The organism is Flavobacterium beibuense F44-8 (assembly GCF_000769915.1).
GTDB lineage: Bacteria > Bacteroidota > Bacteroidia > Flavobacteriales > Flavobacteriaceae > Flavobacterium > Flavobacterium beibuense.
This window is the reverse complement of sequence record NZ_JRLV01000016.1, coordinates 1-115,343: the sequence shown is the minus strand read 5'-3', so window position 1 is coordinate 115,343 and position 115,343 is coordinate 1. Positions and strand designations below refer to the sequence as shown.

Annotated in this window: 99 protein-coding genes and 4 tRNA genes (1 of these 103 running past the window's edge); 63 read left to right on the top strand and 40 right to left on the bottom strand. The window is 38.5% G+C overall.

Translation table 11 applies throughout. The annotated features are described in order from the left end of the window. A protein-coding gene (locus Q763_RS13265; protein WP_035135107.1) for an AsmA family protein crosses the window boundary here: on the bottom strand, positions 1-37 show its beginning. It extends 1,523 nt beyond the left edge of the window; only the first 37 of its 1,560 coding nucleotides appear in the window; the start codon lies at positions 35-37; its stop codon lies off the left edge, out of view. Positions 38-349: 312 nt separating this feature from the next. Here Q763_RS13265 and Q763_RS13260 point away from each other — a divergent pair, with 312 nt between their 5' ends. The 6 genes from Q763_RS13260 (at position 350) to clpX (ending at position 7,134) form a co-directional block, all read left to right on the top strand. Further along, positions 350-1,594, top strand: coding sequence for an OmpP1/FadL family transporter (locus Q763_RS13260; RefSeq protein ID WP_035135134.1), 1,245 nt, complete (start codon positions 350-352; stop codon positions 1,592-1,594). Between the two features lie 10 nt (positions 1,595-1,604). After that, on the top strand, positions 1,605-3,176 hold the full coding sequence (locus Q763_RS13255; protein ID WP_035135105.1) for an SGNH/GDSL hydrolase family protein: 1,572 nt from the start codon (positions 1,605-1,607) through the stop codon (positions 3,174-3,176). A gap of 92 nt (positions 3,177-3,268) precedes the next feature. Beyond that, on the top strand, positions 3,269-3,619 hold the full coding sequence (locus tag Q763_RS13250) for a phage holin family protein (RefSeq protein WP_035135103.1): 351 nt from the start codon (positions 3,269-3,271) through the stop codon (positions 3,617-3,619). A 115-nt stretch (positions 3,620-3,734) separates the two neighbouring features. Continuing rightward, positions 3,735-5,060 (top strand): trigger factor, encoded by a 1,326-nt coding sequence (gene tig / locus Q763_RS13245; protein WP_035135101.1) that lies wholly within the window; start codon positions 3,735-3,737, stop codon positions 5,058-5,060. 90 nt (positions 5,061-5,150) lie between these two features. Next, entirely contained in the window at positions 5,151-5,825 is a 675-nt protein-coding gene (gene clpP, locus Q763_RS13240) for an ATP-dependent Clp endopeptidase proteolytic subunit ClpP (protein ID WP_035135099.1), read from the top strand. 76 nt (positions 5,826-5,901) lie between these two features. After that, the gene (gene clpX / locus Q763_RS13235) at positions 5,902-7,134 is read left to right on the top strand and encodes an ATP-dependent Clp protease ATP-binding subunit ClpX (protein WP_035135097.1); all 1,233 of its coding nucleotides are present in this window, start codon (positions 5,902-5,904) and stop codon (positions 7,132-7,134) included. Positions 7,135-7,181: 47 nt separating this feature from the next. Here clpX and Q763_RS17845 read toward each other — a convergent pair whose 3' ends face one another. Both Q763_RS17845 and Q763_RS13230 read right to left on the bottom strand, forming a co-directional pair. Beyond that, complete coding sequence (locus tag Q763_RS17845; protein WP_157499437.1) at positions 7,182-7,334, bottom strand: hypothetical protein; 153 nt, start codon at positions 7,332-7,334, stop codon at positions 7,182-7,184. A 65-nt stretch (positions 7,335-7,399) separates the two neighbouring features. Next, positions 7,400-8,929: a GH3 auxin-responsive promoter family protein gene (locus tag Q763_RS13230; protein ID WP_035135095.1), complete on the bottom strand. Its 1,530-nt coding sequence runs from the start codon at positions 8,927-8,929 to the stop codon at positions 7,400-7,402. A 41-nt stretch (positions 8,930-8,970) separates the two neighbouring features. Between Q763_RS13230 and Q763_RS13225 the strand changes: the two genes are divergently transcribed. After that, positions 8,971-9,768, top strand: coding sequence for a DUF2797 domain-containing protein (locus Q763_RS13225; RefSeq protein ID WP_035135093.1), 798 nt, complete (start codon positions 8,971-8,973; stop codon positions 9,766-9,768). A gap of 51 nt (positions 9,769-9,819) precedes the next feature. Here the strand turns inward: Q763_RS13225 and Q763_RS13220 are convergent, their stop codons facing one another. Both Q763_RS13220 and sppA read right to left on the bottom strand, forming a co-directional pair. After that, the gene (locus Q763_RS13220) at positions 9,820-12,492 is read right to left on the bottom strand and encodes an AsmA-like C-terminal region-containing protein (protein ID WP_035135091.1); all 2,673 of its coding nucleotides are present in this window, start codon (positions 12,490-12,492) and stop codon (positions 9,820-9,822) included. A gap of 50 nt (positions 12,493-12,542) precedes the next feature. Beyond that, on the bottom strand, positions 12,543-14,321 hold the full coding sequence (sppA, locus tag Q763_RS13215) for a signal peptide peptidase SppA (protein WP_035135089.1): 1,779 nt from the start codon (positions 14,319-14,321) through the stop codon (positions 12,543-12,545). A 165-nt stretch (positions 14,322-14,486) separates the two neighbouring features. On the opposite strand from sppA, the gene folK reads away from it, so the two are divergent. Then, on the top strand, positions 14,487-15,626 hold the full coding sequence (folK, locus tag Q763_RS13210) for a 2-amino-4-hydroxy-6-hydroxymethyldihydropteridine diphosphokinase (protein ID WP_035135131.1): 1,140 nt from the start codon (positions 14,487-14,489) through the stop codon (positions 15,624-15,626). Here the strand turns inward: folK and Q763_RS13205 are convergent. Both Q763_RS13205 and Q763_RS13200 read right to left on the bottom strand, forming a co-directional pair. Then, the gene (locus Q763_RS13205) at positions 15,615-17,696 is read right to left on the bottom strand and encodes an Ig-like domain-containing protein (RefSeq protein ID WP_052123442.1); all 2,082 of its coding nucleotides are present in this window, start codon (positions 17,694-17,696) and stop codon (positions 15,615-15,617) included. The genes folK and Q763_RS13205 overlap by 12 nt on opposite strands. 34 nt (positions 17,697-17,730) lie before the next feature. Next, the gene (locus tag Q763_RS13200) at positions 17,731-18,261 is read right to left on the bottom strand and encodes an RNA methyltransferase (RefSeq protein ID WP_035135087.1); all 531 of its coding nucleotides are present in this window, start codon (positions 18,259-18,261) and stop codon (positions 17,731-17,733) included. A 139-nt stretch (positions 18,262-18,400) separates the two neighbouring features. On the opposite strand from Q763_RS13200, the gene mutS reads away from it, so the two are divergent. The 3 genes from mutS (at position 18,401) to Q763_RS13185 (ending at position 21,328) form a co-directional block, all read left to right on the top strand. Next, positions 18,401-21,007, top strand: a complete 2,607-nt coding sequence (gene mutS, locus Q763_RS13195; RefSeq protein ID WP_035135085.1) for a DNA mismatch repair protein MutS — start codon at positions 18,401-18,403, stop codon at positions 21,005-21,007. A 146-nt stretch (positions 21,008-21,153) separates the two neighbouring features. Further along, positions 21,154-21,226, top strand: a tRNA-Gly gene (locus Q763_RS13190). A gap of 16 nt (positions 21,227-21,242) precedes the next feature. After that, a tRNA-Leu gene (locus tag Q763_RS13185) sits at positions 21,243-21,328 on the top strand. A gap of 124 nt (positions 21,329-21,452) precedes the next feature. Here the strand turns inward: Q763_RS13185 and Q763_RS13180 are convergent. Next, positions 21,453-24,224 carry a KAP family P-loop NTPase fold protein gene (locus tag Q763_RS13180; protein WP_035135082.1) on the bottom strand — a complete coding sequence of 924 codons (2,772 nt, stop codon included), beginning with the start codon at positions 24,222-24,224 and terminating at the stop codon, positions 21,453-21,455. 268 nt (positions 24,225-24,492) lie between these two features. Here Q763_RS13180 and Q763_RS13175 point away from each other — a divergent pair, with 268 nt between their 5' ends. The 4 genes from Q763_RS13175 to Q763_RS13160 all read left to right on the top strand — a co-directional run bounded on the left by Q763_RS13175 (position 24,493) and on the right by Q763_RS13160 (position 27,764). Next, the gene (locus tag Q763_RS13175; protein ID WP_157499436.1) at positions 24,493-25,173 is read left to right on the top strand and encodes a pirin family protein; all 681 of its coding nucleotides are present in this window, start codon (positions 24,493-24,495) and stop codon (positions 25,171-25,173) included. Between the two features lie 97 nt (positions 25,174-25,270). After that, entirely contained in the window at positions 25,271-26,053 is a 783-nt protein-coding gene (locus Q763_RS13170; protein WP_035135078.1) for a dioxygenase family protein, read from the top strand. 110 nt (positions 26,054-26,163) lie between these two features. Further along, positions 26,164-26,676: a hypothetical protein gene (locus Q763_RS13165; RefSeq protein ID WP_035135076.1), complete on the top strand. Its 513-nt coding sequence runs from the start codon at positions 26,164-26,166 to the stop codon at positions 26,674-26,676. 167 nt (positions 26,677-26,843) lie between these two features. Further along, positions 26,844-27,764, top strand: a complete 921-nt coding sequence (locus tag Q763_RS13160) for an NPP1 family protein (RefSeq protein WP_035135074.1) — start codon at positions 26,844-26,846, stop codon at positions 27,762-27,764. Between the two features lie 455 nt (positions 27,765-28,219). On the opposite strand, the gene Q763_RS13155 is transcribed toward Q763_RS13160, so the two are convergent. Both Q763_RS13155 and Q763_RS13150 read right to left on the bottom strand, forming a co-directional pair. Further along, positions 28,220-28,447 (bottom strand): hypothetical protein, encoded by a 228-nt coding sequence (locus tag Q763_RS13155; protein ID WP_035135072.1) that lies wholly within the window; start codon positions 28,445-28,447, stop codon positions 28,220-28,222. Between the two features lie 230 nt (positions 28,448-28,677). Further along, on the bottom strand, positions 28,678-30,822 hold the full coding sequence (locus Q763_RS13150; protein WP_035135070.1) for a S46 family peptidase: 2,145 nt from the start codon (positions 30,820-30,822) through the stop codon (positions 28,678-28,680). A gap of 122 nt (positions 30,823-30,944) precedes the next feature. Here Q763_RS13150 and Q763_RS13145 point away from each other — a divergent pair, with 122 nt between their 5' ends. Beyond that, positions 30,945-31,517, top strand: coding sequence for a Crp/Fnr family transcriptional regulator (locus Q763_RS13145; RefSeq protein WP_035135068.1), 573 nt, complete (start codon positions 30,945-30,947; stop codon positions 31,515-31,517). A gap of 80 nt (positions 31,518-31,597) precedes the next feature. Beyond that, positions 31,598-32,032 carry a carboxymuconolactone decarboxylase family protein gene (locus Q763_RS13140; RefSeq protein ID WP_035135066.1) on the top strand — a complete coding sequence of 145 codons (435 nt, stop codon included), beginning with the start codon at positions 31,598-31,600 and terminating at the stop codon, positions 32,030-32,032. Between the two features lie 126 nt (positions 32,033-32,158). Here Q763_RS13140 and Q763_RS13135 read toward each other — a convergent pair whose 3' ends face one another. Both Q763_RS13135 and Q763_RS13130 read right to left on the bottom strand, forming a co-directional pair. Continuing rightward, the gene (locus Q763_RS13135) at positions 32,159-32,617 is read right to left on the bottom strand and encodes a GNAT family N-acetyltransferase (protein ID WP_035135064.1); all 459 of its coding nucleotides are present in this window, start codon (positions 32,615-32,617) and stop codon (positions 32,159-32,161) included. Next, a complete protein-coding gene (locus Q763_RS13130) occupies positions 32,617-33,846 on the bottom strand; it encodes a 3-deoxy-D-manno-octulosonic acid transferase (RefSeq protein ID WP_035135062.1) in 1,230 nt (409 codons plus the stop codon). Before Q763_RS13130 ends, Q763_RS13135 begins: the two co-directional genes overlap by 1 nt. Before the next feature lie 100 nt (positions 33,847-33,946). Here Q763_RS13130 and Q763_RS13125 point away from each other — a divergent pair, with 100 nt between their 5' ends. From Q763_RS13125 to galE, 3 genes are read left to right on the top strand one after another with little or no spacing between them, the layout of a single operon-like run. Continuing rightward, a complete protein-coding gene (locus tag Q763_RS13125) occupies positions 33,947-35,077 on the top strand; it encodes a DegT/DnrJ/EryC1/StrS family aminotransferase (RefSeq protein WP_035135060.1) in 1,131 nt (376 codons plus the stop codon). After that, positions 35,077-35,490 carry a hypothetical protein gene (locus Q763_RS13120; protein WP_035135058.1) on the top strand — a complete coding sequence of 138 codons (414 nt, stop codon included), beginning with the start codon at positions 35,077-35,079 and terminating at the stop codon, positions 35,488-35,490. The genes Q763_RS13125 and Q763_RS13120 overlap by 1 nt, the downstream gene beginning before the upstream one ends. A 14-nt stretch (positions 35,491-35,504) precedes the next feature. Beyond that, positions 35,505-36,521, top strand: coding sequence for a UDP-glucose 4-epimerase GalE (gene galE, locus Q763_RS13115; RefSeq protein ID WP_035135055.1), 1,017 nt, complete (start codon positions 35,505-35,507; stop codon positions 36,519-36,521). A gap of 11 nt (positions 36,522-36,532) precedes the next feature. On the opposite strand, the gene Q763_RS13110 is transcribed toward galE, so the two are convergent. The 13 genes from Q763_RS13110 to Q763_RS13050 all read right to left on the bottom strand — a co-directional run bounded on the left by Q763_RS13110 (position 36,533) and on the right by Q763_RS13050 (position 51,219). Further along, positions 36,533-37,474, bottom strand: coding sequence for a hypothetical protein (locus Q763_RS13110; protein WP_035135054.1), 942 nt, complete (start codon positions 37,472-37,474; stop codon positions 36,533-36,535). A gap of 69 nt (positions 37,475-37,543) precedes the next feature. Continuing rightward, on the bottom strand, positions 37,544-40,276 hold the full coding sequence (locus Q763_RS13105) for a DEAD/DEAH box helicase family protein (protein ID WP_035135053.1): 2,733 nt from the start codon (positions 40,274-40,276) through the stop codon (positions 37,544-37,546). A gap of 103 nt (positions 40,277-40,379) precedes the next feature. Next, positions 40,380-41,018, bottom strand: coding sequence for an HdeD family acid-resistance protein (locus tag Q763_RS13100; RefSeq protein ID WP_035135052.1), 639 nt, complete (start codon positions 41,016-41,018; stop codon positions 40,380-40,382). 159 nt (positions 41,019-41,177) lie between these two features. Then, the gene (fabD, locus tag Q763_RS13095; RefSeq protein ID WP_035135050.1) at positions 41,178-42,053 is read right to left on the bottom strand and encodes an ACP S-malonyltransferase; all 876 of its coding nucleotides are present in this window, start codon (positions 42,051-42,053) and stop codon (positions 41,178-41,180) included. Between the two features lie 129 nt (positions 42,054-42,182). Continuing rightward, entirely contained in the window at positions 42,183-43,136 is a 954-nt protein-coding gene (locus tag Q763_RS13090; RefSeq protein WP_035135048.1) for a bestrophin family protein, read from the bottom strand. A gap of 25 nt (positions 43,137-43,161) precedes the next feature. After that, entirely contained in the window at positions 43,162-43,878 is a 717-nt protein-coding gene (locus Q763_RS13085; RefSeq protein WP_035135046.1) for a hypothetical protein, read from the bottom strand. Positions 43,879-43,980: 102 nt separating this feature from the next. Beyond that, entirely contained in the window at positions 43,981-45,354 is a 1,374-nt protein-coding gene (locus Q763_RS13080; RefSeq protein WP_157499435.1) for a sensor histidine kinase, read from the bottom strand. Between the two features lie 2 nt (positions 45,355-45,356). After that, complete coding sequence (locus tag Q763_RS13075) at positions 45,357-46,031, bottom strand: response regulator transcription factor (RefSeq protein WP_035135044.1); 675 nt, start codon at positions 46,029-46,031, stop codon at positions 45,357-45,359. Positions 46,032-46,484: 453 nt separating this feature from the next. After that, the gene (locus Q763_RS13070) at positions 46,485-47,111 is read right to left on the bottom strand and encodes a YiiX/YebB-like N1pC/P60 family cysteine hydrolase (protein WP_052123441.1); all 627 of its coding nucleotides are present in this window, start codon (positions 47,109-47,111) and stop codon (positions 46,485-46,487) included. A gap of 63 nt (positions 47,112-47,174) precedes the next feature. Next, positions 47,175-47,564, bottom strand: a complete 390-nt coding sequence (locus Q763_RS13065) for a DUF4878 domain-containing protein (protein WP_035135040.1) — start codon at positions 47,562-47,564, stop codon at positions 47,175-47,177. A 74-nt stretch (positions 47,565-47,638) separates the two neighbouring features. Then, positions 47,639-48,805 carry a formate-dependent phosphoribosylglycinamide formyltransferase gene (gene purT, locus Q763_RS13060; RefSeq protein WP_035135038.1) on the bottom strand — a complete coding sequence of 389 codons (1,167 nt, stop codon included), beginning with the start codon at positions 48,803-48,805 and terminating at the stop codon, positions 47,639-47,641. Between the two features lie 101 nt (positions 48,806-48,906). Next, on the bottom strand, positions 48,907-50,091 hold the full coding sequence (locus Q763_RS13055) for a pyridoxal phosphate-dependent aminotransferase (RefSeq protein WP_035135035.1): 1,185 nt from the start codon (positions 50,089-50,091) through the stop codon (positions 48,907-48,909). A gap of 33 nt (positions 50,092-50,124) precedes the next feature. Further along, positions 50,125-51,219 (bottom strand): fatty acid desaturase family protein, encoded by a 1,095-nt coding sequence (locus tag Q763_RS13050; RefSeq protein WP_035135033.1) that lies wholly within the window; start codon positions 51,217-51,219, stop codon positions 50,125-50,127. Positions 51,220-51,335: 116 nt separating this feature from the next. Between Q763_RS13050 and rsmG the strand changes: the two genes are divergently transcribed. Beyond that, positions 51,336-51,965 carry a 16S rRNA (guanine(527)-N(7))-methyltransferase RsmG gene (rsmG, locus tag Q763_RS13045; RefSeq protein WP_035135031.1) on the top strand — a complete coding sequence of 210 codons (630 nt, stop codon included), beginning with the start codon at positions 51,336-51,338 and terminating at the stop codon, positions 51,963-51,965. Between the two features lie 38 nt (positions 51,966-52,003). Here rsmG and pruA read toward each other — a convergent pair whose 3' ends face one another. The 3 genes from pruA to Q763_RS13030 form a co-directional block, all read right to left on the bottom strand. Then, a complete protein-coding gene (pruA, locus tag Q763_RS13040) occupies positions 52,004-53,635 on the bottom strand; it encodes an L-glutamate gamma-semialdehyde dehydrogenase (protein ID WP_035135029.1) in 1,632 nt (543 codons plus the stop codon). Positions 53,636-53,747: 112 nt separating this feature from the next. After that, entirely contained in the window at positions 53,748-54,134 is a 387-nt protein-coding gene (gene apaG / locus Q763_RS13035; protein WP_035135027.1) for a Co2+/Mg2+ efflux protein ApaG, read from the bottom strand. A 102-nt stretch (positions 54,135-54,236) separates the two neighbouring features. Next, positions 54,237-55,499, bottom strand: a complete 1,263-nt coding sequence (locus tag Q763_RS13030; RefSeq protein ID WP_035135025.1) for a type IX secretion system plug protein — start codon at positions 55,497-55,499, stop codon at positions 54,237-54,239. 169 nt (positions 55,500-55,668) lie between these two features. On the opposite strand from Q763_RS13030, the gene Q763_RS13025 reads away from it, so the two are divergent. Then, positions 55,669-58,485 (top strand): M16 family metallopeptidase, encoded by a 2,817-nt coding sequence (locus Q763_RS13025; protein WP_035135023.1) that lies wholly within the window; start codon positions 55,669-55,671, stop codon positions 58,483-58,485. Here the strand turns inward: Q763_RS13025 and Q763_RS13020 are convergent. Together Q763_RS13020 and map are read right to left on the bottom strand one after the other, a co-directional pair. Continuing rightward, positions 58,482-59,249: a class I SAM-dependent methyltransferase gene (locus tag Q763_RS13020; protein ID WP_035135022.1), complete on the bottom strand. Its 768-nt coding sequence runs from the start codon at positions 59,247-59,249 to the stop codon at positions 58,482-58,484. The two genes, Q763_RS13025 and Q763_RS13020, sit on opposite strands and share 4 nt — an antisense overlap. After that, positions 59,249-60,067 carry a type I methionyl aminopeptidase gene (gene map, locus Q763_RS13015; RefSeq protein ID WP_035135021.1) on the bottom strand — a complete coding sequence of 273 codons (819 nt, stop codon included), beginning with the start codon at positions 60,065-60,067 and terminating at the stop codon, positions 59,249-59,251. Before map ends, Q763_RS13020 begins: the two co-directional genes overlap by 1 nt. A gap of 127 nt (positions 60,068-60,194) precedes the next feature. Between map and Q763_RS13010 the strand changes: the two genes are divergently transcribed. Next, positions 60,195-61,469 (top strand): acetyl-CoA hydrolase/transferase family protein, encoded by a 1,275-nt coding sequence (locus Q763_RS13010; RefSeq protein WP_035135020.1) that lies wholly within the window; start codon positions 60,195-60,197, stop codon positions 61,467-61,469. Positions 61,470-61,522: 53 nt separating this feature from the next. Here Q763_RS13010 and gpmI read toward each other — a convergent pair whose 3' ends face one another. Further along, positions 61,523-63,043 (bottom strand): 2,3-bisphosphoglycerate-independent phosphoglycerate mutase, encoded by a 1,521-nt coding sequence (gene gpmI / locus Q763_RS13005; RefSeq protein WP_035135019.1) that lies wholly within the window; start codon positions 63,041-63,043, stop codon positions 61,523-61,525. Between the two features lie 360 nt (positions 63,044-63,403). Between gpmI and Q763_RS13000 the strand changes: the two genes are divergently transcribed. Then, complete coding sequence (locus Q763_RS13000) at positions 63,404-64,135, top strand: murein L,D-transpeptidase catalytic domain family protein (protein ID WP_316931469.1); 732 nt, start codon at positions 63,404-63,406, stop codon at positions 64,133-64,135. On the opposite strand, the gene Q763_RS12995 is transcribed toward Q763_RS13000, so the two are convergent. Together Q763_RS12995 and Q763_RS12990 are read right to left on the bottom strand one after the other, a co-directional pair. Next, positions 64,124-65,713: a L,D-transpeptidase family protein gene (locus tag Q763_RS12995; protein WP_052123440.1), complete on the bottom strand. Its 1,590-nt coding sequence runs from the start codon at positions 65,711-65,713 to the stop codon at positions 64,124-64,126. The genes Q763_RS13000 and Q763_RS12995 overlap by 12 nt on opposite strands. Positions 65,714-65,802: 89 nt before the next feature. Next, a complete protein-coding gene (locus tag Q763_RS12990; RefSeq protein ID WP_035135018.1) occupies positions 65,803-66,240 on the bottom strand; it encodes a GNAT family N-acetyltransferase in 438 nt (145 codons plus the stop codon). A 128-nt stretch (positions 66,241-66,368) separates the two neighbouring features. Here Q763_RS12990 and Q763_RS12985 point away from each other — a divergent pair. Continuing rightward, positions 66,369-66,441 (top strand) — tRNA-Gly (locus Q763_RS12985). Between the two features lie 82 nt (positions 66,442-66,523). Here Q763_RS12985 and Q763_RS12980 read toward each other — a convergent pair. Further along, positions 66,524-67,072 (bottom strand): 3'-5' exonuclease, encoded by a 549-nt coding sequence (locus Q763_RS12980; RefSeq protein ID WP_035135016.1) that lies wholly within the window; start codon positions 67,070-67,072, stop codon positions 66,524-66,526. Positions 67,073-67,076: 4 nt separating this feature from the next. Next, the gene (pepE, locus tag Q763_RS12975; protein ID WP_052123439.1) at positions 67,077-67,784 is read right to left on the bottom strand and encodes a dipeptidase PepE; all 708 of its coding nucleotides are present in this window, start codon (positions 67,782-67,784) and stop codon (positions 67,077-67,079) included. A 114-nt stretch (positions 67,785-67,898) separates the two neighbouring features. Here pepE and Q763_RS12970 point away from each other — a divergent pair, with 114 nt between their 5' ends. From Q763_RS12970 to Q763_RS12940, 7 genes are all read left to right on the top strand, one after another. Then, positions 67,899-68,702 (top strand): hypothetical protein, encoded by an 804-nt coding sequence (locus Q763_RS12970; protein WP_035135013.1) that lies wholly within the window; start codon positions 67,899-67,901, stop codon positions 68,700-68,702. Continuing rightward, a complete protein-coding gene (locus Q763_RS12965) occupies positions 68,692-69,444 on the top strand; it encodes a peptidase associated/transthyretin-like domain-containing protein (RefSeq protein WP_035135011.1) in 753 nt (250 codons plus the stop codon). Before Q763_RS12970 ends, Q763_RS12965 begins: the two co-directional genes overlap by 11 nt. 75 nt (positions 69,445-69,519) lie before the next feature. Next, positions 69,520-70,296, top strand: a complete 777-nt coding sequence (locus Q763_RS17545) for a hypothetical protein (RefSeq protein WP_052123438.1) — start codon at positions 69,520-69,522, stop codon at positions 70,294-70,296. A gap of 24 nt (positions 70,297-70,320) precedes the next feature. After that, positions 70,321-70,824, top strand: a complete 504-nt coding sequence (locus Q763_RS12955; protein WP_157499434.1) for a DUF6702 family protein — start codon at positions 70,321-70,323, stop codon at positions 70,822-70,824. 3 nt (positions 70,825-70,827) lie between these two features. Continuing rightward, the gene (locus tag Q763_RS12950) at positions 70,828-73,059 is read left to right on the top strand and encodes a M1 family metallopeptidase (protein WP_035135007.1); all 2,232 of its coding nucleotides are present in this window, start codon (positions 70,828-70,830) and stop codon (positions 73,057-73,059) included. Between the two features lie 92 nt (positions 73,060-73,151). Next, positions 73,152-73,463 carry a Sec-independent protein translocase subunit TatA/TatB gene (locus Q763_RS12945; protein ID WP_035135005.1) on the top strand — a complete coding sequence of 104 codons (312 nt, stop codon included), beginning with the start codon at positions 73,152-73,154 and terminating at the stop codon, positions 73,461-73,463. Then, positions 73,463-74,056 (top strand): phosphatase PAP2 family protein, encoded by a 594-nt coding sequence (locus tag Q763_RS12940; RefSeq protein WP_035135003.1) that lies wholly within the window; start codon positions 73,463-73,465, stop codon positions 74,054-74,056. The genes Q763_RS12945 and Q763_RS12940 overlap by 1 nt, the downstream gene beginning before the upstream one ends. Here Q763_RS12940 and Q763_RS12935 read toward each other — a convergent pair. Continuing rightward, positions 74,033-74,674, bottom strand: coding sequence for an O-methyltransferase (locus tag Q763_RS12935; RefSeq protein ID WP_035135002.1), 642 nt, complete (start codon positions 74,672-74,674; stop codon positions 74,033-74,035). The two genes, Q763_RS12940 and Q763_RS12935, sit on opposite strands and share 24 nt — an antisense overlap. Before the next feature lie 177 nt (positions 74,675-74,851). Here Q763_RS12935 and Q763_RS12930 point away from each other — a divergent pair, with 177 nt between their 5' ends. The 12 genes from Q763_RS12930 to dnaG all read left to right on the top strand — a co-directional run bounded on the left by Q763_RS12930 (position 74,852) and on the right by dnaG (position 87,634). Further along, a complete protein-coding gene (locus Q763_RS12930) occupies positions 74,852-76,501 on the top strand; it encodes a T9SS type A sorting domain-containing protein (RefSeq protein ID WP_035134996.1) in 1,650 nt (549 codons plus the stop codon). 88 nt (positions 76,502-76,589) lie between these two features. Continuing rightward, entirely contained in the window at positions 76,590-77,645 is a 1,056-nt protein-coding gene (gene rlmN / locus Q763_RS12925; protein ID WP_035134995.1) for a 23S rRNA (adenine(2503)-C(2))-methyltransferase RlmN, read from the top strand. A 74-nt stretch (positions 77,646-77,719) separates the two neighbouring features. Further along, positions 77,720-78,697, top strand: coding sequence for a polyprenyl synthetase family protein (locus tag Q763_RS12920; RefSeq protein ID WP_035134993.1), 978 nt, complete (start codon positions 77,720-77,722; stop codon positions 78,695-78,697). Between the two features lie 147 nt (positions 78,698-78,844). Further along, positions 78,845-79,405, top strand: a complete 561-nt coding sequence (locus tag Q763_RS12915) for an RNA polymerase sigma factor (protein ID WP_035134992.1) — start codon at positions 78,845-78,847, stop codon at positions 79,403-79,405. Next, a complete protein-coding gene (locus Q763_RS12910) occupies positions 79,392-80,105 on the top strand; it encodes a hypothetical protein (RefSeq protein WP_035134991.1) in 714 nt (237 codons plus the stop codon). The genes Q763_RS12915 and Q763_RS12910 overlap by 14 nt, the downstream gene beginning before the upstream one ends. A 31-nt stretch (positions 80,106-80,136) precedes the next feature. After that, positions 80,137-81,177: a hypothetical protein gene (locus Q763_RS12905; RefSeq protein ID WP_035134990.1), complete on the top strand. Its 1,041-nt coding sequence runs from the start codon at positions 80,137-80,139 to the stop codon at positions 81,175-81,177. 193 nt (positions 81,178-81,370) lie between these two features. Continuing rightward, the gene (locus Q763_RS12900) at positions 81,371-81,685 is read left to right on the top strand and encodes a hypothetical protein (protein WP_035134989.1); all 315 of its coding nucleotides are present in this window, start codon (positions 81,371-81,373) and stop codon (positions 81,683-81,685) included. A gap of 209 nt (positions 81,686-81,894) precedes the next feature. After that, entirely contained in the window at positions 81,895-82,566 is a 672-nt protein-coding gene (locus Q763_RS12895) for a hypothetical protein (protein WP_035134987.1), read from the top strand. Between the two features lie 92 nt (positions 82,567-82,658). Continuing rightward, positions 82,659-83,426, top strand: a complete 768-nt coding sequence (locus Q763_RS12890; RefSeq protein ID WP_035134985.1) for a sensor histidine kinase — start codon at positions 82,659-82,661, stop codon at positions 83,424-83,426. After that, positions 83,419-84,081, top strand: a complete 663-nt coding sequence (locus Q763_RS12885; protein WP_035134983.1) for a response regulator — start codon at positions 83,419-83,421, stop codon at positions 84,079-84,081. Before Q763_RS12890 ends, Q763_RS12885 begins: the two co-directional genes overlap by 8 nt. An 80-nt stretch (positions 84,082-84,161) precedes the next feature. Continuing rightward, a complete protein-coding gene (locus tag Q763_RS12880; protein ID WP_035134981.1) occupies positions 84,162-85,583 on the top strand; it encodes an SDR family oxidoreductase in 1,422 nt (473 codons plus the stop codon). 74 nt (positions 85,584-85,657) lie between these two features. Next, positions 85,658-87,634, top strand: coding sequence for a DNA primase (gene dnaG, locus Q763_RS12875; protein ID WP_035134979.1), 1,977 nt, complete (start codon positions 85,658-85,660; stop codon positions 87,632-87,634). Between the two features lie 111 nt (positions 87,635-87,745). Here dnaG and Q763_RS12870 read toward each other — a convergent pair whose 3' ends face one another. Both Q763_RS12870 and nadE read right to left on the bottom strand, forming a co-directional pair. Continuing rightward, positions 87,746-88,375, bottom strand: a complete 630-nt coding sequence (locus Q763_RS12870; protein WP_035134977.1) for a response regulator transcription factor — start codon at positions 88,373-88,375, stop codon at positions 87,746-87,748. Positions 88,376-88,461: 86 nt separating this feature from the next. Beyond that, positions 88,462-89,268, bottom strand: coding sequence for an NAD(+) synthase (gene nadE, locus Q763_RS12865; RefSeq protein WP_035134975.1), 807 nt, complete (start codon positions 89,266-89,268; stop codon positions 88,462-88,464). 98 nt (positions 89,269-89,366) lie between these two features. Between nadE and gldB the strand changes: the two genes are divergently transcribed. Genes gldB through Q763_RS12850 form a run of 3 tightly spaced genes read left to right on the top strand, consistent with a single transcriptional unit; the run spans position 89,367 to position 91,175 of the window. Continuing rightward, entirely contained in the window at positions 89,367-90,329 is a 963-nt protein-coding gene (gldB, locus tag Q763_RS12860) for a gliding motility lipoprotein GldB (protein WP_035135123.1), read from the top strand. Continuing rightward, positions 90,329-90,676: a gliding motility protein GldC gene (gldC, locus tag Q763_RS12855; protein WP_035134973.1), complete on the top strand. Its 348-nt coding sequence runs from the start codon at positions 90,329-90,331 to the stop codon at positions 90,674-90,676. The genes gldB and gldC overlap by 1 nt, the downstream gene beginning before the upstream one ends. Positions 90,677-90,710: 34 nt before the next feature. Then, complete coding sequence (locus Q763_RS12850) at positions 90,711-91,175, top strand: GNAT family N-acetyltransferase (protein ID WP_035134971.1); 465 nt, start codon at positions 90,711-90,713, stop codon at positions 91,173-91,175. On the opposite strand, the gene yihA is transcribed toward Q763_RS12850, so the two are convergent. Continuing rightward, positions 91,176-91,796 (bottom strand): ribosome biogenesis GTP-binding protein YihA/YsxC, encoded by a 621-nt coding sequence (gene yihA, locus Q763_RS12845; protein ID WP_035134969.1) that lies wholly within the window; start codon positions 91,794-91,796, stop codon positions 91,176-91,178. It lies immediately after the preceding gene. A gap of 119 nt (positions 91,797-91,915) precedes the next feature. Further along, a complete protein-coding gene (locus tag Q763_RS12840; RefSeq protein WP_035134967.1) occupies positions 91,916-92,677 on the bottom strand; it encodes an alpha/beta fold hydrolase in 762 nt (253 codons plus the stop codon). 405 nt (positions 92,678-93,082) lie between these two features. Between Q763_RS12840 and mraZ the strand changes: the two genes are divergently transcribed. The 16 genes from mraZ to Q763_RS12760 all read left to right on the top strand — a co-directional run bounded on the left by mraZ (position 93,083) and on the right by Q763_RS12760 (position 115,338). Next, entirely contained in the window at positions 93,083-93,556 is a 474-nt protein-coding gene (gene mraZ / locus Q763_RS12835) for a division/cell wall cluster transcriptional repressor MraZ (RefSeq protein ID WP_035134965.1), read from the top strand. Continuing rightward, positions 93,531-94,439 carry a 16S rRNA (cytosine(1402)-N(4))-methyltransferase RsmH gene (rsmH, locus tag Q763_RS12830; RefSeq protein WP_035134963.1) on the top strand — a complete coding sequence of 303 codons (909 nt, stop codon included), beginning with the start codon at positions 93,531-93,533 and terminating at the stop codon, positions 94,437-94,439. Before mraZ ends, rsmH begins: the two co-directional genes overlap by 26 nt. A 4-nt stretch (positions 94,440-94,443) precedes the next feature. After that, complete coding sequence (locus Q763_RS12825; protein ID WP_035134960.1) at positions 94,444-94,764, top strand: FtsL-like putative cell division protein; 321 nt, start codon at positions 94,444-94,446, stop codon at positions 94,762-94,764. 16 nt (positions 94,765-94,780) lie between these two features. Then, positions 94,781-96,790 carry a penicillin-binding protein gene (locus Q763_RS12820; protein WP_035134958.1) on the top strand — a complete coding sequence of 670 codons (2,010 nt, stop codon included), beginning with the start codon at positions 94,781-94,783 and terminating at the stop codon, positions 96,788-96,790. After that, on the top strand, positions 96,787-98,253 hold the full coding sequence (locus Q763_RS12815; RefSeq protein WP_035134956.1) for a UDP-N-acetylmuramoyl-L-alanyl-D-glutamate--2,6-diaminopimelate ligase: 1,467 nt from the start codon (positions 96,787-96,789) through the stop codon (positions 98,251-98,253). The genes Q763_RS12820 and Q763_RS12815 overlap by 4 nt, the downstream gene beginning before the upstream one ends. A gap of 9 nt (positions 98,254-98,262) precedes the next feature. Continuing rightward, positions 98,263-99,489, top strand: a complete 1,227-nt coding sequence (mraY, locus tag Q763_RS12810) for a phospho-N-acetylmuramoyl-pentapeptide-transferase (protein WP_035134954.1) — start codon at positions 98,263-98,265, stop codon at positions 99,487-99,489. Position 99,490: 1 nt separating this feature from the next. Further along, entirely contained in the window at positions 99,491-100,822 is a 1,332-nt protein-coding gene (gene murD, locus Q763_RS12805) for a UDP-N-acetylmuramoyl-L-alanine--D-glutamate ligase (RefSeq protein WP_035134952.1), read from the top strand. Positions 100,823-100,913: 91 nt separating this feature from the next. Continuing rightward, positions 100,914-102,218, top strand: coding sequence for an FtsW/RodA/SpoVE family cell cycle protein (locus Q763_RS12800; RefSeq protein ID WP_035134949.1), 1,305 nt, complete (start codon positions 100,914-100,916; stop codon positions 102,216-102,218). A 34-nt stretch (positions 102,219-102,252) separates the two neighbouring features. Beyond that, entirely contained in the window at positions 102,253-103,344 is a 1,092-nt protein-coding gene (gene murG / locus Q763_RS12795; RefSeq protein WP_035134946.1) for an undecaprenyldiphospho-muramoylpentapeptide beta-N-acetylglucosaminyltransferase, read from the top strand. Between the two features lie 13 nt (positions 103,345-103,357). Continuing rightward, on the top strand, positions 103,358-104,710 hold the full coding sequence (gene murC, locus Q763_RS12790) for a UDP-N-acetylmuramate--L-alanine ligase (RefSeq protein ID WP_035134944.1): 1,353 nt from the start codon (positions 103,358-103,360) through the stop codon (positions 104,708-104,710). Next, positions 104,697-105,419, top strand: a complete 723-nt coding sequence (locus Q763_RS12785; protein WP_035134935.1) for a cell division protein FtsQ/DivIB — start codon at positions 104,697-104,699, stop codon at positions 105,417-105,419. Before murC ends, Q763_RS12785 begins: the two co-directional genes overlap by 14 nt. 3 nt (positions 105,420-105,422) lie before the next feature. Further along, complete coding sequence (gene ftsA, locus Q763_RS12780; RefSeq protein ID WP_035134933.1) at positions 105,423-106,814, top strand: cell division protein FtsA; 1,392 nt, start codon at positions 105,423-105,425, stop codon at positions 106,812-106,814. Between the two features lie 13 nt (positions 106,815-106,827). Next, positions 106,828-108,864: a cell division protein FtsZ gene (gene ftsZ, locus Q763_RS12775; RefSeq protein WP_035134930.1), complete on the top strand. Its 2,037-nt coding sequence runs from the start codon at positions 106,828-106,830 to the stop codon at positions 108,862-108,864. A gap of 92 nt (positions 108,865-108,956) precedes the next feature. Continuing rightward, complete coding sequence (locus Q763_RS12770) at positions 108,957-109,406, top strand: GatB/YqeY domain-containing protein (protein WP_035134928.1); 450 nt, start codon at positions 108,957-108,959, stop codon at positions 109,404-109,406. 37 nt (positions 109,407-109,443) lie between these two features. After that, positions 109,444-109,517: transfer RNA gene (locus Q763_RS12765), tRNA-Arg, on the top strand. Between the two features lie 409 nt (positions 109,518-109,926). Beyond that, entirely contained in the window at positions 109,927-115,338 is a 5,412-nt protein-coding gene (locus Q763_RS12760; protein ID WP_084596073.1) for a choice-of-anchor L domain-containing protein, read from the top strand. Positions 115,339-115,343 lie beyond the last annotated feature (5 nt).

The following is a 115,343-nucleotide window of genomic DNA, read 5'->3' as shown; positions in this document are numbered from 1 at the left end:
TAGCTAGTCCTATGAGTATTTTTTTTAAAAGTGACATTGGTATTTTGGTTTATACCGTTAAGGTACTATGTTTTTAGGGCTTATAAATGTGTTTTATGTTTTTGTTAATAGTATAGCTGTTAAAGTTATTATAATGAGACTGTTGAAGCTTTAAAAAGGTTAATAATATGTTATTTATTTAAAAAATAACTACGTTTTTCGGTAGATTGTTAAAAAATATAGGGGTTTTTTAAAAAATAAATTATTATGAATGCATAATATTTTTATCTCAATCGTTGTATTTTTCATAAAATATCCTAAATTTGATATAAGCTATTTACAATATGAAAAAACTAATACTTATTTAACCATGAGAAAACTATTATCTTTAACCCTAACGGCCTTAACGGCTGCTTCGGCTTTTGCAGGAGGGTATAGGGTTAGTCTTCAGGGACAAAAGCAGTTGGCAATGGGACACACCGGGGTTGGTGTTGTAAACAGTGCCGAGGTTTTGTTCTTTAACCCGTCGGGTATGGCGTTTCTTGAAAACCGTTTTAATGCCTCGGTAGGAGCAAACGGATTATTTGCAAGAACCAAATTTCAAAATCAGGCAAACAACTGGACCAACTCAACCGAAAACTTCGGTACACCATTTAGTGCTTATGTTTCGTACAGGGCTACCGACTGGCTTTCTGTTGGTTTAGCAGTATATACACCTTACGGTAGTGCTGTAGAGTGGGATCAGGACTGGCAGGGTTCTCACCTTGTTAATAATATTGATCTTGAGGCAATTTATTTTCAGCCGTCTATCTCATTAAAAGTAAACGATTATTTTAGTGTGGGCGGTGGTCCTATATTTGTATCAGGTAGTGTAAACTTTAACAGGAATATTAGCCGAAGCCAAACCGATGAGCAGGGTAACAGGACTGATGTTACTATTGATGCCGGTGGTGTTACAGCATGGGGATGGACAGCAGGTATGATGTTAAAGCCAACAGAAAACCTTACTATTGGTGCTAACTACCGTTCTGAAATTACTATGGAAGCTCGTGATGGAGATGCAACTTTCCATGATGTTCCGGGGTTCCTTTCCACTACATTAACAAATACTACCTTTGATGCCGATCTTCCGCTTCCTGCTGAACTTACGGTAGGTTTCTCATATAAGGTTAATGATAAACTTCTTGTAGCTTTTGATTATAACAGGGCTTACTGGAATGTATACAAATCACTTATTGTTGATTTCCATAATGCAGCGCCAACATCGATTAATCCAAGAAATTACAAAGATGCCAGTACTTACAGGGTAGGTGCTCAGTATACAGCTAACGAGAAGTTCTCTTTCCGTGCAGGTTGGTACTTTGACGAAAGCCCGGTACAGGATGGTTTCTTTGCTCCGGAAACACCCAGAAATGATTCTATGGGGTATACAGGTGGTTTAAGTTACCAGATTAACCAAAGGTTAGGGGTAGATTTCTCATTCCTTTTCCTACACTTTAAAGAAGTTAATAACTCGTATGACTACTATCAGGAAGATGGTCAGAATACTTCTTTTGGAGGTACGTATAAAAATGTGGTGTTCTCTCCTGGTGTAGGTTTAAGCTACAATTTCTAAAAAAAACGACATGAAAAATAAATTTATATACTTATCGTTACTTGCAGCCGGGCTTATTGCCTGTGAGCCTGAATTTAATAATGAAGTGACAAACGCGAGTTACAGTGCGGGTGATGCCGATTTTTCATCATACGTAGCAGTAGGTAACTCATTAACGGCAGGTTATATGGATGGTACTGTGTCTCGTGGTGGGCAAATGTATTCGTTTCCTAACCTGCTTTCACAGCAGTTTGCTGTAGTAGGCGGAGGCGCGTTTACACAACCGTCTTATGATGATGATATTAATGATTATGGCGGACTTACCCTTGGAGGTATGCAAATTGCATCAACAAGGCTTATAATTAATGCTTCTGCCGGTGGACCGGAAGCCATTAATGGTACACCAACTATAGAGGTTTCTAACCAACAGGCAATGGCTTATAATAATATGGGTGTGCCGGGAGCAAAATCATTCCATTTACTGGCGCCTGGTTATGGTAACCTTGCAGGTGTGGCTACGGGTCAGGCAAATCCTTACTTTGTGCGTCATGCAACGTCGCCAACTGCTACAGTAATGGGTGATGCAATGACTAAAAATCCTACCTTCTTTACTAACTGGATTGGTAGCAACGATGTGCTTTCGTTTGCAACATCAGGAGGTGTAGGTGTAGATCAAACGGGTAACCTTGATCCGTCAACTTACGGAGGTAATGATATTACCGATCCTAATGTGTTTGCAGCAACTTATTCTGCAATTACAGATATGCTTACTTCTGGCGGAGCTAAAGGGGTAGTGGCAACCATACCGGATGTTACTTCGATACCTTTCTTTACCACGGTTCCTTACAATCCGTTAACCACTCAGCTTTTAGGTGGGGGTGATTCACAGGTTGGGGCTGCTACTATGACTCAGCTTAATCAGCAACTTTATGGAGTTTTGGATCAGATACTGACTAATTTTGGTGCGGGAGACAGAATTAATGCTCTTGATTTAGGAGCTGCTAACCCATTATTGATAAAAGATGAAAGTCTTACTGATTTAAGTGCTCAAATTACTGCTGTTGCTTCTACTATTCCTCAGTATGCTCCTATAGCCGACTTTTTAGGCCAAACTTACGGACAGGCAAGGCAGGCTACGGCAAACGATTTGGTACTGTTAACAACAAGAGGTGTAATAGGCGCTGCTCCTGCGGGTGTACCTGCGCCTTTTAATAGTTTTGGGGTTACTTATCCGTTACAGGATAGTCATGTGTTAACAGCTGCTGAGGGCGAAATGGTTAAAGTAGCTACAACAAGCTATAATAATACTATTAAAGCTATTGCTGCTTCAAAAGGACTTGCAGTTGCCGATATGAATGCTATACTTAATCAGCTTGTAAGTGGATTAAGAGTAGAGGACGGACAAATTTATACTGCTGATTACTTTAGTACTTCGGCATTAAATACAACAGTGTTCTCTCTTGATGGTGTTCACCCTAATGCAAGGGGGTATGCTATGGTAGCTAATGAAATTATTAAAGTAATTAACAGCTATTACAATGCTAAGCTGCCTAATATAGTGCCGGGTTATTACCCTGGTGCTACGGTATTGCCTACAAACTAAAAGATTAGAAAAGAGATAATATTTTCTTAAAAAGCATCGGATTTCCCCGATGCTTTTTTTATTTTTATAGGTGTCTTACAAATTGATTTTATATGAAAACACTTATAAAAATTTTCTTTACCACGGTTTTTGTGCTCGTATTGGCAAACCTTCTTCCGGGGGTAAATGTTACTAATTGGATAACGGCGCTATTAGTTGCTGTGGTACTTGGACTCTTAAATATATTTATAAAGCCTATACTGGTGCTTTTTACTTTGCCGGCAACAATTTTTACCCTGGGGCTGTTTTTGCTGGTAATAAATGCTATAATTATTTTACTGTGTGATGAGCTGGTTCCCGGTTTTACAGTTGATGGTTTTTGGTATGCATTACTGTTTAGCCTGCTGTTGTCTTTCTGTCAGTCGCTGGTAGTGGGACTGTCTGAAAAAGAATCACGTAATTAATATCAGTATTCTTTTTAAGGGTATTGAAATACAATAAATTAAAAACTTGTGTGGGTTGTAAAAAAAATATATTTTTGCAACCCATAATTTTATGGTGTTTAAACAATTTTAGATAATGAATATTACAAGAGAGCAGGTAGATGCGCTAAATGCTGTTGTAACAGTAGCCATTACAAAAGAAGATTATAAACCAAACGTAGATAAGGTATTAGGTGATTACAGAAAAAATGCCAGTATCCCTGGATTCAGGAAAGGTGCTGTGCCAATGAGCCTTATACAAAAACAATATGGTAAAGCCGTTCTTGTAGACGAGGTAAACAAATTACTTCAGACTTCACTAAACGATTACCTTGTTGAGGAGAAACTGGATATTCTTGGTAATCCGCTTCCGAAAATCACTGAAGATTTTAACTGGGATGCAGATGATTATGCTTTTGAGTTTGAACTTGGTCTTGCGCCTGAGTTTGCTGTAGATCTTGCGGCTAAAAACAAACTTGTAAAATACAACATCACAGCAGACGAGAAAATGCTTGATGAGCAGGTAGAGCGTATACAAAAACAATACGGTAAACTTGTTTCTAAAGAGAAATCAGAAGAGGGAGACGATATTAAAGGTACTTTCACTAACGAAGAGAAAGGTATCAATAATACTGTAACAATTACTCCTTCTATCTTCAAAACTAAAACAGCAGGTAAAAAATTCATCGGTAAAAAAGTTGGTGATGTAGTTACTGTTTCTACTAAAAACCTGTTTGATGACGACCACAAACTTATGGAGTACCTTAAAGTAGGTCACGACGATGTTCACGGTCTTGAAATTGATGTTGACTTCACTATTGAAGAAATTAATACTACAGAGAAAGCAGAACTTAACCAGGAACTTTTTGATAAGCTTTTTGGTGAAGGTGTTGTAACATCTGTAGAGCAGTTAAAAGAAAAAATTAAGGAAGATGCAGAGCAGCAGTTTGCTACTCAGGCAGATCAGAAATTCCTTAACGATGTAACTGAGTTCCTTATTGAGAATACTAAGTTTGATCTTCCTGCAGAATTCCTTAAAAAATGGATACAAACAGCAGGTGAAAACCCGCTATCTCCAGAGCAGGCTGAGGAAGAGTACAACAAATCTGAAAAAGGTCTACGTTACCAGTTAATTGAAGGTAAAATCATTACTGATAACAACCTTCAGATAACTTTTGATGATCTTAAAGCATACACTGCAGAGGTTATTAAAAAACAAATGGCACAGTTCGGTCAGATGAATCCAACAGACGAAGATGTTGAAGGTATCGTATCAAGAGTACTTTCTAACAAAGACGAAGTTAAGAGGTTATCTGAGCAGGTAATGAGCGAAAAAATGCTTAACCTGTTTAAAGAGAACGTAAAAGCAAAAGAAAAAGAAGTTACTTACGAAGCGTTCATTAAGGAAATGTACGGAGAGTAAATTTCGTAAAAAATGAGTATATTTGAGCGTCAGGATTTTTATCCTGACGCTTTTTTTTACACTTAATTAAATTTAAATCAAAAACGGACTATGAATTACGGCAAAGAATTTAGAAAATATGCCACAAAACATCATGGCATAAACAATCTATATTACGATAAATTAGTTAACCGAGTTACCCCAATGGGTATGACTCCTTATATCATGGAAGAACGCCAGATGAATGTGGCTCAGCTTGACGTGTTTTCACGTTTAATGATGGACAGGATTATCTTTTTAGGTACAGGTATAGACGACCAGGTGGCAAACATTGTACAGGCGCAGTTATTGTTCCTTGAAAGTACAGATGCTTCAAAAGACATCCAAATCTACATTAACTCTCCGGGAGGTAGCGTATATGCCGGTTTAGGTATGTATGATACCATGCAGTACATTAGGCCTGATGTAGCTACTATCTGTACAGGTATGGCAGCTTCTATGGGGGCTGTACTTCTGTGTGCCGGAGCCGATGGTAAACGTTCGGCATTACCGCATTCAAGAGTTATGATTCACCAGCCATCGGGAGGAGCACAGGGTGTTGCTACTGATATGGAGATCAATCTTCGTGAAATGCTAAAACTAAAAGAGGAGTTATACCGTATAATATCTAAGCACTCTAAGCAGGATTACGACAAAGTATTCAAAGACAGTGAGAGAGATTACTGGATGAAAGCAACTGAGGCTAAGGAATATGGTATGATTGACGAAGTGCTTATAAGAGAGTAAATAAGAAATAAATAGTATATTTGCGTTTTAATTGGCCGGACCTATAATCCGGCCTTTAAAACATAGAGTAAAACATATGGCTAAAGAGATTTTAGAGTGTTCTTTTTGTGGCAGGAAAAAGCCTGAAACCAATTTGCTTATAGCAGGTATTAACGCGCATATTTGTGACCGATGCATAGAACAGGCTCACGGTATAGTGCTTGAAGAGCTTAAGCAAAGCGGATCGTCAACACTTGCGGCTGAGCTTGAGCTTAAAAAGCCGAAAGAGATTAGGGCTTTCCTTGATCAGTATGTTATCGGGCAGGACCAAACTAAAAAGGTACTGTCGGTAGCAGTTTACAATCACTACAAAAGGCTGATGCAAAAGCAGGATGATGAAGGGGTAGAGATTGAAAAAAGTAACATCCTTATGGTAGGGCAAACCGGTACAGGGAAAACCCTGGTGGCTAAAACCATTGCAAGGATGCTAAATGTACCGCTTACCATTGTAGATGCCACTGTACTTACAGAAGCCGGTTATGTAGGTGAAGACGTTGAGAGTATACTTACGCGTTTACTACAGGCAGCCGACTATGATGTGAAAAAGGCAGAAAGAGGTATCGTATTTATTGATGAAATAGATAAAATTGCCCGCAAGAGCGATAACCCTTCTATTACACGAGATGTGTCGGGAGAGGGAGTACAACAGGCTTTACTAAAGCTTCTTGAAGGTACTGTGGTGAATGTTCCGCCTAAGGGAGGAAGAAAACACCCTGACCAGAAGTTTATAGAGGTGAATACTCAGGATATCCTGTTTATTGCCGGTGGTGCTTTTGATGGTATTGACCGTGTTATATCAAAAAGGCTTAACAGGCAGGCTGTAGGTTACAGCACATCGCGTAATGCTGATGAGATTGATAACGACAACCTGTTGCAGTACATCATCCCTAAAGATGTGAAAGACTTTGGCCTTATCCCTGAGATTATAGGTAGGCTTCCGGTTCTAACACACATGGATCCGCTTGATAGGGAAACACTAAGAGCGATACTTACCGAGCCTAAAAATGCGCTTGTAAAACAATACAAAAAGCTGTTTGCAATGGATGATGTTGAATTATCTATTAATAATGAGGCTCTTGATTATATTGTAGACAAGGCGTTAGAGTATAAGCTTGGTGCAAGGGGACTACGTTCACTTTGTGAAGCAATATTAAATGAGGCGATGTATGAAATTCCGGGTTCTGATGAAACGGAACTTAATATTGATAAGGAATATGTGGAACATCACTTAAACAAAACCTTACTTAAGCGTTTAAAAGCAGCATCATAACTGCTTATATAATAAATAAAAAGGCTGCCAATTGGCAGCCTTTTTATTTATACATCTTTTTTTACTGTTGTTGTCTTTTCTGTTTTTTGAATGTTTTCGGTATCACACCATTTTCTGCCGTTGCAGCCCAGTCGCTTGGGGCCGCAGGAGGCTAATAGTAATACCGAGGCGCCAAATACCAGTACATAAGTCTTTTTCATAGTGTTCGCTTTTTTTACAAAGATAAAAACTACAATATAAACAGCTGATTATTTAACAGTTGTATTTATGCGTTTACATCGGCTATTTGCATAGACTTTAGTTTTTCAAGGTAATCACGCTCATTAGAAAGTCGTGGTATTTTATGTTGCCCGCCCAGTTTATCCTGTGCTTTAAGCCAGTCGTAAAACAACTTAGGTCTTGCCACATTAAGAACAAGGGGGTTAAGTGTCATATTATTATAGCGCTTGGCTTCATAATCAGAGTTAAGGGACTGTAATGCCTCGTCAAGATGTTTTCTAAAGGCTTCTACGTCTTCAGGCTGTTTACCAAATTCAATAATCCATTCGTGTGCGCCTTTTTCCTTTCCGTCCATAAAAATAGGGGCAACAGTATAATCTACTACATCGGCACCGGTAATGTTACAGGCTTTGGCTATCGCCCTGTCGGTATTTTCTACCATCAGCTCTTCACCAAAAACATTAATATGATGTTTGGTTCTTCCGGTTATTTTTATGCGATATGGGTTAAGCGAAGTAAAGCGTACGGTATCGCCAATAAGGTATCGCCATAATCCCGAATTGGTAGTAATAAGTACGGCGTAATTTTTATTCAGTTCCACATCGGCAAGTCGTACAGCTTTTTGGTTTGGTTTTCCAAAGCTGTCCATAGGGATAAACTCATAGAAAATACCATAATCAAGCATTAATAACAGTTCGTCACTATCGTTGCTGTCCTGTATGGCAAAAAAGCCTTCAGAGGCGTTATAGATCTCGTAGTATTTAAAATCGCTTTTTGGCAGTATCTTTTTGTACTGGTCGCGATAAGGTTCAAAACTTACTCCGCCGTGGAAGTACACTTCCACATTAGGCCATATTTCATGTAGGTTTCCTTTTCCTGTTTCTTCCAGTATTCTGTTCATTAAAACAAGCATCCACGAAGGTACTCCGGCAAAACTGGTTACATTTTCGTTTGTGGTTTCCTTTACAATGGCCGATAGTTTGCTTTCCCACTCGCTCATAAGGGAAACCTTATTGCTTGGTGTGCTGCTAAATTCAGCCCACATAGGCATGTTTTCTATAAGTATAGCCGAAAGGTCGCCAAAAAAGGTGTTGTTGTCCTCATATAACTGTTTACTGCCGCCCAGTCTCAGGCTTTTTCCGGTAAATAGCTGTGCATCTTCATTATTGTTTAAGTAAAGACACAATAGGTCTTTAGCAGCCTTGTAATGGCAGTCCTCAAGCGCTTCGGGGCTAACTGGTATAAATTTACTTTTGGCGTTTGTGGTTCCGCTCGATTTGGCAAACCATTTTATTTGTGTAGGCCAAATTACATTTTGCTCTCCGCGACGGGTTTGCTCAATAAGCGGTTCTAAATCCTCGTAGGTGGAAATAGGTATCCTTTCGGCAAAAGTGCTGTAATTCCTTATGGATGAAAAATCATATTTCTTACCGAAAGAGGTGTTTTCGGCCCATCGGATAAGGTTATGAAGCAATTCTTCCTGTACTTCGTTAGGATATTTTAGAAACAATTCTATCTGATGGATTCTTTTTTTCAAAATCCAGGAAGCAACCGAATTGATAATCGCCAAAGCCATATTTTATAGTATCTTTATGCCATAAAAATACTAAAATTTCCATGCAATACGAAGGTGTACTAACAAAAATGCAGACAGAAGCGGGCAGCCCGATACAGTATTATCTGGTGTTTGAAAACAGCTTTTTGAATATGAACCAGTTATTGGGCAGAGACCTTGAGATTAATTTTCAGGGATTTAAGTGTCTTAACTGTGGTAAGAACAAAAAGATTTACAGAATGGGCTTTTGTTATGACTGTTTTTACAAAATTCCGCAGGCAGGTGACTGGATTATGCGTCCGGAGCTTAGTACGGCTCATTTGGGTATAGCCGACAGAGATTTAGAATTTGAGAAAAAAGCGCAATTACAGCCGCATATTGTATACCTGGCATCATCGAGCGATATGAAGGTAGGGGTTACCCGTAAATCGCAGGTTCCTACGCGTTGGATAGATCAGGGGGCATCGCAGGCTATTCCTATTATTGAAGTGCCTAACAGGTATTTGGCCGGTATAACCGAGGTAGCTTTAAAAGATCATTTTTCCGACAAGATAAACTGGAAAAAAATGTTGGTTAACCATGTGCCGCCAATTGATTTGGTTAGCAAGAGAAATAAAATAAAAGAATTACTGCCGGATGAGGTGAAGGAGTATTTTGATACCACCCCGGAACATTTGTATACACTGGAATATCCGGTATTACAATACCCTGCCAAAATAAGCAGCCTTAACCTAACCAAAACTCCTGCTTATGGTGGTAAGCTTATGGGGATAAAAGGGCAGTATCTTATATTTGAAGATGGTACTGTGTTTAACGTAAGGTCTAACGAAGGTTTTGAAGTAATTATTACTGTACAATAATAACAGTATCATTATAATAAAAAAGTCCCGCCATTGGCGGGACTTTTTTATTTATTCTTCTTTTTTGTCTTTCTTTTTAAAGAGTCCGTTTATTAATTCTTTTCCGGCATCTTTAGCTTTATCCTCGGCAGTTTGCTGCGTTTGGGTATTGGTAGTGTTTTCTTTAGAGGTTGCAGATGTATCTGTTTTTTCCTCTTCTTTTTTATTACCGCCTAACAGGTTATTAAGGGCATCTTTAACCTTATCTTCTCCCTGTTGTTTCAGTTTGTCTTTTTGCTGGTCTATAAGCTGGTTAGTAAGGTTGCCTACAGCTTTGCTAAGATCAGTGCTAACTTTAGGGTTATTAAAGCTACCGCTTACCACTGCATTAACCGGGATGCTAATTTTACTGGCATCGGTACCGTTTAGTGAGCTTATCAGTTTATTAACGTCGCTGCCTAAATATTTTGCAGGGACATTAAAGGCAATATTGTAGTTTATAGACTGGTCAAAACCATGCTGTCCGCCTATTTGTACATCAATATCCTGATACTTAATGTTGAAAGGTTTGATGTTAACCTTACCATTTTCAAAACTAAGATACGTTTTCAGGTTATTGATGTTAAGCTTATCTATATCAATAAAACTCAGGTTACTGTCAAGAGCCGTAAGCATTTTAGAGTTTTCTTTGTTTACACTGGTGTTAAGTAATTGTCCCAGTAAATCTCCGTTAAGGCTGTTAAGGTCAGGAGTCATTTCCTTACTGTCCAGATTACCTGATAGGTTTATGGTAGAGTTTATTTTACCACTAATAACATTCGCTATAGGTGCGATAGATTTAAGCATGTCCAGTTGTGTAAACGACTGGGTAATATCTACAGCGTTAAGCGATAAATCCATTTTGAATGTTGGCTTAGCGGCTTTGGTAGAAACATTACCGTTAAAGCCTATTTTACCACCAAATATATCAGTGCTGATATTTTGTAGTGCAACAGCCTCATCTTTAATAACCATTTTGCCCGATACGTTTTTCAGGTTCAGGTTGTCATAAACCACAGTGTTTGCTTTTGCAGTAATGGTACAGTCAAGGAAAGCAGGTATTTTAACTGCTTCAGATGATGATGTCTCAGTTTTTGCTTCGCCTTCTGTTTTAGCAGCAGGAGTTGCACTTTCCGGAGCCATAAAATCGGCAACCATTAACTGGTTGGAATTCATGTCGAAGTTACCTTTAAGGGTTTGATCCTTAAATATAAATCCGTAGAAGTTATCAAGCGTACCCGATACTACAATATCCGATTTTCCTGTTTTAGCCTTAAACTCGCTTAGTGTGATTCTGCTCGGGTTAAACTGTATACTTGCCTGGCTTATGTTAATTGGGTTAGGTAATCCTTCGCCCGAGTAGGTAAAGCCCGAAAGGCTCATGCTTCCGTTGTTCTGCATTTTTTCGTACTCACTTTTCTCTACCGACTGCATGTCGAACTTAGTAGAAAGGTTAGCTTTTAGTATTCCCGATAACGGAGTGTCTAACTGCACTGGGTAAGCCTTACCAACATTAGCCAGGTTAATGGTTCCGTTCAGGTCGGCATTTACAAGTGCGTTGTCAACTATGTTTCTAACAGTTGCTTTAGCGTTGAATACATCCTGATCTATCCTGAAGGACAGTTTGTCAAGGTTTACATAAGTATCGTTAAGTACACCTGTTTCGTTTATGATTTTGGTATCTATAACAATATTCTCAACAGACTTCGGAAGGTCAGGGTATTTAAATGAAGCGTTGTTTGAAGCAATAGCTACATTAAATGTAGGGATGCTGTTTTCGCCGTTAAGTCCTTTTACCTTACCGTCAATAGTAAAGTCGCCTTCGGTTTGAACCGAACTCAGGTTACCCGAATAAGCTTCCGGTACAAGTCCAAGGAAGTTTTTAAATGATGAGGTAGGGGTTTTAAAGGTAAGGTCTATTTGTTGCCTTTCGCCTTTAAGCGCCACGCTACCGTCAAACTCTAACGGAAGCTGATTTATAAATGCTTTATTCTCTTTAAATGTATAAATGCTGTTTTCTAAATCAATGCCTAATACTGCATCCAGCTTAAGTACAACATCCCTCATGTAATTGGTGTTGTCCATATCAAGGGAAAGTTTAGCCGATGTTTTAGTGTCAAGGTCCAGTTTAGAAGCAGCAAAGTTACCTTTGCCTTCATGGTTCAGGCTGTCTATAACCATTTTGATTTTAGAACCTTCGTCAAAATATTTAAATCGAAGATTTTCAATTTTGTAATTCTGCATGTTAAGGGCAAAAGGTTTACTTTCGCTATCATCACCCGGAGTATCTTTCTCGTCTGACTTTAAGGCAATATCAAAGTTACCTACACCGTCTTTGTTGATAAGGATGTTAATGATACCGTCTTTGGTAGAAAGCGATTCCAGGTTCATAGGTTCGCCTTCGCCTTTAAATAATTCCTTAACAGACATGGTAAGGTCTATATTACCCATGTATACCAACGTGTCGCCTTCAAACGGAGCCTTATTAATAATGCTCAGCTTGTCTACCGATACGTTTGCCATCGGGAAGTTTTTAAACAGGCTCAGGCTAACGTCTTCAAACGCTACGGTAGCGTCTACCTGTTCGTTAATGGCCTTGGTGACCATAGACTTTATTTTGTCTTTAAAAAGGAATGGCACAGATACCAGTGCAATAATGAGGATGAGCAGGATAATACCTGCCCATTTTAAAATTTTCTTGATCATAATATTTAGTTAGAAGCTCTAAAAATACAAATAAAGATTTATAACGTAAATTATCTGATTGTTATTTCATAAGGAAGAATTACCTGATTACCTCTAAGTTGGTTAATTCTTCTTATGCGTTGCAGCATAATATAGTTTTCCTCACCAATTTCTTCTTTGATAAGATCTTCTTTCGACTGTGCAAAAGGAAGTCCGCTTTTACCTGCAAGGAATTTGTCAAATGTCATTTCGTATTCAGGGTAGTTTACGGTTTTGTAGCTTTCGGTTTTTCCCAGTTGAGCTGCATAAGCAATAGCAGCATCAAGTCCGCCTATTTCGTCTACAAGTCCATTGTTAAGGGCATCCTTGCCCGACCATACGCGTCCCTGTGCAATAGAGTCTACCTGCTCAAAGGTCATGTTTCTTCCGGTAGCCACACGGTTTACAAAAGTGTTGTAAATGTTTTCCACACCTTCGGTAATAATGGCTCTTGTATCATCTTCAAGCGGAGTGAACAGACTGTAACCTGAAGCATTGTCGTGAGTACTTACTTTTTCAGTATGTATTCCCATATTGTTAGCTAACTGACTTACGTTAGGAAGCATACCAAATACACCTATAGAACCTGTAATAGTACCCGGCTCGGCAAAAATCCTGTTAGCACCACATGAAATGTAGTACCCTCCCGATGCCGCATAGTTACTCATAGAAACCACAACCGGTTTTACCTGTTTTGTAAGTTCTACTTCTCTCCATATCAACTCTGATGTCAGTGCGCTACCTCCCGGAGAGTTAACTCTAAGTACAACAGCTTTTACATTATCGTTCTCGCGGGCTTCTTTAAGGGCTTTTCTCATAGCGCCTTCGCCAATTATATCAAGTGAACCTTCGCCACTTCTTATTTCTCCCTGTGCATATACAACTGCAATTTCATCTTCAGCGCTATTAAGTAGGTCGCTTATTGAGTTGGCCTCAGCATAGTCAACAATATCTACCGAGTTGTATTTTTCATTTTTAGCAACTTTAAGTGCATGTCTAATACCGTCACGGTATTGATCTTCATAACCTACTTTATCAATAAGTTTAGTGTTTTTAGCCATTTCGGCAGTACGGGCAGCAAGGTTGTTGGCAATGCTGTTAAGGCTGTCTACCGGTATGTTACGGCTTTTGGAAATATCATTCACAACCGATTCCCATACTGATCCCAGCAATTCTGATATTTGCTCTCTGTTAGCATCACTCATACTGTTGCTAAGGAATGGCTCTACAGCACTTTTGTATTTACCGTGACGGATTACCTCCATCTTGATACCTGTTTTTTCCTGAAAGTCTTTGTAGAACATTATTTCAGAAGAAAGACCTTTAAAGTCAAGGTCGGCTACAGGGTTCATGTAAATAGTATCGGCAACCGAGTTCAGGTAGTAGTCAGACTGGCTGAAATTATCTGAATAGGCAACGATAAATTTACCCGATGATTTAAAATCTTCGAGTTTGTCTCTTAGGGCTTTGTTTTGGGCAATACCAAGACCAACTGCGCTGTTCGTGATAGTGATACCCTTAATTTTGTCGTCGGTTTTAGCCGACTCGATAGCGTTAAGGATGTTTATAAGTCCGTCGTGTGGTGTATCGTTTAAGAAAGAAAGTTTGTCGTTATAAAATTTTCCGGCATAGTCATTATGTACATCTTCAATATTAAGTTCTATAACAGAGTTGTCTTTTACAGTTACAACATCTTCGTTACCTCCGCTTGCTGCGGCGGCAATTCCTATTAATATCAATAGGAAGAAAGAAAGAAGGCAAAATATAAATATGCCTATTACGGTTGATAAAATGTTTTTTAAAAATTGCATGGTACTATTTTTTTATTGTGTAGTATATAAGTAGCATATGTACTAAAAGTGTTACAGTTGTTAAAGGTAGAATTTAAAAAAATATTTAAAAGAGGTGATGCAAATTTGTTAACACAGGTTTTAAATGTAACTGCCTTTAAAATTGTTTTAGTTACTTTGCAGCCTATGAAATTTCAAAACGAGGCCATATTATCTTTAGGGAGTAACCAGGGCGACAGGCAGCAGCATATAGAGGCATGTATTAATCATATTCATAACCATATCGCTACGGTGGTAAGGGTGTCGGGGCTGTATGAAACTCCGTCGTGGGGGTTTGAGAGCGATGATTTTTACAACTGTGCCATTATGGTACATACCCACAAATCGGCTAAAGTATTATTAGATGAAATACTGAAGGCTGAAATTGAAGCGGGTAGGATAAGAACCGAAGAGGAAGGTTACAGTGCCCGTTCTATTGATATAGATATTATAGCTTTTAATAATCAGATAATTTCGGAAACAGACCTGATAGTCCCGCATCCGCGTATGCAGGACAGGAATTTTGTACTCTACCCGTTAAAAGATGTAGGTCCGGGCTGGGAGCATCCGGTACTTAAAAAAGATATTGATGCCCTTATAGCACAATCACCTGATGACAGTAACTGTAAGTTGGTTTTACAACTAAATAATCCTATTAGTGATATTGCATTTAGCGGAGTGAATTATATGGCTGTTGAAGGTAATATAGGAGCAGGTAAAACCTCGCTTGCGGGAAGGATTGCCGAAGATTTTAATGCAAAAATTGTACTGGAGCGTTTTGCTGATAATCCGTTTTTACCTAAATTTTATAAGGAACCGGCACGTTATGCCTTTTCTCTTGAAATGTCTTTCCTCGCCGACAGGCACCAACAGCTTTCAGACGATATGTCCCAACTGGATTTGTTTAGTGATTTTGTAGTGTCTGACTATCATATTTTCAAGTCACTGATATTTGCTAAAGTTACCCTGACGGAGGACGAATACAGGTTATATCAAAAGCTTTTTGATATTATAAATAAGGAAACCCCAAAGCCCGACCTGTACATTTACCTTTACAGGAAAACCGATGCCCTGCTGCAACAGATAAAACAGCGAGGAAGATCTTATGAGCAGGATATTCAACCGGACTATCTCAATAAACTGAATAGCGGCTATATGGAGTATATAAGGTTGCAAAAAGACCTTAATATACTCGTAATTGATGTTGACGGACTCGATTTTGTGAACAATCAGCAGGATTATCTAACAGTGCTCAATACTATTAAGCAACACACCTTAGCGGATTAACGCAAAATGTCCTTTAATCTCGGGTTCAGAAGGAGATAGCTGTATAACATACCAGTAATCACTTGCCGGTAGATTGTGTCCGTTATAGGTGCCGTCCCAACTACGGTTACGACTGTTTAATCTCGTGATTGTTTTTCCGTAACGGTCAAATATCGTAATACTGGCATAAGGGTAATTTGCCATACCTGCTATAGTAAATACATCATTAACCGAATCGTTATTTGGTGTGATGTATTTAGGGATAAGTAGTACATAAAAGTTTTGAATATCAATACCACAGCCGTTTATAGAACGGGCATATGCCACATGCGGACCCGCATTTAGATTGGTGAATATGTTGGTTGACTGGTAATGTACTCCGTCAAGGGAATATTCATAATTCTCAGGGTCATTATTAGCCATTACTACTGTAGCATTGGTAGTATTTACAACAACTCTTTCAATATTTGGTGCCTGTAGTGCGGTTACAGTAAATGTTTTTGTTGCCGTACAGCCTGCTGTATTGGTGTATTCAACAGTGTAGGTGCCGGGTTCGGTTACAGTTATTGTAGCTGTCGTTTCCCCAGTAGACCACAGGTAGGTTACATTATTTGCTGTAGCATCAAGTGTAGCCTGACTGTTTTCGCAAAACACCACTTCTTTGTTTTCTCCGGTATCAGGTAATTCATTTACCGTGACAACAACAGCTTCCCTGTTTTCAGAGGCACATCCGTTATTTACTGCTTCGGCATAAAAAGTAGTCTCAGTGTTTATTTCAGGACTGGTAACGCTGCTACCTGTTGCAAAAGGCGAACCTCCTGTTGGGGTGGTGTACCATTGTACTGTCCCTGCCGAAGGTGTTGCCTCCAGTAATGTAGTGCCCTCACCACAAATAGGGGTAGGGTTGGTAATTGTTAGTGTCGGTATTGCTGTAACGGCTGCTGTAACGGCTGTTCTCGTTGCTGAGGTACAGGTTTCATCAAAAGCAGAGGCATAATAAACCGTTTCTGTACTTAATGACGGTGTAGTGAAACTGTTGCCTGTAGCAATAGGTGTTCCGCCTATTGCAGTGCTGTACCAGTATACAGTTCCGTTTTCGGCTTCTGCCTGTAATGTTACACTGCCCTCTCCGCAATTAGCAGCATCGGTAGTACTTGTAATGGTAGGTATGGTAAGTGTAGTACTTGCTGATATTTGTAATACAGGGTCACCCGGCATACCACCATATTCCACTATATAACCTTTAGGTTCATAATCTCCCGTGCTTCCGTTTACGGGTAAATCGTTCCATGATCCCTGTATCCCTACACCCGGTGCGGTAATATGGGCATAATCTTCTTCCCCTTGATTGTTAGGTTCTCCTGTGTTCCAGAAAGCATAATTTGGTGTAGAGCCGTTTACACCTCCGTTCCAAAAGGTAGTTCCGGCCTCGGGGCCTGTTACCCATTTCCAGACACCTTCGATTTGCGCATCACTTCCGCCTATCCATCCTGTTCCCGTAGCCTGTTCACCCACCAGTTGGGCTTCCTCTGCCGATAGTATGGTTGCAAGGTAGCCCTGCAATCCGTAATAGGTAGTATTTTCGGCTGCATCCCTGGCGGCTGTCCAGCTAATGCCTATGGATGGTACAAACTGATAGTAATGATCGGTAGAAGGAAGGTAATTTGCCTGGCCTATGGTTATAGAAAATGTTCTTGTACCATTGGGATTGGCCGATGTGTTATTGTAAACCACATTTTGTACGGCAGTGATAAGGCTGCTGTAGGGTACACTTTGCCCGCCTACGCCCTCAATGGTAAGTTTACCCGATGAGGAATTCCAGCTGCTGGTAATATTAGGTATGGTTGTGTTTAGCGAAAGTACATCCTGTCCGTTTACGTAGCCTGATGCTATTTGTATGTAAACGGCATTGGTTTCGGTATCGTCGGCATCAGTAATGTTAAAGGTGCTAACGATGTTTACCGGAGTGCCGGGGCAATATATCTGGTCGCCGGTGGCTGTAAGTACAGGAGGATTGTCCTGAGCTTTTGCGGTAAGGCTAAAAAAACAGGATACTAAAAGAACTAAAAATGCGGATTTATGGGACTTCATCCCGTAAAAGTAGCAAAAAAACGTTTTCTGGGTGTTAATGTTGTAGTTTTTGGAAGATATCCCATACAACAATACCTGTACTTACCGAAATGTTGAGGGAATGTTTAGTTCCTAATTGCGGAATTTCGATAGTGCCGTCGCAAAGTTTTATGGCTTCCTGCGAAACCCCTTTCACTTCGTTACCAAAAACAAGAGCATATCTTTTGTCTGCTTCGGGGGTAAAATCATTCAGGAAAATAGCGTTGTCCACTTGCTCAATAGCCCATACTTCTGCGCCGTCTTCTTTCAGGGAAGTAATAACATCGGTTACATTTTTCTGGTACTCCCAGGCTACGGTATCGGTAGCACCTAGAGCTGTTTTATGGATTTCTTTATGCGGAGGGGTAGCGGTAATACCACACAGGTAAATTTTTTCGATAAGAAAGGCATCGGCAGTACGAAAAACAGACCCAATATTGTGAAGGCTCCTTATATCATCAAGAATAATGATTACAGGAGTTTTGTCCGCTTTTTTAAAATCTTCAACACTTTTTCTATTCAGTTCGCTGTTTGCCAGTTTTCTCATCGTTCCGTTTTAATTTCCGTTTGCAAAAGTAATCATATTTATGTGATTTAATTATCCACCATTTGCTAACAGTGTACCCTAAGTTTTTTGGAATTTGATTAAATTCGCCTTTTAATTCAATCAGAAAAAAATACTCCCCTTGGCAACAAAAGAGAAAAAAGCGAAAGAGACCCCGTTAATGAAGCAGTATAACAGCATCAAGGTAAAATATCCTGATGCCTGCCTGTTGTTTCGTGTGGGCGATTTTTATGAAACTTTTGGAGAAGATGCCATAAGGACGGCAGGTATTTTAGGTATTGTACTTACCAAAAGAGGAAATGGCAGTGAAACCGAAACCGCTTTGGCCGGTTTTCCGCACCACTCGTTAAACACCTATTTACCTAAACTGGTTAAAGCGGGGCTTCGTGTGGCGATTTGCGATCAGTTAGAAGATCCGAAAATGACCAAGACCATCGTTAAGAGGGGAGTGACCGAACTGGTTACACCAGGGGTCTCCATGAACGATGAGGTACTGAGTGCCAAGTCCAATAACTTTTTGGCATCAGTTTACTTTGGTAAAAAAACACTGGGGGTTTCATTCCTTGATGTATCTACCGGAGAGTTTCTCACCGCTCAGGGTAACGAGGAGTATATAGATAAACTGCTGCAAAACTTCAGCCCGAGTGAGGTACTGGTTTCCAAACAGGAGAAAAGTAATTTCAGGCAGGCCTTTGGAGAAGATTATCATACCTTCTTCCTGGAGGACTGGGTGTATAAGGAAGACTATGCTTTTGAAAGTCTTACCAGTCATTTTCAGACCAATTCACTTAAGGGTTTTGGTATAGAGGAGCTGCAGGAAGGTATAATTGCATCGGGTGCGGTATTGTATTATCTTTCTGAAACACAGCATAAAAAAGTACAGCATATAACCTCTATTCAGCGTATTGCAGAAGATGCCTATGTTTGGATGGATCGTTTTACTATACGTAACCTTGAACTTTATAACAGTACCAACCCTAATGCGGTTACGCTTCTGGATGTTATAGACAGGACGCTCTCACCAATGGGAGGAAGGCTGTTAAAACGCTGGTTGGCACTTCCGCTTAAGGATGCTAATAAAATAAGAGCAAGGCATGAGGTAGTAACTTATCTTACTAAAAACAGCGGTGTGCTAGGAGAGATACAACAACAGATAAAACAAATATCCGACCTTGAAAGGCTTATCTCTAAAATAGCAGCAGGCAAGGTGTCGCCAAGAGAGGTAATTTACCTTAAAGATTCCCTTGATGCTATTGTGCCTATAAAGGAGCTTGCGCTTAAAAGTGATAACGAAGCTCTTAAAGCGATAGGTGACAGTCTGCACAGTTGTGACCTGTTAAGGGAGAAAATAAAAACTACGGTACACCCGGAGGCTCCGGTATCCATAAATAAAGGTAATGCCATCGCAACAGGAGTGCATCCTGAACTGGATGAGCTTCGCAGTATTGCCTATTCAGGAAAGGAATATCTGGAGGGTATTGAAAAACGTGAGTCAGAACGCACGGGGATTACCTCTCTTAAAATAGCCTTTAATAACGTATTTGGTTACTATATAGAAGTACGTAATACACATAAGGATAAAGTTCCGGCAGAGTGGATAAGGAAACAAACACTTGTAAATGCCGAACGTTATATTACCGAAGAACTTAAAGAATATGAAGCTAAAATATTAGGAGCTGAGGAAAAAATACACCAACTGGAAACACAATTGTTTGAACAGCTGGTGGTATGGATAGCCTCTTACATTAAGCCGGTACAGTTAAACGCCGGACTGGTAGCACAGCTGGACTGCCTGTCGTCGTTCTCGCAACTCGCAATGGAAAACAAATATGTTTGTCCTGATATAGATGATAGTCATGATCTTGAAATTAAGGAAGGTCGTCACCCGGTTATTGAAAAACAACTTCCGGTGGATGTACCTTACATTACTAATGATGTTTACCTGGACAGAACTTCACAGCAGATTATAATGATTACGGGTCCCAATATGTCGGGTAAGTCGGCCATACTAAGGCAAACAGCACTTATTGTGCTACTGGCTCAAATGGGGAGTTTTGTCCCTGCCGAAAGTGTTAGGATGGGTGTGGTAGATAAAATATTTACCCGTGTAGGAGCATCAGACAATATCTCTATGGGAGAATCTACTTTCATGGTAGAAATGAATGAAACAGCCTCTATCCTTAACAATATATCAGACCGAAGCCTTATCCTGTTGGATGAGATTGGTCGTGGTACCAGTACTTACGATGGTATCTCTATAGCATGGGCTATAGCCGAGTTTTTGCACGAGCATCCGGCGCAGCCTAAAACTCTTTTCGCTACCCATTACCATGAGCTCAATGAAATGCAGGATATTTTTGAGCGTATTCAAAACTATAACGTGTCGGTAAAAGAACTTAAGGATAATGTGCTTTTCATCCGTAAACTGGTAAAAGGAGGTAGTGCCCATAGTTTTGGTATTCATGTGGCTAAAATGGCGGGTATGCCACAAACGGTTATCCAAAAGGCACAAAAGCTGCTTAAAAAACTGGAGAAAGATCATTCGGGTGAAGCACTGTCCAGTGGGAAAGCGGCTAATGACGACGAACTACAATTGAGTTTCTTTAATCTTGATGATCCGTTACTGGAGGAAATAAAAGAGGAAATTGTCAACCTCGACATAAACACGCTAACCCCTGTAGAGGCGCTAATGAAGCTGAATGAGATTAAGCGAATGCTGGTAAAATAAAACCTTTAAAAAAGTTTTAATTTTAAAATTAACGTTATCAACAGGTTATATTTTTTGATTAATTTTTTTTAAAAAAACGCTTGCAGAATTGAATAAATGTGCTACATTTGCACCGCAATACAGAAGCAAACAGCGATTGTAATAATGCGAAAATAGCTCAGTTGGTAGAGCGCAACCTTGCCAAGGTTGAGGTCGCGGGTTCGAACCCCGTTTTTCGCTCAAATACTACCAAAATGCTCGAGTGGTGGAATTGGTAGACACGCTGGACTTAAAATCCAGTGGGTAGTAATGCCCGTGCGGGTTCAAGTCCCGCCTTGAGTACTATAAAGCCTGAACGAAAGTTCAGGCTTTTTTGTTTTAAAAAATTGATATGTAATCCTAAATCTACTTTTATTGTACTTGTAGTAAATCTAAAAAAAAATGTTTCTGAGAGTGTACGCTTTTGTTAAGGATTGTTAGATTTATATTGACGGACTTCAGATTCATTTGGGGTAAAAGAATATTTTTTATTTTGATAAGTTAACATCCAATCTAAGAAAGTAGAATATTGCTGAAGATTTTCTTCTTTAATGTTTTTCTTTATGCTTTTTATCCATTCTATAAAATTATCTAAGCCACAATTTATATATTCTTTTAAGTTTAAATCTGAAGAAGACCATTGGTTTCTTGTTTCTATAAGTCTATTCACTTGATGAATAATTTTTTCTCTTTGTTCGTTCTTATCAAAAATATTAGCAATGAATACATGATCGAGATATGTTATTGTGTCTCGAGCATTTTTATGTAAAAAGATTGTGCTAAAATGGGTGGTAAAATGATTAATTAAGATTTTTTTATAGTTATTGTAGTAAAGGCTAAAACCAAAGAGGTTGAAATTATATTCATAGAAAAACATAGAAGTCTTTAAGAGTTTTGTAATATCTCCATTATATTGGTCAATTTCAAGTGCTAAAATTTTTATTAAAATTTCATTTAATTTAGATTTTGTAAGTATTTTAAATTCATTTATTTTTTCTCTATTAGAACGAATTTCGAAATCTCCGGTCTTAAATGATTCATCATTAGGGGTTTGTGAGTAATGAAAATTTAGTGTTCTCATGAACAATGCAAAGTTATCGGTAAGGTTTGTGAAAATTTTGGATTCAAGAAGATTTAAATATGATGAGGTGTAGGCTGTCTCTCCAAGATAAATAATATTAAGTATTTCAACTTCATCCACAAATCCTAATAAATTCTCTTTAATGAGGTCTAATACTTGTATGAATTCTTGAGCTGAATTTATGTTTTTTGTATTGAGTATGTACTTTTTTATATCTTGCCTCAGATGATATTCATCATCACTGTGTGAAATTTTATCTTTAATCAATTGGCTTAGATTGTTGTCTTCTATGGCTGTAATTAATTCAGTAAATGAAAAGGCTTCATCATAAATATTATTATTTAAGTAAATAGGAAAGTATCGTGTTTGATTTATTGCTCGTGTTTTTTCATTTGTTTCATTACTTGGGAATAGTTGTTTTAGTATTGAAAAAATGATGATTTTATCATGGTTACTGAGCATAGGTGTTTCTAGCTTATCTAAATTAATGTATCCAAATTTTAATACAATTGATTCTCCAAATAATAGAGGTAGTCTTTTAGAAGAAAAATTTTTATGCATCCATTTATATTTGAATAGCAATAGCTTTAATAAAACATAACTATCAAGGTCAATATCGGCTAACTTTTTTAATATCTTGATATTTATATATAATTCATTGAAAAATTTTTTCACATCTCTTCTTGACTCAAAAAATAAAGCCGGAGATAAAGGAATTTGTTCTATGCTATTGGCAGAAATGGTTGAAGTTTCCGTGTTAGTAGAATCATGAAACAATTCCGATTCAACTATATCCTGTTTTTTTTCATAGAAAAGTTGATTGATTGAGTTGGTTAATAGTTTTTTTTCGTCATCACTTAAGCCCTCACAATCATTGATTAATTGGCATAAATGAATAGTGTAGTTTTTTGGTTTAGGTGTATTAAGATTAATTTCTAAATTGAATATTTTATCTAAGAAGTAATTATCAATCTGCGACTGTTGTACTACATATTCTCTGTCAAGTCCACATATAAAAATCATATTTTTAAACCCTGCAATGTTACGTAGGATTCGTAGCGTTTCTAAAATTTCATTTTTATTAAGCCGGTCTATATCATCTACAAATACTATTATTTTTCTATCTATACTTTCAATAATATTATTTACTTCGTTGTAAAAATCTTTGATTGTATCTGCATCAGAAAAAATATTGTCAGTTAATGATTTTAATGAACTAATTAATTTATTGTCAATTAGAGCAAGCATCTCTTTTAAATAATTGTCAATCGAGTTTTTTGAATTACCTGAAAACTGTGATAATTCTTTCTTAAGTTGATTAAAAAAGTTATTTACGATAAGTTTTTCATCTTGATGTTGCCATACATTAAACCAAATCGTTATAGGTGTAACTGACGTAATTTTATTTTCTTTTAATTTATACTCAAGTCTTTGTAAAAAGCTAGTTTTCCCAACTCCCCAAATTGAATTGATACCAATTATAAATGATGATTTGGGGTGGAGGTTATCTACTGCCGTAATAATTTCATCAATTAATTTCTCATAGTCATGCTCTAATGTTTTATCATGTGGTAAATCTTCAACTAAATATGATTTTTTTCTCTCTTCGGGCTTAGTTTTTAAATTGTTAATCCAGTGCATAAAGCGATCATAAACTATCCAGTTTTTTCCATATATGTTTCTTATTATCAATATAACTGTCATTATCAATAATAAATAAAGAGCATCTGTATAATAGATACTTCTGCAATATGTTGAAAATCTGAGAGAGTCAGAATTATCATTGCGTAAGAAATTATAAATAGCTACTATGAAGAAAATAAAAAAATTACTTTTATTTGAAAGGCGATAATTTTTAAAAATTAACCAAGCATAATGTAATACGATTAATATGCATCCGGTATTAAACCAAAAACTAAATCCATTACTATTTATCTCTTTATCTGTTAAGATTGTAAGATTAGCTAAAGCGTTAGAGATTTTACTTTTTAATAAACGTGCTACAATTATAATAATAAACCAAGTGAAAATAATAGACAGGTTTTTCTTAATTAACCCATAAATGGGAGTTCCTATTCTAATTAAAACTGATGTTTTTTTAACTGCATTATTTTGCATGATATTTTAGTTAGGTGTCTTAGTCAAAAAGGATAACTTTATTTGAAGGTAATTTCTTCATTAAGAGGTATTGAATTCATTTTTATTTATCAAATATAAAGAAGAATTGATTAAGCAGAGATATGTATTAAGTGTAAATGTCTATTTAAATAATTGTTTTTAATTGAAATTAGCTTCTACTTTACCCGTTAATACCTCCTGTTTACCTCATAAATTTTTAGGTGTTAAAATCAAAAAATAAATTTGAGTAAAAGAAGTAAGAAAGGTTATGATGAGGCAATTCCCGTCACAAATATTCAGGTCCCGTCAAAGGGAAGTGCATAAGGATTCAGGTAGTAATACCGCTTCGTTGTTTAATACAGGAGGAGAGGGTGGTAAGGAACCCTTTAATTCTCTTATTGCATTTAGGGAGGTAGTATTACATCCCGGGCAGTTTGTTAAACATTTATCCGGCAACGAAGCGCATATTATTATCCCCCTTGTCGGGGCGCTTGAATATCAGTGTAACAATGGTATTGTAAAAGCTATAATGCCGGGTGAGATTGTGAGTATTTCATTTCCTGAAACATTATTAAAAATTAATAACCCTTATGATAAAGATCCGGTTATATACCTTGAGGCATCTTTTTCCCAAAAACGCTTTATTGAAAGAGTTGAGCTTAGTATTGTCGACCTTGATGTGCGCAATAAATTGCATGCATTTGTTCAGGGATTAACCGGATTAAAAGGGTATATAGGAATGTATGACGGGCGAAGGGAAGAGCTGTACAAGTTGCAAAGTCCTGATAATGGCCTGCTGATATTTGTAATTAGCGGAGCATTTGAGTTAAGTGGCAGGCTGCTGGAAGAGCGCGATGCCCTTAGTGTGTGGGATTGTGATGAGATAGATTTTGAAGCCCTGTCTGAAAGTGCCGTAATACTCCTTATTGAAGTGTATAAAACGAGTTAACCGCAAAAAAGTAGTGGTTAACCTCAATTTTTAAATAAAGGGAAAATTAGCCCGTTAAGAATATAAAGCTCATTGACTAACTTAAATACTATTTATAATGGAAAGAAAGCAGTTTTTTAAGAACATGGGGCTTGCGGGGCTTGCCCTTACAGGATTTAGAGTTCTTAACTCCTGTAGTAATGATGACGATTCGGTAACCGGAGATACGTCCGGTAGTACAGATACAGGAGGCGGAACCGATAGTGGTTCGGGATCAGGTACAGGTGGTGGAGGTACGGCTAACTGTGTTGTTGCCCCCAGCGAAACAGAAGGGCCGTTCCCTACCAAAACACCTTCAAGCCTGGTGAGAAGTGATATCACTTCAGACAGGACAGGGGTGCCTTTTAATATTGATATTATAATCCAGAATGTAAACGACGACTGTAATGTGCTTGAAGGTGCTATTGTGGATATTTGGCATTGTGATAAAGATGGAAACTACTCGGAGTACGGAGGTACAGGTATGCAGCAAACAGATTATACATCTGTACACTTTTTAAGAGGAAGGCAAACTACAAATGCCGATGGTCAGGTGGCATTTACCTCGATATTTCCGGGATGGTATACCAGTAGAGCTACCCACATCCATGTACACGTTTATAATGAATCGGGCAATTCACTGCTGGTAACACAAATAGCATTCCCTGAAAGTAATGACAGTGCTGTGGTACAGGTTAACGCTTCTACCGAGAATGGTTATACAAAGGGTATGAGCGGTTATACATATAATGCAAACGATAATGTTTTTTCAGACGATACTGATGGTGTAGAGGTTGGTGCAATTACCGGAAGCTTAAGTGAAGGTTTCACTATTACACAAACCATTAAGGTTTCGGCTTAATAATATAAAAATAAACAGTCTTCATAAGGTTGATTAGGTTTTTTGTTGGTTAATTAGAAAAAGAGAGAAATTACGTTTCTCTCTTTTTCTTATTTAAAAAGTACTGAATTATGGCAAAAGCAAAAATACGTTTGGCGTTAAGGGTGATTATAGGTCAGTCTTCGGTAGCTAATTGGGAAAAATACATTTTTGAAGATACGTATAAGGAATACCTTATGCAGCAACAAAGGTTTAACAGTAAGGAAGAACCTGTAAATACGTTTAGAGAACTGCTGGCGGTTAACCCGGGGGCAGATCAGTTGCATTTCCTTACCGGTATAGCAGCCGATAGTTATATTGCTCAGTTCAATAAAAGCTTTTACAGGTATACCGATGTGTTGGGAAGTACATTTTTCCCTTTTACGGGGTATAAATTTGATATAATCAATACCGATATAACCGATGTTTCTAAGCATAAGGTGGGGATTACTTTCTATTCACCCCTTTTTACTTTTTTAGGAGTGATTAATAATGCTTACCTGGTTTCCCTTAATACCGATGATACTACAGGGTATGAAACCCTTATGTCCCCTTTACAACCGCAGCTTTCCATATGTTATTATGAAGGGGAGGGTGAGTTGTAGTGAATAAAATATTTACCTGCTTAACTTAATAGTAATGATTTATAAATATTTAGCAGACGCTTAGTTAATTTTAGATGCTGTTATTTGCAGTGTCGTGGTAAAAATCTTCTTTATAAAATATTGAATCAGATTATAAATCTGAAACCAACTAAAAAATTTTTATAAAGATGAAAACCAATTTTCTAAGAGTACTGATCGTAGCGTTCAGTGCAATTGTTTTTGTTAAATGTTCCACTCCGGAAACAGAAGAAACCAACACAGTAGCCTTTAATACAAAAGTTACTAATGTTCATCCGTTTTTAAACTGTAATTGTAGTGAGAGTGCTACAAAAGTAAGTGGTAGTACTGCTGCTAACTGGGCGAACCAGTTTGCACCACTTGTTAAGTTTGACCGTGCGGCACCTGATTATCCTGCTTCTGTAGAGGCGGTATGGTCCAGTTCTGCCGATGGCGGTAAGGTATGTGAAGGGCAACTTGCCCTTACAGATGCAACAGCGCCTACAGCACCTGTTTTTCCTACTTATTATGATGTGCAGCAGCACCCGTCTGATTCTGATAAGATTTTTATCGAATACTGGTTTACATATAAACGCCAGGAGCCTTGTGCGATAGGACAGGGAGGTCACGATTATGACTGGGAGCATATCGTGCTACAGGTTAAAAAATCGACTCAAAAAATACTAACTGTTACTTATTTCCAGCATGGTGGCTGGTATACTAAAGACTGGAGAAATGTATCTTCCGGTACTACTGTAGTTGCTTATGTGGGTAAAAAAGCACATGGTATGTATCATAACTCACGTTCTTCAAGCTTCTTTGGTTACGAGTGTACTTACTATGGTGATTACAGAAATCCGGCTGATGCAGGAGACGAGTATGGTACCTGGAATGATTTAGTAGCTATGTCTTGCGAAAAAACCGAGTTTAACTTTAGCGGTACATGGGGAGCTTCGGGTAAAGGGCCTCTTTTCCGTACACGTGATTTCTGGAATTTTGCTGCCTGTAAAGGTACTGACGGACTTTTTGGTACCGACGGCTGCAGCCAGTGTGACTTTGGTAACAATGTTATTATAGGAAGCATCAACTAACAAACTATAAGGATTTATACCACGACCTGATTCAGTATTTTATAAAGAAAAGCATAAGACTGTCTTCATTACGAAGGCAGTTTTTTTATACACCAGTTTTTACAAAAAGGTTGTCTTTTTAAGGTTTTAAAGAACAATAATCCTGATTTAACAATTTGGTAACCTTTTTAAATAGTATTTTTTAGATGATAGGGGTACTTAATGTCAACAGGTTAAAGGAGGTTTTATCCGCGACATTCCCTTTTTTTACCATCATAAAATAAACTGAAAAGACTAAAAAGATATTGCCATAAACTCCGGTTGTGATTGTGGCCTGTTGCAGCAGGTTACAATACTAAGCGTAGCCGGACTGTAGCAAGTAAAGTATCAAATTTTGATTTTGATGTGTTTGTTAGGTTTACTAAAATGAAAAGCCCCGCAACTGCGGGGCTTTTATGCTTTTACTTACTAAAATCTTAGTGAGCAGCTTCTTCAGCGTGAGCCTCTTCTGTGTGAACTTCTTCAGCAGCAGGAGTAGAATCGTTAGCAACTTCTGGAGCAGCTTCTGGAGCAACTTCTTCAGTTGTAGCTTCTGGAGCAACTTCTTCAGTTTGAGCTTCTGTACCTTCTTCTTTTGCAGTTTCTTTACAAGAAACGAAAGAGATCATAGCCATAACAGCTAGACTTAAAACAACTTTTTTCATCTTACTAAATTATAAAGGTTAATTATTAATTCGAAGCAAAGATATAAATTTTTTGACATCACAAAATAAATAGTGCTAAAATTTTTAAAAATCTTTTATGCTTGAAATTCAGGCTTTTAAATACATCGTTTTCGGTGTAAACACAGGGTTTTTGACACTATGTACTCAAAAAGATTCTTAAAGATGTTTTTTAACCGTTCACTTTGTTTTTGTAAGGTTATCCCGAACCCTTATTTTTTTCTTTTATTTACAATTTCCATCTCGTCAATAAGGCGGGTACAACCTGCATATTTGTCTATAATAAACAGTACATAACGCATGTCTACCATTATATTTCGGCAAATAGAAGGGTCATAATAAATATCGCTCATAGTACCTTCCCAAACGCGGTCAAAGTTTAATCCTATAAGGTTACCTTTTGCATCGATGGCAGGACTACCCGAGTTACCTCCTGTAGTATGGTTTGTGCCTATAAAACATACCGGCATTTTTCCGTTTTCACCATATTGCCCGAAATCTTTTTTATTGTACAGCTCGATAAGCTTTTGCGGAACATCAAATTCATAGTCACCCGGTACATATTTTTCCATAACACCGTCAAGGTAAGTTACAGGCTCGTAATACACAGCATCTCTTGGAGAATACCCTTTAACTTTACCATAGGTTACCCTTAGTGTACTGTTAGCATCTGGGAAAATACGCGCATCTTTAGGACTAAGCTCTAAAATACCTTTCATATAGGTGCGTTGTAATGCTTCTATCTCTAGGTTTATTTGCTCGTATTTAGGGTTAACATTAGTAATGAAAGCATCTGATATGGCTTTTACAAGCTGGAAACCTTTATCATTGTTCAGTTTTTCCATAACCTCTTTAGCATCACCGCTTAAAAGTTCTTTAACGCCATCGTAGCTGGTAAGTTTTGATTCGCCGTAAATGTTTTTGGTTAAAAGCTTATAATCGGCATTAATAAGTCCGGCGGGTAAAAACTGTTTAGGTGATTTTGTAGCATATAATTCAATAAGCTTTTCAAATACCTTTTCATCTACGTTTTTATTGAAGTCTTTGTATGTCCCTTCAAGAGCGGCAAGAGTGTTGCCTTTACGGTCGTTAAACGACTGCTCGCCTCTCATATTATATACCTGCTCTAACTGATATAACCTGAAGCCTACAGTTAACAGTTCGGTGTTTCTTAATACAACTTCAAGGAAGTAATCCCTGCTAAGGGCATAAGGTGCAATTTCGTTATATTTTGCCTCAAACTCATTAAACAGATTGCCGTACTCATTTTGTTTTCCGGTTTTGTTAGCCTGCTCTATAAAATTTTTCTCGTAAGCTTTTTTAGCAGCTACAGCATTGGTTTTTTCAAGACCCTGAGATTCGCCTATCCATTTTTTCCAGTAGTTGGCAATACGGGCATATTTTGCTGCATATTGTATTTTTATAGCAGGATCCCTTCTCATAAAGCTATCAGTCACTTTTAGGGCTTCATCCCTTATCTCGATTTTTGCAGGATTAAGGCTGCTTAAAATCTGCTCTACAGCAACCGAAGGAAGATATTCTGTAGTTCTTCCAGGGTAACCGAAAACAAGTGTAAAGTCGTCTTCCTGAATTCCTCCTATAGATACAGGGAAGTAGTGCTTAGGTTTGTATGGTACATTATCTTTTGAGTAGGCTGCCGGACGGTTGTTTTTGTCGGCATATATTCTAAACATAGAGAAGTCGCCCGTATGTCTTGGCCATACCCAGTTATCTGTATCAGAACCAAACTTACCTATTGATGATGGTGGTGCACCCACAAGGCGTACATCAGTATATGATTCTACTACAAAAAGCATATACTGGTTACCTTCATAAAAAGTACGTACCCTGTTTTCCTGCCAGCTTTCCTTTGGGGAATTTTTAGTTACGTTAGCTATATTTTCCTGAATTTTTTTCTGCTTTGCTTCTTCATCGGTAATGGTAGATGTTCCGTTTAAAACCTGTGTAGTTACATCTTCTATTTTTACTATAAAGGTAACTTCAAGATCCGGGTTAGGAAGCTCGTCTTCCAGTGTCATTGCCCAAAAACCATCGGTAAGGTAATCGTGCTCTACGGTTGAGTGAGCCTGTATTTCACCATAACCACAGTGGTGGTTGGTTAATAACAGTCCGTTTGGTGAGATAACTTCCGATGTACATCCTCCGTTAAACTGAGGTACGGCATCTTTAAGGCTGGAATGGTTTACATCATAAATGTCTGAAGCCGACATTTTCATGCCCAGGCTTTTCATTTCTTTCTCGTTCATTCCTTTAAGCAGGGATGGTATCCACATGCCTCCCTGTTGCGCATAGGCAGGGATTACCAGTAAAAGGACAAGCAGTCGTAAAAATTTCATAGTGTTTCTTAAAAAAAGTTTAGTGGACGCAAGTTACAATTTTTGAAACAAAATAGCATAATTGGTGTTTTTGTTTGCTATATGTGTTATATCTTTCGGTATTATTGGTAATCTGTTAAAAAATGTTCGATAAAATAATTGCTCATGTAAAACGGTTTGTGCCCCTCTCGCCAAAGGAGGAAGAGATACTGTGCTCTTATCTTAAAATAGAGGAGTATGCTAAAAAGAAACACCTGCTGGAAGAAGGCGAAATGTGTACAGGCAAGTATTTTGTAAACAGCGGAGTGGTGCGTATGTATACCCTTAATGAGAAGGGGGTGGAGCAGGTAATTCATTTTGCTATTGAAGGATGGTGGATTACCGATTATTTTACTTTTAATACCAATATGCCAGCCAAGTGTGGCATACAGGCTGTAGAGCCTACGCAAATTATAGTTATAGATGCAGCAGAGCAGGAAGAGCTTTTAAAGGAGCTTCCGCAAATGGAACGGTATTTCAGGCTGGTGCTTGAGAAAGCTTATGCTGCCTCCCTTATGCGTACCCATTATATGTTCAACTTCTCGGCAGAAGAGCGCTATAGGCATTTTTCGGAACACTATCCCGAATTCGTGCAGCGGGTTCCGCAATACCTTGTGGCATCTTATCTTGGTTTTACGCCTGAATTTTTAAGTATGCTCAGGGCAAAAAAGGGATAAATGTGTTTTCTTAAACTGCTTTAAGTTTTTTGTAACGGCTGTACAGGAACTTTGTCTTAACAAATTAAAATACAGTTATTATGAAAACAAGAATGAATTTAGGAGTTGTAGCGCCCGATGCTTACAAAGCTATGTTTGGGTTGGAAAAATACATTAACGGTAGTGAGCTTACTCAGGCTCATAAACACCTTATCAAGATAAGAGCTTCACAAATAAACGGCTGTGCATTTTGTATTAATATGCATACCGAAGAAGCGAGGAAAGACGGGGAAACCGAAAAACGTATTTATGCACTTAATGCATGGTGGGATACTAACTACTTTACTCCTGAAGAAAGAGCGCTGCTTGCCCTTACCGAAGAGGTTACAAACATTACAGGTCGTGTTAGTGATAGTACTTATGAAGATGCTGTTAACCTTTTAGGGGAGAAATATATTGCTGTAGCTATTATAGCAATAGTAGCTATTAACGGTTGGAACCGTATGTCTATCTCAACGCACTTAATGCCGGAATAATTTTATTATAAAGCTAAAAAAGTAGTTTCAGTTTGTCATTTTGAGCGTAACGAAGTGAAGTCGAAAAATCTCAATGTTTTATAATAAGGGATTTCTCCTTCCGTCGAAATGACACATATCCTGAAACTACTTTTTATTTTTTACGGTAAGCTTCATCAGCTTGCGGTTGTGTATGGTAAAATCTTTAGAAAGATATAGTTTCTGGGCTATGGTGTTGTGACCTTCCACTTCAAGGTAAATCACGTTTATGGCAAGGTCAAGTGCCTGTTCGTGTATAAAGTCTACTGTTTGTTTGCCTATGCTTTTACCACGCCCTGCGGGTGCTATGTATAGTTCGTCCAGAAATGCAATGCGACCTTTGTATTCAAAACTGAAAATAAAGGTGAGAATTACATACCCCACAACCTCATCATTATTCAAAATAAGCCAGCTTCTGCCCAGTTCTTCATTGTCTATAAACTCCTTTAGGAGTGATTTGGAAACAAAAGCATCTATAGGATAATTATCTATGGCATAAAAATCCTGCATCATGGCAACAGTACGGTCAATATCGGTAACCCTTACGGGTTTGAAGGTAACGGGCATTAGTTAGAAATGTTACTCATAATACGTTTTACCGCTCCGCGGTTCATGGAAACAAAAGTACCTGCAATATGGCCTTTTTCGTGTCTGTAGTCATCATCATATACGAGGGATGAAAGCGTTTCTTCCATCTCTGTTTTATCCTTCACGGCAATACATCCGCCCATGTGTGTCATGGCAATTGCCTCGGGAAACTTATTATGGTTAGGGCCTATCACTATAGGGATGCCAAAAGCGGCAGGTTCCAGTATATTGTGCAGTCCCGAAGTCCCGAATCCTCCACCTACATAAGCTAGGTCAGCATAGCTGTATACTTTGCTCAATATGCCTATGGTGTCAATAATAAAAACATCATATTCGGCAAGATTTTTACCTTCCTTTTCAGAGAACAGTACGGTTTTCTTAGTAATACTATTTTTAAGTTCCTGTATTTGCTCGGTTTTTATGTTGTGTGGAGCTATTATAAATTTAGTGTTATTTGACGAATTAATAAAATCTGTGAACATACTTTCGTCCTTAGGCCATGAACTCCCTGCTACCATAGTAATTTTGTTGTTTTTAAATTCCTGTATAAATGGTAGTGAATTGTCGCGTTCCAGTATTTCGCTAACCCTGTCAAAACGGGTGTCACCACTTATCATTACATTATGGAACCCTGCACCCTGCAGCAGCTCTTTAGAGCTGTTGTCCTGAACAAAAAAGCGGGTAAAGGTTTGCAGTGCTTTTCTGTAAAAACCGCCATACCATTTAAAGAAGACCTGGTCTTTGCGCATAAGTCCGGATATAAGATAAGTGGGCGTGTCGGCCTTTTTGAGTTCCTTAAGGTAGTTGGGCCAAAACTCATACTTAATAAAGAAAGCCATATCAGGATGTACCAGCGCCATGAACTTTTTGGCGTTAGCGGCAGTGTCCAGCGGAAGATAAACTACCACATTAGCAGCTTTAGTGTTTTTACGGATCTCATAACCCGACGGGGAGAAAAACGTAAGTACGATTTTATGGTTAGGGTACTGTTGTTTTATCTTTTCCATAACCGGCAACCCCTGTTCGTATTCGCCCAATGATGCCGAATGAAACCAAATGGTTTTATCCTGCGGGTTTATATTTTGTCGCAGTGTATTGAAAACAGTTTTCCTTCCGTCTGTAAAAAGCCTGATTTTGTGGCTAAAAAGTGCAACGATTTTTAATAGGAATCCGGCAAGTAGAGTAAGCAGGTTGTACAGAAAAAACATAACAGAAATATTGAGCTGCTAAATTAATACTTTATATTATTTTCATTGGCAGGCAGCCATTAAATTAGTAGTTTTGCTATGGCTTAAATTTAACAGGCAGATGAGAAAATTACAGATGGTTGACCTTAAGAGTCAATACGATAAAATCAAAGATACAGTAAATAATTCCATTCAGGAAGTTTTAGACAATACCGCATACATAAACGGACCTCAGGTACATGAGTTTCAAAAGAATTTAGAAGAATATCTTGGTGTAAAACACGTTATCCCGTGTGCAAACGGTACCGATGCTTTACAAATTGCCATGATGGGCCTTGGGCTTAAACCGGGTGATGAGGTTATAACTGCCGATTTTACTTTTGCCGCTACGGTAGAAGTAATCGCTTTATTACAGCTAACACCGGTATTGGTAGATGTGGAACCGGATACTTTTAATATTTCTATAGAAGGAATTCGCAATGCAATTACCCCAAGAACAAAGGCTATCGTTCCTGTACATCTTTTTGGTCAGGCAGCTAATATGGAGGCTATTATGGCAATTGCCAAAGAACACAATCTTTATGTAATTGAAGATAACGCACAGGCTATAGGGGCAAGCTATAAATATGCCGACGGATCTAAAAAGAAAGTAGGGGCTATAAGTGATGTGGCTTCCACTTCTTTCTTTCCTTCTAAAAACCTGGGTTGCTATGGTGACGGTGGTGCTATTTTTACCAATAACGACGAACTGGCACATGTTATAAGAGGTATCGTAAATCACGGTATGTATGAGCGTTACCACCATGATGTGGTGGGGGTGAACTCAAGGCTGGATAGTGTACAGGCTGCTGTTCTTAACGCTAAGCTTCCGTTACTGGACTCATACAATGAAGCAAGACAGGCTGCTGCCGATAAATACAATGCAGCTTTTGCAGGCCATGCTAATATTGTTACTCCTGTTACAAAAGGAGATAAAGACAGCCATGTATTCCACCAGTATACTTTAAGGATACTTAACGGACAAAGAGATACTTTAATGAAGCACCTTCAGGAAAAAGGAATTCCTTGTGCTATTTATTATCCTATACCGCTACACAGGCAAAAGGCATATCTTGACGAAAGGTATAATGAGGCCGATTTTACCGTGACCAATCAACTGGTTGATGAGGTAATGTCACTACCTATGCATACTGAGCTTGATGACGAGCAAATTCAATTTATAACTGATACGGTATTGGAATTCCTTACTTAATGAATCAGCAAAAAAAGAAAAATAAGATAGCAGCCTTTGTGGCTGTTTTTATGGGGAGTTTTGTTGCAGTTTTGGTAGCCAATATGTTTAGGGATAATCCTGAAAAGAAACTTGCTGACATGGTAACCGAAATTAATAAGGAGTGCCCGGTTAAGGTAGACAGGATAACTATGCTGGATAGTACGGTTTTTGAAAAAGATCCGCTTAGTATTGAATATTACTATACGCTGGATGTTGCTAATAATAAAGTCAATTTAAAAGAGGCCAAAAACAGACTTGAAGTTAATGCCCAAAAGGGACTTGATACTGACGATGGTATGGAAGCTTTTAGAAAGCATAATGTAGATCTTAACTACAATTACAGCGATAATGAGGGCAATAAACTGTTTGATTTTTCGATAAAGCATAAATAACCAATCAATATAAAATGAAAATACTTGTAACGGGGGGCTTAGGTTTTATAGGTTCGCATACTGTTGTAGAGTTGCAAAACGAGGGTTTTGATGTGGTAGTTATAGACGACCTTTCGAACTCATCGTTAGATGTGCTTAACGGTATAGAGTCCATAACCGGGAAAAAGCCGGAGTTTGAAAAAATAGACCTGCGTGAAAAACAGGCAGTAAAAGACTTCTTTGTAAAATATCCGGATGTTACAGGTATAATCCATTTTGCAGCTTCAAAAGCTGTTGGTGAGAGTGTGGAAAATCCGTTACTGTATTATGAAAATAATATAGGTTCGCTGGTATATCTTTTACAGGAACTGCAAAAGAAACAGGAATTTAATTTTATTTTCAGTTCGTCATGTACTGTTTACGGGCAGGCAGAAAAAATGCCTATTACCGAGGGAGCACCTATACAGGGAGCACTGTCGCCTTATGGTAATACCAAGCAAATAGGTGAGGAGATTATTAAGGATGTGGCTAAAGTAAGCGGAATCAACTCTGTGTTGTTACGTTATTTTAATCCGGTTGGGGCACACCCGTCTGTAAATATAGGAGAACTCCCGCTTGGGGTTCCTTTAAACCTTGTGCCGTTTATTACACAAACAGCTATAGGTATAAGGGAACAGCTTTCGGTTTTTGGTAATGACTACCCAACCACCGATGGTACCTGTGTACGCGATTATATACATGTGGTAGATTTGGCAAAGGCTCACGTGTTAGCTTTGCAACGCCTTATTGATAAAAAGAATGCCGAAAAGGTTGAGGTGTTTAACCTGGGTACGGGTAAAGGAAACTCGGTGCTTGAAGTTATTAATGCCTTTGAGAGAGTAAGCGGACAAAAACTTAATTACAAAATAGTAGATCGCAGGGCGGGTGATGTAGCTGAAGCCTATGCTGATACTGCAAAAGCAAATAATGTTTTAGGCTGGAAGGCAGAGCTCTCACTCGATGATGCGCTGGCATCGGCCTGGAAATGGGAACAGAAAGTAAGGGGTAAATAACCCCTTATTTTTTATATCTGTATTCTCCACAAAAGGTCAAAACTTATAGTATGTTGGTAAAGTAGTTCTGTTTGCGGGTATATACTAATAAAAGTAGGGTTATATACAAAGCCTATGTTAAAACGCTTACCTACTCTGTAATAGGTGTTGAAAGATAAGCCAATGCCATGCCCTTTTACACTTTTATCTTTTTGATTATAATTATCGTCTCCAAAATCGTGATCATATCTGTAAAAAGAGTAACTGAGACCATAACCTAAACTGAAACGGTTTAACTGATAATTATCGGTAAGAGTAGAGTAGAGAGATACTAAGGTCTCTACTTCTCCATCATTAATTAAAGGTACAGGGAATGGAATAGGGAAACTAACAATACCACCTGCATTTAACTTTACATACTTATTTTTCTTATAAAAATATTCAGCACCAAGAGTAAGTCCAAAAAAGCCTGCTCCTTTTTTTATACCTTCACTTTCAGGCTGAAGAAGAAAAATATTAGCATAAGGGATAGATATGTTAATATTAAAACTATTTTCTTCGTAAGCAGTATGTTTTTTTCGTGAAGATATTATACGTTTCGCTTCAGGAAGTGTGTCGTAAATATTCAGAAATAGTTCGTCGCCATAGTAATATCCTTTTTTGGTAAGTATATCCACCAGGAGAGCTTCAGGATAAAAACCAAAAAATATAATATTGTCTAAACTAGTTTTTGACATTATTTTAGATTTTACTGTGTAATCTCTTGCTATGGTATCGTAAGTAAGGGTAACCTGTAATGGTTTGTTGCTCCTTTTTACCTCAACTTCTGTAGGTAGTTTATAAACGCTGTCATACACTTTTACAGATGCATTTTTTGCGTTAGTACTTACCCTTAACGGATAGGTTCTGGAATTGGTAATAGTAGCACATGAGGTAAGGCATAGCAGTAATACAGCTATCAGTAGCTTTTTCATAGAAGGTGTTTACCAATAAGATTAGCTGTAGTAAAAAAGGTTGCGTATAAGTGTGTTATGCCTGTGTTATTATCGCCATTTGTTACCTCTTTCCGGTTTAGGCTCAAACTGTGCTGATAATGATCGTACTCTTGATTTTAAAAGTGTTTTTCGCCCTTCGGGTGTTCTTACATATACCAGTTCGCATTCGCCTACATACTCGGTCCAGAGTTCTTCAAAATTTTGTGCCAGCTTTTTATTTCGTCCTATTATTTCAGGTACGGCATGGTAATCCTTTTGTACAATTAGTCCTTTTTTACTTTTTCTGATTATTATATAACGCGGATTATCAATAGGAGCAAGTATCTCCATAAGCGATTCTGTAAAAACCGATTTTTCAAAAGATGTACCTCCCATTAAATAGCAAAACATGTCACCGTCTTTTCCTATATCGGTTATTACTCTGGCTCTGTTACTCGGTGTATGTATACAACCTGCATCAATAAGACTTTTAAGAATAGTTTGACCTATTTGTTGTATATCCTTTGTTATATCACGATAGGTAATGTAAACCTTAAATGTCTTATACGCCTGCCTGCCTAGTGTTACAAATCCAACGCCCACAAACAGGGAGAGAAATACGTAAAAATCGGTCCAGGTTTTGATGTTTTTGGCCGTTCGTCCAAGAGCTTCAAATGATGTTGTGAGGTATAATAGTATCCCCGAAAAGAGTTGTGCTATTAAATAACCTATAGTTCTGTTAAAGTAGAGGTTTTTTAACTGAGGTATGGTCTTCTCTTTATGTTCCTGAGGTAGAGTGTAGGGTATTGTTATTTCATCTACCAGACTTACTCCTTTATCAATCGCGTCATGCCAGCGTTTTTTTAATAAATCTCTTTTTAAGGCATACGAGAACATCTCCTTATTTTTGGCATCTATAACGTTTCCTTTGTAAATGTTTTTTGGGATATTAAGCCGGGCTATGCCGTTTTCTATTCCTTCGTTGTCTTTAAAAGATATGCCTACAAATCCCCTAAAGCGTCTTTGAAGCATTTGAAGGTCGTTACCACCATTCTGTTCTGTTGGGTCTATGCATACCAGGTGCCATATATTACCTGTTTTATCGGTATTCCCTTTTTGTGCCCGTATAGCCCTTCCTCTCATTTGGTTTGAGAGTACAAACGAACCTACAAAACTCGCCAGTATGAGTGAGTTGATACAGGGTGCATCCCAGCCTTCACCCAGTAAAGATTTTGTTCCGGTTAAGATTTCAATATTACCTTCCTCAAATATTTGGGTTATTATGGTAACAATGTTGTGTTTAAGCTGTTCGTTTGGCGTTATTAAAAGATAATTATCGTCAAAAGGAACAGGGGTACAGCTTACCTCTTTAAGGTTGTATTTTTCGGTTTTCTCCTTAAAGGAAGTATAAGCTGTTTTAGGAATAATTATTAATGAGCCTGTAAGTACCCCCAACTTTATATTATCAGGATTATCTCTTCTCAGTTTTTCAAAAACGGGCATTACACCAATTTTATCCAGCTTTTTATCATTAAGTTCCCCCGATGTATAAAATTCCTTACGGATGAAATCAGAAAGGATAACCATTCTTAGGTCATTCTTTAGGTTGCCAAATTCCAGATTGGCTATTTTTTTTATACCATCCAGTTTACTGATGCTTGAAGTAAGGCTGGCAGAAGCTTTTCTGTCAAGCTCAAAGCTTATGGTTTTTTTCTGGGTTACACCATAATGCTTGAGCATTTTTAACATTGACTCCTTATGCTCTTCATATTTTCCAAAAAGTTCTTTTTCTTTAAATAAATAGAACTGTAGTAGGGATATGAGTCGGTCATTATCAAGTTCGGGTATATTAACGGTGTTATCACCCACTACCTCAAAATGATAAGGATCTATTGTTTTGCCAATACTGTTGAAAAATATAAGGATGTTTATGTAAATCTCAAAGTTGTCGTAAATCCATTCAATATTATCCTGAGGGTTGGCATAGGCAGGCAGACTTTCCAGGGCTGTTACAAAAACAGCATCTTCCCTAATTGCAGATATAGCCTGCTGTACTTTATCTCTGAATTTTTTAATGCTCTCCTGTTCTGTTTGCGAGGGTAACGTAAAATATATATAATCCTGATGTGGGCATAGGTCGTTTTCCTTTACCAACTCGGGTACTGTTATTTCGGTATCTACCGGTCCGTTCAGTTCGGTATAGCGTTCCCATTCTGCAGGTGTAACATCATAGGGAGGTGTAGCAGTAAGGGCTACTATTACAGGATCCAGTTGTTTTTTTATTTTGGTAAGGGTATCCCACCATTCGTTTTTCAGGTGGTGAGCTTCGTCAATAATAATGGTTTTTACATTTTGAGCCTGTAACCCTTTAACTATTTTAGCAAGGTTTTCATTGGTGCTTTTTTCCTCTTTATAACCATTTTCCTCTTCTTCGGCAATATCTTCTTCCTTTTCCTGTCTGTTATTACAGGCAGCATGCATACCCTGATAGGTACTTATGGTAAGGAATTTAGGGTTTTTTATATCGCGTGAAATCCAGTCGGGCACAATATCTGTGTCAAGAAATAACTCGCAAAAACGTGAAATCCACTGGTTTCTTATTGATATGGTTGGGGCAAGTACAAGGGTAGGGCGGTTAAGCCTTTTCATTACTTCCAGTCCCAGTATGGTTTTACCCGACCCCGGAGGCGCAATTACATGCAGGTGCCTGTTGTATAAATGGTCTTCCAGTTCATGGAGTACCCTTTCCTGATATTTTCGCCAAGGATATTTGAATTTGGTGTGAAGCGGAAATTCGTTCAAAGTATGGTGTGTATTTTCGGGTTTGTTAATAGGATGGCAATATATAAAAAATAAAAATCCCTTTCGTTACTGCGAAAGGGATGATAGATTTAAAAAAAGGGGATTATTTGTCTTTCAGTTCCTCGTGTATTTCTTTTTTTATCTGATGAAGTTTTTCTTTAAGCTCATCTGATATTTCCTGATGTGTTTTATGGATGCGCCTAAGCTTAAAAGCAAGGAATATATTGTAAATACCAATGGAAAGCACGGCGGCACCTGTCCAGAAAACTAAGGTCATTCCGGCGAAAATAGGATTCCATAGCATAACAAAGGAGAAAATAAGACCAAGTATACCCAAAAGTAAAAGCCCGTTGTAATTTGATGAGTCATAATTTTGAAGGTCTATAGCGGTACTTATAGCCATAAACGAACGGAAAAGTACTATGAAACCTATGTAAAATGGCAGTGTAGCCATTGATATTTCAGGCTTTACTGTCATAATAATACCCAGCAGTAGGCTTATTACGCCCGATGCCAGTATCCAGCCCCAGTTGTCTACTTCTTTACGGTTAAAGGAAGCAAACATAATTTCTGAAAGTCCGCTGAAGATAAACGATAGGCTGAAAAACAACGCCAGTGTTATAAATGATTTTAGGGGTGTGGCAAATACATAAAGCCCCAGTGCTGCAAATAAAACTCCGATAATTAAAAAGATGTACCAATACTTAATGGCATTGTTTACGGTTTTTAAAAATGTTTTCATGTGGTTGGTTGTATATAATAATGCCTACTCTGTAAAGTTTTCGGCTTCTCTTTTAAAAAACATTTCTAAATAGCGGTAAATGGGGCAGTTGAGTACTATAAATATACAAAAACCCCCGCTATGAGTAATAACGGGGGCTTTAAAAAGTAGAAATTTTTATTAAGCTGAAGCAGTCTCAGCCTCTTTATTTATTTTCTTAACAAGACCCTGTAACACGTTACCGGGACCAACCTCTGTAAACAGTGTAGCACCATCGGCAATCATGTTTTGTACGCTTTGTGTCCATTTTACCGGAGCGGTAAGCTGGATGATAAGGTTTTGTTTAATCTCATCCGGGTTAGTTACTGCACTTGCAGGTACATTTTGGTATACCGGGCATACCGGTGCAGCAAATTGTGTTTTCTCTATAGCAGCAGCAAGCTCTTCTCTTGCTGGCTCCATCATTGGAGAGTGGAAAGCACCACCTACAGGTAGTATAAGGGCTCTTTTTGCTCCGGCAGCTTTAAGCGCTTCACAAGCTCTTTCTACAGCAGTAGTCTCGCCCGAAATTACAAGCTGACCAGGGCAGTTGTAGTTTGCAGCAACAACAACACCTTCGGTTTGTTCGCAAATATCCTCAACAACTTTGTCTTCAAGGCCCAATACGGCAGCCATAGTACTTGGTGTTATCTCACATGCTTTTTGCATTGCCATAGCACGTTGGGAAACAAGTTTAAGTCCGTCTTCAAAAGTAAGTGCCCCTGCAGCTACAAGTGCCGAGAATTCACCTAATGAGTGACCTGCAACCATTTCCGGTTTGAAATCATCACCTAAGGTTTTTGCTAATATAACCGAGTGAAGGAATACAGCAGGCTGTGTAACCTTAGTTTCCTTAAGCTGCTCTGCAGTACCTTCAAACATAATATCTGTTATACGGAATCCAAGTATATCGTTAGCTTTTTCAAATAGTTCCTTTGCAAGGGGAGAGTTTTCATAAAGTTCTTTACCCATTCCTGTAAACTGGGCACCCTGACCCGGAAATACATATGCTTTCATGTTGTTTCAGTTTTGTTTTGTTGCAACAAAAATATAACTTTTTCACAACTAAACTATATCATAAAAAAAACCGCCCCGGGGAAAGGGGCGGCGAACGCTAACCAAACGTCTATGAAGTGCCTTACAAAACTATAAGACAAAATAGGCATTCTTCTCGGGCTGCATGTGGTTTAGCTTAGGGCTCTCAAACATATCGTCCTCGGCATTGTACTCGTCCCTGTACTCGTGTACCATTTGCAGCAGGTTTTTTTCGATATTATTAGATATGGATATCATGGGGGTATCTGTAGCTCTGTTTTCAAACGGATCCTGTAAGTGTATGGCCATCTTTTCAATAAGGAAGAATGCAGCACCAATAGTAGTTACCAGTGGTATTTGCAGCCACCCAAGGAAATCGGTAAGGCCAAATGGTAGCAGGGTTAGGAATAGCAGTAGCGTAAATCGTATATACATACTGTATGTAGTAGGGAATACCGTGTTTTTAATACGCTCACATTTACCCATACTGTCACACAGCCTGCTAAGGGTATTGTCAATCTCTACCTGTTGGTATACATTAATCCTGTCCTGATTATTGCCCTTTTTAAGCTCCTTTGCGTGCAATAGCAAAAGTGCATTGGGCACATGTTTGTGCTTTTTTACAAAATTGTACTCCTCCTCGGTAAGTAATGATTTTATAGGTCGTAATGGGTCTTTCCCTCTAAGTGACATGCCAAGGCTGTAACACCATGCCGCCTGCCTTTTTGCAAAACGTTCTTTAAAATCGCTTGCCTCTACAGAGAAGTCGGGGTCTTTGTAAAAACCTATAACCTGCCTTATAAGTGTGCGGGAATCGTTTACAATAGCGCCCCAAACAATACGGGCTTCCCACCAGCGGTCGTAAGCCTGATTGGATTTAAAGGCAAGGAGTAACGATATAATAGTACCTATAATGGTAGGTACAGCAATAGGAATATCTATAGATAAGGCATGGTAGTAATGATGTACTAACTCAAACCCTATGGTGTATAAAAGTACCAGTACAAGCTCAACTTTAATCTTGCCCAGTACATATTTCATTGGTATCTTTTTCTTTAATAGCATAGCGGTAGTGTTTGATAATTCGGGATTAGGTTACCATTTCTGCATGTACAGAGAGTAGGGGTAATCCCAAATCTTGATTAACGGACTGTTCTTTTCTTCCGCTTTTCTTTGCGGTCCTTCGCGCTTCAATCAATATGTCTATATTGTTTTTTGAAATGGTCTCTGTTATATGCGGGACCATCTCATCTATACTTTCTTCAATTTTAGCCTGACTTACAATTTTAAATGAAAACTGCTCATTGATTAGTTTCTGTACTTCATGTATGCCAAGATCAACTTTAGAATATTCCAAATACATGGCCTTATTGAAATTGTATTCTTCACTCTCGTTCCCTAAATGAAGAATAGGGTATTTGCTGTTAAGCAGTAATTGTCGGCAGGTGGTGTGAAGACTGTTTTTTTCTTCTTTGTACGACCTGGTAAGTATAACCAAGTCTGTATCCAGGTGATCCATTAAGTTTTTTAATAATGGTGCCGACATGCCACACTGGTGATGTATTAAGAGCCTGCAATTACCTGTTTGGGTAACAATCTCCCTGCACTGGTTTAATAACGAATTTTGTGCAGGTGTGCAGGGAGGAGTTGTTTCCCTTAGGAATTGAGAAGCAGAATAAGTGTTTGGTATTTTTTGCAGCATCATTAAAACAATACTGCAATTGGTACCTGTAGTATACTTTACTGCTGTTTTTACCGCAGTTAGGATGTCATTTTCTACCGTAGTAGGAATCAGTATGTTTTTCATAATGCATAAATCTTTTCGGTTTACACATACAAAACAACAGCTCCTGTCTTAAAACGGATTTAAAACAATATTAGAATTTAATAAGATTTTATATTAGAATTTTTAATGTTGAGGTGTAGTAAATACAATGTTTACCACTGTTCCCTTACCGGATTCCGACTGGATTAAAAGTTCGCCGCCGTGCATACGTATGATTTTCATGGCTAAAGGAAGTCCTAAACCATAACCTACATATTTTGATGCAGCCTTTTTACCCCTAAAGAAAGGTTCGTAAAGATAAGGGATATCCTCAGGAGGGATACCAATACCAATATCGGTAATACTTATTTTAATATTTTCTTTATTGGCTGTGAGGGTTACAAAAACCTCTTCGTTATCAGAGTATTTTACTCCGTTTGTAATAATATTACCTATAGCCAGTTCCAGTAAAGGCCTGTTGCAGGGCAGCATTAAAAGCGAATCGTCTTCGGGTAAATTATTAAGGTTTATTGTTACCCTGTTATTGGGGTAAATTTTATCAAGATCACATTTAACATCCATTAAAACTTCATCTATACGGGCAATATCCTGTACCTGCTTTTTGCCGTCATATCCGGTTTGGGTTAGTTTTAATAGACTCTCGGTAAGGTTACCCAGGCGTGAGGCCTGTTTATTAATGTTTTCTAATGAAGTAACATATTCTCCTGTTTCCCTTTCTTTTAAAAGGGCAATCTCGGTTTCGGCTATAATGGTGGTTATAGGAGTTTTTAATTCGTGTGAAGCGTTGTTTATAAAGTTAGCCTGAATTTCAAATGAAGTTTCCAGCCTGTCCAGCATATCGTTAAAGGTACGGGTAAGGTCAGCCAGCTCGTCAGACTCCTCTGTTTCCGGGAGGCGATTGTGTAAATTAGAAGCGCTAATGCGTTTTACCTCTTTGGTTATTCGGGAAACCGGATTAATAAACCGGGTAGCTAAAAAGCGCCCAAGGAAGTAGGCTATTATTATAAAGGCCAGCCCGCCGAAAATTAATATACGGCTAATGTATATCAAACTGGTATTGCCACGCCTGTCGCGGGCAGTAACAATTACCATATAGCGTTGCCCTGATTCCTTAAAAATTTGTGCATAATAGTACTGGTGTTCACTGTTTACAGTCCAGCTGGATCCGTTTTTCATTACGTCGGCATAAAATTCCGAAGGTAAATCCAGTTTAGTATTGTATTCAAAAGTATCTTCACCGTTTACCTTAAGCACAAAATCATCTTCATTAATAAGCTCCTCAAGTCCGTTTTTTTTAAGGTTCTTGTAATACTCGGCCTTCATAGGGTCGTGCTGGTAATGTATGGAAGCTACAATTTTAGCCCTGTCCTGTAGTCTTTTTAAAAAGTAGTACTGATTATTTTGCTTAAAAAGAAAGAACACAAGCAGGCACAATGCCAGCGTGCTCACCCCCGAAAGGACAATATAGGTAATGGTAATTTTCTTTTTAATTTGCATAATCAGGGTTTTAAAATGTAGCCCAGTCCTTTAATGGTATGTATAAGCTTAACCGTATAAGGCCTGTCTATTTTCTTTCTCAGGTAGTTAATGTATACATCAACCACGTTGGTATTCATATCAAAGTTAATGTTCCATACATTGTCCAATATCTTTTCGCGTGAAAGCGTAATACCGGTATTCTTGGCAAGGTAATACAGTAACTTAAATTCTTTTGCTGTAAGTGTAATGAGATTACCGTTGCGTTTAACGGTTTTTGCCCTGCGGTCTATTTCCAGGTCGGCAATGGTAATAACCTCTGCAGGTTTCTGGTCCTGTCCGGCTCTTCGTGCCAGTGCATTGATACGTGCCTCAAGCTCGCTAAACTTAAATGGTTTAGACATGTAATCATCGGCACCCGCATTGAGGCCGGTAACAATATTCTCACTGCTGTTTAAGGCGGTTAGCATAAGTATAGGTACAAAATTGCCTGAAGCCCTTAGCCTGCGGCAAATTTCTATGCCGTTAATATCGGGTAACATTACATCCAGTACTACCACGTCAAACCTGTTATTGTTAATCATATCCAATGCAGTAGTACCGTCGAGTGCAGCACTCACGTCGTAGTTTTTTTCCGAAAGTCCTTTACGGATAATGGATAGGAGTTGAGGTTCGTCTTCTACTACTAGCAGTTTCATATATAATTAACAGGGCGTTTTTACAAAAGTAAGAATTGAATTCTTAATTATTTGCAAATTACAACAAGCAGTAAATTTTTATGAAATTCACAGTAACGGGGCTTATGCCTGCCTTTATACCGAAATATAGCCCTAAAAATGTAGTGTTTTGAGTATTTCTTCTACCTGTAATTAAACAAAACAAAATAGTAATTATGAGAAAATCAATAGGAGCAATATTCGTATTGCTCATAGTTTTTTTGATTTTTAGTGACCTAAGAAATGCGATAGTATTACCATGTAGTTTGATACTGATGTGGAAAATGTGATAAATGTTTCGACTTTTAATAACCTCAAACAGGGAGTTATTTAATTCGGTTTTTGTCATTTTGATGATAGGAAAAATCTCTTAGCAGTTGAGATTCTTCACTCCACTCTGTTACGTTCAGAATGACATTTTAGACAGCCATATTATTAATACTGATTAATGATGATGTCAAAATAATCAGTACTGTAAATGTTTTCTACAGTATAAAAGAACTTTTTTCGTTCTTCATTCTCTGTAGGGAGTTTTATGAGTTGTAAGTCTTTTTCTAGTATATGCCAAATGAGTTCGGTACAGTAAAAAGATTCGGCATCATCAATAGTACCTGAGTTGTCAAATGGAATTTGCAATTCGCAATAATGTTGTGCCTGCAATGCTATGTTGTGTCCTGTGGTAACGGTAGAGTTTTTAGTTCTGGTAACTATAATTTTTTGAGGTGTGCTGTAGGATAAAAAGGTTTCAAGAGGCTGTGCCTGTACACCGTCAATATCCGATACGTCTGACGATAGGGAATGTACAACATAAAGCCGATTGTCTTTTTTTACAATAATACCGCAATGGGTAATATCAAAAGAGCCATGGTTGAGGTTTTGTGCTATAAAATCACTAAAATGTCCAAATCCTTTACGCAGTATAAAATCTCCTTCTTTAATTAAAGATACCTCATGGTCACTAAGGCGTGAAGTGTTTTCGTATAGTTTGACCAATTCGTTTTCTGCCTTTTTATCAAAAAAGAAAACTGATTTATAAACGATAAAGGCAAAAATAAAAAGCATTACCAGTCCTGTAAAAAGTTTCAGGGTCCGGTAATGCTTTATTAAAAAGTATTTAGACGGCAATTATCTTGCTCCTTCTTTATTCATGTCTACTTTCCACTCACCATCAACCTTTACAAGGTTAAGTTGGTTTTCGCTGCCACTGGTGTTTTCACCTCCGGTAAGTTTAAACTTAACGGTAGCTTTATCTTCGTTTACTTCAGATGAGGTAATTTCTACTTTTACATCTTTATTTTTCTCTTTCATCTCCTCCATTTTGCCTTGTGCAAAACCTTCGGCCATTCCAAGCATAGCAGCCGTTTTATCGGTACTTAGTTCTTTAGCTTTACTAAATTTCCCCTGATTAGTGTACTCAATAAACTTTTTAGCAGTGTCCTCAGGACCATTGCCTGAGCATGAAGAAAGTGAAAGGGATAATACCAATGCCAGTGCGGCTAATTTTAATTGTTTCATTTGATTGTTGATTTGTTGGTTTCTGTAAAAGTACTTTTTTCTTTTATATGTAAGTTACTTTATGGCTTACTTATTTATGCGTGAACTTTAACTAATGCTGCCGCTGCTTTTGCTTTTTCCACTACTTCTTCCACTGGGGTACTGGTAGTATCATAAGTTAGGGATACACCCATTCTGCGGTACGGACGTGAGGTAGGTTTTCCAAATAGTCTGAAATCGGTTTTAGGAAGCGCAGCGATTTTTTCCACTCCTGTAAAAGTAGGATTGTCACTGTTTTCAGATGCCAGTATAACAGCACTTGCACCAGTTCTTTCTAAAGTAATTTCATGTATTGGCAGGCTTAATATCGCTCTAAGGTGTAGTTCAAACTCGTTAAAGTTTTGAGTTCCTGCAAGTGTAACCATACCTGTATCGTGTGGTCTTGGGGAAAGTTCAGAGAAGTATACTCCTTCATCCGTAAGGAAGAACTCTACGCCAAATATACCTGCTCCGCCAAGGGCTTCGGTTACTTTACGTGCCATGTCCTGAGCTTCGGCAATATCTTTATCGCTAACCCTTGCCGGCTGCCAGCTTTCCTGGTAATCACCGCGTTCCTGCCTGTGGCCTATAGGGGCACAAAACAGGGTTGGGTTGTTGTTTTGTGTTACAGTAAGCAGGGTAATTTCTGAATGGAAGTTTACAAAAGCCTCCACAATTACTTCTACTACATCACCGCGTGAACCTTCTACAGCATATTTCCATGCTTTCTCAATATCTTCCTGAGTTTTGATGGTAGACTGCCCTTTACCGGAAGACGACATTAACGGCTTAACCACACATGGCATACCTACTTCGCTTACTGCTTTTTGAAGCTCATTTGCCGATGTAGCATAACGGTAATTAGCTGTACGCAAACCAAGATCTTTTGCGGCAAGGTCGCGTATGGCTTTACGGTTCATAGTGTAGTTAGCAGCTTTAGCCGATGGTACTACAGTAATACCCTGTTTTTCGTAATCGTAAAAACGCTCGGTTCTAATGGCTTCAATTTCAGGAACTATAAAATCAGGGTTGTGTCTTGCAACGATGGCATCCAGAGCAGCACCGTCAAGCATATTAATAACCTCAAAGGCATCGGCAACCTGCATTGCCGGAGCTCCTGCATAACTGTCTACCGCAATTACGGTTTGACCTATGCGCTGTGCTGCGATTACAAACTCTTTACCTAATTCTCCCGAACCTAATAAAAGTATTTTTTTTTGCATATTTTATCTTATGGGTTTCACCTTCCTTCTTATGGAGGGGGAATGACAAATCATTTTAGTATAATCAAAAAGCCCTGCTTTGGGCAGGGCAGTATTTTGTATTAAGCAAGTGCTTCCTTAATTCTTCGTATGGCTTCAATCAGTTGATCTTCGCTTGTGGCATAAGAAAAACGGATACAGTTAGGGTTGCCAAAAGCATCTCCGGTTACAGTAGCTACGTTAGCGTGCTCCAGTAAGTACATAGAGAAATCGTCTGCATTTTTAATTTCAAAACCGTTAACTGTTTTTCCGAAATAGTCAGACACATCAGGGAAAACATAAAATGCTCCCTCAGGTACGTTAATCTTAAAGCCCGGTATCTCTTTTACAAGGTTAACTACTAAATCCCTGCGTTTGTGGAAAGCATCAACCATGTATTTAATGGCAGAAGGATCGGCTTCAACAGCTGCAATAGTAGCACGTTGTGCGATACTGTTTGCACCACTGGTTACCTGTCCCTGTATTTTTGTACATGCCTTAGCAATAAACTCTGGAGCTCCTATGTAACCAATTCTCCATCCTGTCATAGCGAATGCTTTTGCTACACCGTTAACAGTGATTGTTCTTTCCAGCATACCCGGAATAGAACCTATGCTGCAAAAAGTACCGGAGTAGTTAATGTGCTCATAAATCTCATCAGACACTACAAAAATATTAGGATGTTTCTCTAATACTTTAGCGATAGCCGTAAGCTCTTCACGATTGTAAACAGAACCACTAGGATTACAAGGTGAGCTAAACCACATCATTTTTGTTTTTGGTGTGATGGCAGCCTCAAGCTGTTCGGCAGTCATTTTAAAATCTGTTTCAACAGATGTAGGTACTTCTACCGGTACACCTCCCGAAAGTTTTACAATCTCTACATAACTTACCCAGTATGGTGCAGGCAGTATAACCTCGTCACCATCGTTAAGCATTACCTGTGCAATATTATATAGCGATTGCTTTGCACCTGTAGAAACTACTATTTGCGAAGGCTTGTATTCAAGCCCGTTGTCTCTTTTAAATTTGTTACATATAGCTTCTTTAAGCTCCACATAACCATCTACCGGAGGGTATGCGCTGTAATTTTCGTCAATGGCTTTTTTAGCCGCTTCCTTAATAAAGTCCGGAGTATTAAAATCCGGTTCGCCAAGGCTAAGGCTTATAATGTCTTTTCCCTGTGCTTTTAGCTCTCTGGCTTTTGCTGCCATAGCAAGCGTTTGTGAGGTAGACAGATTATTAATCCTGTCAGAAAGCTGATTCATCGTTCTACTGTATTTAATTGACTTGTAAAGATATTAATTTAATGCCGGTTTCATTCCCAGCTCTTTTAAATGCCTGAAATGTGCTGCAATGGCACCGCGCATGGTTTTGAACTCATGGTAAGGCAGGTTGTGCTCTTTTGCAGTTTGTTTTACAATTTTTGCGATAGCCCCATAATGGATGTGGCTTATATTCGGAAAAATATGGTGTTCTATCTGGTGGTTTAGGCCTCCCGTAAACCAGTTTACAATTTTGTTTTTAGGTGCAAAGTTTGCTGTAGTGTACAGTTGGTGTACAGCCCAGGTGTTTTCAATTTCACCGTTCTCACCCGGTATAGGGTTATCGGTTTCCTCTACTACGTGTGCCAGCTGGAAAACAACGCTTAGTATAAGTCCTGCTGTGTAGTGCATTACAAAGAAACCTATAAGTACTTTCCACCATGTGATGCCTAAAATCATTGGGATGGCAAGCCATACAATAACATAAATAAGCTTAGTTATAACCAGTACCGTCCATTGTTTTACCGGACTTTGGAATTTACCGTAAGAAAGTCCTTTTTTAATATACCTTCTCATTTGTTTTATATCGGTAGTAATAGCCCAGTTAAAGGTTAGTAAACCGTATAGGAAAATAGAGTAGTAGTGCTGGAATTTGTGGAACCTTCTCCATTTTGCGCTATGTGTAAAACGGATAATCCTTCCTGCATCAAGATCTTCGTCATGACCGTGAATGTTTGTGTAGGTGTGATGCAGTACATTATGCTGTACCTGCCAGTTGTATACATTACCTGCCAAAACATAAATGCTGCCGCCCATAAACTGGTTTAACCATGATTTTGATGAGTAGGAACCGTGGTTACCGTCGTGCATTACATTCATACCTACGCCTGCCATTCCTACTCCCATAACAACGGTAAGAAGTAGCTGTACCCATACCGACATGTTAAGTGTAAGTATTAAAAAGTAAGGCGCTAAAAACAGGGTAAACATTATAATTGTTTTTAGGTGTAGTTTCCAGTTACCTGTTTTTTTAAGGTTATTTTCCTTAAAGTATTCGTTTACACGTTTGTTTAGTGTTCTGAAAAATTTTATTGAATCGTTTTTTGAAAAAATGGGAGTATTGATATTCATTGTCTTATAGTTGAAATCCAAGGGCTTCAAAGGTAGTTATTAATGAATTGCAAAACGAAAAAAATGATGTAAAAATTAGCGTTCAAAATGCTTACTTTTGTCTAAAATTAAAATTAATGGAGGAGATTGTTAGATATTTTCCTAATCTTACCGAGAGGCAGAAGGAGCAGTTTGCACAACTTGAAGAACTTTATATTGACTGGAATTCAAAAATCAATGTGATTTCCAGAAAGGATATAGAGTCGTTATATACAAAACACGTATTGCATTCGCTTGGTATTGCAAAGGTTATGGAGTTCAAACCGGGAGCAAAGGTTATGGATGTAGGTACCGGAGGAGGTTTCCCGGGGATACCATTGGCGATACTGTTTCCTGAGACTCAGTTTTACCTTATAGATGTTATTGCCAAAAAAATAAAGGTAGTGAATGGGGTGGCAGAAGCTTTGGGGCTTACCAATGTTAAGGCAGAGCAAATGCGTGCCGAAAAGGTAGGTGAGGATTTCGATTTTATTGTAAGTCGTGCCGTGACTAATATGCCTGATTTTGTGAAATGGGTGAGAGGTAAAATTAAAAAGGACCAAAACCATGATTTGCCAAATGGTATATTATATTTAAAAGGTGGTGACCTCACTGAAGAGCTTTCTGTTTTTCAAAGAGCTACACTTTACGATCTTTCAGATTATTTTAATGATGAATTTTTCGAAACTAAAAAGGTGGTGCACCTGGCAATGAAATATAAAGTATAAAAAAAGGCTTCCGTTTCGGAAGCCTTTTTTGTTATGTCTTATCCTAGGAAAGGATATCTGTAATCTGTTGGCGGAACAAAAGTTTCCTTGATTGTTCTTGGAGAAACCCAACGTAACAGGTTTAGTACAGATCCTGCTTTGTCGTTTGTTCCCGATGCTCTCGCACCACCAAAAGGCTGCTGTCCTACAACGGCACCTGTTGGTTTATCGTTAATGTAGAAGTTACCTGCGCAGTTTTCAAGCGCTTTTGTAGCCTGCTCTATAGCGTAACGATCCTGGCTGAAAACAGCTCCCGTTAATGCGTATGGAGAAGTTTGGTCTACAAGGGTAAGTGTTTCTTCCCATTTAGCATCTTCGTATACATAGATGGTTAATACAGGGCCAAAAAGTTCAGTATGCATAGTTTCATACTGAGGGTTTGTAGTTAAAATAACTGTTGGCTCTATAAAGTAACCTACTGATTTATCATATTTACCACCGGCAATGATTTCGGCATCAGATGCATTTTTAGCAGCATCAATATAGCTTGCCAGCTTGTCAAACGATCCTTCGTGAATAACACAAGTAATAAAGTTTGAAAGATCTTCAGGAGAACCCATTTTCATTGAAGCAATATCAGCAACAAGCTTTTCTTTAACCTCCGGCCATATTGACTGAGGGATGTAAGCTCTTGAAGCAGCCGAACATTTTTGCCCCTGGAATTCAAAAGCACCTCTTGAAAGCGCTGTTGCTACCTGTGCAGGTATAGATGACGGGTGAGCGATAACAAAATCCTTACCACCTGTTTCACCTACAATTCTTGGGTAGGTTTTATAGATACCTTTACCCATATTCTGACCTATTTTTGCCCAAATACCGTTAAATACAGCTGTAGATCCTGTATAGTGTATTCCTGCAAAATCAGGGCTTTCTAAAAGAGTGTCTGTTATCATAACAGGGTCACCGTGAACCATGTTAATTACACCATCTGGTAATCCCGCAAGTTTAAATACTTCCATGATTACGTTAGCACTGTATACCTGAGCCGCACTAGGTTTCCATACCACTACATTACCCATAAGGGCAGGAGAGGCAGGAAGGTTACCTGCGATAGCTGTAAAGTTAAAAGGAGTAATTGCATAAATGAAACCTTCTAATGGGCGGTGCTCCATTCTGTTCCATATTCCGTCTGAAGATACAGGCTGTTCAGCATATATCTGAGTCATGAACTCTACGTTAAAACGAAGGAAATCAATAAACTCACAAGCAGCATCAATCTCTGCCTGGTGAACGGTTTTAGCCTGAGCTATCATGGTAGCTGCGTTTATTTTTGCACGGTATGGGCCTGCAAGTAAGTCGGCAGCTTTAAGGAATATTGAAGCTCTTTGTTCCCATGCCATTGCAGCCCATTTTGTTCTGGCAGCAAGTGCAGTATCAATAGCTTTTACCACATGTTCCTTTTCGGCTTCGTGGTAAGTACCTACCGTTTTTTTGTGGTCAAAAGGAGGGTTTATTGTTTTGGTTTTACCTGTACGGATCTCTTCCGTACCAATGTATAAAGGCACATCAACAGTACTGTTGTATAGTTCTTTAAAAGTGGCCAGAACCTGCTCTCTTTCGGGAGTTCCCGGAGCATACGATTTAACGGGTTCGTTAAAAGCCTCGGGTACATTGTATATTCCTTTTGGCATAATAATTTATAATTTAAGCAATTAAAAAATTTTTAGTAATGCAAATATACGGAAATATTCTCCTCTTTAATTGCAAAAAAATCATCAATAAATGCTTATGCCTGAAAATATACTAATTAAGAGCGAAAGGAGCGCTTAACCTGAAAGTAGGTATTATTACCCTGAAAGTTCTTGTTGAGGTAAAGTTAATCATATTAAAGTAACCTCTCATAGCTCCAAAAGGAGATGCCAGCAGGCAGCCTGAGCTGTAAGTATGCTTTTCACCCGGTTTTAGTACGGGTTTTTTGCCTATTACGCCTTCGCCGTCTACTACTTCAATATCATTTAGGGAGTCATAGATTTCCCAGTGGCGGGAATTTAGCTGTACAGAGTCTTTGCTTTGGTTTTCTATGGTTACCTCATAAGTAAAGGCAAAATGAATCTTGTAGTTCTTGAAGTAAGTGCCTTCAAAACTAGTCGAAACAGATATCTTTATGCCTCTTGTAATTTGTGTAACCATAAATTTTCACAACGTTTTCTAAACAAAAATACGAATTTAATATTGTTGTAGTTTCATTCAGGATATTAAATTAACAAAAAATATTTTTTAAGTTGTTGATTTTTAGTTGATAATATCTTCGGAGTTAGCTTGTCCAAAACCTATTACCCTATCATAACGTTCGTTGTTTTCCCTATAGTATACAATTACGTTATAATCGTTTTCTGTCTGGAAGAAATTCCCGTCGGGAGAAGCCCCTCCGTTCACTTTTCCTTTAGAGTTGGCAGGGATATACATATAGTTATTAAAGCCCTGTTTTATCATAACGGCTTTTTCATACATGCCTGTTTTTTCGTTGTACTCCATTTTATATTCATCGGTCTTGGTATAGTTATTAAACATACCACCTATGTAAATATCATCTTTCTCAAAATAGGCTGGGGCGCTCAGCTTAAAGAAAACCCATGCATAGTCGGCCTCCAGAGTTACATCGGTAACGTTTAGGTTGCTATTGTTGGTTACAAAGTTGCCGTTAATATCGGGGTAGTAAGTGTAGGGTTTACTGCCTCGGGCTTCGTTTGCATATAGTATATTGTTGTATATCTCGCCACCGGTTACCCTCAATACATTGTTTACGGCATTACGAATGTCTTTATTGTCAAAGTAAAGGTATTCGTTACCGGCCCAAAACTGGGTTTCTTTGTCGTATTTGTATATCAGGTCGTTACCTATAGTGTATTGTGGTTTTACGTTATATATGGCATTGTCAAACCTTCCGTTTTGGAAAAGTGCTACCTTAACGTTTTGCTGTGGCATCTGGAAAATAAAAGCATTGGTTTTTATGGCAAAATCCATGTTGTGTTTTTCCTGAATTTCGTTCATTCCTCTAGCTCTTTTAACCTGTAACGGGACCGATACTTTTTCTTCATATACCACAAAACGACGGGACATTACAACTTCCCTGTCCTCATTAAGTATATTAAGTATGTAGTTTCCTGTTAGCTGTATACGTGTAAATCTGTTAGGGAATGATAATACGTAATGCGAATAGATTTGCAGTGTGTTAAACGAGTTTTGATAGTTTTGTATACGCTGGTTGTCAAACCCCGAAATGTATTCATTTACTGTTAACTGTGACTTGGTCCAGTCGTAATTACAATGTGTAAGTGTGTAATAGTAATTAGCTTCGTTACCAAAAAGATCATCGAAAGCGAAAGTAAAATTTTCGCCCAGCCTGAAAAACGGATATACATTTTCCCCGTTTTGCATAAATGAGGCTGTTTTGATGTTGTAAGGAGGTGCCATTTCTTCTAATACCTGTGCATTAGCATATGATAACTGTATAAGGAAAGCGAGGCAAATAAGTCGTAAACGGGCTTTAAGCATGTCTTAATTACTATTTATAAGGGTAGTAAATATAGCAAATATATTATTTCATAGTAATGTTTATCAAAACCTGTGCCCTAAATTTATATTTAAACGCCTGTTGTGGAAAACAATACAATAAAATAAAGGCTTTTAGAGTTAGTAAACTAAACCAACTAAATATTTTAAAATGAAACACCTTCGACTATGGATGTTCCTGGTTGCTGCGCCTTTGTTAGGGACGGCTCAGGATCTTCAGGGCGACAGCCCGATTCCCCTGGATCCGGATGTAAGAACCGGGAAACTTAAAAACGGACTTACCTATTACATCAGGAAAAACAATAAGCCGGAAGATAAAGTAGACCTGAGGCTTGTAATTAATGCAGGTTCTATTTTGGAAAATGACGACCAGCAGGGACTTGCTCACTTTATGGAGCACATGTGTTTTAACGGCACAAAAAACTTTCCTAAAAACAAACTGGTAGACTATCTGCAAAGTATAGGGGTAAAGTTTGGACAGCACCTTAATGCCTATACCAGTTTTGATGAAACGGTTTATTTTCTTCCTATTCCTTCTGATGATCCCGAAAAGCTTGAAAAAGGCTTTAGTATTATAGAAGACTGGGCTTTTAATGCGGTACTGACTCCCGAAGAAATTGACAAAGAGAGAGGTGTAGTGCTGGAGGAATACCGCCTTGGACTTGGGGCCGATGACAGAATGAGGAAACAGTTTATGCCAAAAGTGATGTATCAGTCGCATTATGCTAACCGTATGCCTATTGGTAAAAAGGAGATACTGGAAAACTTTACCTACGATAAGATTACGAGTTTTTATAAAGACTGGTACAGACCGGATCTTATGGCTGTTATTGTAGTGGGAGATATCGATGTGGATGAGATGGAAAAGAAAGTAAAGAAACATTTTGCATCGTATAAAAACCCTAAAAACGAACGCCCGAGAAAAGTATTTGATGTGCCTAATCATGAAGAAACTTTTGTTTGTGTAGAGACAGATAAAGAGGCTTCGGGTTCTCAGGTACAGGTGCTTTATAAGGATTATACCGAGCCTAAAAAAATGGTAACGGTTAATGATTACAAGGAGTCTCTGGAAAGATCGTTATTTGCTACAATGCTAAATAACAGGTTAGAGGAAATTAGAAATTCACCAAATCCGCCGTTTACTTTTGGATATAGCTATCATGGAGGTGCAATGGTAAGGTCTAAAGAGGCTTATATGTCTTTTGCAATGACATCTGAAGACAAGCAACTTGATGCCTTAAAGGTGTTGGTTGAAGAAAGTGAAAGGGTGAGGAAGTACGGATTCTCTCAAAATGAGCTTGAAAGAGCAAAAACAGAACGACTTGCCTATCTTGAGAAAAGTTATAACGAAAGGGATAAAACCTATTCATCTCGTTTTGTAGGTGAATACCAGTCACATTTTTTGGAAAAGGAACCTATGCCAGGTATAGAGTGGGAATATAATGCGACTAAAGAACTGTTGGATAAGGCTTCTCTTGAAAACATTAATGCCCTGGCGGGTAAATACCTTAAAAAGGATAACAGGGTAGTGATTTTTACGGGGCCTGAAAAAGAAGGACTTAAAAAGCCTACTGAGAAAGAGATACTTTCTATAATAGATATGTCTGCCGATAACATTACTCCTTATGAAGACAAGGAGATTGCTTCAAGTCTTTTGAGAAATGAGGTGACTCCCGGGTCTGTAGTGAAAAAAGAACAGGATGATGAAGTGGGTACTACAACATTATATCTTTCTAACGGAGCTAAAGTGGTTTATAAGAAAACCGACTTTAAAAATGATGAGATTATAATGAAAGCGATAAGCTTTGGTGGGAATAACCTATATTCTAATGAAGAGTATAAAAAAATCCAGTTTGCTATGAACGGGCTTAATGAAGCTGGTTTTTCAGGTTTAAATCTCAACGATATTAATAAATTCATGACAGGTAAAATTGCGAGGGTTTCTCCTTTTGTTGGTGGTACTACAGAGCAAATGGACGGCAGTTGTACACCAAAAGACATGGAGTATATGATGCAGATGATGTATGCCTATTTTACTGATTTGAATTATGATGAAGAGGCTTTTAACAGCTATAAGCAAAAGCAGTCGGCGTTTTTTGATAACATGGCTTCACAGCCTTCTTTCTATTTCCAACAGGAGCTTTATTCTTTTTTATATAAAGATAATCCAAGGTTTAACGGTATTATTCCAACAAAAGAAACATGGGCAGAAGCCGATTATAAACTGGCTTATGATAAGTATAAAGAGCGTTTTGCAAATGCAGCCGACTTTGAGTTTTACTTCGTGGGTAACATTGATGATGCTAAAATGGAAGAATATGCAGCTAAATATATAGCATCGCTACCGGCTGTTAAAGGTGAGAAAGAAAAAATGACCGATTTAGGTTTTAGGCTTTTAAGCGGAGAGCATAAAAAAGTGGTTAACAAAGGCACAGATCCTAAGAGTACTGTTAGGATTATGTTTTATGGAGAACCAACAAAGTATGATGCAAACGAAGCGCTTGCCATGAGAGCTTTGGGCGAAGTACTAACTATTAAACTTTTAGAAGAACTAAGGGAAAATGAAAGCGGAGTATATGGAGTTAATGCCAGTGGTAGTATAGGTAAGGTTCCTTATGCCTGGTATAGTTTTAATATAGGTTTCCCTTGTGGTCCTGAAAATGCTGAAAAGCTAACAGAGTCAGCGCTTAGGGAGCTTGACAAGATTATAGCAAACGGACCTGAAGAGAAAGACCTTAATAAGTTTAAGGAAGGTGAGCTTCTGGATTATAAAAAGAAAATAAAAGAGAACAGTTACTGGATGAGTTACTTTAACTGGTGTTTCAATACCGGAGATGACCTTAGTGATATATTTAAGGTTGAAAGTAAAGTAAATGCTCTTACAACTAAAGATTTACAGGCTGTTGCTAAAAAATATCTTACTAAAGATAAGGTAGTGGCAATGCTTATGCCGGAAGAAGCAAATTAATCTTTATAACAAACAGGGATAATTTCTCCCTTGGCAAGACAAAATCGCTCCACATCAGCTGGGGCGATTTTTTTTGTGTAATCTTCCTCAACAACACGGAAACCAATACTTCGCAATTTGTCAAAATAATCACGACCGTATACCCTTACGTGGTCATATTGGCCAAATATTCTGGCACGTTCTTTTGGGTCGGTAATAGAATCGTCCTCAAAAGTAGTTTCGCGGTTCAAATCCTGCGGAATCTGGAAAATACCCATGCCTCCCGGCTTCATTATGCGGTACAGCTCCTGCATGGCTTTGGTATCATCCGGGATGTGTTCCAAAACGTGGTTACACAATATGAAATCGTAGCTGTTATCCTTAAATGGGAGGTTACATATATCTGCCTTAACATCTGCAAGGGGAGAGTTAAGGTCGGTAGTCGTGTAATCTAAATTTTTCTGGTTCCTAAAGCGTTTGTAAAAAGCCTGTTCAGGAGCAAAGTGAAGTACTTTTTTGTGACCTGTAAAAAAATCAGTCTCGTTTTTAAGGTATAACCATAGCAGGCGGTGCCTTTCCAGGGAAAGGGTGCCGGGTGCCAATACATTATTACGCTGATGCCCGTAACCGTACGGCAAAAAGCTTTTAAAGCTTTTGCCGTCTATCGGGTCGGTATATGTATTACCTTTTAAGGCTAGTGCAACTACAGGTCTAACCACATAGCTTAACCTAATAAGCAATGGCCGTGGTATGGTATTGAGAACTAATTTAAACAGTTTTTTCATTACAGCACTAAAGGTACAGTCCTAAACTCATCTTCTTCGTTAGACTCAATTCCTAAAGCTTTGTATACATAAGCAAAAGTAGAAAGCAGTTCTGGTTTGCCGTCTACAAGGGCTACATCGTGCTCAAAGTGAGCGCTTGGCTTTTTATCGGCAGTTACAATTGTCCAGCCGTCTTTAAGTTGCTTTACATTTTTGGTGCCCATGTTAATCATAGGTTCAATGGCAACCACCATACCTTCAATGAACTTTTTACCACGACCGCGTTTACCGTAGTTAGGCATGTTTGGATCTTCGTGCATTTTTTTTCCAAGTCCATGACCTACAAGATCTCTAACTACGCCATAGCCGTGACCTTCGGTATATTGTTGTATGGCATGACCCACGTCTTCCACGCGGTTCCCCATTTTAAATTCTCTTATACCTATGTAAAGTGATTCTTTAGTAACTTTTAATAGCTTGCGGGTTTCTTCGGCAACATTACCTATTTCAAATGTATAGGCATGGTCTCCGTAAAACTCGTTTTTAAGAGCGCCACAATCAACAGATACGATGTCGCCATCCTCAATAGGTCTGTTAGTAGGTAATCCGTGTACAACCTGTTCGTTAACGCTGGTTAAAAGGGTTGACGGACAGTTGTAAAGTCCTTTAAATCCCGGTACGGCACCGTGGTCACGAATAAACTCTTCGGCAAGCCTGTCAAGGTGAAGGGTGGTTACACCCTCTTTTATTTCAGAGGCGATCATACCTAGTGTTTTAGAAACAATCAGGGCACTTTCGCGCATCAGTTCTATTTCTTCTCTGGTCTTTTGGATAATCATATGCTAAAATTTTTCCGCCACAAAAGTACAACTTTCTAACGGATTATTTTTAATGCCCTTTAAAGCATGAGTTTTATCATGTTTTGTAAATTTATGTGACGATAACTTTGCAGTAAAATTTTTAGGTATGGGAAAATATGTAACTGCCGAAGAGGCGGTAAAAGCAGTACAGTCGGGTAACAGGGTGTATGTGCAGGCTGCGGCTGCCACGCCGGGAGTGTTAACCAAAGTACTTGCCGAAAGGGCAGGTGAACTTCGTGATGTAGAGGTGTGCCATCTGCATACTGAAGGCGATGCACCTTATGCAAACCCCGAACTGAGTGATAGTTTTTTTGTCAATTCTTTTTTTATAGGAAAAAATGTAAGGCATACCATTGCTGCCGGAAACGGATCGTACACTCCGGTATTTTTGAGTGAGCTGCCAAGGCTTTTCAGAAAGCAGGTATTATCGCTTGATGTGGTGTTTATCCATGTAACACCTCCCGACAGTCACGGATACTGTTCGCTGGGTGTTTCGGTAGAGGGTACTGTGGCAGCTATAGAAAATGCTAAAACGGTTATTGCACAGGTTAACCCTAATATGCCACGTACATTTGGTGACGGATTGATTCATATTTCAGAAATTGATTATATGGTTGAGGTTGATGTACCTTTATTTGGACATGAACCTGCGCCAATCAGTGAGCAGGAAGATAAGATAGGTGAATATGTAGCATCACTTATTGAGGACAGGAGTACCCTGCAAATGGGTATAGGCTCCATTCCTAATGCCGCCCTTAAAAAACTGGTAAACCATAAAGATTTAGGATTGCATACCGAAATGTTTTCAGACGGGGTTATCGATCTTATAGAGAGTAATGTAATAAACAGTAATTATAAGGGAGTAGCAAAAGGCAGGGCGTTGGCTACTTTCCTGATAGGGTCTAAAAGGCTGTATGATTTTGTTGATGATAACCTTTTTATCGAAATGAGGGAGTCTTCTTTTGTGAATGATACATCGATAATACGAAGAAACCCAAAAATGATTGCCATTAACTCTGCTATTGAGGTAGATGTTACCGGGCAGGTAAGTGCCGACTCTATCGGATACCGCATGTATTCGGGTGTTGGCGGGCAAATGGATTTTATCCGCGGAGCGTCGTTAAGTGACGGGGGTAAGGCTATTATAGCGTTACCGTCTGTTACCAAAAACGGAGACAGTAAAATTGTACCGTTCCTAAAACAGGGAGGTGGTGTGGTAACTACCCGTTCTCACGTGCAGTATGTGGTAACCGAATACGGTATAGCCGACCTGTATGGTAAAAACCTGAAACAAAGAGTTAAGGAACTGGTTAAAATTGCTCACCCGGATCATAGGGAATCTGTTGAAAGAGGCTACTACGAAGCATTCAAACGAATGTAGTGCATTGATAATTTTGAAAAAGAAACCCTGCCAATTGGCAGGGTTTTGTGTTGTTAGGATACTAATGAATGTTGTGTCATAGCTTCCGGTTGTGGTATACCCATCAACTCGCAAATGGTTGGGGCAATGTCTCCCAGTATACCGTCTTTTACGTGTTTAAGGTCTTTGTCTACTAAAATAATAGGCACCGGGTTAGTGGTGTGTGCCGTGTTAGGGCTACCGTCAGGGTTTACCATGGTGTCACAGTTGCCGTGATCGGCAATTACTATAGTAGTATAATCATTTTCTAAAGCTGTTTCAATAACCTGTTTTACGCAGGCATCTACTGCTTCACATGCTTTAATAGCAGCTTCCATAACGCCCGTATGTCCTACCATGTCTCCGTTAGCGAAGTTAAGGCAAACAAAGTCCACCTCTTTTTTCTTCAGTTCCGGTACAAGGGCATTGGTAAGATCGTAAGCACTCATTTCCGGTTGTAGGTCATAAGTCGCAACTTTAGGTGAAGCGCAAAGTATTCTTGATTCTCCTTCAAAAGGCTCTTCACGGCCGCCCGAGAAGAAGAAGGTTACGTGCGGATACTTTTCGGTCTCAGCAATACGTATTTGTTTTTTACCATTTTTGGCAACTACCTCACCAAGCGTTTCGGTTAGGTTGTCTTTATCATAAATTACATGAACATTTTTGTAATTGTCATCATAGTTGGTCATGGTAACATAATACAGGTTCATTTTGTGCATGTTCTGTTCGTGGAAATCGGTTTGGGTAAGTGCTTCAGTAAGCTGTCTTCCCCTGTCTGTCCTGAAGTTAAAGAAGATAACTACATCATTGTCTTCAATAATAGCAATAGGGTTAGTTCCGTCTTCAGTAATCACAATGGGTTTGATAAACTCATCTGTAACACCTTCGTTATAACTTTGCTGTATGCTTTGTTCTGCATTGGTGCTAGGTATACCTAAACCGTGTACTAACAGGTCGTAAGCAAGTTTTACCCTTTCCCAACGCTTATCGCGGTCCATGGCATAGTAACGCCCTACTATTGAAGCCAGTTGGGTAGGGGTGTCTTTAATATATTGTTCAATATCGGTAACAAAACCAAGCCCTGATTTAGGATCAACATCACGTCCGTCTGTAAAAGCATGGATGTAAGAGTGATTAACTCCCGCTTTCTGAGCAGCATCAACCAGTCCTTTAAGGTGATCAATGTGTGAGTGTACACCACCGTTAGAAAGCAGGCCTACAAAATGTACTTTTTTATTGTTTTGTTTAGCGTAGTTAAACGCATCAACAAGAGGTTTTTCGGTATTAAGTGTTTTGTTTTGTACAGCCAGGTTAATTTTTGCCAGGTCCTGATATACAATACGGCCGGCACCTAGGTTCATGTGTCCTACCTCACTGTTACCCATTTGTCCTTCCGGTAAACCTACGTTAAGTCCGTCGGTACGAAGGCTTGCATTTGGGTATTTAGTATAAAGGCTGTCTATAAAAGGAGTGTTTGCATTGTCTATTGCAGATACTTTTGGGTCTGGTGATTTACCCCAACCGTCAAGTATCATGAGGATTACTTTTTTATTCATGACTTATTATAATTTCTGCGGATTAAATTAAATTTCGTTAAAAGTACTATTTTCCATTAAAATGTGTTTGGATAGGGGTGTATATAAATGTTAAATTTGAGTATATTTTCATAAAATTTGAATTATTCTGGCTTTTGGTAAGGTCTTTGTATAATATTAGGCAAATCGCAATAATTAACTTTTTATTATTAAAAATATAATAGATTTGCTGTTAAAACGTTATTGTGTGTGAAGGAAGTAGTGATATTTTTGCTCGCTACGTATGAAAATGTTAAATAACTGATTTTAACACTGTTGGTGTTTTTTGTTTAGAAAACTTTAATTTATTTTAGCCAACCTGTTAGAAACACAAAACTATTAATGAAGATGATTTACAACTTTTTTACCTCTATTTTATTTTTACTGTCAGCTGTAAACTCACCTGTTACTATTACCACCAATACCAAAACCGTTTCTGAAACCAAAGCTGCACCACTTATTGCTGAAGCTACTACTGTAGCAACTGCAAGCGGAGTGTATAACCAGCTTGATGCCAATTCCCTTTCCTTACCGGATTATGAATCGTTTGAAAGAGCTTTTGAAGGCTATATACTTTTAAAGGAGCAGGGTAAAATCAAAAAAGACTTACTTACACTTGTTGATTTCAGCAAGTCATCTAATACCAAAAGACTTTGGATTATTGATATGAGTACCAAAACCGTATTGTATAACACTCTTGTGGCTCACGGAAGAAACAGTGGTAATGAGTTTGCTACGGCTTTCTCTAACGCTGCTAACTCTAATAAGAGTAGTTTAGGTTTTTATGCAACGGGAGAAGTTTACATAGGTAAGCACGGTACCTCGCTTCGTCTTGACGGACTTGAAAAAGGAATTAACAGTAATGCGCGTAGCAGAGCTGTAGTGATTCATGGTGCTGATTATGTAAGCGAAGGTTTTATTAAACAACATAAAAGACTGGGAAGAAGCTTAGGGTGTCCTGCGCTTCCTAACAGGATATCTAAAGAGGTGATTGATCTTATCAAAGGGAAATCATGTCTGTTTATCTATCACCCGTCTAAAAACTATGTTTCTACTTCAAAATTAGTTTCTTAATTTTTGATAGAGCACTTTATCCAGATTGTAAATATCGCTTCTAAACTGCAGGCCGTTCTTGTCCATCCAGGCGGTCCAGTATAGCTGATGCACGTTATTAGTGTTTTTAAGGTAAATCTTTTCGGTTTCACCTTCGGCTATCATTTCGTTTAGCTTATCTGTATTCCATTCGCTGTCTTCTTTAGACAGGATCTTTTCAGCCAGTTCTAACGGATTCTGTACTCTTATGCAGCCTGAGCTTAAAGCACGTTGTGGCCTGCTGAACATTTCCCTGTGATTGGTGTCATGCAGGTATACAGAAAAACGGTTATAGTAATTAAACTTTATATTGCCTAAGGCATTACTGTTGCCCGGGTTTTGTACATATCTGTAAGTATCGGCCAGTTTTGGGTTCCATTCTTCCGGTAATACCTCGTTATTCTCCTTATCAAAAATTCGCATGTTATTTTCTGCAAAATAATTAAGGTCGGCCTTAGCTTTTGGAGTAAGATCTTTTTTAAGTATAGTGGGAGGTACTGTCCATGTAGGATTGATAACAAGGTAATTCATTTTTGAATCCAGTACAGGTGTAGGCCTGTCAGGCTTACCTACTACTACTTTATGAGTGGCAATAGTATCATTGTTGTTGATTAAAGCCAGAGTATAATCAGGTATGTTGATTATAACGGCACTTTGACCGAAATCATGTGTAAACCACCTCCATCGTTCAAGGTTTACAATAACCTGTTTTTTTCGTTCTTCAAGCGAGATATTTAAAGCTTCGGCGGTTTTTTTGCCTACCACACCGTCAGGGTAAAAACCATGTCTTTTCTGAAATTTTTTAACCGCCTCAATAGCTTTGGTGTCATACACGCAGGTAATACTGTCGCTACCCTCAAGGTCTTTCCAGTAGGTTAGTCTCTTTTTAATTAATGCTACCTGAGGGAGAGAGTCATTTTCCTTAACGGATTCTTCAATAACTATTTTTTCCAAATTACTGTCATCCGGAAGGCTGTTAAGGTAAACAAGGCTTTTGCGTAAGCTTTCGTATACTTTATGAGGAGGCCTGCAGCGATCCATAATTTTATCAACTGTGTGATTATTAAGAGCCTCTTCAAGCAGTGGGTTTATGTCCAGCTTTTTTTGCTGTAATGCCCAATCTTCATAAACTCCTGTTGCTTCTGTTTTACCCTTAAATAAGTGTAGTGCCAGTTTGTAAAACGACTGTGTTAACAATAAATCGTATGCCATACTCTCTTTGGCAGAGAGCCTTTTGTTTTTTTCAAAAGCGGCAAGCGCGTCATAGTTATAGTCGTTTGGCTGCAGGCCATCCTGTTTTGCAGCGGCTATGCAAAGCAGCAGGGTTTTCCTGTCGCTTTCATTAGCCCACAAGGTGTTATAGTTTTTGTTTTTATAATAACTTTTTATCTCTTTCGTCTCATTACTAAAATAACTGCTGTCTATAGTAAAGGTGTTATTGTTGGGGTGAAGTGTTGCCACTTCGGCTTTTGCAGCGGGCAAATTTTTGCCTGTGTGAGGGTCTTTAGCACACCCTAACAATAAAAGTGTAAAGCCTGTTATTAAGACTTTTAAAATCATGGGGTTGAGGTTTGTAATAAAATTACAAAATTAAGCTATATAACTATATCGTTTTAGTTAAATAATTATTGTTTTTATCTAAATATCAGCTAAATGTATTTAAACATTACATAATGTGGGCCTACATCGGGGATTGTGAAAATATCTCCTGCAATTTCATAACCTGCTTTTTTGTAAAAGCCAACGGCAACTTCGCGGGCATTAAACCAAATAACATCGGCATTAAGATTTACAGCATGTTTTTCGGCAGCAGCCAGCAACATATCGCCCAGTCCTTTTTTTTGATGGGTTGCTAAAACAGCCATGCCACGCAGTTGGTACTGCATGCTTCCTTCAATATCCGGAGATGCAGAGAGGAATAAAGAGGCAATTCCTACGAGTCTGTTATTATCAAAAACACCAAAGTGGGTAGTAGAGGGGAGGTCGTCTCCGGGAAAAATACACGATTCAATAGGTTTTCCGGGTCTTAAAACCGGTTGTCTTACAGGATAAGTTTCCTGAGAACTAATTTGTTTTACAGAATACATTAAAAATTTTTTACGGTAACAAATTAATAATAAATATTTTAAGTAATAATGCGGTTTGGAGATAAAATTTTTTTTTAAAAAAGCTTGCATCTGTCAAATCTTATTACGTATATTTGCACCACAATAATGCGGAAGTAGCTCAGTTGGTAGAGCTCCAGCCTTCCAAGCTGGTTGTCGCGAGTTCGAGCCTCGTCTTCCGCTCAAAATCAAAACCCGATCTGAAAAGACCGGGTTTTTTCTTTATAGAAGTTTGTAAAAAAATAAAGCAGCCTTTCGGGCTGCTTTATTTTTTTAATATACTGTTGAGTATTTTAGCAATGTTTTTTGCATCGTCTACACCGCGGTGGTGTGTGCCTTCCAGCGGAATATTAAGTATTGATAATGCTCCTGCCATTCCCTGCTCGTGTTGCAGTTGGTGCTTAAGGGCAAATAATGTTTTTACATTAATATGTGAAGGTCCGAACGGATAGCCTATGTTAAGGGCTGTGCATTGTCTTTGGAACTGTTTTAGGTCGTAAGCACCAAAACTTGCCCATGCGCGGCTTTGTGAAAGGTATTCTTTGCGTAAAATTTTACAGGCTTCACTAAAGGATATACCTTCTTGGTCTACCATTTCCTGAGTTATGGTGGTTAGTTCAGTACAAAACGGACTAACAGTACTACGTTCGGGTTTTACAATTATACCTCTATTATCGGTAATTTCGCCGTTAACGGTGTCTAAAAGGCAAATGCCTATTTCTATAATATCATTTGTCATGCCCTCTGGTATAGGACCATTCCAGCAGGTAGCTTCAATATCTACTACCAGTATCTTATCTAATTTTTGTGCCATTTTTTTATTTAAGCCATGATAAATCGGTTCCGGTGGCTATTTCTTCCGGTGGTGTGTTTTGTCTAAACAGGCGCGCGTCAAGGTCGCCTCTTAATGTAGTGGTGTTGCCTTTTACCTCCAGCCAGCTACCTTCCCTAAGTCCTAATACAGGCTGAGGGTTAAAATGATGAAACTCATTAATACGGGTTTCACGGGTTTCTCCCATATGTGTTGAGCCGGCTACAGGATCAAGGTAATGCGGATTGATATTAAACGGAACCAGTGCCAGAGTATCAAAACTTGGCGGATAAATGATAGGCATGTCGTTTGTGGTTTCCATAGTGAGTCCGCAAATGTTACTGCCTGCACTAGTACCTAAGTAAGGCGTTCCGTTTTCGACAGCAGTTTTAACAGCCTCCATAACTTTGTTTTGGTAAAGTTGTGTAACCAGTAAAAAGGTGTTTCCGCCGCCCGTAAAAATAGCTTCGGCATTTTGTACGGCTGCTACAGGGTTTTCAAACTCATGTATTCCTTTTACTTCAATGCCCAGTTTTCCAAAGAATTCGGCAGCTTTTTGGGTGTACTCATCGTGAGTTATACCGCCCGGCCTTGCATAAGGTATAAAAAGTAAGGTGCTGCAGTTTTTAAAATGCTCTTTAAGTGTTTCGGTAAGATATTCAAGGTAAGTGCCGCCGTGTAAAGTGGAGGTACTTGCAATAATTATTTTTTTCATTCGTTTTATGTGTTGTAACAAAAGGTAAAGTTACAAAGATTTTTAAGCTGAGAGAGTGGCTTTTATTTTAGACTTTATCTTTTTTGCTCACCATCACTTTATTATACTATACTATTGAAAAGGATAATTTTTCTGTTTACGCTTGCTATTACCGCATTACCAGCTATTTCTCAGGAAGCCGAAATCAAATATTTGAAAGGTAAAATTAAATCGACTACTGATGATCTTGAAGGGATTTATGTGGTGAACAAAACCAGTGGTGCTTATGTAACCACTGCCCGTGGCGGATACTTCTCTCTTATGGTTAAACCAAAGGATACTCTTATTTTTTCGGCCTTACAAATTGTAGGGAGGGAGTATGAAGTGCAGCAGGAAAATATTGATGCCGAACTTTTTATTATTGAGCTCGAAGCAATGGTTACCGAACTGGACGAGCTTATTATAGAGGATTATGGTAATATCACTTCAGAATCTATAGGGCTTGTGCCAAAAGGACAAAAGCGTTACACTCCTGCCGAGAAGAAACTGTTTACGGCAAGTAATGGTATTGACGGACTCATAAACGCATTAAACGGTAAAAAGAAAGCGCTTAAGAAGGCGGTAGAGTATGAGAAAAAGGAAAGATTGATGGCTAAAATTAATTACATTTATACCGAGGAAGAGATTATTAAGGAATTTAAGGTGCCTGAGGATTATGTGGGGGGATTTATTTATTATGCAGTTGAAGATAAGCATTTTGCCAAAGCTATAAATGAAAAAAACGATATTCAGGCAAAGTTTTTGATGACACAACTGGCAGTACGATATGTTTCATTACTAAGGCAGGATGGGGTTATAGATGAGAGCGGGGCTTTAATTGAGACAGACACATTACAGCAAATCAAACCTAATACCAATATTAAAAAAGATGAAAATTAAACTTTTGTTTGTTTCTTTTTTATTGACTCTTGTTACTTATGCCCAAGAGAGGCAGCCTATAAAAGGCAGGGTAGTAGCAGGGGGTATTCCTATACCTGAAAGAGGAGTCGTTAATCTTAATTCCAGAACAGATACTAAGTCTGACAATAGTGGTAATTTTACCATAATGGCTATGGTGAACGATACTATAGTGGTACAAAGTAACAGCTACTATACAAAGCGTGTTATAGTAAGAGAAAACAACTTAAAGCAAATTCTTGTTGTAGACTTAGGGGCTTTTGAGCTTGAAGAAGTAATTATTGATAAATACGGAGATATTAATGCCGAAAGTTTAGGGCTTGTGCCTGAAGGGCAAAAACAATATACCCGTGCCGAGAAAAGACTTTTTACAGCCGGAGAGATAAAATCGGTTTGGGATGTGGTAGCTATGGTTTTAGGCATGGCATCTCTGGATGCAATAATAAATGCAATTACAGGAAAAACCAAGGTCCTTAAAAAAGAGCTGGAGTATGAAACAAAATCTACAGCTATGACACAAATCTACTCGTTATATACCGAAGAGGATATTAATACTAAACTGGGTATTCCTAAAGAGTATGTGGGTGGTTTTGTTTATTATGCTGCAGAAGATAGCGATGTGCTGATGGCTATTAGTGAAAATAACGATGAAAAGGCAAAATTCCTACTAGGTAACCTGGCTTTTAAATACCTTGAAATACTAAAGGAAAAAGAGGAAGAGTAAACAAAACCTTAATATTATTTAATGCCTAATTTTTGTATCTTTATATATAAGCTCTCCCGATTAAAAATCCTGACTATGAAAAAGTTTTTCTTCTTATTGCTGATTATCCTATTGCCTGTTGTTGTTTTTTCTCAGGATGAAGGCAGGAGGATACTCCGTGGGCAAATGGTTGCCGACTCCATTAAAGTAGAGTATATAACGGTACTTAATAAAAATACTAACATAAAGGCGATAACCGATGATAACGGTTATTTTAGCATATATGCCCAGCCCGCAGATACGCTGTACTTTTCGAGTATAAATTTTAGGCCTGCCATGTTGATTTTGGATAAGACTCATTTTGTGGAAAAAAGACTGGTTATGAAGATGGAACCTAATGTAACAGTGCTGGATGAGATACTTATTATTCCGCTTACCGGTAATCTTGAGGAAGACAGTAAGGGTATAGAAACGCGCAAGTTTACATCAGACCTTAATTCAAAAGTACTTACCGAAGGACTTAATGTTGAAGACCCGATTCCGGTAAACCCGGCTTTTCCAAGCAATGAAAGACGATTACCCGGTATAGATTTCGTAAAGGTTTACGACCTGATTTTTAAACCGAAGAAAAAGCAGAAGGATATGACTAAAGAGTACCTTCAGGGAAGGACTTTTAGTGAGCTGGTACAGGAAAAATATACCTATTACTTTTTTACCGAAACCCTGAAATTAAAGCATGAGGAAATAAACCTGTTCCTTGCTTATGCTGATAACGGTAAAGAATCGGCATTGCTTTTGGCTCCCGATAAGGAGTTTGAACTTACTGATTACTTAATCAATAAAAGCAACGAATACCATAACAGGGAGAAATAAAATAAGTTTTATTACATTTGGAACGTGAAGGTTATAACCCGATATATGTTCCTGTTTATGCTTGCCGGGCTGCTTACTGCTGCTGCGGCACATAAATACTATGTGGCTGTTTTTTTGGTAGAGCATGTGCCTGCTAAAAAACAACTTCAAATTACAGCCCGTGTTTTTGTAGACGACCTTGATGCTGCCCTTTCAAAAACAAATGGTAAAGAACTCTATCTGGCAACTAAAAAAGAAGTTTCAGGTATTGATGACTATCTTGCATCTTATTTTTCTCAAAAAATAAAAATTAAGATAAACGGTCGTGAAAAAGCCATTAATTTTTTAGGACACGAAATAGAGGACGATGTGCTTATAGGTTATTTTACCGTAGAGGCAAAAGGTAAATTAAAAGACCTTGAAATAAAAAATACACTCTTGTTTGAATCATTCCCTGATCAGCAAAATATCATAAATACTAATATTAACAGTAACAAAAAGAGTCTTTTGCTTACTAATGATAATCCTGTGGGGAATTTACAATTTTAGATTATGAAAAAAACACTATATCTGTTGGCCATATTGGCTACGGCACAGCTATCTGCACAAGATGCACCTAAAAAAGAAAAAGGGCATTATGATACTAACAGGTTTAGCCAAATGTATGACTTAATGGCTACCCCAAACGGTTACCGTACCGCATCGGGTGCGCCGGGACCTGATTACTATCAGCAGCAGGCCGATTATAAAATGGATATTGAGCTTGATGATAAAAACACTAAGCTTTATGGTACTGAAACCATAACGTATCATAACAACGCACCTGAGGATTTAGAATATTTATGGGTACAGTTAGATCAAAACAGAAGATCAAGAACATCGCAATCGCCTCTTGCAGAAAATCAGCATATAGGGAAAGCTTATAAAGCTGATAACTTTTCCCGTAGTTTTATGGAGGAAGGTTTTGACGGAGGCTTTAAAATAGAGTATGTAAAAGATGCTTCGGGCAAACCATTAAACTATGTGGTAAACGAAACCATGATGAGGATAGATTTGCCTCAGCCGTTAAAATCGGGAGAGACAGTGTCTTTTTCTATAAAGTGGTGGTATAATATTAATAATTACAGAAAAATAGGCGGACGATCAGGTTACGAACATTTTGATAAAGACGGTAACAACCTTTATGTAATAGCGCAGTTTTATCCAAGAATGGCGGTTTATAACGATGTGGAAGGATGGCAAAACATGCAGTTTTGGGGTGCAGGAGAGTTTGCACTGCCGTTTGGAAATTTTGAAGTAAACATTACAGTGCCTGCAGATCACGTTATGGAAGCTACAGGGGAGCTTAGTAACAGGGAAGATGTTTTTACCCGTGAGCAGGTAAAACGATATGAGCAGGCTACAAAAAGCTTTGATAATCCTGTGGTAATTGTAACACAGGAGGAAGCCGAAGCAGCAGAAAAAAGTTTTAGTGACAAAAAGAAAACATGGAAGTTTAAGGCAGTTAACGTAAGAGATTTTGCCTTCTCTACTTCAAGAAAGTTTATTTATGATGCTATGGCAGTGCAGTTGTCGGGAAAAACGGCAATGGCGGTATCTGTTTATCCTAAGGAAAGTAACCCTTTATGGGGCGACAGGTCTACAAGGGTTGTGGCGCACACTATCAAAACCTATTCAAAATATACATTTGATTATCCTTACCCTAAAGCGGTTTCGGTTTCGGCAGAAGATCAGGGAATGGAATACCCAATGATTTGCTGGAATTACGGCCGCCCTGATGCTAACGGTTTTGTTAGTGAAAGAATAAAATACGGTATGACCAGTGTTATTATACACGAGGTAGGGCACAACTTTTTTCCTATGATAGTGAACTCTGATGAAAGACAGTGGACATGGATGGACGAAGGACTTAATACGTTCCTGGAGTACTTAACAGAGCAGGAGTTTGAAAAAGATTATCCTTCACATAGAGGGCCTGCGGCTAAAATTGTTCCTTACATGAGTGGTGATCAAAACTTTTTAGCACCTGTTATGACCAATTCAGAGCTTATTTATCAGTTTGGCTCTAATGCTTATGCTAAGCCTGCAACCGGACTTAATATATTAAGGGAAGTGGTTATGGGGCATGAACTGTTTGATTATGCATTTAAAACCTATGCCAACCGCTGGAAGTTTAAGCATCCTACTCCTGAAGATTTCTTCAGAACAATGGAAGATGCATCGGCTGTAGATCTTGATTGGTTTTGGAGAGGATGGTTCTATTCTACCGATTATGTGGATATAGGTATTGAAGATGTAAAAGAGTTTTATGTAACCGATGACAGACCTGAGGGAATGGAAGATTATTCTGTCAGAAAAGGAAGATTTGGCAGAGATAACGGTCCGTTTGTTTACATGGTTGACGAGAAGTCTAAAAAAACAAAAAAGGCTGAAGATATTAAGTTGCTTAAAAACTATATTGATGACAACTTTACGGCTGCCGAGAAAGCTCAGCTTAAAAAGCCAAGCTATTTCTACGAAGTGACTTTCAATAAGCCGGGCGATATGCTGATGCCTATATTGGTAAGGCTTACTTTTGAAGATGGTACTACCGAAGATTATAAATTCCCTGTACAAATTTGGCGTAAAAACAATCAAACGGCTGCCCGTGTATTTGCAACAGAAAAGCAGGTTAAGAAAATTGAAGTTGACCCAGAGCTTTTAACTGCTGATATTGATGTTACTAATAACAGCTGGCCTAAGGAAGAGGTGCAGTCTAAGTTTGACCAGTTTGAAGGGAAGTAATAGTTAAAATACGGTAAAAACCCAGATTTAAACATCTGGGGAAGCTTTGGCTACGTATTTATAATTACATTTGTAGTATAAAATCTCATATTATGTTTGGAATAGGAGGAGGAGAACTTTTCTTCGTTATACTTGTGGTACTCATGCTTTTTGGGTCTGATAAGATTCCTGAAATTGCCCGTTCATTAGGTAAGGGGATGAAGCAGCTAAAGAACGCAACTAACGAAATTAAGTCGGAGATTAATAAAAATTCCGATTTAAATGATATCAAGAATACATTTAACGATGTTCGTTCTGATGTTACCTCGCATACAAAGAATTTAGGGAATAATATTACTGAAGAAATAAATCAGGTTAAGGAGAATATTGAAGATGCTTCAGGACCTATAAAACGAATGAGATAATGCTTGATTCTCTTATTGAATTAGACAAAAATCTATTAATTTACCTAAATTCACTTGGAACACCGGCTTTTGATAGTTTTTGGCTTTTTATTACAAAGCAGTTAAACTGGATTCCGGTTTTTATTTTCCTTTTATATCTTGCGTTTAAAAACCTAGGCTGGAGAAATACTGTTTTGGTAATAATAATGCTATCGTTATTAATAACCCTTACAGACCAGACTACCAATTTATTTAAAAATACAGTACAACGATTAAGGCCTCTTAATAACCCTGATATAGCAGGATTTGTAAGAGGCTTTAAGTACAGCTCGTCCTATAGTTTTTTCTCCGGTCATGCTTCTAACTCTATGGCTTGTGCTTTCTTTTTATATCATGTTTTAAAGCCTCATGTTAAGCACATGTGGATTATTTTCCTGTGGCCTTTAATATTTGCTTACAGCAGGATATATTTGGCACTACATTATCCGGGAGATATACTTTCTGGTTTTGTTTGGGGTATATTTACCTCTTCACTATTACTGATTCTTTACCGTTTTTTACGAAAATTACTACCGGAAAACAAGCAGGGATTAAATAACCCTGCTAACAGTTAATCCGTCTCTTATAGGTAAAAGCACAGTTTCTACCCTAGGGTCGTCTTTAAGTAATTTGTTGTACTCCAGTAATACTTTAGTGCTAATGTCATTTGGTTTTAACTCTTCAAGTACTTTACCGCTCCAAAGCACATTGTCAGAGAGTATAATTCCGCCTTTGTTCATAAGGGGAACTATCATATTGAAGTAGTGAATGTAATTTTCCTTATCGGCATCTATAAATACAAGATCAAATTTCTTGTTCAGTGTCGGTATAATATCAAGGGCATTTCCCAAATGCTGATGTATCTGATTTTTATAATCGCTAAGGTCAAAGTATTTTCTTTGAAAATCAATCAGCTCCTCGTTTACATCTATAGTGTCCAGTTCACCATCCGTAGCCAGTCCTTCGGCAAGGCATAAAGCTGCATATCCGGTATAGGTGCCTATTTCCAGTATGTTTTTTGGGTTAACAAGCTTAGCAATCATACTAAGTACCCTTCCCTGAAAATGCCCGCTAAGCATTCTAGGCTGGAGTATTTTTTGATGCGTTTCCCTGTTTAGTTTTTGTAGTAAATCAGGTTCGTTTTCACTATGTTGAGCAGCGTAATTTTCCAGTTCTTCAGAAATAAAATGCATAAGTTATTTTTTTTTAGAATAAAGCAAAAATAGATAAAAAATACAAGTTCCTGTTTTAAAGTATATAGTGCTGTTAGCGGTTAATATGTGCTTTTAACATGTTAAAATGATATGTAACTGTTAAAAAACAAACATATAAACCTTATTTTAGCCGTTCTATAAAACCATAAATTAGAAATGAGAAGAATACTTACTTTGCTTTTTATTAGTGTATTTGCTTTATGTGAAGCGCAAATATCTAATGATTTTACTCCCGTAAGCTGGGAAATACAAAATATGGACGGTGTTGCTCCCGTTGTTATGCCTCCTTTTGATCTTAAAACTTTACAAAAGGAAGATGAGGTTAACGATAAGAGAAAAGATATTCCGTACAGGTTTGGTTATGAGTTTTTAGTAGATTATAATCTCGACAATAGCGGAAGCTGGCAAACGCTTGATAACGGCGACCGTATTTGGAGAATACGTTTTTACTCTGAAGGAGCTAAAACAATGAATTTCCTTTTTAGTGATTTCTACATGCCAAAAGGAGCAAGCCTGTGCCTTTACAGTAACGACAGGAAAGATGTTCTTGGGGCTTATGATGAAAAACAAAACAACCCTGAAAGGGTTTTAGGAACGTGGCTGGTAACAGGAGAAGATATATGGTTAGAATACTACGAGCCTAAAGCACAAGAAGGTGAGGGTAGGCTGGAACTGTTTAAACTGGTTCACGGTTACAGAAGTACTTCAGATATTTTAAAGAGTACTCAGGATACAAATGCTTTAAACTCATCTGGTGATTGTCATTATGATGTTAACTGTTCAGTAGGAGCTATAGATGCTACAAAAGATATCAATAAAAAATCTGTAGCTATGATTGTTGCAGGAGGAGGTTTATGTACAGGTGCTCTTATCAATAATACAAATAATAACGGTACTCCTTATTTTCTTACAGCTAATCACTGCTATGAAAACCCTATAACAGGAAGCACATCAAACCCTTCTCAGTGGTCTTTTCGTTTTAACTGGATAAGTACAACCCCGTCTTGTGCAAGTACTTCAAACAGTGCTACAAATACAACTTATCATACCGTGAGTGGCGCTCAGTTAAAAGCACATAGAGCTGAAAGTGATTTTTGTTTACTTCAAATTACGGGCCCTATAGATGATGAATGGGATTTGGTTTATGCCGGATGGGACAGAAGCACCACAACACCGTCAAATACTTATAGTATTCATCATCCTGACGGAGATATAATGAAGGTTTCGGTGGATGAAGACTCTCCTTCTTCTACTTCAACTGGAGGAGCTGATGTATGGCTTATTAATAATTGGGAAAAAGGTGTAACCGAAGGTGGTTCATCAGGTTCTCCGTTATTTGATAATAATGGTAGAATAAGAGGTCAGCTTTATGGTGGAGAATCTGCCTGTAACGGTACTAATGGAAACGGACAGTATGATGTGTACGGAAGATTAAATTCTTCTTGGAATGGTGGAGGTACAAATTCTACCCGACTTAGAAACTGGTTAGACCCGGCAGGTACAAATGCAATGACTCTTGATTATTATGACGGTACGCTTGGTCTTGAAGATGTAATTACTCCTGTAAAAGAGATAAAAGTATATCCTAACCCGTCAAACGGAGTATTCTCTGTTCAGTTTACCGATACTGTTTCTTCATTACAGTATGAAGTATATAATGTGTTAGGTCAGGTAGTGAAAGCCGGTAAAGTTACCGAGTCTAACAACAGTATAGATCTTACTAATAATAGTAACGGTATTTATATATTAAGAATGATAAATACTGATACTAATAGTGCTTACTCTCAAAAAATAGTAAAAAGATAAGGAGTAATATATCCTTTTAAAAATAAGTTTTTAGCCCTTAATTCATTAAGGGCTAATTTTTTTAATTAATACTTGCTAACTTTGCGCCATGCAAACGCAAAAGAAAGATATAAGGGCGCTAACAAAAGAACAGATTCGTGATTTTTTTGTAGCAAATGGAGACAAAGCATTTCGCGGCAATCAGGTATATGAGTGGCTGTGGAGCAAGCGTGTACACAGTTTTGATGATATGACCAATGTGTCTAAAACAACCAGGCAAATGCTGGAAGACAACTTTGTGATCAATCATATAAGGGTAGACCAAATGCAAAAGAGTAGCGACGGTACTGTAAAAAATGCCGTTCGTTTACATGACGGACTGGTGGTAGAATCGGTACTGATACCTACCGAGACCCGTACTACAGCCTGTGTGTCCAGCCAGGTAGGATGCAGCCTTGACTGTAACTTTTGTGCAACTGCAAGGCTTAAACGCATGCGTAATCTTAATCCTGATGAAATTTATGATCAGGTAGCGGCGATAGATAACGAAAGCCGACTATATCATGACAGGCCTCTTTCTAATATTGTTTTTATGGGAATGGGTGAGCCTTTAATGAATTACAATAATGTAATTGCTGCTATAGACATGATTACATCACCCGAAGGGTTGGGAATGTCGCCTAAGCGTATTACTGTTTCTACATCGGGGGTGCCTAAAATGATTAAAAAACTTGCAGATGACGAGGTTAGGTTTAAACTGGCAGTATCACTGCATTCGGCGGTAGACGAGGTTAGATCTCAAATAATGCCGTTTAGTAAAAGTTTTCCGTTAAAGGATTTAAGGGAGTCGCTGGAATACTGGTACAGTAAAACCAAAAGCCGTGTTACCTATGAGTATGTGGTTTGGAAAGGTATAAACGATTCCAAGCGTGATATAGATGCATTGGTTAAGTTTTGTAAGTATGTGCCGTGTAAGGTTAACCTTATTGAGTATAATCCTATAGATGATGGTGAGTTTCAACAGGCATCACCCCAGGCAATAGAAGATTATATTACGGCTCTTGAAAATAACGGTATAGTGGCAAAAGTTAGGCGAAGTCGAGGTAAGGATATTGATGCAGCGTGCGGTCAGCTTGCTAATAAAAATGAAGCAGCAATAAATTAATTTTGCATTAACCTTGTTTTACTACGGTTTCTTGTTGTAATCACAGCAAACAATTTTCTATCTTTGAAACCTCAATGAAAATCACAGAGCAAATAAAGCAGCCTATACTACAGGAGATGGAACTTTTTGAAAAGAAGTTTCATGAATCCATGTCATCTAAGGTTGCACTGCTTAACAGAATTACTTACTACATTGTAAACCGTAAAGGGAAACAAATGCGACCTATGTTTGTTTTTCTTACTGCTAAGATGATTAGTGAAGGTACGGTTAATGAGCGTACTTATAGAGGGGCTTCGGTTATAGAGCTTATACATACAGCAACCCTGGTTCATGACGATGTAGTGGATGATAGTAATAAACGTCGTGGTTTTTTCTCCATTAATGCATTATGGAAAAACAAAATTGCCGTTTTGGTGGGAGATTATCTTTTATCAAAAGGACTGTTACTATCTATAGATAATGGTGATTTTGATTTGTTAAAGATAATATCGGTAGCTGTTAGGGAAATGAGTGAGGGAGAACTTCTTCAAATTGAAAAAGCCCGAAGACTTGATATTACCGAAGAGGTGTATTATGAAATTATCCGTCAAAAAACTGCTACACTTATAGCTGCCTGTTGTTCGCTTGGAGCCTGTTCTGTAGATCCCGATAGTGAGCATGTGGAGAAAATGAGGAAGTTTGGAGAACTTATAGGTATGGCTTTCCAAATTAAGGACGACCTTTTTGATTATACTGATGATGCTATAGGTAAACCTACCGGTATTGATATCAAGGAACAAAAAATGACACTTCCGCTTATACATGTACTTAATACTTGTACTAAAGACGAGAAGAAGTGGTTAATCAATTCGATTAAAAATCACAATAAAGATAAAAAACGTGTTAAGCAGGTTATTGCTTTTGTAAAAGAGCATAAGGGACTTGATTATGCCGAGAAGAAAATGGTAGAGTTCCAGCAGGAAGCCTTAATGTTACTTTCTGATTATCCTTCTTCTCCTTATAAAGATGCACTTACTCTCATGGTAAACTACGTTATAGATAGAAAAATATAGTTTAAAGCCGCTGAATTTCAGCGGCTTTAATTTTTAATTTTAATTTTTTTTACCTTTCATGCAACTATTTTAGATAAGTACTCGTCTATGTATATAGAAGTCGGTTAAATTGTAACCACATCAAACAAACAACCAATAACCAACGCTTTGAAAGTAATTGCCTTACATCAGGAAGAGAAGGATATAATCCGCCTGGCTGTCGATAATAATCGTCACGCCCAGCACAGGATATATACTACCTATTCCCCAAAAATGTTGAGCGTGTGCAGGCAGTATATTAAAGACCTTCAACAGGCAGAGGATATTATGATTACTGCATTTATGAAGGTCTTTACAAAGCTAAAGGACTTTGAGTATAAAGGTAGTTTTGAAGGCTGGATAAGAAGGGTTATGGTTAACGAATGTATATCGTATTTAAGGGTAAATAAAAAGATGAATTTTCTTGAAGACGAATACTATACCGAAGGAACGTTCAATGATGTGGAGTGGCAACTTTCGGTAGAGGAGATACAGTGTTTAATAGACAACTTACCCGAAGGTTACAAAATGGTATTTAACCTCTACATCATTGAAGGTTATAAGCATCATGAAATTGCCCAAATGTTAGGGATTAACGAAGGTACTTCAAAATCGCAGCTTTCTCATGCCAGAAAAATGCTGCAGGAACAAATTAATAAATTAAAGAGTTACTCTAATGGAACCGAATAATTGGGAGAAAGAAATTAAGAAGAAGCTAAACAATAGGACTATACAGCCTACTGATGCAGCTTGGGACAGGCTGGATGCAATGCTTTCGGTTACCGAAAAGAAAAAGGTTAAACCGGTCCGTATATGGATGTATGCTGCGGCTGGGTTTGTAGGCATATTGCTTACAGCCAGTTTATTTTTTAAAGTAGCTCAAAATCCTGAAACGGTTCCGGTAGTTAACGATAACGTAGATGGTATTGTTATCACGCCTAGTACGACCCTTGGGGCAGATAGTATCACTATAGGTAATATTCTGGATAATAATAAAGCTTCAGCGGTTAAGCCAGCTGTAATGGTAGCTCAGCAGCCTGTGGCAAATACTCAAAATCCCGTGAAAGAAAAAACGGAAAGCAGGGTGAAAACAAAACATATAAAAACACAGCCGGGAGTAATGGTTAATAATACTTCCGATTTAGCAGTGTCGGGTACTACTTTATCTGTACCTCTAACGCCTGATATGGAAGCCGAAAAGCTTTTAGAGGAAACACTGCTAAGCGTAAAACTTCCTAAAGAAAAACCAACTGTAAAGGTAAATGCCAACTCACTGCTAAATGAAGTTGAAGATCAGTTGGATAATAATTACAGGAGTAAAACTTGGCAAACTATAACCGAGAAATACAATGCGGTTAAAACTTCTGTAGTGAACAGAAACATCGAATAATCTTGAAACAATACCAAAACAAAAACAGGATATGAAAACAATAATTTTTTATCTGACGGCTTTACTATGCCTTGCTGCCAGTAAAATGGGAGCCCAGACTTTTGAAAGGAGGGCTAGGGATATTTCCTATAACATTGCCCAGATTTCCAAAGAGGAAAAAGATTCTCTTAAAATTGAGGTAGAAGAAGTTAATAAACTACTTGAAACAGATGATATAACTAAAGAGGAGGCAGATAAGAGAAAACTGGCTTTTGCCGAAAAAAGGGCTGCTAATATTGAGCAACGTGTTGCTGTAGAACGTGAAAAACTGGATAAACTGGTACAGGACAGGATAGATGGTAATATTGAAGAAAGTTTTCGCTCTTTTTCAATCACTTATGATCCGGGCACATCTAAGTTTAAGGATACTACTAAGGTTAAAACGTATTACGAGTTCAAAAGAACAACCTCTCAGTTTGTATTTGCTTTGGGCTTTAACCGATTGATGACAGATGGTAAAGTGGACAATGATAATTATAAATTAAGATCTGATTTTTATGAATGGGGATTAACTTTTAATACCCGAATATTAAGAAATAATAATCTCCTGCATGCCAAGTACGGACTATCTTTACAGTACAATAACCTAAGGCCGGAGGACGATAAGGTTTTTGTAACAGATGAGGGTAAAACTATTCTTGCTGATAGCGGTACTGATATCGATTTAGCTAGGTTAAGGTATGTTAACTTGGTGGTTCCGGTTCATTTAGAGTTTGATTTTACTAAAAAACAGGTAAACGAAGATAAAACTTATTACCCTACTTACAACAGTTTTAGAGTTGGTTTAGGTGGGTATGCCGGTATAAATGTGAAGGAAAAACAAATTTTAAAATATGAGAATGCAGATGGTAATGATGTAAAAGAAAGACGAAGAGGTAATTATAATATAAATGATTTTGTTTACGGGCTTAGCGCATATGTTGGTTATGAGTCGGTTAGTCTTTATCTTAAATATGATTTACAGCCGGTTTTCGAAAATAATGAAATAGATCAAAATAATGTATCTCTTGGCATAAGATTTGATTTAAATTAAACAAATTAGGGTTAGTTTTGTACTTCAAAAAGGCGTTTCCTTGTAATTCGGGAAGCGCTTTTTTTATTTTTAACACTTTGTTAACAAAAATAAATTACGTATTTTCCGCAAATGTAAATTGTATTTTCCTGCAGATGATGTAGTGAAAACCATAATTAGTAGCTTTGCATAACAAATTTAAAAATTGAATAATATGCCAATTGACAAACACACCGGAGAATTTATCGACCTTACAGAGGCAAAAGAAATGACTAATTCTTATCAGGCCGCATTCCCTAATGAGCCTAAATGCTTCTTTTTAGGAAGTGAAAAATTACAATCAGTAATAGATCAGGACGGCTGCATAGGCCTTCGTATGTACAGAGCTTTTGATGTAGTGAGAAATGAACAAAATGTCGTAATAGTTGGGGTAGATGCTAACGGGAATGATATGACAAGCGGACTTTTATTGGATAAAGGGGTTATGTGTCCTCAAAATTGTGATGTGAACAGTCCGTTATCAAGTTAGTAAATCAAATTAATTAATTATTGGTAATACAGTGTTGTGTTTTTTAGATCCACTATTAACCTGTATTACCAATGGTTATTTTAGTGTTTCAAAAATGAGCTACTGTTATTTATGTTGAATAAATCTAAGTGTTAAGTCTTGGAACTATAAGTAGTCTTATAAATATTGTTTAGGGGTTTTTTAGGGTTTACGGATGAAAGTGATAAGGAATGAGAAATAATATTTGGTATTACATATCGGTATCTTTTGTTTTTCAGTATTTATTATGTGGAATACTACTTATATATTTTTATTATACTAGATCTCCAAGAAAAGAACTTTACAATGAATTTAAGGTAATAAAACCTTTTGTATGGCTTATGTTTATTGGAGAGTTATATGAAGTTATATTTTCTGTCATCCTTTTTGTTAAAACAGCCTATTGGACTACATTATATAGTTTGTTAGAGTTTTTAGCATTTAATTATATGTTTTATAAACTCTTAAAAAAACACAAAACTCTTTACAATACATTTAATATAGTCTTTCTTACTTTTTACATAACCTCTCTTTTCTTTTGGAATATTGACAATCATAATATAGTCGAGGGGTATTATGGTGCAATTGAAACAGTTTTTATTATTATATGGGCTATTTTATGGTTTAAAGATTTATTTAAAAAAGACGAAGTTGTTTCATTATGGCGAATGCCGGCATTTTATTATGTTTTGGGTACTGTGATTTATTTATGTGGAGGAGTTATTCCGGTATTATTTACAGGGCATCTTTTTAAAGCTACAGGATTATGGACAAAATATTGGTTGGTGTTCCTTATTCTGGGAACTTTTATGAGAATCATGATGATAATAGGACTACTAAAAGCAACTGTGAAAAAGCCGTAATTAAAATTGTGTTAAAACCCCGATATTTATTGTATTTTTGATGTATGAGGCAAAATCCGCCATTTTGCTGATTTTTTAGAATACACAACACGATGGGACAGGGGGAAGAAGTAGTATCATTATTTTATATAGGTACAGCAATAATGCTGTTCCTGGCTTTTGGATTAATGTTTATAGTAGTTACTTACCAAAGACATTTTTTCAGGATGAAACGTAAGGAGGCCGAAAATATGCTCAGGGTTAGCCTGGAGAGCGAAAAAAACGAACGCGCCCGTATTGCAGCTGATTTACATGACGGAGTTTCGGGGGACTTAAGTGCTATTAAGAATTACCTTAGTGTTTTAGCTAAAAAAGAATCTGTTAATCAAACCATTTTTGATGAGATTAAAGAAGGGGTAGATGCTGCCCTGCAAAATACACGTGCCGTATCACATAATCTTATGCCGCCTTTATTGGAAACTGAAGGCTTGGTGCCGGCACTTAAAAATCATTTGAACAATGTAGGACCTAAAGCTCAAATAGAGTTTGAGGTTATCACAAACGGAGTTGATCAGCTTCCGCCTCTTGTAGCATACCAGCTTTTTAGGGTACTGCAGGAACTTACTACTAACATGATTAAGTATGGTAATGTTAGTAAGAGTGAGATAAATTTGTTATTGGAAAAAGATAGCCTTAAAATCGAAATAAGCGATAACGGTGTTCCGTTTAACTTTAAAGAGAATTTAGCTAAACCAAATGCAAGCGGACTTAAAAATATTACCTCAAGGCTACACGCTATAGGTGGTACTATAGTTCAAAATGAAGAAAAACCAAAAGGAAACCAATTTACCATAACCATAAAAAACATAAACCATGCTTAAAGTAGCCCTGGTAGACGATCATAAGCTTTTCAGGAAAAGCCTCGCTGCCCTTATAGGTACTTTTGAAGGTGTTGAGGTAGTTTATGAAAGCGACAGCGGTAAGGACTTCTTATCACACCTTAAAGAGAATAAAAATGTAGATATAGCCCTCTTGGATATCCAGATGCCCGAAATGGATGGCTATACACTTTGCGGTAAAGTACTAAAGGTACATGACAGTATAAAAGTACTTATGATTTCTCAGCTTTCCAGTAAAGAAACCATAAGACATGTAATGCAAAGCGGTGCTCATGGCTTTGTAACTAAAAACTCTGAACCCGAACAGTTGGAACTGGCTATTCGTAATCTCGATACCAGTGGTTTTTATTTGGGACCTGAGCTGGGTTCGGTATTAAAAGACCTTATGCTGTACCAGCAGGGAGGTAACGAATTCCAGCCCGATAAAGATTTTTTAAGTGACCGTGAGAAAGAGGTTATTCAGCTTATCTGTAAAGGGAAAAGCTCTGCCGAAATAGCCGAAGAGCTTTTTATTCACCAGCGTACTGTTGAAACCCACAGGCAACGTATGATAACAAAGGTAGGAGCCAAAAACTTTATTGGTGTTATTGTATTTGCCCTTAAGCACAACCTGCTTGATGTGGAAGATTTAAGCTAGTCTTTAGTAATTAAATAACAATTGTTTATGGTGTGTTTTTATAAAGTTCTGACTAACTTTATAAGAATTATTCTTACATCATGAAAATTCTTGTTACAGGTACTACAGGTTATATCGGTAAAAGACTAATTCCGTTTCTGCTGGAAGCAGGACATGAACTGGTATGCTGTGTGAGAGATTTAAACAGGATACCTGAGGAGTTCAAAGATCAGGAATCCCTAACCTTTATAGAGGTTGATTTCCTAATGTATTCTTCGGCTGTACAGATACCTAAAGATATAGATGTTGCCTATTATTTAATGCACTCCATGTCGGCTTCCGCCGATTTTGAAAAACAGGAACTGGCATGCGCCTATAATTTTATCGATTATGTAAAAAACACATCGCTACAACAGGTTATCTACCTAAGCGGTATAGTGAATGAAGATGTACTTTCTAAACATTTACGTTCCAGGAAACAGGTAGAGCAGGTACTTGGCAAAGGTAATTATGCCCTTACCGCTTTCAGGGCAGGCATAATAGTAGGGAGTGGTAGTGCATCCTTCGAGATTATAAGAGACCTGGTGGAGAAGCTTCCGGTTATGGTTACCCCGAAGTGGCTTAATACAAAAACACAGCCTATTGCCATAAGGGATGTACTCAGTTACCTCTCTAAAGCAGCAGGAAATAAACAACTCTACAATAACAACTACGATATATATGGCCCCGAAGTGCTTACCTATAAAAAAATGCTGCTCATTTTTGCCGAAGTAAGGGGTCTTAAACGCTATATACTTACGCTGCCGGTAATGACGCCTAAACTATCATCTTACTGGTTGTATTTTGTGACCTCTACCACGTTTAAGCTAGCAGCATCACTGGTGGATAGTATGAAAATCACCATTGTAGGACGTCCCAATAACCTTAGTGAAATACTCGATGTACACCCTATAACTTACAGGGAAGCGGTTGAAAAGGCTTTCCAGAAAATAGAGGAAGATGCCATACTCTCCAGTTGGAAAGACTCTATAATTAGCGGGCGTTTTAGTGAAAAGATATCCAAATATATTACCATTCCAAAATACGGCTGTTTTAAGGATATAAAATTCAGGAAAGTGACCAATGAGGAAGAAGTACTTAACCGTATATGGGCTCTTGGAGGACAAACAGGTTGGTACTATGGCGATTTTTTATGGAAAGCAAGGGGTTTTATGGATAAGATGTTTGGCGGTATAGGACTACGAAGAGGTCGCACCCATATTTCTAAACTACAACCGGGTGATGCCCTCGATTTTTGGCGTGTGCTTTTTGCTGATAAAGAAGAGAAACGGCTGTTGCTTTATGCCGAAATGAAACTGCCGGGGGAGGCTTGGCTTGAATTCAGGATAGAGAAGGGCAAGTTGTGGCAAAGAGCCGTTTTTAGGCCTAAAGGCTTATGGGGCAGGTTGTACTGGTATTCTGTGCTGCCGTTTCATTACTTTATTTTTAACGGTATGATAGATAGTTTGGCAGGCAAAGAGTAATCTCGGTAATTACTATCTTTAAATCACTGTATTTCTTTGTAACTTTACACCCCTTTTTAATATTTGACTAAGCCTTGATTTCACAAAGTACCATAGATACTGTTTTTGAGACTGCCCGTGTTGAGGAGGTAATAGGCGATTTTATAAACCTTAAGCGCGCAGGTAGCAACTTTAAAGGGCTTAGTCCGTTTAGTAATGAGAAGTCGCCTTCGTTTATGGTGTCTCCCGTAAAACAAATATGGAAAGATTTCAGTTCGGGTAAAGGTGGTAATGTTGTTGCTTTCCTTATGGAGCACGAACATTTCTCGTATCCTGAGGCTATTCGCTACTTAGCAAAAAGATACAATATTGAAATTGAGGAAACAGAACAGACTGATGAGCAGAAGGCAGTAGCCAATGAAAGGGAGAGCATGTATCTGGTTTCCGAATTTGCACAAAAATATTTTCACAGTACACTTTTAAATACCGACGAAGGTCAGGCTATTGGATATTCCTATTTCAAGGAAAGAGGATTTAGCGGAGAAACCATCAAGAAGTTTGGTTTGGGGTATTCGCCTGAAGAGTGGGATGCTTTTAGCAAAGAGGCACTGGGTAAAGGGTATAATCTTGAATTTCTTGAAAAAACAGGGTTAACCATAGTGCGCGAGGATGGCAGGAATGCCGATAGGTTCCGCGGACGCGTTATGTTCCCTATACAAAGTATGTCGGGTCGTGTTTTAGGATTCGGCGGACGTATTTTGGGTAATGATAAAAAGGTAGCTAAATACCTTAACTCTCCCGAGAGTGATATTTACCATAAAAGTAAAGTATTGTATGGTATTTATCATGCAAAGCAGGCTATAGCCAAACTGGATAACTGTTTCCTTGTTGAAGGATATACCGATGTGATACAGTTGCATCAGGCAGGAGTGGAGAACGTTGTGGCGTCTTCCGGTACGGCTTTAACGCCCGATCAGATTCGTTTGGTAAACAGGCTTACCAAAAACATTACGGTACTTTTTGATGGAGATGCGGCAGGTCTTCGTGCATCGCTTAGGGGTATTGATCTTATCCTGGAGGAAGGTATGAACGTAAAGGTTTGTACATTCCCTGACGGGGAAGATCCTGATAGTTTTGCTAAAAAATCATCGTATGATGAGCTTATTGCTTATTTGCAGAATAATGCGAAGGATTTTATACAGTTCAAGGCTTCCCTGCTTATGGATGAGGCTAAAAACGATCCTGTAAAAAAAGCCGGACTTATAAGGGATATTGTAAACAGTATTTCTAAAATCCCCGATAGAATTCAGCAGGAGGTATACATACAGGAGTGTGCCCGTATCATGGATATATCTGAGCAGGTGCTTATCAGTACACTGGCCCAGCTGGTACAAAAGGATATAGCGGATGCCGGTAAGAAAATGAAGGAGGAGCAAAAGGCTAAAGCCTTACAGCCTGTGGTGGAAGAGATGTCAACGGAGCAGAAAATTAAGCCGGATGACTTAAGCGGGATTGAATATGAAATTGTAAAGGCGTTACAGTTATATGGAGACAAAGATTGTGAGTTTAAAAACGTATTTACCAAGTATAACGAATTTGGGGATGAGGTAAACTTTACCGAAACCCAGGCCTGTAAAGTGTATGAGTGGGTTTATCTTAACTTGCAGGAGGATGAGGTAGAATTTACTCATCCTACATTTAGTTCCCTTTATAAAGAGCTTATAGATATTTATCTTAATAAGGAAATCAAGCAGGAAAACTTTGTTAACCATCTTCCGTCTGAATTGCAAAATGTGGTGTCTGATATTTATATGGATGACGACAGGTATTTGCTTAGTGAGTGGGAAGACAAGCAGCAAATTCCGGTAAAGCTTAAGCATATGACTGTGGAGGAACACGTAACCCAAATCATTTTTGATTTGAGGTCACGCCTTATTACAAAACTTATACACGAGCTTATAGCGCAAATTACCCCAGATGGTGATAACAGGGATACCATGCAGGATATTATGGATTATACCGAGCTTAATAAAAACGTACTTAAACGTATAGAGCGTATACGTACCACATAGGCAATACACTTCCACGATGCGTTTATAATGGTATAAAGCATCTCAAAAAAATCCGATAATATAAAAGGTGATTGGTTTGGTAGAGTTGTGTTCCCGGAATGAATGTTAGGGTTAAACTATTTCCAGCGTTTTAGCTTTGTTAACTAAGTCTACTAGGTTAGTAACATGTAGTTTGGTAAGTAACCTTAATTTATAGGTACTTATAGTTTTCTCGTTAAGGTCAAGGAGTTTTGCAATTTCCTTATTCTTTTTACCCTCACTTAAGTAGCGTAATACTTCAATTTCTCGTGAAGAAAGTTTCCTGTACAGTCTCTCAGATTTTTTACCCTTATTAAGCAGTGCTAGGTTCTTTTTAACAAGATCGCTAAATACTACTTCACCTTGCATTACCTTTTTAATGGCATTTTCAAGGTCTTCCATTCTTGCGTTTTTATGCACATAGGCCGATACTCCGGCCTTTAAGGCATTTGGGGCATATATCTGTTCGGCAAGATTGGTAAAAATCACAATCTTGGTGTCGGGATAGTCCTTAACAAGAGATTTAACAGAGCTTATACTCGTTAAGCCGTCTAACTCCAGGTCAATAATGGCGGCGTCAACAGTCTTTTTTTTCAGCACGTCCATAAGTCCTTCCAGATTGTTTACCACCCCTGCAAAGCTGATTTCCGGATTTTCGCTAAAATAGGCCTTCATTCCGTAGTGTACTACAGGATGATTATCCGCTAAGCATAGTTTGATCATAATTGCTATTTTTTGAGTTAAAACTTACAGTAAAGTTAGCAATTAAAATCTTATTAAAATCTTAAAGTATTGTGAATGAAAGAATTTTATTTCAAATTTAATGGTATCTCACACACCGGTATTGGGTTCATTTTGTGCTGGTTAATAGCGTTTAGTCTTAAATAAATGTTAAAAACCTCTTTTTGCCTTCCGGTAAAGTCGTCGTGTTTTTTTCCTTTTTCAGCTTGGAGCATTGCCCATTCCAATTCGTCATAACTTGCTCCTAATTGATCCTCATCACTACGGTCATCACCAAACAATCCGTCAGTAGGTTTTGCGGCAATAATACTCTCCGGAACTTTAAGGAATTTGGCAAGCTCCCGTACTTCCGACTTCATTAAATCGGCAATAGGGCTAAGATCTACACCACCATCACCATATTTGGTAAAGAAACCAACCCCAAAATCTTCTACCTTATTACCTGTTCCTGCTACAAGAGCACTGTTTATTCCTGCAAAGTAGTACAGGGTTGTCATTCGTAGTCGGGCTCTTGTATTAGCAAGGGTTAAGTCCTGCAGGTATTGGTTTTCGGTTTCGGGAACCTGTTTTCTGAAAGTTTCAAAAACAGGGGTAAGGTCAGCTTCTACTGTAGATACGTTATCAAACCTACCCATAAGCTGCTTTATATGCTCCCTGCCTCGGCTAACCTGGTTTTCTGCCTGGTGTATTGGCATTTCTACACATAATGTAGGTAAACCGGTTTGGGCGCAAAGGCTGGATGTTACTGCCGAATCAATTCCGCCCGATATCCCTACAACAAAACCTTTTACTTTTGCGTTAGTTGCATAATCACGCAGCCAGTTTACTATATATTCGTTTGCAGTTTCGGTTTTAAATTTTCGGGATGCAGCCATTATATTTGGTATTAGGTTTAGTAATGTATATTTGCACAAAAATACTTTATAAAAGTAAATAATTCCAAACAGGAAAACTTTAAATGATAACACAAATTATGAAGAAATATTTTCTGCTTTTAATCTTTCCGTTAGTATTAATATCGTGCAACGGCAAGAGTGAAATTGAAAAAGAAATTGAAAATGTAGAGGTAGGTGAGGTGAAAATTGTAAGGTTTGACGATGTGTTTTACAACAGCAAGCCCGAAGATTTACCTAAACTGAAAGAGGCTTATCCGTACTTTTTTCCTCAAAACTTCCCCGACTCGGTTTGGGTAAATAATATGAACGATCCTTTTATGCGTCAGCTAAAAGAGGAGACTGATAAGGAGTTCGCTAAATTCAATACCCTTGAGGCAGATTTAGAGTCGGCATTCAAACACATGAAATATTATTTTAATGATTTCAGTACGCCCGAGGTGTTTACTATTATATCTGACAATGAAAATCAAAGAGCGGTATACTCACCAGAGGTAGTGGCTATACCTATTAACCTGTACTTAGGTAAGGATAATAAACTATATGACGGTTTGCCAAGTTATCAGGTGCAGACTTTTGAGCCAAACCAGATAGTGCCCGATGTGGTTTCATCTTTTGCGACAGATTATATTGCTCCCCCTAAAAACAGAACGTTCCTTGCGCTTATAGTGTATTTTGGTAAAGAGCTGTATATGAAAGATGTTATTATCCCTAATGCTACAGATGCTGTAAAAATGGGGTATACCGATGAGCAGGAGCTTTGGGCAGAGGAAAACGAATCTGAAATTTGGCGTTATTTTATAGAGAATAAAGTTTTATTTGATACCGATGCTAAACTGGCATCACGCTTTGTAAACCCGGCACCTTTCTCTAAGTTTTATCTTGAGCTGGATAACGAGTCTCCGGGCAGGTTAGGTGTTTGGATGGGATGGCAAATTGTTAGGGCATACATGGAAAACAATAAAGATGTAACTTTGCAGAATCTTTTAAACACGGATGCAAAAACAATTTTTGATAACTCTAAATACAAACCCAAAAAATAATGTCTAAGAATACACTTAAATCAGAGATAAAAGTAAATGTTGAGCTTGATGAGAACAGGGTTCCTGAGAAACTAAGCTGGACTGCCCGAGATGGTGGTGTGGTGAATCAGGAAACCAAAGCTATGATGCTTTCGGTTTGGGATCCTAAAAGCCAGGAAAGCATGCGTATTGATTTATGGACTAAGGATATGCCGGTAGATGAAATGAAGGTGTTTTTCCACCAAACGCTGGTTTCCATGTCACATACTTTTGAGCGTGCTACTACCGAAACTAAAATGGCTGAGACCATGAGAGATTTTTGTGATTATTTTGCAGAGAAGCTTGAGCTTAAAAAAGACGATAATTAATTAAAGCGGCTCCGGCCGCTTTTTGTTTTTATATATGTATACTATTCGCCAATATAAAGAGGAAGACTGCAATGAGGTGGTAACGCTGTTTTATCAAACTGTACATGCAGTAAATAAAAAAGATTACACCGATGCACAATTGGAGGCCTGGGCCCCTGCCGAACTGGATTATGAGCGCTGGGCTAAGGTGCTGTCTCAAAACTATACAGTAGTGGTGCAGCATAACGGTATTATTGCAGGCTTTGGTGATATTGATGCCTCAGGATATTTTGATCATTTGTTTGTGCATAAAGATCATCAGGGGTGTGGTATAGCTACTTTAATAAAAGAGACTATAGAACAATATGCGCTTGCTAATAGTATCAGCAGGATAACAGTGGCGGCTTCGGTAACAGCAAAACCTTTTTTTGAAAAGCACGGTTATATTGTGCTGAAACAACAGCAGGTGGAGCGAAACGGACAGGTGCTAACCAATTATTTTATGGAAAAGCTGTTGTAATTATACAAAGTCGGTATTATTGAATATCGACTGGTTTACTTCGTCTATATACTCTAATAATGTATCGCGACCTGTACCATCCTGTGATGAGGTTACAAAGTGCGGAGGCATTTCTTCCCAGTTATTCGCCAGTAACTGTTTTTTATAAGCTGCAATGTGCTGACCTATTTTTCCTTTACTTATTTTATCGGCTTTCGTAAAAATAATACAGAAAGGTACTTCTGCTTCACCAAGGTAGTTAATAAACTCAAGGTCAATTTTTTGGGCTTCGTGCCTAATGTCAATTAAAACAAAAGCGCATACCAGCTGTTCTCGTTTCTCAAAATATTCAGTAATAAACTTTTGGAAAACCTGCTTGGTGTGTTTAGAAACCTTTGCGTAACCGTACCCGGGTAAATCGACAAGAAACCAGTTGCTGTTTATTTTGAAATGGTTTATAAGCTGTGTTTTTCCGGGCTTAGATGAAGTTTTAGCCAGATTCTTATTATTGGTAAGCATATTTATAAGAGACGACTTTCCAACGTTAGAGCGTCCTATAAAGGCATACTCAGGAAGTGGTTCTTTAGGGCATTTGCTTACGTCAGAGTTACTGATAATAAATTCGGCGGTATCTATCTTCATCTTTTAAAAATTTGGTTTCCCGGCCAGGCCGTATGCCTGCAAATTTAGGTATAAATATATAAACGGGATTATGTGTCGGGATTATATTAAAAATCCGGCAGGAGCCGGATTCTGTGTTTTTATATGTTTGACTTTTTAAGCCATTCGTGCATTAGTCTGTTAAACTCATCCGGATGCTCCATCATGGCTGCATGTCCGCACTGTTCAATCCAGTAAAGGTCTGAGTTTGGTAGCAGGCTATGGAACTCTTCTGCAACTTCAGGAGGAGTAACCTTATCGTTTCGTCCCCATATTATACAGGTAGGGATATGCATTTTAGGTAGGTCGTTAGCCATGTTATGGCGTATGGCGCTTTTTGCAATCGTTAGGGTTTTTATAAGCTTCAGTCGGTCGTTTGCTGTTTCAAAAACCTCGTCTACAATTTCCTTTGTAGCTACCGCCGGGTCATAAAATACATCCTGAGCTTTTCTCTTAATGTATTCATAGTCGCCGCGTCTTGGGTAGCTGTCGCCCATTGCGCTTTCATATAATCCTGAGCTACCTGTTATGATAAGTCCCAGCATTTTTTCAGGATACATTTTAGTATGGTATAATGCAATATGACCTCCAAGGGAGTTGCCCAGCATTATAACCCTGTCATATCCCATATGGGTAATAAAGTCTTTAACCCACTTAGCAAAAGCCTTTACATTAGTCTTTAAAATACTCTGTGTGTATATAGGCAGTTCCGGAATAACCACCTTATAACCTTCTTTCGGGAAGTATTTTGCAACACCGTCAAAGTTACTCAGTCCTCCCATGAGGCCATGAAGTATGATTATCGGAGTGCCTTCACCGGCTTCATAATAAGTGTATTTACCTTCTTTCTTGGTGGTATGCATGTTAAATTTGTAACAATTTCAAATATGCACAAATATATAATATTATAGATAATATTCGGGCTTTATTTTTATGCATGCATGTGAAATTTATTCAGTAAGCATCACTTAACTCTTTTTTGGAGTGTAAATACCTGATTTTTAATTTTTAATGTTAAAAAAATAATCTATTCTCAAAAAATTAAATTTTTTCAGTACGGGTGTTAATAAATCTTAAAAAAATAAAAAATCCTCATTATATCTTTTTAAAAGCTAAAATTTATTTAAAGGTTAGTAATGAGATAAGTAGCAGAAAATTCTGTCATGTGGGTGTAGGTGGGTAAAACTTATTAACAAAGTGGTAGAAAGTGGTAATAAGTGGTAAATATTTCCATATATTTGCTAATAAACAACCCAAAACGTAACTGCTTGAATACCATTGTAGGGACATACGAATGTAAGGTAGATTCGAAGGGAAGGCTGATGATTCCTGCCCCTTTGAAGAAACAGCTGCATGCCGGTCTGGAAGATGGTTTTGTTTTAAAACGTTCGGTTTTTCAGCCATGTCTTGAATTGTATCCAATGACAGAGTGGAATAAAATGATGCAGAAAATAAATAAGCTGAATCGTTTTGTGAAGAAGAATAACGATTTCATCCGCAGGTTTACTGCTGGTGTGAAAATCGTGGAGATAGATGCTGCCGGAAGGCTGTTGATTTCAAAAGATCTTGTTGCTTTTGCAGGGATTGATAAAGAGATTGTGCTTTCTTCGGCGGTTAACATTGTTGAGATTTGGGACAAAGATAAGTATGAAAAATCAATAGACGACTCGGTTGTTGATTTTGCTGATCTTGCAGAAGAAGTAATGGGGAATTTAAATGATGACGACGATGGAATATCATAACCCGGTTTTGCTGAAAGAAACCGTAGACGGACTCGATATAAAACCGGACGGGGTGTATGTGGATGTCACTTTTGGTGGCGGAGGGCACTCCAGGGAGATAATGAGCAGGCTGGGCCCTAACGGGAAACTGTTTGCTTTTGATCAGGATGAGGATGCGCAGGCAAATGTAATACAGGACGACAGGTTTACTTTGATTCCGGAAAACTTCAGGTTCTTAAAAAGATACTTGAGGTTTTATGGTATTAAGGAGGTAGACGGGGTGCTTGGAGACTTTGGTGTTTCTTCACATCAGTTTGATGTGGCGGAGCGTGGTTTTTCTACCCGTTTTGATGCCGGGCTGGATATGCGCATGAATCAAAAAAGTGCTGTTAGTGCTTACAATGTGGTGAATGAGTATGAGGAGCAGCAGCTTAAAAAAATGTTTTTTGAGTATGGCGAGCTTAAAAATGCAGGCGCACTGGCAAATACAATTGTAAATGCAAGACGCGATAATAGTATAAAGAGTACTGAGCAGCTTAAGCAGGTGCTTAGCCGTTTTTTACCGGCTCATAAAAGTAATAAGATACTGGCGCAAATCTATCAGGCTATTCGTATAGAGGTGAACCAGGAGATTGATGTGCTTAAAGAGTTTTTAGAGCAAACTCTGGAGGTGTTAAAGCCGGGCGGAAGACTGAGTGTTATATCATACCACTCGCTTGAAGACAGGTTGGTAAAACGCTTTATAAGAAACGGAATGTTTGAAGGTGAACCTGAGCGTGATATGTTTGGGAATTTTGAAGTGCCTTTAAAAGCGGTTGGTAAACTGATAGTTCCTACAGAGGAAGAAATAGAAGTGAATAACAGGGCAAGAAGTGCCAAGTTGAGAATAGCAGAAAAACTATAAGGTCATGAAAGGTGGTGTTTACAGTTTACTGAAAGCTAAATATCTGGTAGATGAAGGGTCGGTTAAAAACTGGCGCTTTATTGTGTTCCTTATTTTAGTTGCCATGGTGCTTATTGCAAATTCGCACAATTATGAGCAAAAGGTATATCGTAAAACCGAACTGAATGATGAGGTTAAAAAGCTGCGATCTGAATTTGTGGATATGAGGTCTCAGTTAATGAAGCTCAAAATGGAATCTACAATATCAAAAAAAATGGAGCCGAAGGGAATTTATCCCGCATCGGTTCCGCCAAAGAAGATAAAGGTTTATAAAACGGAAGATTAAAAAATAAATTGAAGATATGGGAGCTGAAGATAAACATATCTCTTACAGAATATACCTGGTAGCCTTCACAGTTTTTGTGATGGCTGTTCTTGTAGCTGTAAAGCTCACCAATATTCAATGGGTTGAAGGTGAATATTACCGTGAACTGGCGCAAAAACGTACGGTTAGGGAAATAACCATACCGGCTAACAGGGGGAATGTGTACTCGTCTGACGGAAGTTTGCTGGCAACATCAATACCTAATTATGATATAAGGTTTGATGCAATGGCTTCTAAAAGTGAAAACTTTAAGCAGTATTTAAAACCGTTGTCAGATTCACTTTCGGTAATGTTTGGCAAGCCATCCGGCTATTATTACAATACGCTAAAAAGGGCACGTAATAACCATAACAGGTACCTGTTTATTGCGAGAGGGTTAAGCTATACTCAGTATATGAGGGTGAAAAGCTTTCCGCTGTTTAATCTTGGGGCGTACAAGGGTGGGATGATTACAGAGCAACGTACCGTTAGGGAACATCCTATAGGTAAAATTGCAAAAAGAACCATAGGTTACGATAGGCTGGATAGTAGCGGGAACGAACGCGAAGTGGGGATTGAAGGTGCTTTTGCCGAATACCTTGATGGTAAAGATGGTAAGCAGATGATGCAGAAGATTGCTAAAAACCAATGGAAACCAATAGGGGATAACAATCAGATAGAGCCTATTGACGGTTGTGATATTGTTTCGACTATAGATGTATATATACAGGATATTGCTCACCATGCTTTATTAAAGCAGTTGGAATATTATGAGGCCGATCATGGTTGTGTGGTGGTTATGGAGACCAAAACCGGTTATGTAAGGGCTATTTCTAATTTAGGTAGGGCTAATGATGGTTCGTACTACGAGACAATTAATTATGCTGTAGGAGAGTCGCAGGAGCCTGGGTCTACATTTAAGTTAGCATCGCTTATTACTTTGCTTGAAGATAAAAAAGTAGACACCAGTGAAGTGTATGATACCCATGATGGTATAGTGACCTATTATAAAAGAAAAGTACGTGACTCGCGTAAGGGCGGTTACGGTAAAATATCGCTGGCAAGAGGTTTTGAACTCTCTTCAAATACTGTACTTGTACAGGCGGTATATGATAATTATAAAGATAACCCTAAGCAGTTTGTAGATCACATTAATGCTTTCGGGTTAAACAACAGGCTTGGAGTTTCCATTAAAGGGGAAGGAAGACCAAGAATCCCGCAACCGGGAGACAAGTCGTGGTCTGGTATATCACTACCATGGATGGCTTTTGGTTATGGTGTGAGTATGACTCCGCTGCAAACACTGGCACTGTATAATGCTGTGGCAAACGACGGGGAGATGGTTAAACCGCTTTTTGTTCAGGAGATAAAAGAGTGGAACAAAACGATAAAGAAGTTTGATAAAGAGGTTTTAAACCCAAAAATATGTTCTCAGGAAACTATTGATAAGGTAAAGGCTGTACTGGAAAACGTAGTGAAAAAAGGTACGGGATCTAAACTGTATTCAGAAGATTTCTCGATGGCAGGTAAAACAGGCACGGCTCAGGTGAATTACGGTCGCGGAAAAGGTAAGGATAACGGTATGTATTACTCGTCGTCTTTTGCAGGTTATTTTCCGGCAGATAACCCTAAGTATTCCTGTATAGTGGTTATACATAAGCCTAGTATTTACAAAGGGTATTATGGTGCCGATGTATCGGGGCCTGTATTTAAAAGGATAGCCCAAAAGATATTTACAGATGTGCCTTCTACTAATCAGGTAGATAACCTTGACAGGGAAGTAGAGCAACAGGATAAAAAATATGAGTCGTACTATACCAAGTCTCAAAAAAAATACAATACTATACCTAACCTTGTTGGTATGAGCGGAATGGATGCTGTAGCTCTTTTAGGGAACATGGGGCTCAAAGTAGAGGTAAAAGGTATGGGTAAGGTAAAAAAACAATCGGTGGCTGCCGGGCAGCCTTATGAAAGGCACCAAATTATAACATTAGAATTATCATCGTGAAGGTATTAAAAGACATATTATACAAAGCCTCTCTTGAAGCAGTAAAAGGTTCAACCGATATTACTGTGAATAAAGTTGAGTTTGACTCCCGCCAAATAGGTAAGGGAGATGTTTTTGTTGCCATAAACGGTACGGTTTCTAATGGGCATGATTATATAAATAAAGCTATAAGCCTGGGTGCAAAAGCTATAGTTTGTGAGGAGTTTCCGGATGAACTTAGCGAAAATGTTACCTATGTACTGGTCAAAAACAGCCATAAGGCACTGGCTTTTATGGCAGCTAACTTTTATGGTAATCCTTCTAATAATCTTAAACTGGTTGGTATAACCGGTACAAACGGTAAAACTACTATAGCAACATTGCTATACCAGTTGTTTAAAAAGGCAGGCTATAAAGTAGGATTACTTTCTACAGTAAAAATACTGGTAGGCGATAAGGAATACAAAGCAACACATACAACGCCAGATTCACTAACCATTAATCGCTACCTGAGCGAAATGCAACAGGACGGAGTGGAGTACTGCTTTATGGAGGTGAGTTCGCACGGTATTCACCAAAAAAGGACTGAGGGACTGCATTTTGCAGGGGGGATTTTTACCAACCTTAGTCATGATCACCTGGATTACCATAAGTCATTCAGTGAGTACAGGGATGTGAAAAAATCGTTTTTTGACAAGTTGCCAAAATCGGCGTTTGCCCTTACCAATATTGATGATAAGAACGGACTGGTAATGTTGCAGAATACGGTAGCCAAAAAGCTAACCTATGCGCTAAAAACCTATGCCGATTACAGGGCTCAGATACTGGAAAGCCAGTTTTCGGGACTGTTATTAAAAATAAACGATCAGGAAGTTTGGGTTAAGCTTATAGGGGCTTTTAATGCGTACAACCTACTGGCTATATATGCAGCAGCTATCAATTTAGGGCTGGAAGATATGGAGGTACTTCGACTAATGAGTGAGCTGGAAAGTGTTTCAGGACGTTTTCAGTTTATCGTTTCGGGGCCTTCACAAATCACGGCAATTGTTGACTACGCTCACACACCCGATGCGCTTGACAATGTTTTAAAGACGATAGAGGATATACGAACAAGGAACGAACAGCTTATAACTATTGTAGGCTGTGGCGGGGACAGAGACAAAACTAAACGTCCGGTAATGGCACATATAGCTTCATCAAAAAGTGATGTTGCTATTTTCACATCGGACAATCCGCGAAGCGAAGATCCTGTAGATATTATAGAGGATATGGAAAAAGGCGTAGAGCCTCAAAATTACAAAAAGACACTTTCGGTGGTTGAGAGAAAGCAGGCTATAAAAATAGCATGCCAACTGGCTAAACCGAACGACATTATACTCATAGCGGGCAAAGGACATGAAACCTATCAGGAGATAAAAGGTGTTCGCCATGATTTTGATGATATGCAAATAGTAAAGGAAATTTTAAAAGAACTAAACAAATAAGCGCTCTTTATGCTGTATTATTTATTTGATTATTTAGACAAACATTTTGACGTTCCGGGGGCAGGGGTGTTTCAGTACATTACCTTCCGTTCGGGTATGGCGGTAATCCTTTCATTGCTTATATCAACTGTTTTCGGTAAAAAGATTATCAACTTTTTAAGAAGACAGCAAATAGGTGAGACCGTAAGGGAGCTTGGACTTGAAGGACAGGCTCAAAAAGCGGGTACACCTACCATGGGTGGATTAATAATTATTATGGCAACCCTTATTCCGGTAATCCTTTTGGCAAAGCTGGATAATATTTATGTAATGCTGCTTATAGTCACTACACTCTGGATGGGAACCATCGGGTTTATTGATGACTATATCAAGATATTCAAAAAAGATAAAGAAGGTCTTAAAGGTAGATTTAAGGTAGTAGGTCAGGTTGGTCTTGGTCTTATAGTGGGATACATACTGTATTTCCATCCCGGAGTTACGGTAAGAACAGATACTTCTAAAGGTAATATTTACAGTACTGAGCAGGTAGAGTCAAACGTAAAACCACAGGAAGAGAAGTCTACAGCAACTACTATCCCGTTCTTTAAAAATAATGAATTTGATTATGCTGAGCTGTTAGCCTGGACAGGCGATAACTATAAAAATTATGCGTGGTTAATATTTATACCAATGGTAATATTTATTGTTACAGCGGTATCTAACGGAGCTAACCTTACCGATGGTATTGACGGGCTTGCGGCAGGAACTTCGGCCATAGCAGTGCTCACCCTCGGGATATTTGCATTCGTTTCGGGTAATATCATTTTCTCAAATTACCTCAATATAATGTATATACCCAACTCGGGGGAGATGACGGTGTTTATCTCGGCATTTGTGGGGTCGCTTATAGGTTTCCTTTGGTATAATACTTATCCGGCATCGGTATTTATGGGAGATACGGGTAGTCTTACCATAGGAGGTATAATAGCGGTTATGGCTATTGCGGTAAGAAAGGAATTACTGATACCGATTTTATGCGGAATCTTCCTTGCAGAAAACCTTTCGGTAGTGCTACAGGTAGGATACTTTAAGTATACGAAAAAGAAATACGGTGAAGGCCGACGGATATTCCTGATGTCGCCACTGCACCATCATTACCAGAAAAAGGGATACCATGAAAGTAAGATTGTTGCCCGTTTCTGGATTGTGGGAATACTGTTAGCCATTTTCTCACTGGTTTCATTAAAACTAAGGTAGTATGAGGTTAGTAGTTTTAGGCGGTGGAGAAAGCGGAGTAGGAACCGCAATCTTAGGAAAGAAAAAAGGATATGACGTGTTTGTATCTGATTTCGGGAAAATAAAAAACAATTATAAAGAAGTTCTTGCACTTAATAAACTGGAATGGGAAGAGGAGCAGCATACTGAGGAGCTAATCCTTAATGCCGATGTGGTAATGAAAAGCCCCGGTATCCCGGATAAGTCGCCCATTGTAAAGTTGCTTAAAAAGAAAGGTATCCCTGTGATATCTGAAATTGAGTTTGCCTATAGGTTTATGGATTATAAAACTATAGGTATAACAGGGAGTAATGGGAAAACTACCACTACCATGCTAACGCATTACCTGATAAAGCAGGGAGGTTTAAACATGGGGCTTGCAGGTAACATAGGAAAAAGTTTTGCATGGCAGGTAGCCGAGAACAAGCATGAGGGTTATGTGCTGGAGTTAAGTAGTTTTCAGCTGGACGGTATAGAGACTTATAGTCCTAACATAGCAGTGATAACAAATTTAAGTCCGGATCATTTGGACAGGTACGAATACAATTATGAGCTGTATATAGAAGCGAAGTTCAGGATCACCATGAATCAGACAAAAGATGATTACCTGATTTATGATGCCGATGACGAAGAGATTAACAAATGGCTCAAAAAGAATAAAACCAAAGCGAAAACCATCCCTTTTTCGCTGTCGGGAAAAGTAAAAGAAGGGATTTATGTAAAAGACAATACGATTATTTCAACCATCAATAAAGAAGAATTTACTATGCCGATTAATGAATTATCACTAGAAGGAAAGCACAACGTAAAAAATGCTATGGCAGCAACGGCAGTAGCGCAACTTATGCGCATAAGGAAAGACACCATTAGGGAGAGTCTTTCAAACTTTCAGGGGGTTGAACACCGTTTGGAGAAAGTATTGAAAATACAAAACGTTCAGTATATAAACGACTCTAAGGCAACTAATACAAACGCTACGTTTTTTGCGCTTGATAGTATGACTACTCCTACGGTATGGATTGTAGGCGGTGTGGATAAGGGTAACGACTACGATGAGTTGATGTCGCTTGTAAGAGAGAAAGTTAAGGCTATTATATGCCTTGGTGTAGATAATCATAAAATAATGAATGCCTTTAGTAATGTGGTAGACGTGATGGTTGAAACCACAAATATGACTGAGGCGGTAAGAATAGCACAAAGTCTTGCTGAAAAAGGAGATACGGTTTTACTGTCTCCGGCATGTGCAAGCTTTGACCTTTTTGAAAATTATGAAGAGCGCGGAAAGCAGTTTAAGGCAGCCGTGCAAAATTTATAGAAAGTAACCGGTGTCATTCTGAGCGGAATGTAATGAAGCTGAAGAATCTGTAAAGGTCCTTCCTTCGTTGGGATGACAAAAATGAGTAAAGATGAAACAATTAATCAATAGCCTAAAGGGAGATAAAGGGATCTGGTCGTTTGTAGTACTACTGGCTCTTATATCGTTCATGCCGGTTTTCAGTGCAAGTGCAAACCTTGTATATGTAATCGGTAAGGGTTCTACCATAGGTTATCTGGTTAAGCACTTGGTACATATTTTTATAGGTTTTACCCTTATTTATTTTGTACACAAAGTGCCTTATCATTACTATAAGGGGTTGTCCAAAATACTGTTGCCTATAGTGGCGCTGTTGCTGGTATATACCTTTTTTCAGGGTACGGTTATAGACGGGGCTAACGCTAGCCGCTGGATAAAAGTACCGTTTGTTGGGGTAACCTTTCAAACATCGGCCTTAGCCTCAATAGTGCTAATGGTGTATGTGGCGAGGTACCTTGCTAAGATTGAAGGGAAAGAAATAACCTTCAAATCGTCGTTCATTGAGTTGTGGATTCCGGTATTTATAGTGCTGGCGCTAATCCTTCCGGCAAACTTCTCTACCACCGCATTAATATTCAGTATGATTTGCATGCTGGTATTTGTGGGTAAGTATCCGTTAAAATACCTGGGTACGGTAATAGGTATGGGAGTATTTATGTTACTGTTTTTTGTGACGTTTGCTAAGGCGTTCCCTAAGGCTATGCCTAACAGGGTAGATACCTGGATATCGAGGATTGAGAGGTTTACCTCAGATGAGCCAAGTGAAGATGATTACCAGATTGAGAAAGCAAAAATTGCTATAGCAACGGGTAAGGTTTACGGACTTGGGCCGGGGAAAAGTGTACAGAAAAACTTTTTGCCACAGTCGTCTTCCGATTTCATTTTCGCAATCATTGTGGAAGAGTACGGATTGTTAGGCGGAATTGGGGTGCTGTTCCTGTACCTTATGTTGTTCTTTAGATTTTTGGTCTCGGCACACAAGGCAAAAACACTGTTTGGTAAGTTGCTCATTGTGGGGCTTGGATTCCCCATAATATTTCAGGCACTTATCAATATGGGGGTAGCGGTAGAGCTACTGCCTGTAACGGGGCAAACACTTCCGCTTATTAGTAGTGGTGGTAGTTCCATCTGGATGACCTGTGTTGCGGTGGGTATTATACTAAGCGTAACCAAAAAGGATGAGGAGGTAGAACAGGAAAGACTGGAGAAGGAAGAGCGTGAAGCAGCCTTGCAACGAATGATAGATAAACACCTGGAAGAGGAAGCAGAAGGTGCGGAAGATGCAGAAACATCGGCAGCATACTCAATAGAGGACGGAACAAAAAATCCGATGCATGCGGTAATGGGGAAACCCTGATATATAAACGAAGTAAAGAATAATATAAGTAACAATGGCAGCAAAACGATTCATATTGAGCGGAGGAGGCACAGGAGGACATATCTATCCTGCCATTGCCATTGCAAACGAGTTAAAAACACGTTTCCCTGATTGTGAAATACTTTTTGTTGGTGCGCAGGACAAAATGGAGATGCAAAAAGTACCGCAGGCAGGATATAAAATAAAAGGCTTGTGGATAGCAGGAATTCAAAGGAGGCTTACGTTTGATAATGCTCTGTTTCCTGTAAAACTTATAAACAGCCTGTTCAGGTCAAGAAAAATAATCAGGGAGTTTAAACCTGATGTGGCTATAGGAACCGGAGGTTTTGCGAGTGGTCCGTTATTAAGGGCGGCAGAATCTATGGGGGTGCCTACAGTGATACAGGAGCAAAATTCCTATCCGGGTATTACTAATAAGTGGCTCTCTAAAAAGGCTAATGTAATATGTGTTGCCTATGATAATCTTGACAGGTTTTTTCCGGCTTCAAAAATTGTATTTACAGGAAACCCTGTAAGACAGGATTTGATTAATGTAGAGGATAAAAGGGAGGAAGCCATAAAACATTTTGAGCTTGACCCAAATAAAAAAACACTCCTGATTTTAGGCGGAAGCTTAGGGTCAAGGCGCATAAACCAACTAATCGCAAAAGAACTGGGTTGGCTACTGGAGCAGGGAGTGCAGGTGTTGTGGCAGTGTGGCAGGCTGTATTTTGAGGAATACAGGCACTATCACGACGGTAAGCAGGTTCAGGTGATGTCGTTTATAGACAGGATGGATTTGGTATATGCCGCCGCCGATATGATTATATCGCGTTCGGGGGCATCATCAGTGTCAGAGCTGTGTATAGTAGGTAAACCGGTAGTGTTTATACCTTCGCCAAACGTTGCAGAGGATCACCAAACCAAAAATGCCCAGGCTGTTGTGAGCAAAGGCGGGGCACTGCTTTTAAAGGAATCACAACTTGATGCTGAATTTGAAAGTACATTCTCAGCACTGCTTGCTAACAATGAGCAACAGCAGGAACTGAGTGAAAACATAAAAAAACTGGCTAAGGTAAATGCCACAAAAGATATAGTAGAAGAAATTATAAAACTGATTAAGTAGCGCTTAAGCATATATGGATTTAAACCAGATACATAACGTTTATTTTATAGGTATTGGAGGGATAGGCATGAGTGCCCTTGCCCGCTATTTTAAATCTATAGGTAAAAATGTGGCAGGGTACGACCGTACTTCTACACAACTTACCGATGAGCTTAAGAAAAACGGAATACGTGTTCATTTTAATGACAGTATCGCACTTATAGATCTTCCGTTTCTTAACAAGAGCAATACGCTGGTTGTGGTTACCCCGGCGGTGCCTAAAGAGCACTTCCAGTGGAACTACTTTATTAAAAACGGTTTTGTAGTTAAGAAAAGAGCCGAGGTGTTGGGTATAATTACTAAAGGTACTTACTGCTTTGCAGTAGCGGGGACACATGGTAAAACTACTACATCGAGCATACTTGGGCATGTGCTGTATGAAAGCAAGGTAGATGTTACTGCATTTTTAGGTGGGATTGTAGAAGGGTATAACTCTAATGTAATTGGCGAAGGTAAAACCGTTACAGTTGCCGAAGCTGATGAGTTTGACCGTTCGTTTCTTCATCTACACCCTAATATGGCTTGTGTAACTTCTATGGATGCCGATCATCTTGATATTTATGGAGACAGTACGGCTATAGAGGCTTCGTTTACTGAATTTGCCAATAAGGTTGAAGATAAAACCAAATTGTTTGTTACTAAAGATCTTCCGCTTAAAGGAGTAACTGTAGGTGTGGAGAATGGTAGTGATTACAATGCGGTAAATATAAGGGTGAAAAACGGCTGGTATGTTTTTGATGCCGAAACACCATCAGGAAAAATTACAGATATACGATTTGCTTTACCGGGAAGGCACAACCTAACCAATGCACTTATGGCGCTGGCTATGGCAAAAACCTACGGAGTGGTAGATAACGATATAAAAGCGGCGCTTGAAAGTTTTAAGGGAGTGAAAAGACGTTTTTCATATCAGGTTAAAAAACCGGATATGGTATATATAGATGACTATGCGCACCACCCAACCGAGATTGATGCCGTGCATCAGGCGGTGACAGAATTGTATCCTGATAAAAAAGTACTGGCAATATTTCAGCCGCACTTGTTTAGCCGTACACGAGATTTTATTGATGGTTTTGCTAAGAGCCTTTCGGCTTTTAAAAATATAGTACTGCTGGATATTTATCCGGCAAGGGAACTGCCTATTGAAGGAGTAACTTCAAAATGGCTATTGGATAAAATAGAGAATCCAAACAAAAAACTGATTTCAAAAAAGGATGTGATTCCGTTTTTGAGAATTACCGATGCCGACGTGGTTATTACCATTGGAGCAGGTGATATTGGTGAGATGGTTCCGGAAATAAAAAAGGTGCTTGATGAAAAAAATTAACTGGGATAATATAAGGCTTTTTGTAATCGTGGGAGTGGTTATTTTCCTTTATTCCTTCTCTTCAAAAAGGAACGGAAGCAGGCATTTTGTAGCTGCTGATGTCGAATTTGCGGATACTGAGGAGTTTATTACCCCGGAGAAAGTTAATAAGTTGTTGATACAAAATTTTAACAGTGTTGCGAGCATAACGAAAGAAAAATTAGATTTGAATAGCGTGGAGAAAAGACTCGAATCCAATCCTATGATTGATGATGCAGAGGTATTCGCTACGGTAGACGGCAGGCTGAAGGCTGTTGTGAGGCAAAGAGTTCCTGTGGCAAGGGTTTATGAAGGGGGAGAGTCGTACTACATTGATTACAAAGGGGCTGAAATGCCGTTATCTGAGAATTCAACCGCCAGGGTTTTGTTGTTAAACGGAGCCCTTAACGTCGTTGATAAAAGTAAGCTTTATTCGTTAGTTAAATATATCTATGATGATGCCTTTTTAAGAAAGAACATTATTGGGATAGAAGTAACACCAAACGGATCGCTAAAAATGATGAATCGCAATTATAGTTATGTGATACTTTTTGGCAGGATGGTAAATGTAGAGAAGAAGTTTAATAATTATAAAGCATTTTTTCAAAATGCGGTGAAGGATACATTGATAGAGAATTACAAAACGATAAATCTGAAATTTACACAACAGGTTGTGTGCACCAAAAATTAGGATATGGAAAAAGATAACATTGCAGTAGGTCTGGATATCGGGACAACAAAGATTGTTGCCATGATAGGTAAAAGAAATGAGTACGGGAAGCTTGAAATTTTGGGTGTTGGTAAATCCAAAAGCCTTGGTGTTGCCAGAGGAGTTGTTAATAATATTACACAAACTATCCAGTCTATACAGCAGGCCGTACAGGAAGCTGAGGCAGATAGCGGATATAAAATAAATGATGTAGTGGTAGGTATTGCCGGCCAGCACATAAGGAGTATTCAGCACAGTGATTACATCAGCAGGCATAATCCTGAAGAGGTGATTGGTGATGCAGATATCGATCTTTTAATAAACCAGGTACACAAACTGGCTATGTTGCCGGGAGAGGAAATTATCCATGTATTGCCGCAGGAGTTTAAAATAGACGGGCAAACAGAGATAAAAGAACCTATTGGTATGTATGGTGGCAGGCTGGAGTCAAGCTTCCATGTTGTGGTAGGTCAGGCTTCTTCCATAAGGAATGTGGGCAGGTGTATTAAGAGTTCGGGGTTAGATCTTTCAGGTTTAACACTGGAACCATTAGCTTCGGCTGATGCGGTATTAAGTCAGGAAGAGAAAGAGGCAGGTGTAGCACTTATTGATATAGGGGGTGGTACAACAGATCTTGCCATATTTAAAGACGGAATAATTCGCCACACGGCAGTAGTGCCATTTGGCGGAAACGTAATAACTGAGGATATAAAAGAGGGCTGCTCTATTATAGAGAAGCAGGCAGAGTTGCTTAAAGTAAAATTTGGTTCGGCTTGGCCGGGTGAAAACAAGGATAACGAGATTGTTTCCATCCCTGGTTTAAGAGGTAGGGAGCCAAAAGAGATTTCACTTAAAAACCTGTCTAAAGTCATCCATGCCAGAGTAGTGGAGATTGTAGAGCAGGTGTTTGCAGAGATTAAGGCTTACGGGCACGAAGATCCGCGCAAAAAACTGATAGCAGGTATAGTGCTAACAGGAGGTGGTTCTCAGCTTAAGCATATTAAGCAATTAGTAGAGTACATAACAGGTATGGATACCAGAATAGGGTATCCTAACGAGCACCTTGCAGGAAACTCAGACGAGGAAATATCAAGTCCGCTTTATGCTACGGCAGTTGGTCTTGTAATGAACAGTTTGAGAAACAACACGCGCAGTGCAACACCAATAGGTGAAGTTAGGGAGCCGGAGCCGGTAAAACAACCTGAAGTAACTGTGCAGGCAAACGCTACAGTACCGGTACAGGAAATGGAAGAAGTATCGGTTGAAAAGGAAAACAAAGAGAAGAGTAGTGACGACTCAACAGAGAGAAAAGTTAAGAAGTCGTTTTTTGATAAGTATATAGATAGGATTAAAGAATTTTTAGATAACGCAGAGTAAAACCCGGTTGATTATGATGAGCAATGAAGAATTTGGAAGCATTTCGTTTGATTTACCAAAGAACCAGTCAAACGTAATCAAGGTAATTGGTGTAGGAGGTGGCGGAAGCAACGCTATCAATTACATGTTTAAGCAGGGAATCAAGGGAGTAGATTTTGTAGTGTGTAATACTGATTCACAGGCGCTGCAAAACAGTACAGTTCCAAACAAGATACAGTTAGGTGTAAGCCTTACTGAAGGTCTTGGGGCAGGGGCTAACCCAGAAGTTGGACAACAGTCTGCTTTAGAGAGTATAGAGGAAATAGAAAAAATGCTGGATACTAATACCAAAATGGTATTTATTACAGCAGGTATGGGTGGTGGTACCGGTACAGGTGCAGCTCCGGTAATTGCAAAACTTGCCAAAGAGCGAGATGTGCTTACCGTGGGTATTGTTACCATACCATTCCAGTTTGAGGGTAAAGTGCGCTCAGAACAAGCCATGCTTGGAGTTGAAAGGCTTCGAAAGCAGGTGGATTCTTTAATCGTTATCAACAATAATAAATTAAGAGAAGTATATGGTAACCTTGGTTTTAAAGCTGGGTTCTCTAAAGCCGACGAGGTGTTAGCTACAGCCTCAAGAGGTATTGCAGAGGTTATTACACACCACTATACTCAAAATATTGACCTTAAGGATGCCAAAACTGTATTGGCAAACAGCGGTACAGCAATAATGGGATCGGCAGTATCATCAGGCGAAAGCCGTGCTAAAGATGCTATTGTAGATGCATTAGATTCTCCGCTACTTAATGATAATAAAATTACAGGAGCTAAAAACGTGCTGTTACTAATCGTTTCGGGTACTAATGAAATAACCATCGATGAGATAGGTGAGATTAACGATCATATCCAAACAGAGGCGGGGTACAATGCTAACATCATTATGGGTGTTGGTGAAGACGAGTCTTTAGGAGAGGCTATCTCTGTGACCATTATTGCTACAGGCTTTAATGTTGAGCAACAAAACGAGATAGTAAATACCGAGCCTAAAAAGATTATCCATGCCCTTGAGGAAGAGCAAAAGCTTGAAAGCGAATTAAATCAAAGATCGGTAATGTCATCTTTTGATTTTGCTACAAAGCCGGAAACTGCTACTGATGAGCCTAAGGCAGAAGTTGTAGAAGAGGTTAAAGCTGAAGAGTCTCAGGAAGAAAAAAAGATAGTTTTTACACTGGAGGATGATGAAGAGGAAGAGTTTCAGGTGTCACAGCCTGTAGCCGAAACCAGTGTAGAGGTAGAGAACGAACTGGTTCCTACTACTGATTACATCAATAACCTTGATGTGTTCTTTGAAATAGTTTCGCCGCAAAAAGAGCAGCCAAAGGCTTTTGAACCTGAAATTGTTGAGGCTAAAACCAAAGTAAGGGATATTAGAGATATTGAAGTTGTAGATCCGGAGTTTGTTGTGGCTCCTAAAGAAGAACAGATAAGCTTCTCTTTTGATCTTAATAGCGCAGAAAACGTAAAAAGAGAAGAGCTAAAAGAACAAAAAACACTTTTCTCTCTTGACGAGGAAGTAAAGGATATAAAGGTGAAAGATCCGGTACAGGTAGTTCCGGTCACAGAGGTTAATGAAAGTGGTGTTGTCAGGTATTCTTTAGAGGAGTACCTTGAAAAAGAAAACGAGCTACTGGATTCTAAACCTCAGGATAAAGCAAAAGAAGAGCCTGTTGAAGAGGCACTTAATATAACGCTTAAGAAAACTGAAGAGCCGGCTAATCCACAGCAAAGCTTTAATGAGCTTTCTCCGGTAGAGATGACTATTGAGGAGACCTTAAGGCTAAGAGCAGAGGAACGCAGAAAGAAAATGAAGGAGTTTAATTATAAATTCCACAACAGTTCTGCAAAGATTGATGAGATTGAAAAAGAGCCTGCTTACAAAAGGATGGGAATTGATCTTGATGCGTCTAAGGCAGACAACAGTAAGTCAAGATTTTCGTTAGGAACAGACAGTAATGATGATTTACAGCTACGTTCCAACAATTCTTTCCTTCACGATAATGTAGATTAAACTAACCCAAATGTGATTCTTTAACCCGAAAGCCTTAATAACTTTCGGGTTAATTTTTTTATATTCGCATCACATTTTAAAAACCTGTACTTATGAGTTTACAAACGGAAATCATGGACGCCATGAAAACAGCCATGAAGGCGAAAGATACAGTAGCGCTAGAGGCGCTTAGAGCTGTTAAGTCGGCTTTACTACTTGCTCAAACAGAGAGCGGTGCTAAAGAAGATGTGGCTCAGGAAGAAGAAATTAAACTTTTACAAAAGCTGGTTAAACAAAGAAAAGACAGTGCAGCTATATATGTAGAGCAGGGTAGAGAAGATCTTGCAAAGCCGGAACTTGACCAGGCTGCTATTATAGAACAGTTCCTTCCGGCACAGTTAACAGAAGAGGAGGTTGAAGCTAAAGTTAAGGCTATTATAGAGGCTAACGGCTTCTCTGGTATGGCAGATATGGGTAAAACCATGGGTGCTGCTAGTAAAGAACTTGCCGGTTCGGCAGACGGTAAAACGATTTCATCTGTTGTTAAAAGGCTTCTTTCTTAAAATAAAGCAATTTATATATTGTATATAATTTTTGGTAGGCCGCGTAGTTCAACTGGATAGAATATCAGATTTCGGCTCTGAGGGTTGGGGGTTCGAACCCCTCCGCGGTCGCAAAACAAGCGTCATTGGTTATTAAAATCGGTGGCGCTTGTTTGTTTTGTAAAACTAAAAAATACGACTTTGGTGTAATGTTAACTTTATTTAATCTTAAGTCGTTTTATTGACAAATTTATAGAATCCATATTTTTTAGTATTTTTTTTGTAAGATTTTATCCATTGTCGGGTTTTGAAGTATAAGTGCTGAAAGTTGTTATTTTGTGTTAAAAATCAAATATATCCATCTTTTTTTAAAGAAAATCTATTGTTTGTTTAAAAAACGATAAAACAAATAAAATTATAACATTGGGGTGTTATTTTGTTTTTTTTAACAAAAATCACAAAATAAACATAGTGTTAAATTTTTATCATTTAAAATTTTAGTATTTTCGGAGTTGTTAAACAAACTGCTAAAATATTTAATATGAAAAAAATTACGCTATTGCTTTTCATGCTCTTAGCGGCAATGAGCGGTTACTCGCAACTTGCCCAAGAAGGGTTTGAGGGGACCTGGCCACCTACGGGCTGGGGTATTTACAACAATGGGTCAGGGTTGGTGCAATCCTGGAAACACACAGATCCTCTTAATACTTTTTACCCTCCTCATGAGGGTACTTATGCTGCTTTTGTAGATAGGGAAACTGCAATGCCCGGGAATGATACTCCTCAGGACTGGTTAGTTACGCCATTAGTATCTCTTCCTGCAAATGCACAATTGCGCTTTTTCTCAAGGTTAACTCTTAATGGAGATAACGGAGGTTTATATCGCATAATGGTATCTACGAGTACTGATGCTTCAGATTTAGATGCTTATACTGAGGTTATTGAATGGGAGGAGCTTGATTTAAATCCTGTTCAGACAGAATATAACGAAGTTGTTGTTTCACTTTCAAGTTTTGCTGCCAGTACAAACGTATATATTGCTTTTGTAATGGAAGGTAATAATGCAGATCGTTGGTTAGTGGATAATGTTTCTGTTGTTGAGGAATGTCTTGTTCCTGAAAACCTTATGGCAGCAGATATGGGTCTTACTACTGCTCATTTAACATGGGATGCCGGTGCTGCTACAGCCTGGGAGGTAGAAGTGCTTCCTGTTGATGATGCTGCTACAGGTACAGGTGTTAGTGTTACAGGTGCTGCAGAATATGATCCTAATACTTTAACCGAAGATACAGATTATAAGTTTTATGTAAAAGCTGTATGTGAAGCGGGTGTTAACGAGAGTGACTGGGCTGGACCATACTTTTTTAGTACGGTAGGTTTAGGAGATACTTGTGCTGCACCGCTTGAAATTACTTCATTACCATTCTCAACAGTAGATAATACTATGAACTATGGTAATGACTATAGTGGAATTCCAGGTATGTCATGTGTTGATGGAGACTGGCAGGAATACCTAAATGGTGATGATGTTGTATATTCTTATACTGCTCCGGCAGACGGAACTATTAGTGTTGATATGACAGATGCTGTTTCTGATGCGGCCATTTTTATTTATGACTCTTGTGCCGGTATAGGTACAGACTGTCTTGATGGTGGTATTTTCTCGTGGGACGGAACTCCTGTTTCAATTCCTGAATTTGCTGTTACAGCAGGTACTACTTATTATTTTGTTATTTCAAGTTGGGGTCCTTGGCCACAAACTACTCCTTATAATCTTGTAATTCAGGAAGTACATTGTAGTGAGCCTGTAGGATTACCTACAACAAATATTGGTCTTACTTCGGTAGATCTTTCATGGGATGAAATGGGTACGGCTACATCATGGGAGTATGTTGTTCAGGCTCCGGGATCAGGTGTTCCTGCAGGTGCCGGTACTACAGCCGATTCTAATACAGAATTTACGGTTTCAGGTTTAACGGCAGCTACTCCTTATGAGTACTATGTAAGAGCAGACTGTGGTGACGGTACATTTAGTGCATGGGCAGGTCCTTACCTGTTTAATACTATGGTTTGTGAGGTTGAAGACCAGTGTACACTTACATTTATATTAACTTCTCAATGGGGAGGTTTTGATGATAATACAATGAATGTTTCTCAAAACGGAGTTACACTTGCTGTTCTTGGTCCTGATTTTACATGGGAAGATGGTACAGGTCCTGTAGAGGTAGATGTACAGGTTTGTAACGGTATGCCTGTAGATTTATTCTGGAATGCAGGTGGATGGTCTAACCAGGTTGGTGTGGCTATCAGAAACTCGTTTGATCAAATTATATATGAGAAAGCAATAGGAGAAGGTACGTCAGGTACTTTACTTTATTCTGAAACAGTAAACTGTGATACTCCAATGTGTCTTCCTCCAACAAGCTTAGCAGTTTCTAATGAAACTATGAATACTGTTGATTTAAGCTGGTTAGGTACTGAAACAGGCGAGTGGGATTACTATATAGTTGAAGCAGGAGGAGATGCTCCTACTGATGCTACAGAAGGTACTTCTACTACAGAAAATCCTGTGACTGCAGATGGCTTAGAAGCTGCAACAAACTATGAGTACTATGTGAGATACGTTTGTTCTGACACTGAAAACAGTGCATGGGCAGGTCCGTTTGCTTTCAATACTGAGGTTTGTAACCCGGAAGACAAATGTACTTTTGTGTTTGAAATGACCAGTGTTAATGGCTGGGGATGGGAAAGTAATACCATGACTGTTTCCCAGGGCGGAGTTCCTGTAGCGACTATTGGTAGTTCATTTACATGGGGTTACTCCGGTACGGTTGAAATTCCGTTATGTCCGGATGTTGAGATTGAGGTATTTTGGAATGTAGGCGGATGGGATGATTATGAGAAAGGTCTTGTAATCTACAGTCCGTTTGCTGAAGATGTTTATACTATGACTCCTGGTACAGAGACTCAGGGTACTATTGTTATTGAAGGTCCGGTATCTTGTGATCCGCCACCATGCCCTAAACCACAAAACTTAACAGCTACTGATTTACAGCTTAACTCGGCATTGCTTGGTTGGGATGAAATGGGTACTGCAGATACATGGGAGATATGGGTACTTCCTTACGGATCTCCTGAGCCTACAGAGCCGGGAGTGGTTACCACAGATAATCCATATTTAGCTGAGACTTTAGATTCAGGTACTCCTTATGTATTCTATGTAAGAGCAAACTGTGGAGATGAAGACGGTTACAGTACTTGGTCTGGTCCGTTTGTGTTTACTACAGCTATTGAAAATAACGATTGTGCTAATGCTACAGAAGCACCGGTTAACCCAGGTGTAGATTGCCTTGATAGTGTTACCGGTACTGTAACAGGAGCGACCTCTTCAGGTACTATGGCTAGTTGTAACTGGCAGGCACCGGCTTATGATGTTTGGTATTCATTTACAGCAACAGATGCTACGCATAGTATTTCGCTTAGTAACATGGAAGGTGGTTATTACTATATGAATATTTATGAAGGTGCCGACTGTGATACTTTAACAGATATTTACTGTGGTTATGATACAGCAACTACAGTATCAGGACTTACACCGGGTGAAACTTATTATATACAGGTGTTTGCAGATTATCTTAATAATCCATCAGCACCAACTTCATTTGAACTTTGTGTGTTAACACCTGCATCAATTATTGCAGATAATACAACATACTCTGTAGAGGAAATAGTAACAGAAGTGCTTATAACTTCAGAATGTGCTCAGGTAAGTAACATTACATGGTCTACAGGTACTTCAAACGGCTGGGGTGGTGAAAACGGTATTGCAATGTTTGATAAAGGCATGTCTGCCTTCCCTATGCAAAAAGGTGTTATCCTTGCAACAGGTAATGCTATGAGTTCTCCTGGTCCTAATACAAATACTTTAAGTGAAGGTTACTGGCCTGGTGATGATGATTTATATAATTATATCGTAGATTCTGGAATTGACCCAGGTATATTTAGTTATAACGATGCTACGGTTCTGGAGTTTGACTTTGTTCCGTTAACTAATCATATTAGTTTCCCATTCGTGTTTGCTTCTGAAGAGTATGGTACATTCCAGTGTTCTTATTCAGATGCATTTGCTTTCTTCCTTACGGATATTACGAATAACACACCAACTGAGAACCTTGCGGTAATTCCGAGTACAGATATTCCTGTTTCGGTTGTAACTATTAGAAATAGTATGTACAACTCAGGCTGTGGTGATGCAAATGTTGATTATTTTGACAGTTACTATGAATTAGGAGATATGTCTGCTCCAATCAACTATAATGGTAATACTGTATTAATGTCTGCTCAGGCAGATGTTGTTATGGGTAACACTTACCATATTAAACTTGTAATTGCAGACAGAAATGATAACTCAATGGACTCTGCAGTATTTATCGGTCCGTTTGATATTGGTCAGATTAATCTTGGTGATGACTTACTTGTGGAAAATGGTAATGCATTATGTGAAGGAGGAGAATATGTGCTGGAGTCAGCTCTAAACCCGGATGACTATGAAATAATCTGGACTCATACAGATGTTAATGGTGTTGAAACCCAACTGGAAGATACTGGTGCTACTGTTGTTGTTACAGAGCCGGGTACATATACTATTAGTGCTACATATTTATCTTCAACATGTATAGGTAATGACTCTGTAGTTATAGAGTATTTCCCTTCGGTTAATGAAGCAGTAGATTTATTTGCTTGTGATAGCTCAGGATTCGATACTTTTGATTTAACACAAAATGAAGCGGTAATTCTTGCAGGTTTCAATGCAGCTGATTATGAGGTTACTTATTACCTTACAGAAGAAGATGCTTTAGCAGAGGAGAATGCGGTAGATGCTTCATTTACAAATACAGTTCAGTTTGGTCAGCCGTTATTCGCAAGAGTTGTAGGTCTTGTTACCGGATGTGTTTCTGTAAAACCGTTTAATGTTGTTGTAGAAGATAATCCGCCACAATTTACAGTTACTGATGATTTCTCTATGTGTGAAGGAACATCAGGAACTATTACTGTAACTCCGGTTGATTTTGATTTAGCTGATGTAACAATAAGCTGGACCCGTAATGACGAAGGATTAGCAGATACTACAGCAAGTATCTCGGTTACAGAAGGAGGTATTTATGAAGTTACTGTAAATAATAACGGATGTTTAAGTACTGCTGCAATAGAGGTTAATTTAGTTGAAATGCCTGTGGCTGATGTTATAGTAGATTTAACTTCATGTGGTGCTTATGTGCTTCCTGCGCTAAGCGAAAACAATAACTATTATACTGGCGCCGGCGGAACAGGAGATATGCTTGCTGTGGGAGATGAGATAATGGCAGATCAAACTGTTTACATCTTCGCTCAGGTTCCTGGTACAGATTGTTCTGATGAGAGCAGCTTTATGGTAACCGTAGTTCCAGCTCCTCAATTTGAGGTAACAGGAGACTGTATAAACAATGAATTTGTACTTCAGGTTAACTTCCTGGATGGTACTTATAGTAATGCTAATGTAATGTATGAGTGGTTTGACCCAACTGGGGCTACTCTAACAACAGAAACTACTGCTGTGGCAACTATGCAGGGTGCATATCAGGTAACTATAACGCCAAGTGAATATGATGAAGCTTGTCCGTTTGTTATGGAATACGAAGTAGAGAATCCAAATTGTATGATTCAAAAAGGTATCTCTCCAAACGGCGATGATAAGAATGACAACTTCGATCTTACAGGGTTTAATGTGTCTAAACTAAGCATCTTTAACCGTTATGGTGAAGAAGTTTATAGCAAGTCTAACTATATCGACGAATGGTATGGACAAAGTGATAATGGTAAAGAGCTGCCAACAGGTACTTACTATTATGCGATTGAGCGTGTAAGTGGCGATAGTAAAACCGGTTGGATTTACATTAACAGAGAAGAGAACTAAGAATA

What these genes read in the sequence shown, in the direction of transcription:
- Q763_RS13260 (WP_035135134.1), top strand. Translation starts at nt 350, where the DNA reads ATGAGAAAACTATTATCTTTAACCCTAACGGCCTTAACGGCTGCTTCG.
- Q763_RS13255 (WP_035135105.1), top strand. Translation starts at nt 1,605, where the DNA reads ATGAAAAATAAATTTATATACTTATCGTTACTTGCAGCCGGGCTTATT.
- Q763_RS13250 (WP_035135103.1), top strand. Translation starts at nt 3,269, where the DNA reads ATGAAAACACTTATAAAAATTTTCTTTACCACGGTTTTTGTGCTCGTA.
- tig (WP_035135101.1), top strand. Translation starts at nt 3,735, where the DNA reads ATGAATATTACAAGAGAGCAGGTAGATGCGCTAAATGCTGTTGTAACA.
- clpP (WP_035135099.1), top strand. Translation starts at nt 5,151, where the DNA reads ATGAATTACGGCAAAGAATTTAGAAAATATGCCACAAAACATCATGGC.
- clpX (WP_035135097.1), top strand. Translation starts at nt 5,902, where the DNA reads ATGGCTAAAGAGATTTTAGAGTGTTCTTTTTGTGGCAGGAAAAAGCCT.
- Q763_RS17845 (WP_157499437.1), bottom strand. Translation starts at nt 7,334, where the DNA reads ATGAAAAAGACTTATGTACTGGTATTTGGCGCCTCGGTATTACTATTA.
- Q763_RS13230 (WP_035135095.1), bottom strand. Translation starts at nt 8,929, where the DNA reads ATGGCTTTGGCGATTATCAATTCGGTTGCTTCCTGGATTTTGAAAAAA.
- Q763_RS13225 (WP_035135093.1), top strand. Translation starts at nt 8,971, where the DNA reads ATGCAATACGAAGGTGTACTAACAAAAATGCAGACAGAAGCGGGCAGC.
- Q763_RS13220 (WP_035135091.1), bottom strand. Translation starts at nt 12,492, where the DNA reads ATGATCAAGAAAATTTTAAAATGGGCAGGTATTATCCTGCTCATCCTC.
- sppA (WP_035135089.1), bottom strand. Translation starts at nt 14,321, where the DNA reads ATGCAATTTTTAAAAAACATTTTATCAACCGTAATAGGCATATTTATA.
- folK (WP_035135131.1), top strand. Translation starts at nt 14,487, where the DNA reads ATGAAATTTCAAAACGAGGCCATATTATCTTTAGGGAGTAACCAGGGC.
- Q763_RS13205 (WP_052123442.1), bottom strand. Translation starts at nt 17,696, where the DNA reads ATGAAGTCCCATAAATCCGCATTTTTAGTTCTTTTAGTATCCTGTTTT.
- Q763_RS13200 (WP_035135087.1), bottom strand. Translation starts at nt 18,261, where the DNA reads ATGAGAAAACTGGCAAACAGCGAACTGAATAGAAAAAGTGTTGAAGAT.
- Q763_RS13180 (WP_035135082.1), bottom strand. Translation starts at nt 24,224, where the DNA reads ATGCAAAATAATGCAGTTAAAAAAACATCAGTTTTAATTAGAATAGGA.
- Q763_RS13175 (WP_157499436.1), top strand. Translation starts at nt 24,493, where the DNA reads ATGATGAGGCAATTCCCGTCACAAATATTCAGGTCCCGTCAAAGGGAA.
- Q763_RS13170 (WP_035135078.1), top strand. Translation starts at nt 25,271, where the DNA reads ATGGAAAGAAAGCAGTTTTTTAAGAACATGGGGCTTGCGGGGCTTGCC.
- Q763_RS13165 (WP_035135076.1), top strand. Translation starts at nt 26,164, where the DNA reads ATGGCAAAAGCAAAAATACGTTTGGCGTTAAGGGTGATTATAGGTCAG.
- Q763_RS13160 (WP_035135074.1), top strand. Translation starts at nt 26,844, where the DNA reads ATGAAAACCAATTTTCTAAGAGTACTGATCGTAGCGTTCAGTGCAATT.
- Q763_RS13155 (WP_035135072.1), bottom strand. Translation starts at nt 28,447, where the DNA reads ATGAAAAAAGTTGTTTTAAGTCTAGCTGTTATGGCTATGATCTCTTTC.
- Q763_RS13150 (WP_035135070.1), bottom strand. Translation starts at nt 30,822, where the DNA reads ATGAAATTTTTACGACTGCTTGTCCTTTTACTGGTAATCCCTGCCTAT.
- Q763_RS13145 (WP_035135068.1), top strand. Translation starts at nt 30,945, where the DNA reads ATGTTCGATAAAATAATTGCTCATGTAAAACGGTTTGTGCCCCTCTCG.
- Q763_RS13140 (WP_035135066.1), top strand. Translation starts at nt 31,598, where the DNA reads ATGAAAACAAGAATGAATTTAGGAGTTGTAGCGCCCGATGCTTACAAA.
- Q763_RS13135 (WP_035135064.1), bottom strand. Translation starts at nt 32,617, where the DNA reads ATGCCCGTTACCTTCAAACCCGTAAGGGTTACCGATATTGACCGTACT.
- Q763_RS13130 (WP_035135062.1), bottom strand. Translation starts at nt 33,846, where the DNA reads ATGTTTTTTCTGTACAACCTGCTTACTCTACTTGCCGGATTCCTATTA.
- Q763_RS13125 (WP_035135060.1), top strand. Translation starts at nt 33,947, where the DNA reads ATGAGAAAATTACAGATGGTTGACCTTAAGAGTCAATACGATAAAATC.
- Q763_RS13120 (WP_035135058.1), top strand. Translation starts at nt 35,077, where the DNA reads ATGAATCAGCAAAAAAAGAAAAATAAGATAGCAGCCTTTGTGGCTGTT.
- galE (WP_035135055.1), top strand. Translation starts at nt 35,505, where the DNA reads ATGAAAATACTTGTAACGGGGGGCTTAGGTTTTATAGGTTCGCATACT.
- Q763_RS13110 (WP_035135054.1), bottom strand. Translation starts at nt 37,474, where the DNA reads ATGAAAAAGCTACTGATAGCTGTATTACTGCTATGCCTTACCTCATGT.
- Q763_RS13100 (WP_035135052.1), bottom strand. Translation starts at nt 41,018, where the DNA reads ATGAAAACATTTTTAAAAACCGTAAACAATGCCATTAAGTATTGGTAC.
- fabD (WP_035135050.1), bottom strand. Translation starts at nt 42,053, where the DNA reads ATGAAAGCATATGTATTTCCGGGTCAGGGTGCCCAGTTTACAGGAATG.
- Q763_RS13090 (WP_035135048.1), bottom strand. Translation starts at nt 43,136, where the DNA reads ATGCTATTAAAGAAAAAGATACCAATGAAATATGTACTGGGCAAGATT.
- Q763_RS13085 (WP_035135046.1), bottom strand. Translation starts at nt 43,878, where the DNA reads ATGAAAAACATACTGATTCCTACTACGGTAGAAAATGACATCCTAACT.
- Q763_RS13080 (WP_157499435.1), bottom strand. Translation starts at nt 45,354, where the DNA reads ATGCAAATTAAAAAGAAAATTACCATTACCTATATTGTCCTTTCGGGG.
- Q763_RS13075 (WP_035135044.1), bottom strand. Translation starts at nt 46,031, where the DNA reads ATGAAACTGCTAGTAGTAGAAGACGAACCTCAACTCCTATCCATTATC.
- Q763_RS13070 (WP_052123441.1), bottom strand. Translation starts at nt 47,111, where the DNA reads ATGCTTTTTATTTTTGCCTTTATCGTTTATAAATCAGTTTTCTTTTTT.
- Q763_RS13065 (WP_035135040.1), bottom strand. Translation starts at nt 47,564, where the DNA reads ATGAAACAATTAAAATTAGCCGCACTGGCATTGGTATTATCCCTTTCA.
- purT (WP_035135038.1), bottom strand. Translation starts at nt 48,805, where the DNA reads ATGCAAAAAAAAATACTTTTATTAGGTTCGGGAGAATTAGGTAAAGAG.
- Q763_RS13055 (WP_035135035.1), bottom strand. Translation starts at nt 50,091, where the DNA reads ATGAATCAGCTTTCTGACAGGATTAATAATCTGTCTACCTCACAAACG.
- Q763_RS13050 (WP_035135033.1), bottom strand. Translation starts at nt 51,219, where the DNA reads ATGAATATCAATACTCCCATTTTTTCAAAAAACGATTCAATAAAATTT.
- rsmG (WP_035135031.1), top strand. Translation starts at nt 51,336, where the DNA reads ATGGAGGAGATTGTTAGATATTTTCCTAATCTTACCGAGAGGCAGAAG.
- pruA (WP_035135029.1), bottom strand. Translation starts at nt 53,635, where the DNA reads ATGCCAAAAGGAATATACAATGTACCCGAGGCTTTTAACGAACCCGTT.
- apaG (WP_035135027.1), bottom strand. Translation starts at nt 54,134, where the DNA reads ATGGTTACACAAATTACAAGAGGCATAAAGATATCTGTTTCGACTAGT.
- Q763_RS13030 (WP_035135025.1), bottom strand. Translation starts at nt 55,499, where the DNA reads ATGCTTAAAGCCCGTTTACGACTTATTTGCCTCGCTTTCCTTATACAG.
- Q763_RS13025 (WP_035135023.1), top strand. Translation starts at nt 55,669, where the DNA reads ATGAAACACCTTCGACTATGGATGTTCCTGGTTGCTGCGCCTTTGTTA.
- Q763_RS13020 (WP_035135022.1), bottom strand. Translation starts at nt 59,249, where the DNA reads ATGAAAAAACTGTTTAAATTAGTTCTCAATACCATACCACGGCCATTG.
- map (WP_035135021.1), bottom strand. Translation starts at nt 60,067, where the DNA reads ATGATTATCCAAAAGACCAGAGAAGAAATAGAACTGATGCGCGAAAGT.
- Q763_RS13010 (WP_035135020.1), top strand. Translation starts at nt 60,195, where the DNA reads ATGGGAAAATATGTAACTGCCGAAGAGGCGGTAAAAGCAGTACAGTCG.
- gpmI (WP_035135019.1), bottom strand. Translation starts at nt 63,043, where the DNA reads ATGAATAAAAAAGTAATCCTCATGATACTTGACGGTTGGGGTAAATCA.
- Q763_RS13000 (WP_316931469.1), top strand. Translation starts at nt 63,404, where the DNA reads ATGAAGATGATTTACAACTTTTTTACCTCTATTTTATTTTTACTGTCA.
- Q763_RS12995 (WP_052123440.1), bottom strand. Translation starts at nt 65,713, where the DNA reads ATGATTTTAAAAGTCTTAATAACAGGCTTTACACTTTTATTGTTAGGG.
- Q763_RS12990 (WP_035135018.1), bottom strand. Translation starts at nt 66,240, where the DNA reads ATGTATTCTGTAAAACAAATTAGTTCTCAGGAAACTTATCCTGTAAGA.
- Q763_RS12980 (WP_035135016.1), bottom strand. Translation starts at nt 67,072, where the DNA reads ATGGCACAAAAATTAGATAAGATACTGGTAGTAGATATTGAAGCTACC.
- pepE (WP_052123439.1), bottom strand. Translation starts at nt 67,784, where the DNA reads ATGAAAAAAATAATTATTGCAAGTACCTCCACTTTACACGGCGGCACT.
- Q763_RS12965 (WP_035135011.1), top strand. Translation starts at nt 68,692, where the DNA reads ATGAAAATTAAACTTTTGTTTGTTTCTTTTTTATTGACTCTTGTTACT.
- Q763_RS17545 (WP_052123438.1), top strand. Translation starts at nt 69,520, where the DNA reads ATGAAAAAGTTTTTCTTCTTATTGCTGATTATCCTATTGCCTGTTGTT.
- Q763_RS12950 (WP_035135007.1), top strand. Translation starts at nt 70,828, where the DNA reads ATGAAAAAAACACTATATCTGTTGGCCATATTGGCTACGGCACAGCTA.
- Q763_RS12945 (WP_035135005.1), top strand. Translation starts at nt 73,152, where the DNA reads ATGTTTGGAATAGGAGGAGGAGAACTTTTCTTCGTTATACTTGTGGTA.
- Q763_RS12940 (WP_035135003.1), top strand. Translation starts at nt 73,463, where the DNA reads ATGCTTGATTCTCTTATTGAATTAGACAAAAATCTATTAATTTACCTA.
- Q763_RS12935 (WP_035135002.1), bottom strand. Translation starts at nt 74,674, where the DNA reads ATGCATTTTATTTCTGAAGAACTGGAAAATTACGCTGCTCAACATAGT.
- Q763_RS12930 (WP_035134996.1), top strand. Translation starts at nt 74,852, where the DNA reads ATGAGAAGAATACTTACTTTGCTTTTTATTAGTGTATTTGCTTTATGT.
- rlmN (WP_035134995.1), top strand. Translation starts at nt 76,590, where the DNA reads ATGCAAACGCAAAAGAAAGATATAAGGGCGCTAACAAAAGAACAGATT.
- Q763_RS12920 (WP_035134993.1), top strand. Translation starts at nt 77,720, where the DNA reads ATGAAAATCACAGAGCAAATAAAGCAGCCTATACTACAGGAGATGGAA.
- Q763_RS12910 (WP_035134991.1), top strand. Translation starts at nt 79,392, where the DNA reads ATGGAACCGAATAATTGGGAGAAAGAAATTAAGAAGAAGCTAAACAAT.
- Q763_RS12905 (WP_035134990.1), top strand. Translation starts at nt 80,137, where the DNA reads ATGAAAACAATAATTTTTTATCTGACGGCTTTACTATGCCTTGCTGCC.
- Q763_RS12900 (WP_035134989.1), top strand. Translation starts at nt 81,371, where the DNA reads ATGCCAATTGACAAACACACCGGAGAATTTATCGACCTTACAGAGGCA.
- Q763_RS12895 (WP_035134987.1), top strand. Translation starts at nt 81,895, where the DNA reads ATGAGAAATAATATTTGGTATTACATATCGGTATCTTTTGTTTTTCAG.
- Q763_RS12890 (WP_035134985.1), top strand. Translation starts at nt 82,659, where the DNA reads ATGGGACAGGGGGAAGAAGTAGTATCATTATTTTATATAGGTACAGCA.
- Q763_RS12885 (WP_035134983.1), top strand. Translation starts at nt 83,419, where the DNA reads ATGCTTAAAGTAGCCCTGGTAGACGATCATAAGCTTTTCAGGAAAAGC.
- Q763_RS12880 (WP_035134981.1), top strand. Translation starts at nt 84,162, where the DNA reads ATGAAAATTCTTGTTACAGGTACTACAGGTTATATCGGTAAAAGACTA.
- Q763_RS12870 (WP_035134977.1), bottom strand. Translation starts at nt 88,375, where the DNA reads ATGATCAAACTATGCTTAGCGGATAATCATCCTGTAGTACACTACGGA.
- nadE (WP_035134975.1), bottom strand. Translation starts at nt 89,268, where the DNA reads ATGGCTGCATCCCGAAAATTTAAAACCGAAACTGCAAACGAATATATA.
- gldB (WP_035135123.1), top strand. Translation starts at nt 89,367, where the DNA reads ATGAAGAAATATTTTCTGCTTTTAATCTTTCCGTTAGTATTAATATCG.
- gldC (WP_035134973.1), top strand. Translation starts at nt 90,329, where the DNA reads ATGTCTAAGAATACACTTAAATCAGAGATAAAAGTAAATGTTGAGCTT.
- Q763_RS12850 (WP_035134971.1), top strand. Translation starts at nt 90,711, where the DNA reads ATGTATACTATTCGCCAATATAAAGAGGAAGACTGCAATGAGGTGGTA.
- yihA (WP_035134969.1), bottom strand. Translation starts at nt 91,796, where the DNA reads ATGAAGATAGATACCGCCGAATTTATTATCAGTAACTCTGACGTAAGC.
- Q763_RS12840 (WP_035134967.1), bottom strand. Translation starts at nt 92,677, where the DNA reads ATGCATACCACCAAGAAAGAAGGTAAATACACTTATTATGAAGCCGGT.
- rsmH (WP_035134963.1), top strand. Translation starts at nt 93,531, where the DNA reads ATGATGACGACGATGGAATATCATAACCCGGTTTTGCTGAAAGAAACC.
- Q763_RS12825 (WP_035134960.1), top strand. Translation starts at nt 94,444, where the DNA reads ATGAAAGGTGGTGTTTACAGTTTACTGAAAGCTAAATATCTGGTAGAT.
- Q763_RS12820 (WP_035134958.1), top strand. Translation starts at nt 94,781, where the DNA reads ATGGGAGCTGAAGATAAACATATCTCTTACAGAATATACCTGGTAGCC.
- mraY (WP_035134954.1), top strand. Translation starts at nt 98,263, where the DNA reads ATGCTGTATTATTTATTTGATTATTTAGACAAACATTTTGACGTTCCG.
- murD (WP_035134952.1), top strand. Translation starts at nt 99,491, where the DNA reads ATGAGGTTAGTAGTTTTAGGCGGTGGAGAAAGCGGAGTAGGAACCGCA.
- Q763_RS12800 (WP_035134949.1), top strand. Translation starts at nt 100,914, where the DNA reads ATGAAACAATTAATCAATAGCCTAAAGGGAGATAAAGGGATCTGGTCG.
- murG (WP_035134946.1), top strand. Translation starts at nt 102,253, where the DNA reads ATGGCAGCAAAACGATTCATATTGAGCGGAGGAGGCACAGGAGGACAT.
- murC (WP_035134944.1), top strand. Translation starts at nt 103,358, where the DNA reads ATGGATTTAAACCAGATACATAACGTTTATTTTATAGGTATTGGAGGG.
- Q763_RS12785 (WP_035134935.1), top strand. Translation starts at nt 104,697, where the DNA reads ATGAAAAAAATTAACTGGGATAATATAAGGCTTTTTGTAATCGTGGGA.
- ftsA (WP_035134933.1), top strand. Translation starts at nt 105,423, where the DNA reads ATGGAAAAAGATAACATTGCAGTAGGTCTGGATATCGGGACAACAAAG.
- ftsZ (WP_035134930.1), top strand. Translation starts at nt 106,828, where the DNA reads ATGATGAGCAATGAAGAATTTGGAAGCATTTCGTTTGATTTACCAAAG.
- Q763_RS12770 (WP_035134928.1), top strand. Translation starts at nt 108,957, where the DNA reads ATGAGTTTACAAACGGAAATCATGGACGCCATGAAAACAGCCATGAAG.
- Q763_RS12760 (WP_084596073.1), top strand. Translation starts at nt 109,927, where the DNA reads ATGAAAAAAATTACGCTATTGCTTTTCATGCTCTTAGCGGCAATGAGC.